At 48.9% G+C, this 112,583-nt stretch carries 115 protein-coding genes, 5 tRNA genes, 3 riboswitches and 1 other annotated feature; of the genes, 77 read left to right on the top strand and 43 right to left on the bottom strand.

Annotated features, from left to right (window positions below; all coding sequences use genetic code 11):
• Positions 1–137: 137 nt before the first annotated feature.
• Genes GPK49_RS12415 through GPK49_RS12405 form a run of 3 tightly spaced genes read left to right on the top strand, consistent with a single transcriptional unit; the run spans position 138 to position 3,326 of the window.
• A complete protein-coding gene (locus tag GPK49_RS12415; RefSeq protein WP_215678300.1) occupies positions 138–1,526 on the top strand; it encodes a glycine--tRNA ligase in 1,389 nt (462 codons plus the stop codon).
• A gap of 3 nt (positions 1,527–1,529) precedes the next feature.
• Complete coding sequence (locus GPK49_RS12410; RefSeq protein ID WP_016406724.1) at positions 1,530–2,204, top strand: DUF2461 domain-containing protein; 675 nt, start codon at positions 1,530–1,532, stop codon at positions 2,202–2,204.
• Positions 2,205–2,222: 18 nt separating this feature from the next.
• Positions 2,223–3,326 (top strand): stalk domain-containing protein, encoded by a 1,104-nt coding sequence (locus GPK49_RS12405; RefSeq protein WP_215678298.1) that lies wholly within the window; start codon positions 2,223–2,225, stop codon positions 3,324–3,326.
• A 57-nt stretch (positions 3,327–3,383) separates the two neighbouring features.
• Here the strand turns inward: GPK49_RS12405 and GPK49_RS12400 are convergent, their stop codons facing one another.
• Complete coding sequence (locus GPK49_RS12400; RefSeq protein ID WP_215678295.1) at positions 3,384–5,168, bottom strand: S-layer homology domain-containing protein; 1,785 nt, start codon at positions 5,166–5,168, stop codon at positions 3,384–3,386.
• A 129-nt stretch (positions 5,169–5,297) separates the two neighbouring features.
• Entirely contained in the window at positions 5,298–6,341 is a 1,044-nt protein-coding gene (locus GPK49_RS12395; protein ID WP_215678293.1) for a hypothetical protein, read from the bottom strand.
• Positions 6,342–6,394: 53 nt separating this feature from the next.
• A riboswitch (cyclic di-GMP riboswitch) is annotated at positions 6,395–6,486 on the bottom strand.
• A gap of 191 nt (positions 6,487–6,677) precedes the next feature.
• Between GPK49_RS12395 and GPK49_RS12390 the strand changes: the two genes are divergently transcribed.
• The 5 genes from GPK49_RS12390 (at position 6,678) to GPK49_RS12370 (ending at position 11,673) form a co-directional block, all read left to right on the top strand.
• Entirely contained in the window at positions 6,678–7,241 is a 564-nt protein-coding gene (locus GPK49_RS12390) for a beta-class carbonic anhydrase (RefSeq protein WP_016406721.1), read from the top strand.
• 148 nt (positions 7,242–7,389) lie between these two features.
• Complete coding sequence (locus GPK49_RS12385; protein WP_215678289.1) at positions 7,390–7,767, top strand: BlaI/MecI/CopY family transcriptional regulator; 378 nt, start codon at positions 7,390–7,392, stop codon at positions 7,765–7,767.
• A gap of 6 nt (positions 7,768–7,773) precedes the next feature.
• A complete protein-coding gene (locus GPK49_RS12380; RefSeq protein WP_215678286.1) occupies positions 7,774–9,987 on the top strand; it encodes a M56 family metallopeptidase in 2,214 nt (737 codons plus the stop codon).
• A gap of 90 nt (positions 9,988–10,077) precedes the next feature.
• A complete protein-coding gene (locus GPK49_RS12375) occupies positions 10,078–10,767 on the top strand; it encodes an MBL fold metallo-hydrolase (protein ID WP_016406718.1) in 690 nt (229 codons plus the stop codon).
• A gap of 126 nt (positions 10,768–10,893) precedes the next feature.
• Entirely contained in the window at positions 10,894–11,673 is a 780-nt protein-coding gene (locus GPK49_RS12370) for an N-acetylmuramoyl-L-alanine amidase (RefSeq protein ID WP_215678283.1), read from the top strand.
• Positions 11,674–11,867: 194 nt separating this feature from the next.
• Here GPK49_RS12370 and GPK49_RS12365 read toward each other — a convergent pair whose 3' ends face one another.
• Positions 11,868–13,013, bottom strand: a complete 1,146-nt coding sequence (locus tag GPK49_RS12365; RefSeq protein WP_215678281.1) for an AI-2E family transporter — start codon at positions 13,011–13,013, stop codon at positions 11,868–11,870.
• A 202-nt stretch (positions 13,014–13,215) separates the two neighbouring features.
• On the opposite strand from GPK49_RS12365, the gene gltX reads away from it, so the two are divergent.
• A complete protein-coding gene (gltX, locus tag GPK49_RS12360; RefSeq protein ID WP_016406715.1) occupies positions 13,216–14,664 on the top strand; it encodes a glutamate--tRNA ligase in 1,449 nt (482 codons plus the stop codon).
• A 418-nt stretch (positions 14,665–15,082) separates the two neighbouring features.
• Here the strand turns inward: gltX and GPK49_RS12355 are convergent, their stop codons facing one another.
• Positions 15,083–15,253, bottom strand: coding sequence for a hypothetical protein (locus GPK49_RS12355; RefSeq protein ID WP_160117310.1), 171 nt, complete (start codon positions 15,251–15,253; stop codon positions 15,083–15,085).
• A 139-nt stretch (positions 15,254–15,392) separates the two neighbouring features.
• Between GPK49_RS12355 and GPK49_RS12350 the strand changes: the two genes are divergently transcribed.
• The gene (locus tag GPK49_RS12350; RefSeq protein WP_215678278.1) at positions 15,393–16,466 is read left to right on the top strand and encodes a PTS sugar transporter subunit IIC; all 1,074 of its coding nucleotides are present in this window, start codon (positions 15,393–15,395) and stop codon (positions 16,464–16,466) included.
• 510 nt (positions 16,467–16,976) lie between these two features.
• Here the strand turns inward: GPK49_RS12350 and GPK49_RS12345 are convergent.
• Genes GPK49_RS12345 through serC form a run of 3 tightly spaced genes read right to left on the bottom strand, consistent with a single transcriptional unit; the run spans position 16,977 to position 20,581 of the window.
• A complete protein-coding gene (locus GPK49_RS12345; RefSeq protein WP_215678275.1) occupies positions 16,977–18,227 on the bottom strand; it encodes a DUF1015 domain-containing protein in 1,251 nt (416 codons plus the stop codon).
• A 35-nt stretch (positions 18,228–18,262) separates the two neighbouring features.
• Positions 18,263–19,438, bottom strand: a complete 1,176-nt coding sequence (locus GPK49_RS12340; RefSeq protein WP_215678272.1) for a 3-phosphoglycerate dehydrogenase family protein — start codon at positions 19,436–19,438, stop codon at positions 18,263–18,265.
• 57 nt (positions 19,439–19,495) lie between these two features.
• Positions 19,496–20,581: a 3-phosphoserine/phosphohydroxythreonine transaminase gene (gene serC, locus GPK49_RS12335; RefSeq protein WP_215678269.1), complete on the bottom strand. Its 1,086-nt coding sequence runs from the start codon at positions 20,579–20,581 to the stop codon at positions 19,496–19,498.
• 384 nt (positions 20,582–20,965) lie between these two features.
• On the opposite strand from serC, the gene GPK49_RS12330 reads away from it, so the two are divergent.
• The 15 genes from GPK49_RS12330 (at position 20,966) to GPK49_RS12260 (ending at position 39,971) form a co-directional block, all read left to right on the top strand.
• Positions 20,966–21,541 (top strand): TetR-like C-terminal domain-containing protein, encoded by a 576-nt coding sequence (locus GPK49_RS12330; protein ID WP_215678267.1) that lies wholly within the window; start codon positions 20,966–20,968, stop codon positions 21,539–21,541.
• A gap of 67 nt (positions 21,542–21,608) precedes the next feature.
• Positions 21,609–22,589 carry an HlyD family secretion protein gene (locus tag GPK49_RS12325; RefSeq protein ID WP_215678264.1) on the top strand — a complete coding sequence of 327 codons (981 nt, stop codon included), beginning with the start codon at positions 21,609–21,611 and terminating at the stop codon, positions 22,587–22,589.
• Positions 22,586–23,794, top strand: coding sequence for an ABC transporter permease (locus GPK49_RS12320; RefSeq protein ID WP_215678263.1), 1,209 nt, complete (start codon positions 22,586–22,588; stop codon positions 23,792–23,794). Before GPK49_RS12325 ends, GPK49_RS12320 begins: the two co-directional genes overlap by 4 nt.
• Complete coding sequence (locus tag GPK49_RS12315) at positions 23,791–24,996, top strand: ABC transporter permease (protein WP_215678260.1); 1,206 nt, start codon at positions 23,791–23,793, stop codon at positions 24,994–24,996. The genes GPK49_RS12320 and GPK49_RS12315 overlap by 4 nt, the downstream gene beginning before the upstream one ends.
• Before the next feature lie 16 nt (positions 24,997–25,012).
• Entirely contained in the window at positions 25,013–26,362 is a 1,350-nt protein-coding gene (locus tag GPK49_RS12310) for a hypothetical protein (protein WP_215678258.1), read from the top strand.
• Between the two features lie 29 nt (positions 26,363–26,391).
• On the top strand, positions 26,392–27,042 hold the full coding sequence (locus GPK49_RS12305) for a cyclase family protein (protein ID WP_215678255.1): 651 nt from the start codon (positions 26,392–26,394) through the stop codon (positions 27,040–27,042).
• Positions 27,043–27,096: 54 nt separating this feature from the next.
• A complete protein-coding gene (locus GPK49_RS12300; protein ID WP_215678251.1) occupies positions 27,097–27,789 on the top strand; it encodes an N-acetylmuramoyl-L-alanine amidase in 693 nt (230 codons plus the stop codon).
• A 249-nt stretch (positions 27,790–28,038) separates the two neighbouring features.
• Positions 28,039–29,502, top strand: a complete 1,464-nt coding sequence (locus GPK49_RS12295; protein ID WP_215678248.1) for a DEAD/DEAH box helicase — start codon at positions 28,039–28,041, stop codon at positions 29,500–29,502.
• 90 nt (positions 29,503–29,592) lie between these two features.
• Entirely contained in the window at positions 29,593–29,907 is a 315-nt protein-coding gene (locus GPK49_RS12290; protein ID WP_016406626.1) for a DUF1292 domain-containing protein, read from the top strand.
• Between the two features lie 79 nt (positions 29,908–29,986).
• Positions 29,987–31,174, top strand: coding sequence for a glycerophosphodiester phosphodiesterase family protein (locus GPK49_RS12285; protein ID WP_215678245.1), 1,188 nt, complete (start codon positions 29,987–29,989; stop codon positions 31,172–31,174).
• Positions 31,175–31,322: 148 nt separating this feature from the next.
• Positions 31,323–32,381 (top strand): LCP family protein, encoded by a 1,059-nt coding sequence (locus tag GPK49_RS12280; RefSeq protein ID WP_215678242.1) that lies wholly within the window; start codon positions 31,323–31,325, stop codon positions 32,379–32,381.
• A gap of 64 nt (positions 32,382–32,445) precedes the next feature.
• Positions 32,446–32,701: a binding site (T-box leader), on the top strand.
• Positions 32,702–32,764: 63 nt separating this feature from the next.
• Positions 32,765–33,784, top strand: a complete 1,020-nt coding sequence (locus GPK49_RS12275) for a methionine ABC transporter ATP-binding protein (RefSeq protein WP_215678239.1) — start codon at positions 32,765–32,767, stop codon at positions 33,782–33,784.
• Complete coding sequence (locus GPK49_RS12270) at positions 33,777–34,436, top strand: methionine ABC transporter permease (protein ID WP_016406622.1); 660 nt, start codon at positions 33,777–33,779, stop codon at positions 34,434–34,436. Before GPK49_RS12275 ends, GPK49_RS12270 begins: the two co-directional genes overlap by 8 nt.
• A 74-nt stretch (positions 34,437–34,510) precedes the next feature.
• On the top strand, positions 34,511–35,344 hold the full coding sequence (locus tag GPK49_RS12265) for a MetQ/NlpA family ABC transporter substrate-binding protein (protein WP_016406621.1): 834 nt from the start codon (positions 34,511–34,513) through the stop codon (positions 35,342–35,344).
• 313 nt (positions 35,345–35,657) lie between these two features.
• Entirely contained in the window at positions 35,658–39,971 is a 4,314-nt protein-coding gene (locus tag GPK49_RS12260) for a hemoblobin-interacting domain-containing protein (protein ID WP_215678237.1), read from the top strand.
• Between the two features lie 149 nt (positions 39,972–40,120).
• Here the strand turns inward: GPK49_RS12260 and GPK49_RS12255 are convergent, their stop codons facing one another.
• The 5 genes from GPK49_RS12255 to GPK49_RS12235 form a co-directional block, all read right to left on the bottom strand.
• Positions 40,121–40,555: a dUTP diphosphatase gene (locus GPK49_RS12255; protein ID WP_118580099.1), complete on the bottom strand. Its 435-nt coding sequence runs from the start codon at positions 40,553–40,555 to the stop codon at positions 40,121–40,123.
• A gap of 14 nt (positions 40,556–40,569) precedes the next feature.
• On the bottom strand, positions 40,570–41,064 hold the full coding sequence (nrdG, locus tag GPK49_RS12250) for an anaerobic ribonucleoside-triphosphate reductase activating protein (protein WP_215678235.1): 495 nt from the start codon (positions 41,062–41,064) through the stop codon (positions 40,570–40,572).
• A complete protein-coding gene (nrdD, locus tag GPK49_RS12245; RefSeq protein WP_215678233.1) occupies positions 41,064–43,181 on the bottom strand; it encodes an anaerobic ribonucleoside-triphosphate reductase in 2,118 nt (705 codons plus the stop codon). Before nrdD ends, nrdG begins: the two co-directional genes overlap by 1 nt.
• 108 nt (positions 43,182–43,289) lie before the next feature.
• The gene (glpK, locus tag GPK49_RS12240) at positions 43,290–44,783 is read right to left on the bottom strand and encodes a glycerol kinase GlpK (RefSeq protein ID WP_215678231.1); all 1,494 of its coding nucleotides are present in this window, start codon (positions 44,781–44,783) and stop codon (positions 43,290–43,292) included.
• Positions 44,784–44,898: 115 nt separating this feature from the next.
• A complete protein-coding gene (locus GPK49_RS12235) occupies positions 44,899–45,510 on the bottom strand; it encodes an MBL fold metallo-hydrolase (protein WP_215678227.1) in 612 nt (203 codons plus the stop codon).
• Positions 45,511–45,910: 400 nt separating this feature from the next.
• On the opposite strand from GPK49_RS12235, the gene GPK49_RS12230 reads away from it, so the two are divergent.
• From GPK49_RS12230 to GPK49_RS12210, 5 genes are all read left to right on the top strand, one after another.
• Positions 45,911–46,363, top strand: coding sequence for a VOC family protein (locus tag GPK49_RS12230; RefSeq protein ID WP_016407594.1), 453 nt, complete (start codon positions 45,911–45,913; stop codon positions 46,361–46,363).
• Positions 46,364–46,433: 70 nt separating this feature from the next.
• A complete protein-coding gene (locus GPK49_RS12225) occupies positions 46,434–46,676 on the top strand; it encodes a hypothetical protein (protein WP_215678224.1) in 243 nt (80 codons plus the stop codon).
• A 119-nt stretch (positions 46,677–46,795) separates the two neighbouring features.
• Positions 46,796–47,110: a hypothetical protein gene (locus GPK49_RS12220; protein WP_118580087.1), complete on the top strand. Its 315-nt coding sequence runs from the start codon at positions 46,796–46,798 to the stop codon at positions 47,108–47,110.
• Between the two features lie 488 nt (positions 47,111–47,598).
• The gene (locus GPK49_RS12215) at positions 47,599–47,967 is read left to right on the top strand and encodes a DUF2500 domain-containing protein (protein WP_215678221.1); all 369 of its coding nucleotides are present in this window, start codon (positions 47,599–47,601) and stop codon (positions 47,965–47,967) included.
• Between the two features lie 27 nt (positions 47,968–47,994).
• Positions 47,995–48,330 carry a hypothetical protein gene (locus tag GPK49_RS12210; protein ID WP_215678218.1) on the top strand — a complete coding sequence of 112 codons (336 nt, stop codon included), beginning with the start codon at positions 47,995–47,997 and terminating at the stop codon, positions 48,328–48,330.
• 74 nt (positions 48,331–48,404) lie between these two features.
• On the opposite strand, the gene GPK49_RS12205 is transcribed toward GPK49_RS12210, so the two are convergent.
• The 3 genes from GPK49_RS12205 to GPK49_RS12195 all read right to left on the bottom strand — a co-directional run bounded on the left by GPK49_RS12205 (position 48,405) and on the right by GPK49_RS12195 (position 51,086).
• Positions 48,405–48,626 carry a helix-turn-helix domain-containing protein gene (locus GPK49_RS12205; protein WP_215678215.1) on the bottom strand — a complete coding sequence of 74 codons (222 nt, stop codon included), beginning with the start codon at positions 48,624–48,626 and terminating at the stop codon, positions 48,405–48,407.
• A gap of 199 nt (positions 48,627–48,825) precedes the next feature.
• Entirely contained in the window at positions 48,826–50,217 is a 1,392-nt protein-coding gene (gene gltA / locus GPK49_RS12200) for an NADPH-dependent glutamate synthase (protein ID WP_215678212.1), read from the bottom strand.
• 14 nt (positions 50,218–50,231) lie between these two features.
• Positions 50,232–51,086: a sulfide/dihydroorotate dehydrogenase-like FAD/NAD-binding protein gene (locus GPK49_RS12195; RefSeq protein WP_215678210.1), complete on the bottom strand. Its 855-nt coding sequence runs from the start codon at positions 51,084–51,086 to the stop codon at positions 50,232–50,234.
• A gap of 215 nt (positions 51,087–51,301) precedes the next feature.
• Here GPK49_RS12195 and mazG point away from each other — a divergent pair, with 215 nt between their 5' ends.
• The 9 genes from mazG (at position 51,302) to GPK49_RS12150 (ending at position 54,383) form a co-directional block, all read left to right on the top strand.
• Positions 51,302–52,093 (top strand): nucleoside triphosphate pyrophosphohydrolase, encoded by a 792-nt coding sequence (gene mazG / locus GPK49_RS12190; protein ID WP_215678207.1) that lies wholly within the window; start codon positions 51,302–51,304, stop codon positions 52,091–52,093.
• A gap of 9 nt (positions 52,094–52,102) precedes the next feature.
• Positions 52,103–52,396, top strand: coding sequence for an HU family DNA-binding protein (locus GPK49_RS12185; RefSeq protein ID WP_288667125.1), 294 nt, complete (start codon positions 52,103–52,105; stop codon positions 52,394–52,396).
• 71 nt (positions 52,397–52,467) lie between these two features.
• Entirely contained in the window at positions 52,468–52,707 is a 240-nt protein-coding gene (locus GPK49_RS12180) for an RNA-binding S4 domain-containing protein (RefSeq protein WP_118580496.1), read from the top strand.
• A gap of 182 nt (positions 52,708–52,889) precedes the next feature.
• The gene (yabP, locus tag GPK49_RS12175) at positions 52,890–53,168 is read left to right on the top strand and encodes a sporulation protein YabP (protein WP_016407604.1); all 279 of its coding nucleotides are present in this window, start codon (positions 52,890–52,892) and stop codon (positions 53,166–53,168) included.
• Positions 53,169–53,182: 14 nt separating this feature from the next.
• Positions 53,183–53,692 carry a spore cortex biosynthesis protein YabQ gene (gene yabQ, locus GPK49_RS12170; RefSeq protein WP_215678205.1) on the top strand — a complete coding sequence of 170 codons (510 nt, stop codon included), beginning with the start codon at positions 53,183–53,185 and terminating at the stop codon, positions 53,690–53,692.
• Between the two features lie 22 nt (positions 53,693–53,714).
• Positions 53,715–54,017: a septum formation initiator family protein gene (locus GPK49_RS12165; protein ID WP_016407606.1), complete on the top strand. Its 303-nt coding sequence runs from the start codon at positions 53,715–53,717 to the stop codon at positions 54,015–54,017.
• 80 nt (positions 54,018–54,097) lie between these two features.
• A tRNA-Met gene (locus GPK49_RS12160) sits at positions 54,098–54,171 on the top strand.
• 11 nt (positions 54,172–54,182) lie between these two features.
• A tRNA-Glu gene (locus GPK49_RS12155) sits at positions 54,183–54,254 on the top strand.
• A gap of 56 nt (positions 54,255–54,310) precedes the next feature.
• A tRNA-Val gene (locus GPK49_RS12150) sits at positions 54,311–54,383 on the top strand.
• Positions 54,384–54,626: 243 nt separating this feature from the next.
• On the opposite strand, the gene GPK49_RS12145 is transcribed toward GPK49_RS12150, so the two are convergent.
• Positions 54,627–55,373 carry an acyl-[acyl-carrier-protein] thioesterase gene (locus GPK49_RS12145; RefSeq protein WP_160117308.1) on the bottom strand — a complete coding sequence of 249 codons (747 nt, stop codon included), beginning with the start codon at positions 55,371–55,373 and terminating at the stop codon, positions 54,627–54,629.
• A 13-nt stretch (positions 55,374–55,386) separates the two neighbouring features.
• Complete coding sequence (gene cls / locus GPK49_RS12140) at positions 55,387–56,859, bottom strand: cardiolipin synthase (protein WP_016407608.1); 1,473 nt, start codon at positions 56,857–56,859, stop codon at positions 55,387–55,389.
• Between the two features lie 259 nt (positions 56,860–57,118).
• On the opposite strand from cls, the gene GPK49_RS12135 reads away from it, so the two are divergent.
• The 6 genes from GPK49_RS12135 (at position 57,119) to GPK49_RS12110 (ending at position 62,411) form a co-directional block, all read left to right on the top strand.
• The gene (locus GPK49_RS12135; RefSeq protein WP_124984300.1) at positions 57,119–57,589 is read left to right on the top strand and encodes a hypothetical protein; all 471 of its coding nucleotides are present in this window, start codon (positions 57,119–57,121) and stop codon (positions 57,587–57,589) included.
• Positions 57,590–58,256: 667 nt separating this feature from the next.
• A complete protein-coding gene (locus tag GPK49_RS12130; protein WP_118580069.1) occupies positions 58,257–59,129 on the top strand; it encodes a radical SAM protein in 873 nt (290 codons plus the stop codon).
• A gap of 21 nt (positions 59,130–59,150) precedes the next feature.
• A complete protein-coding gene (locus GPK49_RS12125; RefSeq protein ID WP_118580066.1) occupies positions 59,151–59,954 on the top strand; it encodes a hypothetical protein in 804 nt (267 codons plus the stop codon).
• Positions 59,955–60,085: 131 nt separating this feature from the next.
• Positions 60,086–60,988 (top strand): stage II sporulation protein D, encoded by a 903-nt coding sequence (gene spoIID, locus GPK49_RS12120; protein ID WP_016407612.1) that lies wholly within the window; start codon positions 60,086–60,088, stop codon positions 60,986–60,988.
• A 41-nt stretch (positions 60,989–61,029) separates the two neighbouring features.
• On the top strand, positions 61,030–61,737 hold the full coding sequence (locus tag GPK49_RS12115; RefSeq protein WP_215678202.1) for a M23 family metallopeptidase: 708 nt from the start codon (positions 61,030–61,032) through the stop codon (positions 61,735–61,737).
• A gap of 158 nt (positions 61,738–61,895) precedes the next feature.
• On the top strand, positions 61,896–62,411 hold the full coding sequence (locus tag GPK49_RS12110) for an O-acetyl-ADP-ribose deacetylase (RefSeq protein ID WP_118580493.1): 516 nt from the start codon (positions 61,896–61,898) through the stop codon (positions 62,409–62,411).
• A gap of 153 nt (positions 62,412–62,564) precedes the next feature.
• Here GPK49_RS12110 and GPK49_RS12105 read toward each other — a convergent pair whose 3' ends face one another.
• From GPK49_RS12105 to GPK49_RS12075, 7 genes are all read right to left on the bottom strand, one after another.
• Positions 62,565–63,185, bottom strand: coding sequence for a flavodoxin family protein (locus tag GPK49_RS12105; protein ID WP_215678199.1), 621 nt, complete (start codon positions 63,183–63,185; stop codon positions 62,565–62,567).
• A 95-nt stretch (positions 63,186–63,280) separates the two neighbouring features.
• Positions 63,281–63,481 (bottom strand): DUF1858 domain-containing protein, encoded by a 201-nt coding sequence (locus tag GPK49_RS12100; RefSeq protein ID WP_016407616.1) that lies wholly within the window; start codon positions 63,479–63,481, stop codon positions 63,281–63,283.
• Between the two features lie 140 nt (positions 63,482–63,621).
• The gene (locus tag GPK49_RS12095) at positions 63,622–63,822 is read right to left on the bottom strand and encodes a PF20097 family protein (protein ID WP_016407617.1); all 201 of its coding nucleotides are present in this window, start codon (positions 63,820–63,822) and stop codon (positions 63,622–63,624) included.
• 15 nt (positions 63,823–63,837) lie between these two features.
• The gene (locus GPK49_RS12090) at positions 63,838–64,287 is read right to left on the bottom strand and encodes a hypothetical protein (protein ID WP_215678197.1); all 450 of its coding nucleotides are present in this window, start codon (positions 64,285–64,287) and stop codon (positions 63,838–63,840) included.
• 16 nt (positions 64,288–64,303) lie between these two features.
• Positions 64,304–64,837: a signal peptidase I gene (gene lepB, locus GPK49_RS12085; protein WP_118580049.1), complete on the bottom strand. Its 534-nt coding sequence runs from the start codon at positions 64,835–64,837 to the stop codon at positions 64,304–64,306.
• A gap of 10 nt (positions 64,838–64,847) precedes the next feature.
• Positions 64,848–65,771 carry a SufB/SufD family protein gene (locus GPK49_RS12080; protein ID WP_118580490.1) on the bottom strand — a complete coding sequence of 308 codons (924 nt, stop codon included), beginning with the start codon at positions 65,769–65,771 and terminating at the stop codon, positions 64,848–64,850.
• Positions 65,771–66,487 carry an ABC transporter ATP-binding protein gene (locus tag GPK49_RS12075; RefSeq protein ID WP_016407621.1) on the bottom strand — a complete coding sequence of 239 codons (717 nt, stop codon included), beginning with the start codon at positions 66,485–66,487 and terminating at the stop codon, positions 65,771–65,773. Before GPK49_RS12075 ends, GPK49_RS12080 begins: the two co-directional genes overlap by 1 nt.
• 307 nt (positions 66,488–66,794) lie before the next feature.
• Here GPK49_RS12075 and GPK49_RS12070 point away from each other — a divergent pair, with 307 nt between their 5' ends.
• Both GPK49_RS12070 and GPK49_RS12065 read left to right on the top strand, forming a co-directional pair.
• Positions 66,795–67,376, top strand: a complete 582-nt coding sequence (locus tag GPK49_RS12070) for a hypothetical protein (RefSeq protein ID WP_016407622.1) — start codon at positions 66,795–66,797, stop codon at positions 67,374–67,376.
• Positions 67,377–67,456: 80 nt separating this feature from the next.
• Positions 67,457–67,560, top strand: a riboswitch (THF riboswitch).
• A 158-nt stretch (positions 67,561–67,718) separates the two neighbouring features.
• On the top strand, positions 67,719–68,228 hold the full coding sequence (locus GPK49_RS12065; protein ID WP_215678194.1) for a folate family ECF transporter S component: 510 nt from the start codon (positions 67,719–67,721) through the stop codon (positions 68,226–68,228).
• A gap of 199 nt (positions 68,229–68,427) precedes the next feature.
• Here GPK49_RS12065 and GPK49_RS12060 read toward each other — a convergent pair whose 3' ends face one another.
• On the bottom strand, positions 68,428–70,347 hold the full coding sequence (locus GPK49_RS12060; protein ID WP_016407624.1) for an ABC transporter ATP-binding protein: 1,920 nt from the start codon (positions 70,345–70,347) through the stop codon (positions 68,428–68,430).
• A gap of 193 nt (positions 70,348–70,540) precedes the next feature.
• Here GPK49_RS12060 and GPK49_RS12055 point away from each other — a divergent pair, with 193 nt between their 5' ends.
• Together GPK49_RS12055 and GPK49_RS12050 are read left to right on the top strand one after the other, a co-directional pair.
• Entirely contained in the window at positions 70,541–71,251 is a 711-nt protein-coding gene (locus tag GPK49_RS12055; RefSeq protein ID WP_016407625.1) for a redox-sensing transcriptional repressor Rex, read from the top strand.
• Between the two features lie 126 nt (positions 71,252–71,377).
• Positions 71,378–72,742, top strand: coding sequence for an MATE family efflux transporter (locus GPK49_RS12050; protein ID WP_215678191.1), 1,365 nt, complete (start codon positions 71,378–71,380; stop codon positions 72,740–72,742).
• Positions 72,743–72,800: 58 nt separating this feature from the next.
• Here the strand turns inward: GPK49_RS12050 and GPK49_RS12045 are convergent, their stop codons facing one another.
• Together GPK49_RS12045 and GPK49_RS12040 are read right to left on the bottom strand one after the other, a co-directional pair.
• Entirely contained in the window at positions 72,801–74,216 is a 1,416-nt protein-coding gene (locus GPK49_RS12045) for a polysaccharide deacetylase family protein (protein ID WP_215678188.1), read from the bottom strand.
• Positions 74,213–74,998, bottom strand: a complete 786-nt coding sequence (locus tag GPK49_RS12040; protein ID WP_215678186.1) for an EFR1 family ferrodoxin — start codon at positions 74,996–74,998, stop codon at positions 74,213–74,215. The genes GPK49_RS12045 and GPK49_RS12040 overlap by 4 nt, the downstream gene beginning before the upstream one ends.
• A gap of 199 nt (positions 74,999–75,197) precedes the next feature.
• Between GPK49_RS12040 and GPK49_RS12035 the strand changes: the two genes are divergently transcribed.
• The 9 genes from GPK49_RS12035 to metK all read left to right on the top strand — a co-directional run bounded on the left by GPK49_RS12035 (position 75,198) and on the right by metK (position 83,086).
• Positions 75,198–75,659: a GTP pyrophosphokinase gene (locus tag GPK49_RS12035; RefSeq protein ID WP_215678183.1), complete on the top strand. Its 462-nt coding sequence runs from the start codon at positions 75,198–75,200 to the stop codon at positions 75,657–75,659.
• Complete coding sequence (locus GPK49_RS12030) at positions 75,631–76,341, top strand: DNA alkylation repair protein (protein WP_215678180.1); 711 nt, start codon at positions 75,631–75,633, stop codon at positions 76,339–76,341. The genes GPK49_RS12035 and GPK49_RS12030 overlap by 29 nt, the downstream gene beginning before the upstream one ends.
• Before the next feature lie 88 nt (positions 76,342–76,429).
• A complete protein-coding gene (locus GPK49_RS12025; RefSeq protein WP_215678177.1) occupies positions 76,430–77,047 on the top strand; it encodes a precorrin-2 dehydrogenase/sirohydrochlorin ferrochelatase family protein in 618 nt (205 codons plus the stop codon).
• Positions 77,044–77,907: a hydroxymethylbilane synthase gene (hemC, locus tag GPK49_RS12020; protein WP_215678175.1), complete on the top strand. Its 864-nt coding sequence runs from the start codon at positions 77,044–77,046 to the stop codon at positions 77,905–77,907. Before GPK49_RS12025 ends, hemC begins: the two co-directional genes overlap by 4 nt.
• Positions 77,904–79,427, top strand: coding sequence for a uroporphyrinogen-III C-methyltransferase (gene cobA, locus GPK49_RS12015; RefSeq protein WP_215678162.1), 1,524 nt, complete (start codon positions 77,904–77,906; stop codon positions 79,425–79,427). The genes hemC and cobA overlap by 4 nt, the downstream gene beginning before the upstream one ends.
• Positions 79,424–80,389 carry a porphobilinogen synthase gene (hemB, locus tag GPK49_RS12010; RefSeq protein WP_215678159.1) on the top strand — a complete coding sequence of 322 codons (966 nt, stop codon included), beginning with the start codon at positions 79,424–79,426 and terminating at the stop codon, positions 80,387–80,389. The genes cobA and hemB overlap by 4 nt, the downstream gene beginning before the upstream one ends.
• 4 nt (positions 80,390–80,393) lie before the next feature.
• Positions 80,394–80,945 carry a DNA-deoxyinosine glycosylase gene (locus tag GPK49_RS12005; protein ID WP_215678156.1) on the top strand — a complete coding sequence of 184 codons (552 nt, stop codon included), beginning with the start codon at positions 80,394–80,396 and terminating at the stop codon, positions 80,943–80,945.
• Positions 80,946–81,029: 84 nt separating this feature from the next.
• On the top strand, positions 81,030–81,521 hold the full coding sequence (locus GPK49_RS12000) for a GAF domain-containing protein (protein WP_215678154.1): 492 nt from the start codon (positions 81,030–81,032) through the stop codon (positions 81,519–81,521).
• A 147-nt stretch (positions 81,522–81,668) separates the two neighbouring features.
• A riboswitch (SAM riboswitch) is annotated at positions 81,669–81,768 on the top strand.
• A gap of 139 nt (positions 81,769–81,907) precedes the next feature.
• Positions 81,908–83,086 (top strand): methionine adenosyltransferase, encoded by a 1,179-nt coding sequence (metK, locus tag GPK49_RS11995; protein ID WP_016407637.1) that lies wholly within the window; start codon positions 81,908–81,910, stop codon positions 83,084–83,086.
• Between the two features lie 230 nt (positions 83,087–83,316).
• Here metK and GPK49_RS11990 read toward each other — a convergent pair whose 3' ends face one another.
• The 3 genes from GPK49_RS11990 to GPK49_RS11980 are packed head-to-tail and all read right to left on the bottom strand — an operon-like array spanning position 83,317 to position 85,279.
• Positions 83,317–84,297, bottom strand: coding sequence for a biotin--[acetyl-CoA-carboxylase] ligase (locus GPK49_RS11990; protein WP_215678152.1), 981 nt, complete (start codon positions 84,295–84,297; stop codon positions 83,317–83,319).
• Positions 84,298–84,329: 32 nt separating this feature from the next.
• Positions 84,330–84,731 carry a DUF1284 domain-containing protein gene (locus GPK49_RS11985; protein ID WP_215678150.1) on the bottom strand — a complete coding sequence of 134 codons (402 nt, stop codon included), beginning with the start codon at positions 84,729–84,731 and terminating at the stop codon, positions 84,330–84,332.
• Positions 84,728–85,279 (bottom strand): biotin transporter BioY, encoded by a 552-nt coding sequence (locus tag GPK49_RS11980; protein WP_215678147.1) that lies wholly within the window; start codon positions 85,277–85,279, stop codon positions 84,728–84,730. Before GPK49_RS11980 ends, GPK49_RS11985 begins: the two co-directional genes overlap by 4 nt.
• 159 nt (positions 85,280–85,438) lie before the next feature.
• On the opposite strand from GPK49_RS11980, the gene GPK49_RS11975 reads away from it, so the two are divergent.
• The 3 genes from GPK49_RS11975 (at position 85,439) to GPK49_RS11965 (ending at position 87,913) form a co-directional block, all read left to right on the top strand.
• Positions 85,439–85,666: a FeoA family protein gene (locus GPK49_RS11975; RefSeq protein WP_016407641.1), complete on the top strand. Its 228-nt coding sequence runs from the start codon at positions 85,439–85,441 to the stop codon at positions 85,664–85,666.
• Position 85,667: 1 nt separating this feature from the next.
• Positions 85,668–87,557 carry a ferrous iron transport protein B gene (feoB, locus tag GPK49_RS11970; RefSeq protein WP_288690663.1) on the top strand — a complete coding sequence of 630 codons (1,890 nt, stop codon included), beginning with the start codon at positions 85,668–85,670 and terminating at the stop codon, positions 87,555–87,557.
• A 74-nt stretch (positions 87,558–87,631) separates the two neighbouring features.
• Entirely contained in the window at positions 87,632–87,913 is a 282-nt protein-coding gene (locus tag GPK49_RS11965) for a hypothetical protein (RefSeq protein WP_215678144.1), read from the top strand.
• Between the two features lie 53 nt (positions 87,914–87,966).
• Here the strand turns inward: GPK49_RS11965 and spo0A are convergent, their stop codons facing one another.
• The 3 genes from spo0A to GPK49_RS11950 form a co-directional block, all read right to left on the bottom strand.
• Complete coding sequence (gene spo0A / locus GPK49_RS11960; protein WP_215678141.1) at positions 87,967–88,752, bottom strand: sporulation transcription factor Spo0A; 786 nt, start codon at positions 88,750–88,752, stop codon at positions 87,967–87,969.
• Positions 88,753–89,277: 525 nt separating this feature from the next.
• Entirely contained in the window at positions 89,278–90,180 is a 903-nt protein-coding gene (gene rsmA / locus GPK49_RS11955) for a 16S rRNA (adenine(1518)-N(6)/adenine(1519)-N(6))-dimethyltransferase RsmA (protein WP_215678137.1), read from the bottom strand.
• A gap of 12 nt (positions 90,181–90,192) precedes the next feature.
• Entirely contained in the window at positions 90,193–90,690 is a 498-nt protein-coding gene (locus GPK49_RS11950; protein WP_318283910.1) for a COG2426 family protein, read from the bottom strand.
• Positions 90,691–90,988: 298 nt separating this feature from the next.
• Here GPK49_RS11950 and GPK49_RS11945 point away from each other — a divergent pair, with 298 nt between their 5' ends.
• On the top strand, positions 90,989–91,852 hold the full coding sequence (locus GPK49_RS11945) for a MurR/RpiR family transcriptional regulator (RefSeq protein ID WP_215678135.1): 864 nt from the start codon (positions 90,989–90,991) through the stop codon (positions 91,850–91,852).
• Between the two features lie 220 nt (positions 91,853–92,072).
• On the opposite strand, the gene GPK49_RS11940 is transcribed toward GPK49_RS11945, so the two are convergent.
• Positions 92,073–92,594, bottom strand: a complete 522-nt coding sequence (locus GPK49_RS11940) for a DUF6648 family protein (RefSeq protein WP_016406802.1) — start codon at positions 92,592–92,594, stop codon at positions 92,073–92,075.
• Between the two features lie 88 nt (positions 92,595–92,682).
• Between GPK49_RS11940 and GPK49_RS11935 the strand changes: the two genes are divergently transcribed.
• A complete protein-coding gene (locus GPK49_RS11935) occupies positions 92,683–93,102 on the top strand; it encodes a hypothetical protein (protein WP_215678133.1) in 420 nt (139 codons plus the stop codon).
• Here GPK49_RS11935 and GPK49_RS11930 read toward each other — a convergent pair.
• The gene (locus GPK49_RS11930) at positions 93,071–93,622 is read right to left on the bottom strand and encodes a DJ-1 family glyoxalase III (RefSeq protein WP_016406804.1); all 552 of its coding nucleotides are present in this window, start codon (positions 93,620–93,622) and stop codon (positions 93,071–93,073) included. The two genes, GPK49_RS11935 and GPK49_RS11930, sit on opposite strands and share 32 nt — an antisense overlap.
• Positions 93,623–93,747: 125 nt before the next feature.
• Between GPK49_RS11930 and GPK49_RS11925 the strand changes: the two genes are divergently transcribed.
• The 6 genes from GPK49_RS11925 (at position 93,748) to trmB (ending at position 98,230) form a co-directional block, all read left to right on the top strand.
• Positions 93,748–94,374, top strand: coding sequence for an L-2-amino-thiazoline-4-carboxylic acid hydrolase (locus tag GPK49_RS11925; protein ID WP_318283909.1), 627 nt, complete (start codon positions 93,748–93,750; stop codon positions 94,372–94,374).
• Between the two features lie 32 nt (positions 94,375–94,406).
• Complete coding sequence (locus GPK49_RS11920; RefSeq protein WP_215678130.1) at positions 94,407–95,363, top strand: hypothetical protein; 957 nt, start codon at positions 94,407–94,409, stop codon at positions 95,361–95,363.
• Between the two features lie 53 nt (positions 95,364–95,416).
• Positions 95,417–95,881, top strand: coding sequence for a hypothetical protein (locus GPK49_RS11915; protein WP_215678127.1), 465 nt, complete (start codon positions 95,417–95,419; stop codon positions 95,879–95,881).
• Complete coding sequence (locus GPK49_RS11910) at positions 95,878–96,363, top strand: CYTH domain-containing protein (protein ID WP_318283908.1); 486 nt, start codon at positions 95,878–95,880, stop codon at positions 96,361–96,363. Before GPK49_RS11915 ends, GPK49_RS11910 begins: the two co-directional genes overlap by 4 nt.
• Before the next feature lie 79 nt (positions 96,364–96,442).
• Positions 96,443–97,525, top strand: a complete 1,083-nt coding sequence (locus tag GPK49_RS11905) for a hypothetical protein (protein ID WP_215678124.1) — start codon at positions 96,443–96,445, stop codon at positions 97,523–97,525.
• Positions 97,526–97,594: 69 nt separating this feature from the next.
• The gene (trmB, locus tag GPK49_RS11900; RefSeq protein WP_215678121.1) at positions 97,595–98,230 is read left to right on the top strand and encodes a tRNA (guanosine(46)-N7)-methyltransferase TrmB; all 636 of its coding nucleotides are present in this window, start codon (positions 97,595–97,597) and stop codon (positions 98,228–98,230) included.
• 54 nt (positions 98,231–98,284) lie between these two features.
• Here the strand turns inward: trmB and GPK49_RS11895 are convergent, their stop codons facing one another.
• The 7 genes from GPK49_RS11895 to GPK49_RS11865 form a co-directional block, all read right to left on the bottom strand.
• Positions 98,285–98,521, bottom strand: a complete 237-nt coding sequence (locus GPK49_RS11895; RefSeq protein ID WP_277118275.1) for a DUF3955 domain-containing protein — start codon at positions 98,519–98,521, stop codon at positions 98,285–98,287.
• Positions 98,522–98,807: 286 nt separating this feature from the next.
• Positions 98,808–99,395, bottom strand: coding sequence for a VanZ family protein (locus tag GPK49_RS11890; RefSeq protein ID WP_016406810.1), 588 nt, complete (start codon positions 99,393–99,395; stop codon positions 98,808–98,810).
• Positions 99,396–99,544: 149 nt separating this feature from the next.
• Positions 99,545–100,105: a DUF4364 family protein gene (locus GPK49_RS11885; protein WP_016406811.1), complete on the bottom strand. Its 561-nt coding sequence runs from the start codon at positions 100,103–100,105 to the stop codon at positions 99,545–99,547.
• A gap of 38 nt (positions 100,106–100,143) precedes the next feature.
• Complete coding sequence (locus GPK49_RS11880) at positions 100,144–101,100, bottom strand: TIGR01212 family radical SAM protein (RefSeq protein ID WP_215678119.1); 957 nt, start codon at positions 101,098–101,100, stop codon at positions 100,144–100,146.
• Positions 101,101–101,112: 12 nt separating this feature from the next.
• A complete protein-coding gene (locus GPK49_RS11875) occupies positions 101,113–101,508 on the bottom strand; it encodes a hypothetical protein (RefSeq protein WP_016406813.1) in 396 nt (131 codons plus the stop codon).
• Between the two features lie 104 nt (positions 101,509–101,612).
• Complete coding sequence (locus GPK49_RS11870) at positions 101,613–102,710, bottom strand: histidinol-phosphate transaminase (protein ID WP_318283907.1); 1,098 nt, start codon at positions 102,708–102,710, stop codon at positions 101,613–101,615.
• A 40-nt stretch (positions 102,711–102,750) separates the two neighbouring features.
• Positions 102,751–104,340 carry a hypothetical protein gene (locus GPK49_RS11865; protein WP_215678116.1) on the bottom strand — a complete coding sequence of 530 codons (1,590 nt, stop codon included), beginning with the start codon at positions 104,338–104,340 and terminating at the stop codon, positions 102,751–102,753.
• Between the two features lie 290 nt (positions 104,341–104,630).
• On the opposite strand from GPK49_RS11865, the gene GPK49_RS11860 reads away from it, so the two are divergent.
• From GPK49_RS11860 to GPK49_RS11845, 4 genes are all read left to right on the top strand, one after another.
• Positions 104,631–105,074 carry an ACT domain-containing protein gene (locus GPK49_RS11860; protein ID WP_016406816.1) on the top strand — a complete coding sequence of 148 codons (444 nt, stop codon included), beginning with the start codon at positions 104,631–104,633 and terminating at the stop codon, positions 105,072–105,074.
• Between the two features lie 87 nt (positions 105,075–105,161).
• Positions 105,162–106,064 carry a homoserine kinase gene (gene thrB, locus GPK49_RS11855; protein ID WP_215678113.1) on the top strand — a complete coding sequence of 301 codons (903 nt, stop codon included), beginning with the start codon at positions 105,162–105,164 and terminating at the stop codon, positions 106,062–106,064.
• A 44-nt stretch (positions 106,065–106,108) separates the two neighbouring features.
• A complete protein-coding gene (locus GPK49_RS11850) occupies positions 106,109–107,350 on the top strand; it encodes an aspartate kinase (RefSeq protein WP_016406818.1) in 1,242 nt (413 codons plus the stop codon).
• A gap of 77 nt (positions 107,351–107,427) precedes the next feature.
• The gene (locus tag GPK49_RS11845) at positions 107,428–107,931 is read left to right on the top strand and encodes an HD domain-containing protein (protein WP_215678110.1); all 504 of its coding nucleotides are present in this window, start codon (positions 107,428–107,430) and stop codon (positions 107,929–107,931) included.
• Between the two features lie 98 nt (positions 107,932–108,029).
• On the opposite strand, the gene GPK49_RS11840 is transcribed toward GPK49_RS11845, so the two are convergent.
• A tRNA-Gly gene (locus GPK49_RS11840) sits at positions 108,030–108,100 on the bottom strand.
• 184 nt (positions 108,101–108,284) lie between these two features.
• Here GPK49_RS11840 and murA point away from each other — a divergent pair.
• From murA to GPK49_RS11820, 4 genes are all read left to right on the top strand, one after another.
• Complete coding sequence (gene murA / locus GPK49_RS11835) at positions 108,285–109,547, top strand: UDP-N-acetylglucosamine 1-carboxyvinyltransferase (RefSeq protein WP_215678109.1); 1,263 nt, start codon at positions 108,285–108,287, stop codon at positions 109,545–109,547.
• A gap of 195 nt (positions 109,548–109,742) precedes the next feature.
• Positions 109,743–111,593 carry an ATP-dependent zinc metalloprotease FtsH gene (gene ftsH / locus GPK49_RS11830; RefSeq protein WP_215678389.1) on the top strand — a complete coding sequence of 617 codons (1,851 nt, stop codon included), beginning with the start codon at positions 109,743–109,745 and terminating at the stop codon, positions 111,591–111,593.
• A 122-nt stretch (positions 111,594–111,715) separates the two neighbouring features.
• Positions 111,716–112,429, top strand: a complete 714-nt coding sequence (locus tag GPK49_RS11825) for a M48 family metallopeptidase (protein WP_215678106.1) — start codon at positions 111,716–111,718, stop codon at positions 112,427–112,429.
• A 70-nt stretch (positions 112,430–112,499) separates the two neighbouring features.
• Positions 112,500–112,573, top strand: a tRNA-Met gene (locus GPK49_RS11820).
• Positions 112,574–112,583 lie beyond the last annotated feature (10 nt).

Here is a 112,583-nt window from a genome sequence, read left to right as displayed (position 1 = left end):
CAACGAGGGTGGAACCGCGGAAGATTTTAAGAGCTTTCGTCCCTTGCTGAACAGCGAGGAGACGGGAGCTTTTCTAGTTTCTATTCGTCCCTTGCAAGATACATTGGTGAGTCCCACAGAAATAAGGAGGAATTCAAATGGCAGTAGAATCTATGGAAAAAATCGTAGCATTGGCAAAAAACAGAGGCTTTGTTTACCCCGGTTCCGAAATTTACGGCGGTCTGGCAAACACATGGGATTATGGCCCTCTGGGTGTAGAGCTGAAAAATAACATGAAAAAAGCATGGTGGAAGAAATTTATTCAGGAAAACCCCAAGAATGTCGGCGTTGACTGTGCAATCCTGATGAACCCCCAGACATGGGTGGCATCCGGTCACGTTGGCGGCTTCTCCGATCCTCTGATGGACTGTAAGGAATGTAAGGAGCGTTTCCGCGCCGATAAGCTGATTGAAGACCACATGGCATCCCATGATATGCCCGAAGTGGTTGTAGACGGCTGGACAAATGAAGAAATGAAGAAATTCGTAGACGATAATCAGGTTGCATGCCCTTCCTGCGGCGCGCATAACTTCACAGATATCCGTCAGTTTAACCTGATGTTCAAGACCTTCCAGGGCGTAACAGAGGATGCGAAAAACGTGGTTTATCTGCGTCCCGAAACCGCACAGGGTATCTTCGTAAACTTCAAAAATGTGCAGAGAACCACAAGAAAAAAACTGCCCTTCGGTATCGGTCAGATTGGTAAATCCTTCCGTAACGAAATCACACCCGGTAACTTCACCTTCCGTACCAGAGAATTTGAACAGATGGAGCTGGAATTCTTCTGCGAACCCGGTACAGATTTGGAATGGCTGGATTACTGGAGAAAATACTGCAAAAACTTCCTGCTGAGCCTGAATATGACAGAGGATGCAATCCGTCTGAGAGATCACTCTCCCGAAGAACTGTCTCACTACAGCAAGGGTACAACAGATATCGAATATAAATTCCCGTTCGGCTGGGGCGAGCTGTGGGGCATTGCGGACAGAACCGATTATGACCTGACCTGCCACCAGAACACAAGCGGCGAGGATATGACATATTATGATCAGGCAAAGAATGAAAAATATGTGCCTTACTGCATCGAGCCTTCTGTTGGTGCGGACCGTGTAACGCTGGCATTCCTGTGCGATGCTTATAACGAAGAGGAGGTCGGCGAAGGTGATGTCAGAACCGTTCTGAAATTCCATCCCGCACTGGCTCCCATCAAGGCGGCTGTTCTGCCTCTGAGCAAAAAGCTGAATGAGCAGGCAACAGAGGTTTATGCAGCACTGACGAAGGAATTTAACTGCGATTATGATGACGCAGGCTCTATCGGTAAGCGCTACAGAAGACAGGATGAGGTCGGCACACCCTTCTGCATCACCTACGATTTCGATTCCGTTGAGGATCACTGCGTAACCGTGCGTGACAGAGATACCATGGAACAGGTAAGAATGCCTATCGCAGAGTTGGTTCCTTATCTGAAGGAAAAAATGGAGTTTTAAGCCATGAAACCATTTGAAGGCTTTACCGCGGAAACAATAGATTTCCTCTGGGAGCTGCGGATGAATAACAGCCGCGAATGGATGGAGGAAAACCGCGACCGCTATAAGCGCGTGCTGAAGGAACCCTTTGATAGCCTTGCGGCGGCGCTTGTGGCGGAAAGCACAGCCTTCGGTGGCAGGGAAATGAAATGCTCCGTTTCCCGTATCAATCGCGATATCCGCTTTTCCAAGGATAAAAGCCCTTACCGCGCAAGCCGTTGGGTTGTGCTGTATGATGCGGCATTGCAGGGAACGGCATGGAAGGAACGCCCTTCCTTCTATTTCGAGCTGAGCCCCGAAGGCTATGAGCATGGTCTTGGCATGTGGTGCAGTCCGTCTGCCTTCCTTGCGGCATACCGCAGAAAAATCGAAAGCAATCCTGCGGCGTTTGAACGTATGGCGAAAAAATTTGAGAAAGACCCTCTTTTCCGTCTGGAAGGGAGAGCATATAAAAAATTCAAAAATGAAACGCTTTCCCCGCTTTTGCAGGCGTGGTATCCCAAAAAGGATGTCCTGCTTGTGGCACACGGCGGTATGGAGGATATCCTCTTTTCCCCTGAATTACCACAGTTCCTCGCAGAGGGATGGAGCAGGCTCAAAAATTTCTATGCTTTTCTGGATGCCATTGAAGCGGAATAAAAAAGGAGTGGATTTAGGATGAAAAGAAATACGGTAAAAAGAAACGTAAGCCTTGCCTTAGGTGCGGTGCTGGTTTTCGGTGCAGTTCCTGCCTATGCGGCGGATGCTGTTACGGTAAAGCTGAACGGCAGTCAGATGGAGTTTGATGTAAATCCCGTGATTGAAAACAGCAGAACCCTTGTGCCGTTCAGAAAGATTTTTGAAGCACTGGATTGTGCCGTTTCCTATACGAAGGAGAATGGCGCGCAGGTGGTTACGGCAAACAGAGGCAATCAATGGATCACTCTGGAAATCGGCAAAAACGAAATCACCGTTGATGGCGAAACAAAGAAGCTGGATGTTGCGCCGAAAATCGTAAACGGCAGAACCCTTGTGCCGCTGAGAGCCATTTCCGAAGGTCTGGACTGCACGGTTGATTGGTCTGCCGATACCAAAACCGTGGATATTCAGAAAAAACAGGGGCAGTATGCCGTTACATCCGCACATATTTCCAAGAATATAACAGATGATAAGGGAAATATTCTGATTACGGTAGCGTTTGAATACCCCGTCATTGAAAATAAGGACAATAACGCCTTTATCACAGCGGTAAATGAACAGTATAAAAAGGATGCCGAAGCTGCTATTTCCGAAGCGGAAGCGGAATTTAAGGATTCTGCCGCGGCAGTCCTTGCTTCCGAGGGCAAGAATTACCATCCAATGGTTTTCACACGCTCCTTTGAGGTTAGTCTGAATCAGGATAACCTGCTTTCTATCACACAGCTGGATTATGCGAATACCTACGGCGCACATCCCAATACGCTGAAAAGCTCCAAGACCTTTAATCTGGCGGAAAATAAAGCGCTTACGCTGAGCGAGGTTCTGGGGAAGAATGCCGCCGATACAGACAGCTATGTGAAGGAAAAATTTGACGCGTATGTCAAAGAAACCGTAGGCGAATTGCTTGAGTATTATCAGCAGAACAGCGAGAAAGCACTCTCCGCAGTTAATTTCTGCCTGACCGAGGATGCACTGGTTCTGTATTATAATCCTTATGATATCCTGCCTTACGCGGCAGGCTCGCCGGAGGTAAAAGTACCTTATGCGGATACAACCGTAAAGCTTGCTTTGTCTGAAAGCTGATGGTTTTAAGGCAATAAAAAGGAAGGGATGTTAACCCTTCCTTTTTTATTGCCTTTTTTATCCTAATTTAGACCAATCGCGTGTTTCGCGCAGCTCTGTCCATTTTTCATGCTTGGAATTCTCTTTGAATTCGTAGTAATGGCTGTTGGTTGCCTCCTGCACGGGCAGGTAATACCAGCTGCTTGTATCAGCGTTATCCGTCCATGTAATCATGTCGGGAAGCAAATCCGCCGGAGTCTCAGGGAGACGCTTCAGCACACGGTTTACCAGAGACATGGTTTCTGCACGGGTAATCTGATTCTGGGGACGGAATGTATCGTCGCCGTAGCCGCTTACCCAGCCATGGTTCGCCGCAACCGTAATCTCGCCTTCTGCCCAATGCCCGATGATATCGGTGAAGCTTACGGGCGTTTTGTCGCCGTTGTTGTCAAAGCGTGTTGCGATTGCCGCAAATTCCGCACGCGTGATGGGTGCGTTCGGGCGGAATGTCCCATCGGGATACCCTGCGATAATGCCCATCCTGCTCAGCGTGGAAACGGAGCTGCAATACCATGCGTCCGCCGCCACATCGGAGAAATCATTCTGATGTGTGAAGTTTTCACTGCGGATACCATCCTCAAGCAGACGGAAGAAGATTGCCGCTACCTCTGCACGGGTGATGGAATTCTGTGGCTGTACTTCGCCATTCCCGTAACCAACGATGTAAGCAAAGTGGTCAGTGTTGTTCAGACCCAGTGCGTCATCATCAGGAATTTCTACTGTCGGCTTGGGCTTGGGACGATGTCCGCCGCCGCCACCACCGCCGCCGGAGGATTCCTTGGTGTAGGTTACAGTGATTACCGTATCCGCAGGCTTGTCGGCAGGAATTGTGCCGGAAACTGTGGCTTTATCTGCCTTGTAGCCTTCGATAGCAGGGCTGTCAATGGAATAAGCCGCACCTGCTTTTACGTTAATAACTGCAGCCTCCGCAGCCTTTGTGCCGTCGGAGTAAGCATAATGAACCGTAACCTTGTAAAGCTGTTCATGTGCCGCTTTTAAACCAAATTGAGTAGGAGCGGTTTCATCTGTTACATAGGCATCGAAATATTTTTGACCATCCTCTGTTTCTGCTCCCCAACGAGAATACCGACCATCCTTATAGCCGTCATAGAACCAACCTGTAATTTTTTCGCCATCAGAAGCAAGCTTTCTGTCACCCGACATTTTTGTTGCATCTGCAAGAGAAATCATACTATTAGCACCAAATGTGAATAAATCGTCACCGGCTGTTTGTGCAGCATTGTTATACAATGCATTGTCTTCGGCGAGTATAATATTTGAGGTAACTCCATAAATACCACCGCCGTAGCTTGCTTGGTTGTTGCAGATAGAAGCACTGTTATTATTTGTAATAGATTCTCCTCCATTAGAATCCGAATTTGTGGTATTTTCACCAATAGTAATTGTTGCGCTTTGGCTGTAAATACCACCACCATAACCATTTGTTGCTTTATTACCATACAATTCACTGCCGGACTTAATAGTAAGTATTGCATTATTTTTTGTTTCAAGTAGATTGCAAATTGCAATGCCTGCACCATTTGCAGCTTCATTTTTGTTAATGGAGGAGCCGTTCTGTAAAGTAATATGGGTATTAGCTGCGGCAGTACACAAAGCAAAAATACCACCGCCAAAAGAGGCGTTATTATCGGTAATTTCAGCATGATCTAAGGTTAATTCACCCATACTATAAGCTACGATACCACCGCCTTGGTCACCGCCGATATTCAAGGCAACAGTAGAATTCTGAATCGTCAAATCAAGTCCGTCACCACAGTAGATACCTCCGCCAATAGGAACCATGAATTCAGTTTCTTTTTGTTTAGAGGTCATATACTCTGCACGGTTATTTTGAATACGTGTGTTTTGGGTAATTGTACAAGAGTTTTTTCCAGTAACATAAAGTCCTCCGCCATATAAGGAATGGTTATCTTAAATTACAGAAGCCTCGATGTTTACCAAAGTATTGCTTGCACAAATACCACCGCCGTCATCTATGGCAGTATTATTTTCGATAACAGAATTGTTTTTAATGGTTAGAGCACCGCCGATAGACAAAATGCCGCCGCCGTCAGCAGCCTCATGCTCTTCAAGGTCAGCAGTGTTTTCATAAACGTGAACATTGTCCAAGGTTAGATTAGCATCCTTTGTATAGATACCACCACCACCCGTGTATCCTCCGCCGTCACCGATTGCTTTGTTTTCAGTAATGGATAAGTTGTGTAAGTTAACGGTTGCATCTTGAATAGAGAAACCGCCACCATTAGAAAGATTATTACCACCGGTAATCTTACCTTTTTCTTCTGCACTGCTTGTTATGGTAACATTAGTTTCCGCGCCGGTAATGGTTACAACGGAATCGTTACCTAAACCTGTCAAGGTTTTCCCCTTCAAATCCAGTGTAATAGATTTGTTGATATTGATGTTTTCGGTTACATCCTTCGCCAGTACAACGGTCTCGTTGTTTTCAGCCTCGTCGATTGCCGCTTGTAGTGTTTCGTAGGTTCCCTCTTTACCATCGATGGTTGCCGCATACGTCACTACTTCGCCAGTTGTTTCGCCTTTGCTTTCGTCTTTGTTTTCATCTTTACCCTCGGAAGGAGTAGTGTTGTCCTTGCCTTCCTCAGCTTCTCCACCGCTTACAGGTGTAGGTAAAGGCGTTAAGGTTTCATTTTCACCCTTCTTCTCCTCGCCAGAAGAAGCAGGAGCACCGGTTGTCCCTAAAGAAGGGGCAGGGTCGTTCGTCTGTCCGCCTTCCTCAGATGTGCTTGCTAGTTTGTTCCCTTCGTTGTTGGCTGTTCCGCTTCCGTTGGACGAGCCGTCAGGCTGTTCTGTAGCAGACGCGATATTCGTCTGCTGAGAGTCTTCGCCCCCGGCACCATCCTCTGCGAATACCCCAACCGGCGGCAGGGCAAGCGTCATAGAAAGTGCCAATGTCCAAGTGAGAAGCTTCTTGCCTTTGTTTTTCTCTGTCATAAAAACCCCCCTTTTCCTGTCTGCGGGTTTCGGAACAGGGAAACAATATGTATTTCGGTAGCCGGCTGTCCTGCGGCAAATCCCCTCGCCGTTTAGACCCTTGGCTTTGCGACATCGGCTTTCGCCGATTGTGCCTTTTTCTGTACATACGCCCGTTCCTGCGTCCGCACAGAAATAAAAATAGTTACATTAGTGTTGTATAAGAATAGCATAGCATATTTACATAAAAAGACAAGTGCCTTTTTATTTTTTTGTAAAATTTTGCCATACAAAAAGAGACAAAATCCTTAAAAAAGAGTATAATACAAAAAAACAATGAACGAGGTGAACCCTTTTATGAATGATTTCGTAAAGAAGATGTTGGATTATAACCGTGCCTTCGTGGAGCATGGTCTCTATGAAAAGTATACCACAACCAAGTATCCGGACCGTAAAATCGCCATTCTTGCCTGCATGGATACCCGCATGACGGAGCTTCTGCCTGCCGCCCTTGGCTTGAAAAACGGCGATGTCAAGCTGATTAAAAACGCAGGCGGCCGCGTGATGCACCCCTATGGCAGTGTCATTTTCAGCCTTTTGGTCGCAGTCTATGAGCTGGGCGTGGATACGGTCGTTGTCATCGGGCATGATGACTGCGGCGGTCGCCTGCTTGACCCGAAGGAAATGATTGCCAAGATGAAGGAACGCGGCATTTCGCAGGAAGCGATTGACCATGTGGATGAAAACCATAAAAACGTGGAGCAATGGCTGACCGGCTTCGGGGATATCAATCATTCTGTGCAAAGCACCGTCGATGCCATTCGGGAGCATCCGCTGCTGCCAAAGGATCTGGAGGTGCTCGGCTTCATCATGGACCCCCATACGGGCGCAGTCCGCGGCGTTTCCGAGAGAAAAGAATAAAATATGAAAATCAGAAAGTCGCTTTTTGTCTAAGCAAAGGGCGGCTTTTTTCTTTTACGGAAAATTTATAAAATTCCGCTTGACAGAATGGACATACAGTTGTATGTTATAAATAAACATACACTTGTAGGTAAAAGAGGTGAACCCCATGGAAAAACAGAAATTACCCGATACAGAGCTCAAGGTCATGCAGGCAATCTGGCATATCGAACCCCCTGCCAGTACCTCTGCCGTCCGCGAGGAGCTGCAAAAGGAACGCCCTTGGAATTTATCCGCTTTGCAGACCCTTCTGGGCAGACTGGTGCGCCGTGGCTTTTTGCAGACGGAAAAGCAGGGCAAAAGCCGCTATTATACCCCCCTCGTCACAGAGGAGGACTATCTCGCGGAGGATAGCCGCCGCTATTTTCAGAAATGGACGGGCGGCTCTCTCAGGGATTTGGTTGCCTGTCTTTATGTCAATCATTCGGTTACAAAAGAGGACTTAGAAGAATTGAAGGCGTTTATCGAGGACGAAACGGAGGGGTGAGCTGCTATGCGTATTTTTCTGGAATATTTGAAGGTCGGCCTTTGGATGCTTCCGATTATTCTGCCGGCACTTTGGCTTTTGCCGCGCCTGTCTAAGCGGTATGCCGCTAGGGTGTCCTATGTCATCTGGCTTGTGCTTGCTGTGCGTCTGCTCGTTCCGTGGAATCTGACCCTTCCGCAGGAAACCGCCCCCATCCATGTGGCAATTTCCGAGGAGCAGGCGAATGAATGGGTGCAGGCGAAATTCAGTCCCGTGCAGGCACCGCCAAAGGCAGAAGGCACAGCGGCCGCGGCACAAAAGCAGACACAGCCCCAAGCCGAACCCTTGCAGCCCTTGCAGATTGGCTTTGCGCTCTGGCTGGCAGGCGTGCTGTTTTTCGCCCTGCGGACAGTGGTATCCGTTTTTCGGATGAAAACCCTGCTTCGCCGTTGGGAGAAAGAACCCTCCGCCGAGACAAAGGCATTTTTCGCTGAAACGGCAGGCAAAATACAGCCGCGGCTCATGGTTTGCCCTGTGCTGGAAAGTCCTATGGCGGTCGGCTTATTCCGCACAACCGTCTATCTGCCCCATGAGCACTACACCGCGCAGGAGATGGAAATGATTTTCCGTCATGAGCTGATTCATTGGCGGCGGAAGGATTTGTGGTATAAGCTGCTCCTGCTTGCCGCAAGAAGCATCCATTGGTGCAACCCTCTGGTCTGGCTGATGGCAAAGCGCGCGGAACGGGATTTGGAAATTTCCTGCGACAGCATGGCAGTGCAGGGCAGGGATGCGGCGTATCGCAAGGCGTATGGGCTGATGATTTTGCAGGAGGCGGAGCGCAGCATCGAAAAACAGGCAGCGCTGACAACCTGCTTCACCGATGGGAAACGGGCATTGCAGGAAAGGCTGGTGGAGATTATGAATCAAAGCAAACGAAAAAAGGGCATGGCACTGGTTTCTGTTATGCTTGTGCTGACATTGACCTGCGGCTGCCTCATCAGCTGTGGGAAGGACGAGAAAGCACCGGAGTCCACGCAGGATACAGCAGCAGGCCAAGGCACCCTGACCGCAGAACAGCGCAAGCTGACTGAGCAGTGGGCAGAGGCTCTTTCCGACAGAGATGGCAAAATCCGCTATAAAGAGATGGGCAAGGCTGCCAAGGCGCAGTTTATCGCAGAGCAGAAGGCACTTGATGGCGAGGATTGGAATTATGTCATCGGCGGCTCCAGTCCTTGGGTGGATTCCTATACCATCGAGGAGCGCGAAAACGCAGCCATGATTACCTATACCATGCAGGATAGCGAGCCTGCTTATTACACCATGAAGGAGCTGCTGAAATTCGGTAAGGAAAACGGTAAAACCGTTGTCGCAGGCTATCTCACCTCCAATCTCTATTGGGAGGACGGCAAGGTGCATCCTACCGTTTCCCGCACAGAATCGGATTTGGACGAAGGTATCTGGGACTTTCTTTCGCAGAGCGTGGTCGGCTTTATCAGCCAAAGCGGTTGGGATGTGTTTGAATTGGAGGCCTTCAATTTTAACCGCATCAGCGTGACACGCACCCCTCTTTCAAACGGCAGAGAACAGGTAACCGTGGATTTCGGCTTGAATATGCATTATAGAAATCCCTTCCGCGATCCCGATGAGGCAGGCTACATCAAGCGCGCGAAGGAGGCTGGGCAGTCTGTGTATGCGGTGTATTATAAGGAATATTATGAGGAAAAAGAGGGAAATACCTATTTCCGCTTTACCTGCGAGGTGCAGGCGGATGCACAGAAAATCAATGAGGACACCTGCTATCCGGAAACCTTCCATCTCTATAATGATGATTTCGATCCGCATAGGATTACCTTTTATAAGAAAAATCCTGCTTGGGATGGCTGGTATGACGAAACACCTACGGATGGCTGGTTCTGCACCGTTACCCCTGCCAAGGATGCGAATACCGTCACCGTTGCCAGAAAAATCCGTATCGAGGATGCCACAGGCAGAACGAATAACGGCTATTTCGATTTGAATCTTGACTATACGACCACCCTCCCCGTTGCGGAGGATGCAGCCTTTACCGTTGGCGGCGCAGGCGAAGCCCCTGCCATGCTGAACGCGAAGGAATGGCTTTCCCGTCTGCAAAGCGGAAAGGTCGGGCAGAGCGTGACGCTGTTCTTCGGGAAAGATGCAAACGGAAACACCGTAATTACCGAGGGCAGAGAAGGCTTCTGGTCGAAAAAGGCCGCCTGATTTGTCGATACCCCCAAGGGGCGCGCACATTGCGCGCCTCTTTTTCCTGTGCTATACTAATGACATTTCAGAAAATAAGGAGTGACTGCAATGAAGATAACCTATCTGCACCACAGCGGCTTTTCCGTTGAAACCGAAACAAAGGTGCTTTTGTTTGATTATTATACAGAAGGCGGCAGAAAAGCGTATTTCGACCCCGCCGCATACCCCGATAAAGCAGTTTTCGTCTTTGTCTCCCATGCGCATGAGGATCATTATGACAGACGGATTCTTTCCTGGGCAAAGCTCCCCAATGTCCGCTATGTGCTTTCCTTTGATGTGCGGACAGAAGCAGGCTTTGAAGGCAGAGTTCTTCGCGCCGAGCCGCATCGGACATACGATTTTGACGGCATTTCCATCCAAACCCTCAGGTCCAATGATGAGGGTGTCGCATTTCTGGTCAAGGCGGATGGCAAAACCATCTACCACGCAGGCGATTTGAACTGGTGGCACTGGAATGGCGAACCCGATGACTTCAACGCCGATATCGAAAAAAGCTATACGACGGAAATCAATCGGCTGAAGGGCGAGAAAATAGACGTTGCCTTTGTCCCTGCGGATTTGCGCCTACAGGATAAATATTTCTGGGCGGTCAATTATTTTCTCAAGACCGTCGGCGCAAAAAGGCTGTTTCCCATGCACTTCTGGGGACGCTTTGATGTCTGCACGATGCTGCGTCAGCTTGGCTATGGCGAAACGATTGCGGAAATCACGCAGGAAAACGAAAAATTTGAAATTTAAACGGAAATTCTTAAGGAAATCTTCAAGTTCTTCCGCGGAATTTCATTTATACTAAGGATAGAAAAGAATCGGTCGAAATTCTGATTTCGATTGCGGCTTAGTTTTTTAGCGGAAGAAGGAAAAGCAATGAAGGGGAAAAACTGGAGGGAATATGAACCGCCGAAGCGCCGTCGGCGCAGAAGAAGAAAGGGCGGACTTTTGCGCAAGCTGTGTTTCGTGCTGATGCTGTTTTTAGTTGGCTATGTCGGCTTTCTGGTCTATTATAATTTCGGCAAGCCCTATACTGTTGCACTGGATGCAGGGCATGGCGGGGCGGATGTCGGCGCAGAGGGCGTGATACAGGAGGTCGCGCTGACGGAACAGACTGTAGCCGAACTGCAAACCCTTCTGGAGGAGGACGGACGCTTCCGCGTGGTGCTGTCCCGTAAGGCAGGCGAGGGTGCAACCGTCACCGAGCGTAACCATAAATTCCGCCGCAGACACCCCGATTTAATGCTCTCTGTCCATGGCAACGCAAGCGACAGCAGCAGTGCCAATGGTTTTGAGTGCTATCCTTCGCCTCCCGGCTATGAAAATTATGAAGAAAGCCTTGCCTTTGCAACGCTTTTGGCGCAGGAAATGCAAAATATAGGCGCAAATCTCCGCGGTACGGGCATCGCAGGCGTGCGCTATGGCTATTATGATGAAAACGGCAATAAGCTGCTGTGTGATTCGAGCGATACCACGGTCTATTCCTATGATACCTTTGGTATGCTCAAAAATATGAGCTGCCCTGCGGTTCTGGCGGAGCAGTGCTTTATTACAAATCCTTCCGATGTGGAAAGCTTCGGCACAGAGGAGGGCTGTCAGCGCGCCGCGCAGGCGTATTACAAGGCTATCTGCAATTACTTAGAACGTGCAAAATAAAAGTCCCCAAAAGGTGCGCCCGAATAAGAAACCTTGCATTCTGAAATGCTGAAAGCTACGGCTACTGTGTCAGTTCCCCTTGACAGCCTAAGTCAAAGGATGCCTGCGGGAAACTTCCTTGTATTCGCAGTCTTTCAGCTATTTCATTTTCTTCATGTTTTCTTATTGGGACACACCAAAAGGGGACTTTTTAATTACTCAATAGTTATATCCTTTTCAATCAGCCGTTTATTCACATCCTCCTTCAGCAGTGTATACACCACCGAAACAATCGGGATAAACACCAGCATCCCGACAATCCCGAACAGACTGCCGCCCAGTGTCACCGCAACCAGCACCCAGATTGCAGGCAGTCCAATCGAGCCGCCGACTACCTTCGGATAAATCAGATTTCCTTCAATCTGCTGCAGCACAAGGAACAGCACGATAAATGCCGCTGCCTGCGAGGGGCTGACCGTCAGAATCAGAAACGCCCCTACGACACAGCCGATAAACGCCCCGAAAATGGGAATCAGTGCCGTAAATGCAATCAGCACCCCAACCAGAATGGCGAAGGGGAACCGCAGAATCGTCATGGAAACGAAGAACATCATCCCCAGAATCACCGCCTCCAGACATTGCCCTGTCAGAAAATTTGAAAACGTGCGATACGTCAGCGCGCAGATTTGCAGAAAGCGGTTTGCGTGCTTTTCCTTCAGATAGGCGAAAATCAGCTTTTTCATCTGTCGCTTCAGAAATTCCTGTTGCAACAGAATATAGCAGGCGAAAACAAGACCGATGAAAAACGTCCCCACGCCGCTTACAATTCCCGTTGCTACGCTGATGGTAGAGCTCAGCATGGAATTTGCCCCTATGCGGAAGAATGTCACAAGCTGATTTAGAATTTCCTCCCAATTCAGCTGTGCCTGTACCTCGTCTATGTAGTCCACCAGCTCAGGATGGTTGGAAACAAGCTGCTCCGCCTTTCTTATCAGCACAGGCACCTTTTCGGGTAGCGTTTTCCCAAGCGTAGCAATGGTATTTCCCAGCTCCGGCACAACCACAATCGTCACAAGGCTCAATAGGGCCAGTACAAAAATCAGCGTCAGAATCAGGCTGACGGGCGCGGCAAATTTTTTCCGCTTTTCCTTTGCGTTTGCAAACAGCCGCTTCCGGATGCGGTTCATCGGCACACTCAGCACAAATGCAATCGCGCCCCCCAGAAGGAAGGGGAACAGGATGTGCAAAATCGTTTTTACTGCCTGCAGCACAATGCTAAACCGCCAAAGCCCCACCAGAATCACCAGTGTAAATATAATTAAGCCCCGCAGTTTGCGGAGTGTATCCTTATCTAACTGCATCCAATCAACTCCCGATATGTTTTTATTTATATTAGAAGAAAGTATATCATAAAAGTAAATTTTCTTGCAATACGCGCGCACAATTCTTAATATTTTCTTCTGTTTTTCCTTTACACAGCGGGCATTTGCGTATAAACTATACAAAGGAATATGTGGCTTTTTTCAGAGAAGTCAATTTATCGAAGCAGAAAGGAAGAAAAAAATGGAAGTAAGAACAAGATTTGCCCCTTCCCCTACGGGCTATATGCATATCGGCAACCTGCGTACCGCGCTTTATGAATACCTCATTGCAAAATCTCAGGGTGGGAAATTCATCCTGCGTATTGAGGATACCGATCAGGGTCGTCTGGTGGAGGGCTCTCTGGATGTCATTTATAAAACCATGAAAATGACAGGCTTACAATATGATGAAGGCCCCGATATCGGCGGCGAATACGGCCCTTATGTGCAGAGCGAACGCATGGGTCTGTATATGGATTATGCAAAGGAACTGGTGGAAAAGGGCGAAGCGTATTACTGCTTCTGCACCAAGGAAAGACTGGAAAGCTTGAAGGAAGCCAATGCAGAGGGCGTTTCCTTCGCAAAATATGACCGCCATTGTCTGCATCTGTCCCCTGAGGAGGTACAGGCAAAGCTTGCCGCAGGCGAACCCTTCGTTATTCGCCAGAAAATGCCCGAAAGCGGCACAACCTCTTTCCATGACATGGTTTATGGGGATATTACCGTGGATAATGCGGAGCTGGATGACCAGATTCTGATGAAGGCAGACGGCTTCCCGACCTATAACTTCGCCAATGTTGTGGATGACCACCTGATGCACATCACCCACGTTGTCCGCGGCAGTGAATATCTTTCCTCCACACCCAAGTATAATCTGCTTTATAAAGCATTCGGATGGGAGCCTCCCATTTATGTACACCTGCCTGCCGTTATGCGTGACGCACACCATAAGCTGTCCAAGCGTCATGGCGATAAATCCTTCGAGGATTTGGTAAATGAAGGCTATGTGGTGGAAGCCATCGTGAACTATATCGCACTGCTTGGCTGGAGTCCCTCTGATAATGTGGAAATCTTCACCCTCAAGGAACTGGAACAGAAATTTGATATGGCGGGGCTGAGCAAATCTCCCTCCATCTTCGATATCAAAAAGCTGACATGGATGAACAGTGAATACCTCAAGGCGATGGACTTCGATAAATATTTTGAACTGGCAAGACCTAAGCTGGAGGAGGCACTGGCAGGCACCGATTTAGACCTGAAAAAAATCGCGGCACTGCTCCAGAAGCGTCTTGAAACCCTCAACGATATCCCCCGTCTGGTGGATTTCTTCAAGGAACTGCCCGATTACAGCACAGAGCTGTATACCCATAAGAAAATGAAAACCAACGATGAAATCGCACTGTCCTCCTTACAGGCGGCTCTGCCTGTTTTGGAGAACCTGTCCGATTGGAATGAAACTGCCATCCATGACAGCCTGATGGCACTGGTCGGTGAGCTGGGCATCAAAAACGGTCAGCTGCTCTGGCCCGTCAGAACAGCCCTCTCCGGTGAGCAGACCTCTCCCGGCGGCGCAATGGAGCTGGCGGATATCCTCGGCAAAGAGGAGGCTCTGCGCAGAATCCGCAAGGGGATTGAGAAATTGAGTAAGTAAATCGATTCCTTTTATGTTCATAAATTATTCAAATATTCTTAAAAAACTCTTTGGTTTTTGTACAAATGGAATTCAAATTTGAATGATATCATAAAGGTGTCAAAAGGAACGGACCACCTTTTGAGAACATAAGTATTATACCCTTCCCCTTTTTAAATGATAAAACGTAAAAGCAAGAAGAGCAAATCGAAAGATTTGCTCTTTTGCTTTACTAGAGCGTTGCAGGAGCAACGCTCTAAGTCAAAATCGGGGATTTTGACTTGTTAGGACAGAAGAATAAACAGCTAGGTTCCGACGGCGAGCCTTGAAACCTTCTGTTTTCCTCGACGGAAGTGAATTCCGTCTGCGGATCCCATTCGGGAAGACGCTTCGTTTCCCGAACCCTTCCGCTGCCTGTAGGTGTTTTTTATGGTTGCGATTAAGGCATCATGTCATCCATGATATCGTCAATCGCCTCCTCTGCCTTCACTACCATCTTTTTCCCTTTTCTGGCAAGCCTCTGATAGGTGCGCTTATCCTTCATCAGGTATCCCATGCCTGCCATTGCCGCCGCGCCGCCAAGCAGCATCCCTGTTGCAAATTTGTTCATAAAATCCCTCCTTTGATGAAATTAGTATGACCGTTTTCGTGATTTTTATTGATTTTCCATGACGGATAACGTATAATCAAACCGATAAGCTGTCAAGACAGCTGTAAAAACAAGTGAAGAGACAAAAAGGAGAAAGAACATGAGCGAGAATCAAAAAGGCTTTGCCGCTTTTCTGGCAAAAAAGGATATCGTTTTTTCAGCAAAGCGATACGGCATTGATGCCTTGGGCGCAATGGCACAGGGCTTGTTTGCATCCCTGCTGATTGGGACAATTTTAAAAACATTAGGGCAGCAGCTTGGCGTTGCCATTCTGGTGGATATCGGTACCTTCGCGCAGGCGGTCACAGGCCCTGCCATGGCAGTTTCCATCGGCTATGCGCTGAAATGCCCCCCGCTGGTGCTGTTTTCATTGATTGCCGTCGGCGGCGCTGCGAATCAGCTGGGCGGTGCAGGCGGTCCTCTGGCTGTTTTCGTTGTCACCATCTTTGCCGCAGAGTTCGGTAAGCTGGTTTCCAAGGAAACAAAGGTCGATATCATTGTGACCCCTTCTGTCACCATCTGCGTCGGCGTGCTGCTTTCCATGTGGTGGGCACCCTCCATCGGTGCGGCGGCAAGTGCAGTCGGCAATGCCATCAAGTGGGCAACGGAGCTGCAGCCCTTCTTCATGGGGATTCTGGTTTCCGTTATCGTCGGCATCGCGCTGACGCTCCCCATCAGCAGTGCGGCAATTTGTGCGGCTCTGGGGCTGACAGGCTTGGCAGGCGGTGCGGCAGTTGCAGGCTGCTGTGCGCAGATGGTCGGCTTTGCCGTTATGAGCTTTAAGGAAAATAAATGGAGCGGTCTTTTGGCGCAGGGAATCGGTACCTCCATGCTGCAAATCGGGAATATCGTCAAAAACCCGCTGATCTGGATTCCGCCTACGCTGGCATCTGCTGTCACAGGCCCTATCGCAACCTGTATTTTCCGCATGAAGATGAATGGGGATGCCGTGGCCTCCGGCATGGGTACCTGCGGTCTGGTCGGACAGATTGGTGTCTATACCGGTTGGATTAACGATATCACCGCCGGCACAAAAGCAGGCATTACCTCTATGGATTGGATCGGTCTGGTTTTGGTTTGCTTCATCCTGCCTGCAGTCCTGACCCTCGTTTTCGCATATCCTATGCGCAAAAAGAACCTCATTAAGGAAAATGACCTGAAACTGGATTTGTAATCCATAAAATAAAAAGAGTGAAATCCTTTTGGATTTCACTCTTTTTTTGTATGTGCTTTTTATCATGGGTTTTTCATAGGCGCACCGCGCCGCTTTTCTCCTTGCCGTTTCCGGCATAGTGGGGAAGGGATTGGAAAGGGAAACTTTGTTGCCCTTTCCTCGGTTGCGGAGGTTTGGAACCCATAACATAAGGTGCGCCCAGATAAGGAAACATGAATTCTGAAATGCTGAAAGCTACGCCTACTGCGTCAGTTCCCCTTGACAGCCTAAGTCAAAGGATGCCTGCGGGAAACTTCCTTGTATCCGCGGTCTTTCAGCTATTTCATTTTCTTCATGTTTTCTTATTGGGACACACCTAACGGGTTCCAAGTTTTTGTTACTTTTTAGCATAAAAAGTAAGGAAGAACACCTTTGTTTCGCCGTGAGAGTTCTAAACTGGCGAATTTCTTATCTTCACAAAGCAAAATTTCGGCACGACTGTGCCCATCCAGTGCGAAGCACTGTTCAGCTTCATTCCCCCAAATCATGAATAAACAACCCACTCCGCAGCTTCGGCTCAAACCATGTCGATTTCGGCGGCATCGTCATATCCTCATCTGCCACATCCATCAGCTCCTCCATGGAGGTAGGGAACATGGAAAACGCCAGTCTCATCTCGCCACTGTCTACTCTGCGCTCCAGCTCACCCAGTCCGCGAATTCCGCCGACAAAATCAATCCGCTTGTCGGTTCTGGGGTCGCCGATGGCAAGCACAGGCTCCAGCAGCTCCTTCTGCAAAATGGAAACATCCAGTCCCAGAACAGGGTCGTCTGTAATAATTTCCTCCTTCGCCGTCATCTTGAACCATTTCCCGTCCAGATACAGCCCAAAGGTGTGCAGTGCTTCGGGGTGGTAAGGGCCTTCGCCTGTGTAAGGCGCAATGTCGAATTTCTTGCGAATTTCCTGCATGAATTCCTCTGTATTGTAGCCGTTTAAATCCTTTACCACGCGGTTGTAATCCATGATATATAAATCCTCTGCCGCAAACAGTACGGACAGATAATAGTTGAATTCCTCCTCACCGGTGTAATCCGGCTTTGCCTCTCTGCGCTTCAGCGCCACCTTCACGGCGGATGCGTTTCTGTGGTGTCCGTCCGCAATGTAGAGATTCTTCACCTGCTTAAAGGATTCCACCAGCATGCCGATTTCCGTATCGCTGTCAATCACCCAAACCGTATGCCCGATGCCGTCCTCGGCAACGAAATCGTAAACAGGCTTTATTGCCGCTGTCCAGCCGTCGATAATCGCCTTTGCGTCCTTGTTTTCCTTGTAGGCAAGGAAAATCGGGCCTGTGTTTGCGTTCAGCGTATCCACGTGGCGGATACGGTCAGCCTCCTTGTCTGCGCGTGTCAGCTCATGCTTTTTAATCGTCCCGTTAATATATTCGTCCACAGACGTACAGCAAACCAGACCCGTCTGGCTTCTGCCGTTCATCGTCATGCGGTAAAGATACAGGTTGGGCAGCAAATCCTGTCCCAGAATCCCGTTGTGAATCATGTTTTCGAGGTTTTCCTTTGCCTTTGCGTAAACCGCAGGGCTGTAAACGTCAATATCCTTCGGCAGGTCCACCTCTGCCTTGTCAACATGCAGGAAGGACCAGGGCTTTCCCTGCACCATTTCTCTTGCTTCTTCGCTGTTCATTACGTCATAGGGCAGGGCTGCTACGTCCTTTGCGTAAGCCTCTGCCGGGCGGATCGCCATAAAGGGTCTGATGGTTGCCATAATTTTCCTCCTTTGGAATTGCTGTTTTCGGTTTCTTAATCCAGAATACGAACCTTCAATACCGTATTGATGGCATACAGGTCTTTGATCATATCATCGATGTTTTCTGGCAGGTTGTCGCATACCACAATGTTATATGCAAGGTCGCCCTTGGAGTTGTTTACTAGCTTGTCGATATTCACGCTGTATTTTGTGAAAACAGCACCCAGCTGCCCAATCATGTTTACAATATTCTGATGGCATACGGTGATGCGGGGCTTGCCGTTATAAGGCACCACGCAGTTGGGGAAGTTTACGGAATTTTTGATATTGCCGTGGGTCAGGTATTCTCTGATTTCCTGTGCCGCCATAATTGCGCAGTTTTCCTCGGATTCCGGTGTGGATGCGCCCAGATGAGGGGTTACGATGATGTTCGCAGGGTCGCCCAGCAGGTCTTCGGAAGGGAAGTCTGTCATGTAGCGCGCGATGATGCCGTCCGCAATGGCTTTTTTCAGTGCCGCATTGTCCACCAGACCGCCACGTGCAAAGTTCAGCAGGCGTGCGCCGGGCTTTGTTGCCGCAAACAGCTTTTCATCAAAGGTATTTCTTGTCTTATCGTTTAGAGGAATGTGCAGCGTAATGTAATCCGCTTTCGCAACCAGCTCCTCCATGGATTCCTCATGCACCACGTTGGGGGATAAGTGCCATGCACTTTCCAGGGAAAGGAAGGGGTCGTAGCCGATAACCTCCATCCCCAGATCCAGTGCCGCATTGGCAACCTGTACGCCAATCGCACCCAGACCGATGACACCCAAGGTCTTGCCCGCAATTTCAGGACCGGTGAATTCCTTCTTGCCTGCCTCTACTGCCTTTTCCACGCTTTCGCAGTTGTCCTTCAGCCCCTGTACCCAAGCTGCCCCTGCAATGATGCGTCTGGAGGATGCAAACAGTCCTGCCAGAACCAGCTCCTTTACGGCGTTTGCATTTGCCCCCGGCGTATTGAATACGGGAACGCCCTTCTGTGTACATTTTTCAATGGGGATGTTGTTTGTGCCTGCGCCTGCACGGGCAACGGCAAGCAGGTTTTCGTTCAGCTCCATCTTGTGCATATCAAAGCTGCGCAGGATGATGCCCTCGGGATTTTCTGCTTTTTCATCAATCACGAAATTCTGTTCGGGCAGCTTTGCCAGCCCTGTTTTTGCAATGTTGTTCAAAGTGCGAATGGTATACATAATGTCTCTCCTTTTTAGATATAAGAAAAGGGTCGTGTGCCACGACCCTTTTGGATTTTACTTATTTTCCATCTCGAATTTCTTCATGAATTCCACTAATTTTTCCACACCTTCAATGGGCATTGCGTTATACATACTTGCGCGCATGCCGCCAACGGTGCGGTGACCTTTCAGGTTTTCAAAGCCATGCTCTTTTGCCTCCTTGATGAATTTTTCATCCAGCTCCTTCGTAGGCAGTACGAAGGGCGCGTTCATCAGGGAACGGTCTTTCTTTACAACAGTGCCGCGGAACAGCTCGGATTGGTCTAAGAAATCATAGAGAATAGCCGCTTTCCGTTCGTTGATTTTCTGCAAGGCAGCAACGCCGCCCTGCCGTTTCACCCAGTCGAATACCAGACCCATGAAGTAAATGCCGTAGGTCGGGGGTGTGTTGTAAAGAGAATTATTTTCTGCGTGAATATCATAACGCAGCATGGTCGGTGTGAAATCCATGGCGTTGCCCAGCAAATCCTCTCTCACGATAACAACCGTTACGCCTGCGGGGCCGAGGTTTTTCTGTGCCCCTGCATACAGAAGACCGAATTTTGTAATATCAATCTCCTGCGAGAGAATGGAAGAGGACATATCGCCCACCAGCGGCACATTGCCTGTATCGGGAAGCTCCGTCCAGCGTGTACCGTAAATGGTGTTGTTCAGTGTGATATAAAAATAATCCGCTTCGGGGTCGAATTTGGAAGGATCCAGTGTGGGGATGTGGTCGAAGGTTGAGTCTGCTGAGGAAGCAACGATGTTCACTTTACCGTAACGCTCTGCCTCTGCCGCCGCCTTCTTCGCCCACTGACCTGTGATCACATAATCCGCCTTGTTGTTTTTGTTCATCAGGTTCATGGGAATCATCGCAAACTGCGTTGAGCCGCCGCCCTGCAAGAACAGGATTTTATAATTATCGGGAATGTGCATCAATTCCTTGAGATCAGCCTTCGCCTTCTCCAGAATATTTTCAAAGGTTTTTGAACGGTGGCTCATCTCCATCACTGACATGCCTGCTGAAGGGTAACAGACCAGTTCGCGCTGTGCCTGTTCCAGAACCTCCAAGGGCAGCATGGAAGGACCTGCTGAGAAGTTGTATACTCTTTTTTCCATAGATAAGCCTCCTAACTTTTAACAATATGGACACATGTCCGCATCAAACGGGCATTGTCGATAGGGAAATTATAGCACTTTCATTTTTCTCGTCAACTGAAAATGGGATTTTTTTTGTCCCACCCTGAAATTTTGGAGAATGAAGCAAAATTTTTTGAAAGAGAAAAGAAAAGTCTGTTAAATTTGACGTAATATTGTCTTTCGTCCGAAAACAGAAATGCACTTTGTCTATTGTATACAATCGCAAACGCGAGAAAAAATAATCAAAAATATTCTATTTAACGAAAATTGTTGATTATCTCGTGCTTTCATGTTATCCTAAAGAGGAAATTTATACGAAACTGAATACAAAAAATATAGAGAAAGAAGGGAGGGAAAATCATCTTGGAAAAACAGGACCGCAGAGTCATCCGCAGTAAAATGCGGATGCGAGAAGCACTCATTTCTCTGATGCAGGAAAAGCTCTTTCCCGAAATCACTGCAAGGGATATTACCGATAGGGCGGATCTCAATCGGGCAACGTTTTATCTTCATTATAATAATGTGTTCGATTTGCTGGAGGAATTGGAAGAAGAAACCGTAAGCGAATTTGCCCGCATGCTGGAGGAACCCCCCATCCTTGAAAACAGCACATGGGAGTCTGTCCTGATTGGAAAAATCTGCGATTATATCGCCGAAAATCAGGATCTCTGCCGCTGTCTGTTCCTCAATCCGCACAGCGATTGCTTTACGGAAAAGCTGACGGAGATTATGAAGCGGAAGGGGCAGGAAATTCGAAAGGAGCGCGGCTTGGAAAGGGACTCCAGACAGACGGATTATATCCGCCATTTTATTTCCTGTGGTGCCATGGGGATGGTAAAGCAGTGGCTTGCGGAGGGGATGCCGCTCTCCAAGGCAGAAATGATGGATTTAACGGAAAAAATCATGCACCCCATTTTTCAATTATTGTTTGTGGCTTAAATTTACGGCTGCAAAAGAAGGCTCTGTCATTATAAAAAATTATCTGAAAAGGAAAGGGAGTAAAAAGATGCAAAACGGAAAGAAGAAGGTGTTGGCACTGCTTCTGGCAGGCTGCTGTGTATTAAGCGCCTGCGGCACAAAAACAGACGATACAAAAACAGCGGAGAAGGGAAATTTTGTCACCGGCACAGTGGAATGTAAAGAGGTTTATGTCCGTGCCAAAATCCCCGGCTATCTGACGGATATTCCCGTCGAGGAAGGGCAGGAGGTTAAGGAGGGTGATTTGCTGTTCTCCACAGACAGACGCGATGTAGAGGTAAAGCAGACACAGGCATCCGCAACCGCAAAGGCAGCCGCAGGGCAGGTCGAGGCGGCGAAAAATGCCGCAGAGGCGGCAGCGGCAGTGGTGGAAAAGGCAAACGCAAATGTGAAGCTGCTGGAAACCGAATATGCAAAATATCAGGAGCTCTACGCCATGGATGCCGTTTCTCAGGATAATATGGATAAGCTGACCACCCAGCTGGAGGCGGCAAGATTGGATGCCGCGGCGGCAGCGGCACAGCAGCAGGCGGCACAGGGGCAGTATGAAGCGGCAACCGGGCAGCTTGCGGCAGCAAAGGGTGTTCTGGATGAAGTCAATCTCAATCTGGGGCAGACCTCTCAGTATGCCCCCTGCAACGGCACCATCACCATGGTTTCCTCCTCTCTTGGGGAGCTCATCGGCACAGGCACCACCATCGTTACCCTCACAGATTACAGCGACCGCTGGGTCATGGCAAATGTGGATGAATACGCAGTCGGCAAGCTGAAGGTCGGTCAGCAGATTCCTCTGACCAGTAAGGCGCACCCCGATACCGTCTTTCATGGCAAAATCGTCAATATCTCTAAAAGCCCTGATTTTGCAACCAAAAAATCCACAAATGAGCTGAATGATCAGGATGTTGTTACATACGAGGTGAAAATCGCCCTTTCCGAGAAGGATGATATCATGCTTTACCCCGGAATGCTGGTGCAGGTAGACCTGGATAAAGCAGGTGAGAAAAAATGATTCTGACATTTTTCAAGGGGCTTCTTCGGGAGCTTTGGCTTCTGGTGAAAGATCCGCGGGGCATCTTTATGTTTCTCGTTGCCCCGCTTCTGATGAATATTGTGGTCTGCGGTGCCTTCCAGAACGGCATTGTCAACCACATTCCTCTGGCGGCGGTGGAAATGTCCTCCTCCGCAAAAACAAGAGAGTTGATTCGCGCCTTCGATGAATCCGACCGTTTTGATGTCACCCTTGTCCTGCAGGATTTGGATGAGGCAAAGCAGAAAATGGAGGAGGGCGAGGTGTATGGCATTATCGTCATCCCTGCCGATTATACCCGTTCCCTCCAGTTGGGACAGCAGGCAGAGGTGCTTGTCGGCATCAATAGTGCGAATAACCTTGTCGGCAACAGTGCGGTTGTTTCCGTCATGCAGGTCGTGAAAACCGTTTCCTCCCAGATTGCGGTCAAAAGCTATGTGGCATCGGGCAGCAGCGTTGCGGAGGGTACGGCGAAGGTCATGCCGATTTCGACGGTGCTTCGCCCGTGGTTTAATCCTCAGTTCAGCTATCTGATGTATCTGGGGCTTGGGCTGACCGGTCTGGTCTATCATCAGCTCTTCCTCTCTGCGGTGGCAGGCTCCTTCGCGGATGAAAAGAAGGAAGGCATCCTTTCGGGCAAATTCCGTAAGCGGGATGCAATCCTCTATTATTTCGATAAAATGCTTTTCTACGGCATTGCAGGCTTTTTCAATCTCCTGCTGAATTATGCCGTGATTATGAAAATTTACAGCTTCCCCATGCGCGGCGCACAGGTGGATTTCCTGCTTTTAAGTGCTTGCTTCGTGTTCTGCCTACTCGGCTTCGGTGCGCTTCTGGGGCTGCTCTGCAAAAATTCCCTGCATGCGATGCAGTGGCTCATGGCGCTGACCTATCCGTTTTTCGTACTGGCAGGCTTTTCCTGGCCGCATACGGAAATGCCGGATTTTCTGGTACGGATTGCAAATTATCTGCCCGTCACCCATTACCTCGGCCCTGTCCGCAGTATTATTCTGATGGGCATCGGCTTTGAGCGCACCTCCCTACAGCAGAATCGGGCTATGCTCTTAACCCTTGGCATAGGTGCATTTGTGTTCAGCCTTGCAGTCTTTGTCTGGCAGCTGTGCCGTGCGGAAAAGAAGCAGAAGGCGGCAGAGAAGAATACACAGACAGAGGGGGTGCAGGCATGAAAAACGCAGTAAAATTATTTCTTCGGGAATGGAAATATCTCCTGAAACGCCCCCGTTCCCTCGTTCTGATGGTGCTTGTGCCGATTTTCGTCACCTGTATCTGCGGCAGTGGCTATGGAAAGGGCTATTTCTCCGATTTGAAAATGGGCGTGGTGGATTACAGCTATACCAAGCAGACCAGAGAGGTGGTCGAAGCCTTCCGCCAGTCCCCGTATTTTGATGTGGTCGGCTATTATAACGATGAGGATGAAATTGCCGAAGCCATGCGTGACGGCGAAATTGTCGGCTGTCTCATCTTCCCTGCGGATTTCACAAGAAAAATGCAGTTGGGTCAGCAGGCAGAGGTGCTTCTCGGCTCCAGTGCCGTCAATATGGGCTATGGCAGTACCATCAACCTCAAGGGTTCTGAGGTTCTGGGGACGGTTTCCACCCAGATTGCTGTCAAAAGCCTTGTGGCAAAGGGTGAAACCGTGGACGATGCCCTTGCGACCATGAACCCCGTCAGCTTCTATACCCGTCAATGGTATAACCCGACGAATAACTTCTCGTATTTTCTGGTGTATGGCTTCGTTGCCGCAACCGTTCAGCAGGTGCTGATTTATTTCGCGGCAATCTCCCTCGTTCGGGAGAAGGAAAGCGGTCATCTGGATGAAATGCAAAGCATTTCCAAAAGTGCCCCCTTGCAGGTGCTTGTGAAATGCTTGGTCTATTTCCTGATTTCCCTCGCGGCGTGGGCGATCTGCTCCGCCATCATCCGTTGGGGCTATGCGATTCCCATGCGGGGAAGCCTTCTGCTCTGGTTTGTCTACAGCAGTCTTTTCCTGCTGTCGATTGTTGCCTTGGGGCAGTTCTTTTCCGCGGTCATGCCAAATCCCATTGTGGCAACCTCTATCTCTCTGGTGTTCACCTCGCCCTCTCTGGTGCTGAGTGGCTACACCTGGCCCACCATTGCGTTGCCTGCGTTCTATCAGAAAATCGGGCAGGTCTTTCCGCTGACGCATTTTGTCATCGGCTATCGCGATGTGGCATTGATGGGCTGTGGCTTTTCCGCAGTAAAAAAGGAGCTGCTCCTTCTCGGCGGCATCATCGTGGTCTGCCTTACGCTGAGCTGTATCATCTGGCAGCTGCGTCTGAACCGCATTGAGAAGAAAAAGCAGGGAATCGTTGCAGAGAAGGAAGAGCCTGTGTCCCTACAGGCATAAGAAAGGAGTGCAGAATATGAAATTCTATCCATATAAAAAAGCATGTGCGCTTCTCGTTACAGGCGCATTGACAACAGGTGCGGCAGTGCCTGCCCTCGCGGCAGAGACCAAAACAGCCGCCCCCGCAACCGCAGAGGAAAGCAAAACAAAAGCCATGACCTTAAAGGAAATTCAGGAGCTGGTTGTGAAAAATAACCGCTTGAAAACCACCCTGACGCTGAATCAGGAAAAGGTCATCGCTGGTCTCAGTGCCATTGATGACGGTCTGAAGGATTTGAAGGATTCGCAGGATAAGGCGGCGCACGCAAGAAGGGATGCAAGCACCTCTGCAAGCCAAGGGAAGGATTTGTTGGGCGGTCTTATTGCGGCAGACCCTACAAATCAGTCAAACCAGATTTTAGCAGGTATCAGCAGTGCGCTTCTCTCCGGTGCAGTCAAAACCGCAAGCGGCATGGAAACCCTCGTGGATAATGTTGCCGATAGACAGCGCGATACGCTGGAGGATCAGCAGACGGAACTGAAAAATACCAAAATGGACTTAAATAAGACCAAGGAGGACTGGGAAAATGAATCCCTTGCCGTCACACAGCTTCTCGTCACCAAAACCGTACAGGTCGAAAAGGGTGTCAGCTTGCTCACGCAGAAGCAGTCCCTTCTGGAACGTGTCTGCAAAATTGAGGAAAAGAAGCAGGAACTTGGCTTTAGCACAGGCACAGATCTTTCCGAGAAAAAGCTGGCCGTTTCCGAGGGCGCGAAGGAGCTGCAAAGTGCCAAGGACGGCTTAACCCTGCTCAAGCGTCAGCTGAATGACCTTATGGGGCGTGAAATTGATGAGGAGCTTATCATCACACCCCCTGAGCTGACACGCACCATCGAAACCGCTCCTGCCTATAGTGAGGAGCTTTTGAAAACTGCCACCGATAAAAATTATAAGCTGAAAACCCTCCGCAGGGATAAGCAGCAGGCGGAAGCGGATTCCAAGAAGAATGACAGATATGACGGACAGCTGAAGGCAAGCAGGGTGGATATGCAGCTTGCGGATGTCTCCACTGAGGAGGAAAAGGTCAATATCGCCAACGATTTAAAGAAGAAGCTGGATGCCATCAATACCGCCGCGGCAGAATATCAGAATAAAAAGGATGCCAACAGCAAGGCAAAAATCGAATGGGAGCAGCAGCAGAAATCCGCAAAGCTGGGGCTTGTTTCCGCAGTCGAATTGCAGGCACTCGAGCTGCAGTATGAGCAGACCGAAATGGAGCTTTCCGCCGCAGCCTATGCCTACGATTTGGCGTGGGAGGAATATAATATGCTCATGAACGGCACCACCCTTGATATCTACGATGTTTATAAATCAAAGCTGAGCTGAAAAAAACAATACGAAGGGAGAAAAGCAGGATGAAGATTATTGATTTGACACAGCTGATTACAGCGTCCATGCCCGTCTATCCGGGTACGGAGCCACCGCATTTGACGGTAGCCAATACTTATGAAACGGTTGGCTTCCGCGAAACATTGCTCTCCTTCTTTTCCCATACAGGCACCCACATGGATGCTCCCTTTCATCTCTTTGGAGATAGAACAAAGCTGAATGAAATGCCTGCGGCGCAGTTTGTCGGCAAGGCGCTTGTCATCCCCTGCATGCAGTATGGTGCAGGCGAGGAAATCGGCATGGAAGCCCTTGCTCCCGTCCGCCGGCTTGCGGATGAGGCAGATTTTCTTCTTTTCCATACCGGTTGGAGCCGGTATTGGGGCAAAGCGGAATATTTCGGGGACTATCCCGTTCCCTCTCAGGAGGTCTGCCGTTATGCGCTGGAAAGCGGCAAAAAGGGGCTTGGCTTCGATACCATCGGCATTGATCCCATCGCAGATGAAGGGCTGACACGCCATCGTCTGCTTTTGTCCCAAAGAGATATCGTGATTATCGAAAACCTCACGAATCTGGATAAAATCGGGGAAGGTCTGTTTCTCTTTGCAGCCTTGCCCTTGAAATATGAAAACGCGGATGGTGCGCCTGTGCGTGCCGTTGCCATGCTAGAGGAAGAATAACGCAAATTTTCCCCCTTCCCTACATATCCTTTAAATAGCAAAGGAGGCGGTAGGATGAAGGGGATTTTTTTGCGAAGGGAATGGGTGAGCCTTGTCTGCTGTTTCTGCATCATTGGGGTCTGCCTCGTGCATACTGCGCTTGGGGAGGAAACCAAAGCCCTTTTTCCCATGATGGGCGTGCGGGTGGTTCTGGATGCAGGGCATGGCGGCTGGGACCCAGGCAAAACAGGCACAGGCGGCGAGAATGAAAAAATACTGAACCTCGCAGTCACAGAAAAGCTGACGGAATATCTCGAGCAGGGCGGTGCGGAGGTCATTCTCACCCGTAATGCGGATACGGCACTGGGCGGCAGTAAGCACGCGGATATGGCAGAGCGGCAGCGTATTGCCAATGAAACAGGCGCGGATATCTTCGTCAGCATTCATCAGAATGCCTTCCCCTCTGCGAAGGCAAAGGGGGCGCAGGTGTTTTATCATAAAAGCAGTGAAAGGGGCAAAATCCTTGCGGAATGTGTGCAGGAAAGCCTGAAAAGCCGCGTGGATGGCAGCAATCGGCGTATGGCAAAGGAAAATAAGGAGTATTATATCCTCCGTACCACCCAAATCCCTGCCGTTATCGTGGAGTGCGGCTTCCTTTCCAACGCCGAGGAGGAGCGTCTGCTCAATGATACCGCCTATCAGGAACGGCTTGCATGGGCGGTTTATTGCGGCATCCTTGACTATTTTGAAAAAATCAGTATCATTTAAAGAAAAGAAGGTGTCGACGAAGTCGACACCTAAGTCGAAATCAGGATTTCGACTTGTTAAAACAGAAGAATAAACAGATGAGTTCCATCGGCTGGAGCCTTGAAACTCACTGTTTTCCTCGCCGGAAGTAAATTCCGACTGCGGATTCCGGTCGGGAAACGCTTCGTTTCCCAAACCTTTCCGCGGTATCAGAAGGATTTTGTTTATGGGGGGAATAACTTCTGCATCGGAAAAAGAAAGGATGTATCTATGGAACATACATTTGAAGCATTGGGACTGCGTGCAGCTCTGGTCACCGCGTTGGCAGAGCAGGGCATCACAACCCCAACGGAAATCCAACAGAAAATGATTCCCGAAATTTTATCCGGCAAGGATGTCATCGGTCGTTCCGAAACAGGCTCCGGCAAGACCTTGGCATATCTTTTGCCCATTTTTGAAAAGCTGGATATGAATATCCGCGGCACGCAGGCGATTATTCTCACCCCCACCCATGAGCTGGCGGCGCAGGTCTATCATCAGGCGGAGCTTTTGCAGGAAAATGCGGGCATCGCGGCAGGCTGTGTCCTTCTCATCGGTGCGGCAGGCATCGGCAGACAGCTGGAAAAGCTGAAAGCAAAGCCGCGTATCGTGGTCGGCTCTGTCGGGCGTATTCTGGATTTGATTCGTAAGAAAAAAATACAGGCACATCTCGTCAGAACCATCGTTCTGGATGAGGGCGACCGCCTTATGGATGACGGCAACGTGGAGGATGTTGCCGCTGTCATCAAAACAACCCTGAAGGAGCGGCAGATTGTTCTGCTTTCCGCCTCTGTCAGCAGCGAAGCCAAGGCAAAAGCCGCAGCCATGATGAAGGCAGATGCGGTTGATTTGGAAGCCAAAAGCGGCGGCATTGTCCCCAAGGGCATCCATCATTATTATATCCTCTCCGCGCACAGAGAAAAATTCGCCAATCTCCGTAAAATTCTCGCAGGCGAAAAGCCGGAGAAGTGCATGGTTTTCCTCAATAACCCCGAAAATATCGAGGTCACGGTCGATAAGCTGAATTATCACGGCATCAAGGCGGCAGGCATCTATGGGCAGGCAAGCAAGCAGGAGCGCAAAAACGCCATGGATGGCTTCCGTGAAGGGCGTATCCATGTCCTCGTTGCCTCCGATATCGGCTCCCGCGGTCTGGATATCGAGGGTGTTACGCATATCATCAACTTAGATGTCCCCGAAGAACCCACGCATTATCTCCATCGTGCAGGCCGCTGTGGCAGAAAGGGCATGGAAGGCACTGCCATCACCATTGTCACCCCCTATGAACGCAAGTGGATTCACCGCTACGAAAAAACATGGGGTCTGCAATTTGAGCAGAAGGAAATGTCCTTCGGCAAGCTGGTCGATAGCCAAAAAACAAAAAAAGACATCATCAAGCCGATGAAAGCGAAAAAGCCTGTCATTGAGGATAAATGGGTAGAGGGTGACGGCTGGGGCGGATTTGACGATTTAGAGGATTTCGGTGAATTTGTCATTGAAACCGGCGGCGCACCAAAAAAATCCAAAAAGAAAAAAGCGAAGGAACAGCCTTTCTCTATGGCAAAAACGCCCAAAAAGCAGGGCAAAAAGGGCAAAAAAACAAAGCAGGCGGACGATAGTCTGGGCTTCTTTGCCAGAAAAGCGAAAAAACTTGCGGAAAAAGAGGCAAACCGTCAAAAAAGTCAAAAAAAGTAATTGTCCAAAACGCGATTTTCGGTTATCATATATACAATCAATACTTCCGTGCTTCAACGGAAAATCATAACTTTTAAGGAGGATTCAAGAATGAGCGATACTTGCGGATGTGGCTGCGGTCACGATCATGACGATCATGTACACGAAGAAATGGAAATGGAAACTTTAACCCTCACTCTGGATGATGATACAGAAATGGAATGTGGCATCCTTGGTGTGTTTGCGGTGGATGGCATTGCCGATAAGGAATATATCGCATTGCTGCCCCTGGAAGATGAAACCGTTCTCCTGTATGAATATAAGGAAAACGAGGACGGCATCGAGCTTCTCAATATCGAAAGCGATGACGATTTTGAAAAGGTATCCAATACATTCTATGATCTGTTCGATGACGAAGACGAATAATAGAAATGCAAGGGAACAGGGATAGAACACTATCCCTGTTTTTTGTGTTTTATAGTTGGAAAAGATTGGAGAGAAGAGCATGAAAGGAAAAAGAATAGCGGCATTTGCTCTGGCGTTGGTGCTTGGCGCTTCGGCGGCACAGCCTGCCCTTGCGGCAGATTGGCAGAGCAAAAATCCTCTGATTGCCCATGCCTTGGGGGAGGCAGACGGCAAAATCGAAACCAATTCCAAAGAAGCCTTCCTGACCTCTTGGCAGAATGGCTTCCGCGCCGTAGAGGCGGATTTTACCTATACCTCAGACGGTACCCTCGTCGTGCGGCACGATTTTGAAAAGGACGGCTCCTATTATCGTCTGGAAATCAAGCCGAGCGGCTCTCTGGTGATGGATACCAAAACCTTCACCTCGACCCCTGCGGTCTATGAGCAGACCCCCATGACAGCGGTGGATTTGCTCTATCTCATGCAGGAATACCCCGATATGTACCTCATAACGGATACCAAAACCACCGATAAGGCGCAGGTGCAGCGGCAGTTCCGCGATCTGGTGAATATCGCCAATAATATCGGCTCGCCCGAAATTCTGAGCCGCATCATTCCGCAGCTGTACAATAAAGAAATGCTCAGCTGGATCAAGGAAATCTATCCCTTTGAAAACTGGATTTTCACCCTGTATCTTTATGCAAATCCCAATTATGGCGATATCGCGAATTTCTGTGCCGCAAATGGCATTGATACCGTCACCCTGCATATCGACCGTGCAAAGAAGGAAAATATCTCCAAGCTGAAGGCAAAGGGGCTCAAGGTCTATGCCCATACTGTCAATCGCTACCGCATCTTTGAGGATGCTCTTGCCGCAGGCGTGGACGGCATTTATACCGACCGCATCAAACCCTATGAGCTTTCCTGGGTTGGGCTTACGAATAGTATACAGACCACAGAGCAAACCGTCACCGTAAAAGGGAAAGAAGCGAAGCTGACCACCCTCGCAATCTTCGGCATGCCCTATGCCCCTCTGCGGCAGATGGCACAGCTTGGCAAAAGGTTTTCCGCTGAATATAAAAAGGAAGCAGGCACGCTCAATCTCACCGTCGGCAAAACCCTTACCACCATGGGAAATGAAATGCTCATGGATCACAGCGGACACCTTGTCACCAAAAAAGCCGATTTCAAGCTTCTCATCGGCGGCAAGGAAAGCGGCATCCAATGCTTCTATGTGGATGGCGAGGTTTATGCCCCCGTGGAGCAGATTCTCGCGCTGCTGCAGTAAAATCTAAAATCCCCTTGGCTCAGGCGTTCGTGCCTGAGCTGTTTTTTTGCAGAAATCACATCTTAAAGGAATCTTAATTGTTTTTTGTCGAAAACTCCTTTAAAATAAAGAAAATTGCTTGTAACACAACAAAAAGGAGGGGCATACCTTGCGCGAAAACAGAGAGACACACACATCGAAGCGAAAAAAACGCCCAACGGCGAAAAAATATGCGAAGCAGAGCATGACAAGGGAGAAGCACAGAAAGCACCTGAAACGCCTGTATCTCAAGACCCTTCTGATTACTCTGGCTGTCTGTCTTGCGCTGCTTGGCGCGGCTTATGGTGTATTTTTATACATGATTGGCGGCTTGGATCGTACCGAGGTGGATGAGGATAAGCTTTCCGTCAATGAAAGCGTGAATGAAAAGGTCATCAATATTGCCCTTTACGGCATTGATTCCCGCAATCACGATTATAACGGTCGCTCCGATGTTGTCATGGTTGCCTCCGTCAATACCAAAACAGGGCAGGTTAAGCTGGTCTCCATCGCAAGAGATACCTATGTTGCCATCCCCGGCTACAATAACACCCGCATCAACCATGCCTTTTCCTATGGCGGGCCTGAGCTTGCCATCCGCACCCTCAATGAAAATTTCGGCTTGGATGTAACCGATTATGTCGCCGTCAATTTCGATTCCCTCGCAGAGGTGATTGATGCCATGGGCGGTGTCGAGGTGGATGTCACCGAAGCGGAGCGTCGGCAGATTAACGCCTATCTTCTGTCGGGCGAGCCCCTTTACGAAACAGGCTATATCACCCTGAACGGGCCGCAGGCGGTCAGCTATTCCCGTATCCGCAAGATTGATAATGATGATATGCGTACCTCCCGCCAGAGAGAGGTTCTTGCGTCCCTCTTTGAAAAGGCGAAGGAGATTAACCCTCTGGAATACCCCTCCTATGTGCGGAAGTTCGCCCCCATGGTGCAGACCTCCCTCAGCAATGATGAGCTTCTGAAATTGGCCTCCGTCGGTCTGAAGGGCAGCTCTCTTACGCTGGATCAGGCGGCGTTCCCCAATGAATATATCCACGCCGAAGGGCAGACGATTGGCGGCGCATGGTATTATATCTATGACCTTGCGCAGGCAAAGGATATGCTCCATAAGTATCTGTATGAGGATATTCCCTTTGCACAATATGCTTCCTCCGAGGACGAAGAAAAAGATTAAAAAAATTTAAAAAAAGAGTTGACAAATATTTTTTACGGGGTATAATGGGGTACAAGTTCAAAAAGCAAAGGCAATGAAAAGAAGAGTACAGCCTGAAAGATTTTACAGAGAACCTCCGGTAGCTGCGAAGGAGGAAATGCGGAAGGGTTGGAAGATGGTCTTGGAGCCGCGCACCGAGAGGGTTTCCCTTTAGGCTGCGACGGGAGCGCCCGTGACAGCGCCGGAGTATCGGCAAATGCCCGTACTTGATAAGGCAGTAATCGTGAGGTTGCTGTGAATTAGGGTGGTAACACGAAGCATATTATGCTCTCGTCCCTTTGACTGAGTGGTCAAAAGGGATGAGAGCTTTTTATTTTGCGTATAAAGAAAAGGTGGTTTGGGAAATGTCTGAAAAAGAAACGATGATTCGCTTAGAGGGTATCAAAAAGCGGTTCCGCACCAAGGCGGGCGAGCTGGAGGTGCTCCATGGCGTAAGTGTAGATATTAAAAAGGGAGAGGTGTTCGGCATCATCGGGCTGAGCGGTGCCGGCAAAAGCACGCTGGTTCGCTGCATCAACCTTCTGGAACGCCCCACAGCCGGTAAGGTATGGCTCGATGGCGTAGAGCTGACCGCCCTTGGCGATAAGGAATTGAGAGAGCAGCGCAGACACATGGGTATGATTTTCCAACAGTTCCATCTGCTGATGCAGAGAACGGCACTGGATAATGTCTGCTTCCCGATGGAAATTTCCGGTGTGCCGAAGGCAAAGGCAAAGGAAAGAGCCAAGGAGCTTCTGGAGCTGGTTGGTCTGGCAGATAGAATGGAATCCTATCCGGCGCAGCTTTCCGGTGGGCAGAAGCAGAGAGTTGCCATTGCAAGAGCCTTGGCAACCGAGCCGAAGGTGCTGCTTTGTGATGAAGCCACCTCCGCACTGGACCCCAATACAACCGCAGGTGTTCTTTCCTTGTTAAAGGATATCAACACCAGATTGGGCATTACCATCGTGGTTATCACCCATGAAATGAGCGTCATTCAGGAAATCTGTGATAGAGTTGCCATCATTGATGGCGGTCTGATTGCCGAGGAGGGCGGCGTGGAGGAAATCTTCCGTGCCCCCAAAACAAAAATCGGGCAGGAGCTGGTTATGCACGAGGGTACAAACCGAGAGGCATATACAGGCAAGCTGCCGTATTCCTATCGTCTGGTATTCAAGGGCGGCAGTGAAAATGAGCCTGTTCTGGGGCAGATGATGATTGAGCTGAAGAATGTCGTAAATATTCTGGCGGCAAATACAAGAACGATTGAAAATCAAGCCTTTGGTCAGATGCTGGTGCAGTTCCCCGAGGAAAAGGAAATTCGTCAGAAAATGATTCAATATCTCACAGACAGAGGCGTAGAAGTAGAGGAGGTAGAATATGTTTAAGGAAGGTATGCTTGCTCTGGTCGGGCAAGGCTTTATAGAAACCATTTATATGACAGTCATCTCTACAGCTCTGGCGTATATCATCGGCTTGCCGTTGGGCTTGGTTCTGGTTGTGACCGATAAGGATGGAATTCATCCGATTCCCTGGCTGAACAGCCTTCTGGGAATGATTATCAACTTCTTCCGTTCCATTCCCTTCCTGATTCTCCTGATTGCGCTGATGCCCTTCACAAAAATGGTGGTCGGCACAGTAATCGGCTCCAAGGCGGCGATTGTCGGTCTTTGGATTGCAGCCGCACCCTTCATCGCAAGAATGGTAGAATCCTCTTTGAAGGAAGTGGAAATCGGCGTTGTTGAGGCGGCACAGTCCATGGGTGCCTCCCCGTTTCAGATTATGACAAAGGTACTTCTGCCCGAGGCAAAGCCCTCCCTCTTGGTCGGTGCGGCAATCAGCATTACCACCATTTTGGGCTATTCCGCAATGGCAGGTATCGTCGGCGCAGGCGGCTTGGGTGCCATTGCCATCAACTATGGCTATTATAGAAAGCAGTCCGATATCATGTATGTCATGGTAATCCTCATGGCAATCATCGTATTGGTATTTCAGGAGCTTGGCATGCGTATTTCCAAGCACACAGACAGAAGACTGTAAGCCTGTTTTTTAGGCTTCACATAAAAAACCAAAAGCAAAAGAATATTTTTTTTAAAACAAGGAGGAAACGTACTATGAAGAAATTTTTTGCAATTTTATTGGCAGGTGTGCTGACTGTTGGTCTGGCAGCTTGCGGTGGCTCTGATGACGCAGCAACAAACGATGACAGCAACAAAGAGGAAATCACACTGAAAATCGGTGCTTCTCCCACACCCCATGCTGAAATCCTGAATGCAGCAAAGGATGAACTGGCAGAGAAAGGCATCAAGCTGGATATCGTTGAATTTACAGATTATGTACAGCCTAACCTGGCAACAGAATCCGGTGATCTGGATGCAAACTACTTCCAGCACACCCCTTATCTGGAACAGTTCAATAAGGAACAGGGCACGCATCTGGTAGCAGTTGGCAAGGTTCATTTTGAACCCATGAGCATCTATGCCGGCACTGTAAAGGATCTGAAGGATATCCCCGCCGGCACAAAGGTTGGTATCCCCAATGACGCTACAAACGGCGGTCGTGCGCTGCTGCTTCTGGAAGCAAATGGTCTGATTAAGCTGAATCCCGATGCAGGCGTAACCGCAACAAAGCTGGATATCACAGAAAACCCCTATAATCTGGAAATCGTTGAAATGGAAGCTGCACAGCTGCCTCTGTCCCTGAGCGATCTGGGCTTCGCAGCAATCAATGCAAACTATGCGCTGCAGAATAAGCTGACACAGGATGACGCTCTGGCAACAGAGGATGCAGAATCCGTAGCAGCTAAGACATACGGCAACGTAGTTGTAGTAAAAGAAGGCAACGAAAATCTGCCCGGCATTGCTGAACTGATGGAAGTTCTGCATGGTCAGACAGTGGTTGATTTCATCAATAACACCTACGGCGGCGCAGTAGCACCCCTGCAGTAAGCAATCAAAAGGTATTTAAGAAAATCGAATCAATAAAAAACAGACGAATTTGCGAAAGCGGTTCGTCTGTTTTTTTGCTGCAAAAATAAAAATTCTACCAAAAATGAGACTTTTTTGCAATAAAATCAAAAGATGAAAACATTTTTCAACAAGTGTATTTTTGGAAGAATCTGCCTTGACAAGCGAATATTACAGATGATAAACTGCTGAAAGTTAGATACAACTAACAGTGGAATGATTCTTTAAAAACAATCATTTTCAACCTTACAGACACAAAAAAGATAATAGGGAAGGGAAACGAAAGGAGAATTTTATGAAGAACAAAGGAATGTACCGATTGCTGTCGGGCGTACTTTGCACATCTGTACTGTTGAGCAGTCAGGCTTATGCTGCCGCATCTGCGGATTACTCTGATTTTCCGCAGAATTGGTCCAAGGACGCAATGGAATTTGCTGTTAAGAATAATTTTATCACAGGAGTAAGCGAGGATAAAATCGCGCCGAAGGCTGCCTTAACACGCGCACAGCTGGCGGCAATCCTCTCTCGCGCGATGAAAACAGGCGCAGGCGATGTCAGCGTGCTGGATAACTTCACCGACGCGGATAAAAACGCATGGTATGCCGGCTCCATGGCAAAGGCAGTCGAGCTGAATATCCTCTATGGCGATGGAGATTCCATCTACCCCGATCGCCCCGTAACCAGACAGGAGCTGTTTGCCATTCTGGTCAGAGCCTTTTCCGTAACAGGCGGCGATGAAAGCACACTTGCATCCTATAACGATGCAGGCAGCATCAGTAGCTGGGCAAAGGCGGCAATCTCCGCAATGATTGCACAGGGCTATGCGTCAGGCTATGAGGATAAAACTCTTCGCCCCGCACAGCAGGTAACAAGAGAAGAATTTGCACAGATGCTGTATCGTATGCAGGAATTTTATGGCTCCTCCGCTGCTGCTGATGATAAAGCAGAGAATAAAGAAGAAGCCAAAGCCGATGAAGCCACCAAAACCAATACTAAGAAAACATCCGGCGGCGGCGGTTCCTCCTCCGGCGGCGGCTCCCATAGCGGCGGCGGCTCCAATAGCGGCAGCACAGCAACCGCAGAGGCTATCGTGGATGCAGAAAAAGCAGTGGTAGAAAGCACCGATATGGGTACGTGGCTGCCTCTGGCATTCAAGGATGGCTATAGCATAGAAAAAGTAACTTCCGTAACGGTTGACGGCATAGATGTAACAGCGAAACTGTCCAAGGTGACCACAGACGGCACAATCGCAAAGCTGCCTCTGGTAAGGACACCCAAGCAGGTTGTTATCAAGAGCGGTGATAAAACACAGACCATCAATCTGAACGGCAGCGGTGCGGCATCCGTTTATGCAGGCACACAGTATCTGCCTAAGTATGTATGGGCGCATGGTGCTGTTGCAGCATGGGATTATTATCTGACAAACTACGATAAGGACGGCAATGTTCGTATCAATCCCACAAGAACAACCTTTAATCTGACAGAAGAAGCAAACGCACATCCCTATTACTCCCCCGATGCGGAAGTAAAGGATGGCGAAACTTTTGGTGAGGTTGTAGGCAATGTAACCATTATGTTCAACTTCAATACCGATGAAGAAAAAGCATGGTTCAACGGCATTAACAAGCTGGAGCTGGTAGAGTATAACGAAAACAAGAACACAATCAACTCCAATCTGACCTATACATCGGCAGGGGATGTTGCCCACTATAACAATAAGGTCGGCGAACTGACCATTCCTATCGGACAGAGCAATTTCCGCAACAACGGACGCTATTATGTGCGTGTGAAATCCAATGGCGGCGATAAGGCATCCGTATTGGTTCCCATCCATGTGGTAAATGAAAAAGCACCTACACTCCTTCTGAGAGAAACCGCAGTTTCCGGCAGAAACCTGCATTTCGATGTAAAGGATATGACGTATGCAATCACAACTCCCATCGAAAGCGTAACACTGACAGATCCGAAGGGGGATACAAAGGAACTGCGTTATATCAACGATTATTTCCTTTTCGGCGATTTGTTCGTTCTGTATAACGATGTGAACGCAGAAGAAGGCGTGAATAACCTGCCTTATAACGGCAATTATACCATCACAATCCGCAGCAACGGCTTTAAGGAATTCAGCAAGAGCTTCAACGTAACAGGCGGTAAGGATGTATCCTCCAAGCAGGCAGCTGTAGTTTATCAGTCCGCAGCGTATGACGTAATGACACACGCTACAGGCAGCGGCAGCGGCGGTGGTTCTTCCGACAGCAGCGGCGGCTATAAGGTTTCCGCAGACCTGTTGTTCGATAGCGACCTGCTGGCAAATGCACTGCTGTTGGAAGAAATGGGCGTAACCTGCGCGGCAGCAACAAAGGTAGTAGATAACTGGTACAATGTAATCTGCGACGCGGTATTCAATCAGGGCGATACAACTTATAACACCCATACAGGCTATCTGAATGCAGTCAATGATGCAAAGGTAGCAGGTGCCGAATGGCTTGGCTACGCAGAATATATTGCGGCAGGCAATGTGAAAACAACCCCGAACAGACCTTCCGCAGTAAAAGAGGTTCTGGAAGATGGTCTGCTGGGTGATATTCAGCATAGCAATACCTATGGCAGATTGGAAGCACCCAAGGCTACAGTAGGCGAGACAAAGGAAAATCAGGATGTTGAAATTACCTTTGAAAATGCAGATGCTTACATGGGCAAGATTACAAAGCTGTATCTGAATGATAACTGGCAGGAACTGAGCGCAGATGCTTATACCATCGAAGGCAATAAGATTACAATCAAAGCAGACGCACTGAAAATCGGCGAAAATAAAATCACAGTAGATGCAACAGGCTACCTCAGCAATGTTGTTACCATTGATTATGCGAAGGAAACAGAAAAAGAACTGTCCCTTTCTGTAGCAACACCTATCAGCGAAGGGCAGGATGTTGTCATCACAGTAACAAATTCCGAAGGGGATTTTCTGAAAAACCTCAGCGGCGTTGTGCTGAAAAACAGCGACGGCACGGAAAAAACAGTATATCATCAGGGCTATGAAGGCAGCAATGCTGTTTACTATGTAGTAAGCGAAGATGGCAAAACCATCACACTGAAAAACGTAGAACCCGGTATCTATACCGTTTCCGTATCTGCAAACCACTATGAAACACTGACAACAGAAGAATTTACAGTAGAGAGAACAACACCTCTGAAAACAGCACCTTCCGTTGCAAAGCATGAAAAGAAAGACAAGGATGGTTTACTGGAAAGCACTGATTATTACCGTCTGACCTTCAGCGGTCTGGAGGGTAAGGACTTGGATACATATCTGGGCGCAATCAAAAAGGTAACCGTTGGCACGAAAGCATACACAGAAGCAACAAGCATTTACTTCCAGAATGATAACTATCGTACAAAGATTGCAGATTCCACCTATGGCGGTTATAAGGATGCTTTGGATTTGGCTGTAAACGGCATTGATGCAGAAAAGGGTACTCTGATTACTGTAGAGGCGAAGGGTTACAAAACAATGACCTATACACTGAAAGGTGATAGCGCAACTACCGACCCTACACCTAATCCCGGCGAAGATACTAAGCTGGATGCACCTGCATATACGATTGCTGAAAAGACCGAATACGGTGCAACGGGTAGTTATCCTTACTACAAAGTTACCTTCACAGGGGGTAATACAAGAGAATATGTGAAGAATATTACATCTGTAATGGTTCAGGGGACAGAGTACAGCCTTGTTTCTGGCACTGAGGTTGGAGAAAAGAGCACCTCTTATGTGAAGGAAACAGGCTTTGAAGATGATCTGAAACTGGGCACAGGCAGCTTTGTTGCAAATGGCAAAACAACAGTAACCATCAAAGCAACAGGCTATAAGGATCTGGTAATCAACTATGGTACCGATGCAACACCCACAGAACCCACAACAAAACCAGCACCCACAGGTAAGATTGAGCATAAGGAGGCAGATAATTATTATCAAGTTTCCTTTAATGGCAATGATGTATCTGATTATCTGAATGCAATCACTTCTGTAAAGGTTGGGAATACTGACTACACAGCAACGGAAGACTCTACGCCGACAGGCAAGCAGTATTCTCTTGGTATCATATTGCCGAGCCTGAAATTAGGCGCAGAAGGCTTTACAGGCAGTGGTAATATTACAGTTACTATTACTGCAACAGGTTATAAAGAAAATGTAGTAACATATACTATGCCCAACAGCGGCAATAGTGGCGGCGGCACAACTGCCCCTGGTACCCCCGAAACACCCGATAACGGCGGCATTACGGTAAAAGAATGCAAACTGAAACAAGATTGGAATGGCAAATTCTATGAAATGCGTTTTAATGGTTTCGATAATGAAAATGATTTAGCTTCTTTCGTCGATAGCATTACAGAAGTGCAGGTTGGCAATGATAAGAAGTTTACAAAGGCTACTTTCAGTTTTTCCTTTAGTGAGACTGAATTTGGTACTGTAACAGAAAATTATAGCGTTGGTATCAAATTCTACGAAAGCAGCCTTGCAGATGTAGAGGATGGTACTACAATTACGATTAAGGGTAAAGTTAATGGTAAAGATGTAACGATTACATATTCTCTGGTAAAAGAATAAAAACCCTAAACAAAAAAAGTGATTTTCCGTTTGGAAAATCACTTTTTTCTGTGTCCGCAGGGGTGTCCACAGGGGTGTCCACACCCTGTCTTTTTGGTGTCCATAGGGTGTCCAGTCCTGTCCACTTTGTCCGGTAAAGTCCGCCGTTTTTATTGCTTTCCGGTCGAGCCGAGTCCGCCGCGATCCTCGTTCCCAAGGTCGTCTGTTTCCTCAAATGTCAGCGTCGGCTGATGCGCAAATATGCGGAACTGGCAGATTCTGTCATTCACCTCAATCACCGTATCCCGGAGCGCAAATGCCGGCATGAACCACTGGTCATTGTTGCCGCAGTAGCTCTCATCCACGATGCCGCAGTGGTTCGTCTGGATGATGCCGAAGTTCTTGAAGGTCGAGCTGCGCGGCACAATATGCGCCTCAAACCCCTGTGGCAGCTGCATGGCAACCCCCAGCGGAATCAGCTGAAATTCGCCCTTTTTCAGCTCTACACGCTCTGCCGCACGCAGGTCAATCCAGTCGGATTTCCCGTCAATGTAGCGCAGTCTTTCGATTTTATCGCTCAGATATTTAATCTTGATTTTTTCCATATCTCGTTCCTCTCTCATTCTGCATGGTATAGGTAAAGGGAGCTGCTTTGCAGGGATTTCTGCACATCAATGATGCGCTGATTGAAGCTTCCCTTCCAGTGCAGCTTGGTATCCTTCAAATCTGCGATGAATTTTCCATCCACCAGCACATCAATGTATTGCATCAGCGGCAGTGCGCTGATTTCCTCCCAGCGGTAGCCTGTATACAGCCAGATATTCTTCTCCGGGTATTCCAGCTTGACCTTCCTCGCCAGCCGTTCGATTTCCTCCCGATTGCCCGTATAAAGCGGATCGCCGCCGCTGAAGGTAATGCCGCTGATATAGTCGCGGGAGAGCAGGGAGAACAGCTCCTCCTCTGCCGCTACATCAAAGACAAGCCCTCCCTCAGGGTTCCATGTGACGGCGTTATGACAACCCTCGCAGTGGTGCGAACAGCCGCTCACCCAAAGCACCACACGCAGCCCTTCGCCGTTGAGCATATCGTCCTTTGTAATATTATGATACCGCATTACATACTCTTCCTTTCTGCGATTTCAGCCATTTTTGCGTCATTCAGACGGGTATCCCCCTTCACACGGGAGTAGGAAAGATAGCCGTTCATGCGCTCGATTTTTGTAAGATTTTTGCTGCCGCATTTCGGGCAAATGTCCATTTCCAGCTCCTGATGCCCGCAGTCATCGCAATAGGCAAGGGAAAGATTGACCCCCTCATAAAAGCCTAATTTCATGGCACGGCGCACAAGGGTGCGGATGGCATCCAGATTATAATCAATCGGGTATTTTACATATTGAATTTTGCCGCCGTTGGATAAATCCCAGAAGCGCTTTTCCAGATCCTGCTTTTCAATCGGGGTGATATCCTCGGTCACATGGCAGTGGAAGCTGTTGGAGACGTAGGGACGGTCGGAAACATGCTCAATCACGCCGTATTTCTTGCGGAACTGCGTAATCTGCAAGCCGCAGAGGCTTTCCGCAGGCGTGCCGTAGATGGCGTAAAGATTGCCGTCCGCCTTCTTGTATTCCGCAATTTTATCATTGATATGCTGTAGGGTATCAATCGCAAACTGCCCGTCCTCAACCAGAGATTTGCCGTTGTAGAGCTCCTGCAATTCATTCAGCGCCGTAATGCCGAAGGACGCTGTCGCCGTTTTTAAGAGCGGCTTAATCTTTTCATGGAATTTCAGGTGACCGCCGTAAAAACCGCCCTCACAATACGCCAGAGGATTTGTAGAGGCACGCATTTCGCCGAGGTAGGCATAGGTACGGATATGCAGCTGACGAATCAGCTCCAGATAGTAATCCAGAACCTCGAAGAAGGGTCTGCTTTCCTGCTTTGCCTTGGCATAAATCATAGGCAGATGCAGGCTGACCGCGCCGATATTGAACCGCCCGACGAACACAGGCTTGTCCTCTGCATCGGCAGGCTCCATGCCGCCCCGTTCAAACCAGGGGGAGAGGAAGGCTCTGCAGCCCATGGGGCTGATGATGGCACCGTATTTCTTGTAAATCTCCGCTACATAGCCCTCACCTGTCAGAGAAAGCCAATCGGGGTACATGCTCTTGGAGGAGCAGAGAATCCCTGCCTCAAAGACATCCTCCAATTCCTTTCCTGCGCCATGCAGGTTTTCGTCATAGAGGAACACCAGCTTCGGGAAAAGAACAGGCTTTTTGCAGTTCTTTTTGCCCTGCCCTTTTCTGCGGACATTCAGCATAGTGATGGATGCGATTTTCGCAAATTTGCCTGTGCCTGTGCCGAAGGTCATTGTGATGAAGGGGTAATCGCCGCGGCTGGACGCAACGGTATTGAATTTATATTCCCAGCCCTGAAAGCCCTGATCGAAATCCTTCTGGATATCCTTCATGGCTTCTCTGTCTGCGATGCGCGCGGTCAGACCCATATCGATATAGCGGCGGTAATATTTTTCGTAGCTTTTCTCCGCAAATGGATCAAGGAGCAAATCCACGGAGGGCACAGTAAAGCCGCCGTATTGCTGGCTCGCCGCGGAAAGCACGATATCCCCGATGACATCGAAGGCAACCTCCAGTGTTTTCGGCTCGTTATACCAGAGATTCCCCATCTCAAAGCCGCCTGTCAGCACATCCTTCACGTTAAACAGGCAGCAGTTCATGGTGTCCCTTCTGGCAGACATATCGTGGATATAGATATACCCATCCCGACATGCCTGCAGTTCCTCGGTTGTCATAAAGAATTTTTGATAAAGCTCCTTATTCAGCTGATTATAAATCAGAGAACGCTTGGTGGAAACAAGGGCACTGTCGGAGTTGCTGTTTTCCTTGTCCCCGATATACATGATGGATTGGCTTTTTTTATAGACCTCATCCAGCATTTTGACAAAATCCTGCTTATAATTGCGGTAGTCTCGATAGCTTTTCGCAACTTCGGGCTTGACCTGCTCGAGGGCGGCTTCGACGATATTGTGCATTTCTGCGATGGGGATGCCCTCACGCCCCAGAGAGCGCGCCTTTTCCTCCACGAAGGAGCAGATGAAATCCAGCTCCTCCTGTGTGAATTTTACCATGGCACGATAAGCGGATTTATTAACTGCAACCACGACCTTCTGCACATTCCATGCCTCGTGGGTATTATCCTTTTTGATGACATACATAAGCCTTCCTCCTTTTTCGGCAAGAAATAAAATTTTTGAGTATATCGAATACTATACTATATCTGGTGGTTAAAGTCAATATATACGGCATATTTTAACAAGATATAGTTATTCTGCCTCATCGGAGAGCCTTGCCTGTCTGACCGCATGATGCCAGCCTGCCAGCTTTTCCTTGATTTTTTCACTTTCTGCCGCAGGGGAGAAGGCGGCGGAAACCTGCCAGTTGCGGCGGATTTCCGATAAATCTGCCCAATAGCCGACGGCAAGCCCTGCCAGATATGCCGCGCCGAGGGCAGTGGTTTCCAGTGTGGAGGGGCGCAGAACGGGTACGCCTGTGATATCGGACTGGAATTGCAGCAGGAAGGAATTTGCCGCCGCACCGCCGTCCACACGCAGCTCTGCGAGGGGAATGCCTGCATCCTGCTCCATAGCGTGGAGGACATCATAGGTTTGGTATGCCATGGACTCGACTGCCGCGCGCGCGATATGACAGCGGTTTGCGCCGCGGGTCAGCCCTGTTAGGCAGCCACGCGCGTAGGGGTCCCAATAGGGCGCACCCAAGCCCACAAAGGCAGGCACGAGATAGACACCGCAGGTATCGGGAACCTCTCTGCAAAGTCCTTCTGTTTCCCCGGCGGAGGAAATCAGCCCCAATTCATCGCGCAGCCATTGGATTGCCGCGCCTGCAACGAAAATAGAGCCCTCCAGTGCGTAGGTGATTTTGCCACCTAGACCCCATGCAATCGTGGTGACTAAGCCATTTTGCGAAAAAACGGGCTTGTCTCCTGTGTTCATCAGCAGAAAGCCGCCTGTGCCAAAGGTATTCTTGGCGGTGCCGGGGGAGAAGCACGCCTGCCCGAATAAGGCAGACTGCTGATCGCCTGCCGCCCCTGCAATCGGGATGCTTTCGCCAAAGAGAAGGGGGAGCGTGCTACCAAAAATGCCGCTGGACGGGCGCACCTCGGGCAGGATGGAACGTGGGATTTCCAGTAGATCCAGAAGCTCGGTATCCCATTCCAACGTATGGATATTGAACAGCATGGTACGGGAGGCGTTGGAATAATCGGTGGCATGAACCTGTCCGCCGGTCAGATTCCAGATGAGCCAAGTGTCAATGGTTCCGAAAAGCAGATTGCCGCTTTCTGCGAGTGCCTTCGCTTCGGGGACATTTTGCAAAATCCAGCGGATTTTTGTTGCGGAGAAATAGGCATCAATCAGAAGCCCTGTTTTTTCGCGGATTTTTTCGGTGTAGCCCTGCTCCTGCAAAGAATCACAATAGGGTGCGGTTCTTCTGCACTGCCAGACAATGGCATGATAAATCGGTTTTCCGTTGCGCTTGTCCCAGAGGATGGTGGTTTCGCGCTGGTTGGTGATGCCGATGGCGGCAATCTCCCTTGCGGAAATGCCAAGCTTGGCAATGGCATCGCGCGCAACCGAAAGCTGTGTTTCCCAGATTTCCAGAGCGTCATGCTCCACCCAGCCGGGGTGGGGATAGTATTGCTGAAATTCCTTCTGCGCAACGCTTTTCATCTGCCCGTTCTGGTCGAAAAGAATCGCGCGGGAGCTGGTTGTGCCTTGGTCTAAGGAAAGAATGTATTTCATGGGGAGCCCTCCTTTTTCTCAAAAAATTAGTATTGATTTTAGTATAGCAAAAAGCAAAGGAGGGAACAAGCGAACAGAAAAAAAGAACCCCCGCAGGCAGTGCGGGGGAATCGGATTATCTCATATAGGGGTTGGTTCTGCGTTCTGTTTCCAGCGTGGTGGCAGGGCCATGACCGGAATATACCTGATAATCCCCGGGGAGTGCGGCGAGCCTTTTCAGGGATTTTTTGATATCATCCCAATCGCCGGTGGGGAGGTCTGTTCTGCCGCAGGAGCCCTGAAACAGGGTATCGCCGCTGAAAATGATATCCTTGCCGATAAAGCAGATGGAGCCTACCGTATGTCCGGGGGTTTCCATTACGTCAAATTCCATATCACCGACGGTTACCTTATCGCCCTCGGAAACCAGAATATCGGGGTGAACGATGATGGGACCGCCGACAAACTGAGAACAGTTGAGTGCAGGGTCGGTGAAGACGGGCATTTCCTTTGCCGCACCGACGATTTTGCAGCCGAAATGCGAGGCAACCTCGTTGACGGAGCCGATATGGTCATAATGTCCATGGGTCAGCAGAATATGTGTAACCTTGAGATGATTCTGTTCTACATACTGATATAAAGGTGCAGGGCTGCCGTCGCAGTCGATGATAGCGGTGATACCGTTGTCATCGGAAATCACATAATTATTTGTGCCGACGGAACCTGCAGCGTAGCAAGCAATTTTCATGGGAAGTCCTCCTTGGTGTGTTTTTTCAAATTATAGCAATCCTAAGGGGATTTTGCAACCAAAAGGCGAGGGGGAATTGTAAGAAAGTCTTAAGAAATGGGGCGCGGGTTTTGTGCTATAATCCAAATAAAGGGAAAGTGGCGGTTGGACAACATTAGTCATTCGCCCGTTTAGAACTCTTTCGGCGAAACAGAGGATTTCTTCCTTACTTTTTATGCTAAAAAGTAACAAAAACTTGGAACCCGTTTCGTAATGGGTTCCAAACCTCCGCAGACGAGGAAAGGGACACAAGGTTTCCCTTTCCAAACCCTTCCCCACAGTGCCGGAAACGACAGGGAGAAAGGCGGCGCAGGTGCGCCTGAAAGGAACAATAAATCGGTATTTCTTGGGAGGAATATATATGGTTGGAAGAATTTATCACGTTGGATTAACAGTTTCTGATTTGGATCGCTCGATTGCTTTCTACAGAGACATCCTTGGTCTTGAGTTTCAAGGAGAAATTTTTATGAAAGGCGAAGAAACAGATAAAATGTTTCGTAGAGCAAATTGCAAAGCAAGAGTTGCATATTTGAATGGCTCCAAGGCTATTGAAGCACCGCCAGTCGAACTGATTCAGTTTGTAGACGGCGAAATCCATAAAGAACAATCCGATTTGTTTACGACATCCATCTCAGAAGTGTGCTTCTACACGGATGACATAGATTCTGTCTACAGAACCCTGATTGAAAATCATGTGGAGTGCTTGTCTGAACCGCAGTATTTCGATTTTAGAGCAGATGGATTTGGGGAAAGTCGAGCTTTTTATTTCAGAGATCCAGATGGTATCATCCTTGAGATGATGCAGCCTCTTTGATAAGAAGCCATAGGTGTGGGAAAATGGCAAATTCTAATTTTATAGAGGAATCTTTTATGGAGGTATCATGGTGACAAAAATTTTATTGATAATTATGCTGGTTCTTTATGTTGCTTTGCTGATTATGCGATATAAGAAGAAGGACAATCCGAAAATCGAAGGGGGTGTGCAGGTTGTGCAGGGGATACTGTGGTCTCTCATTGCGGTTGACAACTGGGCGGAACGTTCCATTGGAATGAGAATTGTTTACATAATCATCATTCTTATGTCGTTTATAGTCGGGATAAAGGAGCTTTATAGATGCAGGCAATAATTTTTGCTCGGGAGGAGAAAGGAAACAAAGAAAGGGTGCAGTTGCGCAAAAAAGAAATGGTTGGAGCAGATGGCAGTAATGGAAAAGACGGCATATTTTGCGGAAAGGAGAAAATGCAGATGAGTGTATATTATAGTATCGGAAGTATTTTATTGGGGTTGGCGGCATGGTGGATTCCATACGCGGCGCGAGGTAAGGTCAGAAATTTCGGCGGCTTGAGTAAATATGTTTTTTTGAGCTTTTGCTGCTGTGTGGCGGCGCTTTTTCTACAGTTTCTGGAGATTCGCTACCGTGTGCAGATTAGGGATTTCGCAGGGCTGATGGATACCATCGGAGCGATTGTGGTTGCTGCGGTTGTGCTGATTATGGGTACCTTTGGCATGAATGGTGTGGTATATTTATACGTTCGGGAGAAATTTGAAGCAGTAAGATAGGAAAGGCGGCGCGGGTGCGCCTGAAAAGTGGCGGTTGGACAACATTAGTCATTCGCCCGTTTAGAACTTTTACGGCAAAACAAGGCGTTCCATCCTTACTTTTTATGCTAAAAAGTAACAAAAACTTGGAACCGGTTTAGGTGTGTCCCAATAAGAAAATATGAAGAAGATGAAATAGCTGAAAGACTGCGGATATAAGGAAGTTTCCCGCAGGCATCCTTTGACTTAGGCTGTCAAGGGAAACTGACGCAGTAGCTGTAACTTTCAGCATTTCAGAATTCAGGGTTTCTTATCTGGGCGCACCTTCTGTAATGGGTTCCAAACCTCCGCAGACGAGGAAAGGGACACATGGTTTCCCTTTCCAAACCCTTCCCCACAGTGCCGAAAACGGCAGGGAGAAAGGCGGCGCAGGTGCGCCTGAAAATATTGGTAAATCGAGCTTTGTAGAACCGGAAATTTAGGTTATATGAGGAGAGGTGAATTAGAAGATGTCTGATCCGATGAGCAGTATGGTTCCAATCATGTTTATTATTGTGATTGGTATTATTATTTTTTCTTTGGGACAGGGAATTGTTACGTGGAATAAGAATAATCAGTCACCTAGATTAACTGTGTCAGCTGTTATTGTTGCGAAGAGAAAAAATATTACACACCATCAACATGCAAATGCAGGCGATGCGAGTGGGGCACACGGATTCTATATTACAACAAACACAACATATTATGTGACATTTCAGACGGAAAGCGGAGACAGAATGGAGTTCCGGGTGTCAGGAACAGAGTATGGAATGCTTGCAGAAGGTGATACAGGAAGATTGACCTTTCAAGGAACGAGATATTTAGCGTTTGAACGGTAACTTGGGATTTTTGAAAGAGGTGTTCGGATGAAGGCAAAGCGGTTTATGTTATGCGTGGCACTGGTTTTTCTGGCAGGGATTTTGGCTTATTCTACTATACAGAGAAAGCATACCTTTACCCTTTCAAACGAGGACGGCGGCGTGAAGGCAGAACAGATACAGCCGCTTTTTGGGACGGTAAGGGTAAGCGGTGATAGCGATACCGATGTGGTTTTTACCGATGTTGAAACGGGAGAGAAATACACAATCGGATACATTACGCATGGCATGACGGAAAAAATCAAGCTCGAAAGAGGAAGATGGTACAGTGTTGCGGGCAGTGGTAATCTTACGGTAAAGCCGATCAATGTTCGGGTGGAATAAATTTGATTTATCTGATAGTTGAAATATAATGAAGTAAAAGCGGTTTCCGTTCGGAAACCGCTTGATTTTTTATCTTATTTTTTACGGGGATAGGGTTTTGATACGTCTGTCAGTTCCAGAAGGTAGTCAATGCTGGTATCAAAGAAAAGAGCAAGCTTTTTCAAGGTGTTTAAGGGAATATTGATTTTGCCCAATTCATAATCGGAATAGGTTGTCTGTGCAACATTCAGAATTTCTGCCATTTTCTTTTGTGAAATGTCTTTATCCTCTCTGAAATCCTTTAATCTTTGCAGCATATCCTCACCTCGTTTCAAGCTATGTCTTTATTAGACCATAACGGAAATACCAGTATTGGTTTTTAACGGTATTTCCGTTAATATGTAGCTGAGGTGAGTAAAATGGAAAAGCAAAAGCGGTTTCCGTTCGGAAACCGCTTTTTTGTAAAGTTTAGGTCCACCCTTTACAAAGGGGGAGACAAGGGCAGAGCCTTCGCAATTATTTATTCTTTAAGTATTCATCAATCGCGGCGGCAGCCTTTTTCCCTGCGCCCATTGCGAGGATAACGGTTGCTGCGCCTGTTACGGCATCGCCGCCGGCATAAACGCCCTCTCTTGTGGTCTGGTTTGTTTCCTCGTTGACAACCAGACAGCCCTTACGATTTGTTTCCAGACCCTTTGTGGTGCTGCGAATTAGGGGGTTCGGGGAGGTGCCGAGAGACATGATAACGGTATCTACATCCAGCACATAATTGGAGCCTTCGATGGGGATGGGGCTTCTTCTGCCACTGGCATCGGGTTCGCCAAGTTCCATTTTCAAGCATTCAATGCCGCAAACCTGACCGTTGCCGTCATTGAGAATCTGTACGGGGTTTTCGAGCAGGTGGAATTCAATGCCTTCCTCTTTTGCGTGATGCACCTCTTCCAGACGGGCGGGCATTTCCTTTTCGGAACGGCGGTATACGATATAAACATGCTCCGCACCCATACGCTTTGCGCATCTTGCCGCATCCATGGCAACATTACCGCCGCCGACAACGGCAACTGCCCTGCTGTTGCGGATGGGGGTATCATATTCGGGCAGATATGCCTTCATCAGATTGATTCTTGTCAGGTATTCATTTGCGGAATAAACGCCGACCAATGCTTCGCCGGGGATGCCCATGAAGGAGGGCAGGCCTGCGCCTGTGCCGACAAAGACAGCATCAAAGCCCATATCGTTGATGATTTCATCAATGGAAAGCACCTTGCCGATAACCATATTTGTCATAATCTTTACGCCCAGAGCAGTCAGCTTATCAATTTCCTTCTGCACGATTGCCTTGGGCAGACGGAATTCGGGAATACCGTAAACCAATACGCCGCCTGCCTTATGGAAGGCTTCGAACATGGTTACTTCGTAGCCCTGCTTTGCCAGATCCCCTGCGCAGGCAAGTGCGGAGGGACCGGAGCCGATGACAGCAACCTTTTTGCCGTTGGAGGCAGGCTTTTCGGGCAGCTCATCGCAGTTTTTCATATACCAATCGGCAACGAAGCGTTCCAGACGACCGATGGCAACTGCTTCGCCCTTCATGCCTCTGACGCATTTGGATTCGCACTGGCTTTCCTGTGGACAAACACGACCGCAGACCGCAGGCAGAGCATTGGTAGAGGTGATGACCTTATAAGCCGCCATGAAGTCACCCTTTGCAACCTCTGCGATGAATTCGGGGATGCGTACATTAACGGGACAGCCGCTCACGCAGGGCTTATGCTTACAGTTCAGGCATCTCTGCGCTTCTTCGATTGCCATTTCCTCGGTATAGCCGAGGGAAACCTCTTTAAAGTTTTTATTTCTTACATCAGGTGCCTGTTCGGGCATCTTGATTTTTTCCAGACTCATATTTGCCATGATACCGTTCCTCCTTATTTGATCAGTTCATTTGCCAGCTTATCCATGCGGCAGATGTGGGTTTCTGTCAGCTCCGCTTCTCTTGCCTTATAAATGGAGTTACGGTTCATCAGCTCGTCAAAATCCACCTCATGCCCATCAAAGTCGGGGCCGTCTACGCAGGCAAACTTAATCTTGCCGCCAACGGTGACACGACAGCCACCGCACATGCCTGTGCCGTCAATCATGATGGGGTTCAGAGAAACAATGGTTTTGATGCCGAAGGGCTTTGTGGTCAGGCTGACGAATTTCATCATGGGGATGGGGCCGATGGCGATTACAGCATCATAGTTATTGCCTGCCTCAATCAAGGATTTCAGCTTATCGGTAACGAAGCCCTTTTCGCCCTGAGAGCCATCATCCGTCATGAGGTAATAATTTGTAGCAACGGCGTTCATTTCGTCCTCCAGAATGACGATATCCTTGTTTCTGAAGCCGGCAATGACATCGACCTCTACACCGAGGTTATGCAGTGCCTTTGCCTGCGGATAGGCGATGGCACAGCCAACACCGCCGCCGACAACAGCAACCTTTTTCATGCCGTCATATTCTGTGGCAACGCCCAGAGGGCCGACAAAATCCTGAATGGTATCGCCAATCTCTTTTGCGGCAAGCAGCTTTGTGGAAAGCCCTACCTTCTGGAAGATAATGGTAACGGTGCCTTTTTCTCTGTCATAATCTGCGATGGTAAGCGGAACTCTTTCGCTGAATTCATCCACGCGGAAGATGATGAACTGACCTGCCTGTGCCTTTTTGGCAACAAAGGGTGCTTCAATCTCCAGCAGAGTGACCATGCTGTTGAGCTCTCTTTTATTCACGATACGAAACATGGGTGGTTCCTTCCTTTCTCTACGTTTGGGATGCCGAAAGGCTTTTCTTTCGGCAGTATTTTTGATAATATATAGATTGCATCTATCATAACACAAAAGGTTTGCGGAAAAAAGATAGAAAACTGCCATTTTTCCTTAAAAATAAATACAAAAGTTTATGGGAAACAAACAAACACGGGACGAATTTTGTCCCTGCAAGAAAAAGGAGGTTTGTTATGGAAAATAAAATGGATACATTAGAGGATCTGGTGCGGATTATCCGTATTCTGCGCGGCGAAAACGGCTGTCCGTGGGACAGGGTGCAGACGCACGCATCCATCCGCATGGATATGCTGGAGGAGGCTTACGAGGCGGCGGATGCGATTGACAAAAAGGATATGAAAAATCTCTGTGAGGAGCTGGGGGATGTGCTGATGCAGGTGGTCTTTCATGCGGAAATCGAGACGGAGCAGGGCGGCTTTACGATGGGGGATGTGATACAGGGCATCTGCGAGAAAATGATTTATCGCCATCCGCATGTATTCGGGAGCGGCAAGGCGGATACGGCGGAGGAGGTGCTCATCAACTGGGAGGAGCTGAAGAAGAAGGAGAAAAGGCAGGAAACCCAGACAGAGGTCATGCAGAGTGTGCCGGAGGCACTGCCTGCGCTCATCCGTGCAAGGAAGGTGCAGAAGAAGGCGGCGGATGTCGGATTTGACTTTCCGGTGACGGCAGATGCCATGCAGAAGGTGTACGAGGAGGTACAGGAATTAGAACAGGCAGTGCGAGAAAATGGGGAGATTGAGGAGGAATTCGGGGATATTTTGTTTGCCTTGGTGAATATCTCCCGTTTTTTGAAAATAAATCCTGAGTTTGCCTTGACAAAAGCCATCAAAAAGTTTATAAATAGATTTGAATATATTGAGAAATCCGCCCTTTTAGAGGGCAAAGCTCTTTCGGAGATGTCTTTGGAGGAGATGGATTTACTCTGGGATGAGGCAAAAATCAAGCTGAATCCAATGCAATGATAAATAACTATTAGGAGGCAAACACAAATGAACAAATCTGATCTGGTTGCGGCAATCGCAGAAAAAGCAGAAATGAGCAAAAAAGACGCAGAAAAAGCACTGAAGGCTTTTGAAGATGTAGTAACAGAAGAACTGACAAACAACGGCAAGGTACAGCTGGTTGGCTTCGGCACATTCGATGTTGCGGAAAGAGCAGCGCGCGAAGGCAGAAACCCTCAGACAGGCGAAGCAATGCCTATTCCTGCATCCAAAGCACCTAGATTCAAAGCAGGCAAGGCTCTGAAGGATGCAATCAATAAATAATTTGTTTTTGAATGATGGCCCTTTCTGTGAAGAAAGGGCTTTTCTTTTTATTATGGAAAGGAGCAGAGGAAATGCGTGTAGATAAATTTCTGAAGGTGTCCCGTATCATCAAAAGACGCACGATTGCCAATGAGGCGTGCGACGCAGGCAGGGTGATGATTAACGGGAAGGTGGTTAAGGCAGGCGCAGAGGTGAAGATTGGCGATGTTATCGAGATTCAGTTCGGGAATAATACCACGAAAATTGAAGTCTTGGACTTAAAGGAATCCACCAAAAAAGAAGATGCCGTTAACATGTACAAGTCCCTTTAATGAGGATGATTTTTCAGCGAAATTTTTAAATTTTACGCCCGACCTCGCAGAACCATGAATATGGTTCTGCAAATCAGGGTCAAGGGAAATGATTTCCCTTGCGGGGTTTGGGGCAGCGCCCCAAAAAAAGGTCTGTTTTCTTTTTTGTCCGCATATCCTTGGAACAGAGGGGGCGTTTTTTTATGGCAGAGGAGAAGAAAAAGGGACGGCATACATTAAATATGGAGGAACGGGAACGGGTGCGCATCGGCGGCGTAATGGAGGTGCTTTCCTTCGATGAGGACGGCATTATGATGGAGACCACCTGCGGACTGCTGCTTTTAAAGGGCGCAGGGATGCACATCGGCAAGCTGGATCTGGAGGCAGGGGACGTTGTTGTAGACGGAAGCATTGACAGCATGACCTATTCCGATGGAACGCTTGCGGAAAAACATTCTATTCTGGGCAGACTGTTTCGCTAGAGGGGGCAGGCGGTATGATTCTTTCCTTACACGCACAGGCACAGCTTTTCCTGCTGACGGTGCTTCTGGGCGGTGGCATGGGTCTTTTTTATGACGGCCTGCGGGTGTTTCGCCATGCCCTTCGCCATAATGCCTTCTGGGTGCAGGCGGAGGATGGGCTTTTCTGGCTTCTGGCGGTGTTTCTGGTGTTCTGCGTGATGCTGCACGCCAATGCAGGAGAAATCCGGTTTTTTACGATTCTGGGGCTGTTCGGCGGCATGGGGCTGTATTTCCTGACGCTCAGCCGCATGGTGCTTGCTGTCAGCGATAAAATCATTTCTGCTGTGAAATATATGCTCGGCCTTTTTGGGCGTATTGTGACAATGCCGTTTCGTCTGCTCTGGCTTGTTTTTTGCCGCCCTGCGAGAAAAATTGGCGGATTTTGCGAAAAACAGCGGAAAAAACTATTGCAAAGCGTTAAACTTTGTGTGAAAATAATAATACATCGTTTGCATATCAATCGGCGGATGCTGCGCAAAAAATAGGAACACGACAGGGGTCTTTTTTATGGGGCAGAAAAAAAAGAATAAAAAATCCAAAAAAATATCCGGACTTTTTCTCAGGGTGTTCGTACTGGTGTTTGTTGTGGCGGTTGCAGTCGGCATCGGCAGGCAGGCGGCGCGGTATCAGGAGGTCAAGGATGAAACGGCCTCTGTTGCGGCGCAGGTGAAGGAAGAAAAGGAAAAGCAGCAGGAATTTGAAGCGCGCAGAGAATATTACACCAGCGATGCCTACATCGAGCAGATTGCAAGAGAGCAGCTGGGTATGGTGAAATCAAACGAGATTCTCTACATCAACCGCGGAGAATAGACTGAAATTTTTGTAAAAAAGTTGGAGAAAAGCACTTGACAAAAAGGGAATGAAACGATATACTAACTGAGTCAGCTTGTGGCGGAGTAGCTCAGTTGGCTAGAGCATGCGGTTCATACCCGCAGTGTCAGGGGTTCAAATCCCTTCTCCGCTACTTTTTATTAAGGCCCGTTGGTCAAGCGGTCAAGACGCGGCCCTCTCACGGCTGAAACAGGGGTTCGATTCCCCTACGGGTCATCCGTGGACTGTATAGGTTTATATAGTAAAGACAAACTGAATATGGTTAAAAATATGGAAGTTTAGCTCAGCTGGGAGAGCATCTGCCTTACAAGCAGAGGGTCACAGGTTCGAGCCCTGTAACTTCCATTTTTTTATTTATATTAAAATTTTTTTATTATAAAAAAAGAATGGTTAAAAATATGGAAGTTTCGCTCATACCTTGTGTTTCGCAGAAACACAGCCCGTCAGGGTGGAGGAGAGCGCCTTACAAGCAGAGGGTTCAAGCCCCCGAGAGTGTAAGCACTCCTGTGACATTCCATTTTTTTATATCCAAAAACAGAATATAAAAGGCTCCCATTCCATGCGGCTTGCAAAGAGTGGGAGCTTTTCTTATGCCCAAAGGGTGATGACCTGTGCAACGATGGTTTCCCCTTCATAGAGGAAGGATTCGATTTCCTTGCCGTTTTCGGTATCCTGCAAATAGGTCTTTATGGTGACGGTGTCCCCGCGCAGACACTCCTTGCGGTAGACAATGCGGATATCCTTGAGCGTCATATCCTCATAGATGGCATCGGGGATATCATCCATCACCCATTCCAGATATTTGACGTTATTGGCGTGCCCATTGGTATCGGTATCCCTTCTGGTTACGACAAAATCTCTGGTGCAAATCAGCCTGCCTGCCGGTGTTTTAGGCATGAAGAATTTTTCGCCCTCAATGGCAGATACCTGCCCCGAATGATATTTTTCAACCATATCCGCAGGCACATTGGCAGGCTTCCGTTTTTCGGAATCCATGAAAATCCAGCGGGAAATGCCATCCAACAGCTTATTGCCGTTTTCATCAAAGAGGAAAAAGCTGCGGTTTGCCTGAAAGCGGGCAAATTTATCGCTCCAGGTCTGCAATGTGATGGTTTCATTGTATTTTGGCATGCGGTAGAGCTTTAAATGCCAGTTGACAACAGACCAAAAGCAGTGATGCGTAAGATTATACTGCACACTGAAGCCGAGGCTGTCGGAATGGCTGATTGCCATTTCCTGCAGGGCGGAGAGCAGTGCCGCAGGTGTCATAGAGCGGCTGCCGTCAATCTGAAAATAATGTACGGTCTGGGTTGTTTCATATCCGATTCGATCCATCATGTTTTCCTCCTTACAGCATGGGCGAAATCAATCTTGCAATCGCCTCACGCACCTTAAACCACCACTTTCTGCGGCGGTACCATTCTTTTGTAATTTCCACAGAGCTATGCAAATCCTTTAAGAAATCATCCTCTAATATTTTGGTTATGCCTGCATCATACATGAAGGCATTGACCTCAAAGTTTAAATCAAAGCTGCGGATATCCATATTGGCGGAGCCGACAGAGGAAACAGTACCATCTATCGTCAGCACCTTGGCATGGATAAAGCCCTTTTCATACTGATACACCCGCACCCCTGCCTCAAGCAGCTCACCCAGATAGGACATGCTTGCCCAATAGACGAAGAAATGATCCGGATTGCCGGGGATGATGATACGAACATCCAGACCGGAGAGGGCAGCCACACGCAGCGCCTCAAAAATGCCGTCATCCGGCACGAAATAGGGTGTAGTCAGAAAAACATTGCTTTCGGCTTCATTTATCATTTTGAAATAGCCGTTGCGGATGTTTTTCCACTGGGTATCGGGGCCGCTGGAAACAATTTGTGTCCGCACGCCCTTTATTTGCTGCTCCTTCTTGGGGAAATATTTTTCGCCCAGATGAATCAGTCCGAATTTTGCGGTGAAGTTCCAGTCCATGATGAAGCGCATCTGCATCTGATCGACGGCATCGCCTTGAAAGCGCAGATGGGTATCTCGCCAAGGACCGTAGCGGTTGACGATGCCGAGGTATTCATCCCCGACATTAAAGCCGCCGATGTAGCCGATTTTGCCGTCAATGATGGCAAGCTTGCGGTGGTTGCGGTAATTCAGGCGCACCACGAAGCGCGGCAGGAAGGCGGCGGTATAGCCCCCTGCGGCGTGAAACTGATCAAAGAAATTCTTCGGCAGACGGGAGTTGCCGATGCCGTCATAAAGAATCCGCACCTCGATCCCCTCTGCCGCCTTTTTCGTCAGCTCATCCAAAAGACGCGAGCCGAGCCTGTCCCCACGCCAGATGTAATATTCCAGATGGATATATTCCTTGGCATTGCGGATATCCTGCACGAGGGCTTCAAATTTATCCTTGCCGTTATTGAAATATTCGATTTTATTGTTAAAGGTAATCCAGTTGCCGCTGTTCAGATGCAGATGTGCCAGATCGGTGACATATTCTGCATGGGACAGCTTGCCCTTATTTTCGATAAATGCCTTCTGCTCGGTGATTTCCTCCGCAGAATGGACATCTTGAAAGAGGTATTTATAATAGACCTCCTGATCATATTTTTCCTTTTCGCGAAACATTTTTTCGCGCTTACTGTTGCGCCCGAAGACCATATAGGCAAAAAAGCCGAAAATCGGGATGAACAGCAGCACCAAAAGCCATGCCCATGTGCTGGCAGGGTTTCTGCGCTCGAAGAATACGACGAACCCGGAAAGGATGACGTTGGCAACCAACAGGATGACGATAAAAAGAAGAATCCAGCTCCATACTGTACTCATAGTCAGACCTCCTTTTTCAGATTTTTATCAGATGAAGGCTGCGGTCGAAAATATCTTTCGCCGCAGAGAGGGTTTCACACCCAATCAATAGTATACTATATTCGTTTGCTTTGTTGCAAGATTGGAGATGATGAAAAAAATCGAAAAAAATCATGATTTTATCTTCCCTAAAGTGAAAAATGATGGTAGAATAGTAGGACGTAAGACATACGGCAAGGTGCTTATCATTTTGCGTATCTGCAATAAAGGAGGAACTATTTTGGATTTTTCTGATGTTTTGATTATTATTATTGTAATTTTGGCACTGCTTTGTGTGGGGATGTATTATCTGAACAAAAAGGGTATGAAGAAGATGATTCAGGCGCAGGATTTCATCGACCAGAACCGTACCACAGTGCAGATTTTTGTAATTGATAAAAGACAGGAGAAGCCCTCTCCTTCCAATATGCCCAAGGCTGTTTATGAACAGATGCCCAAATCGGCAAAAATTCGCAAGACCAATCTGGTGCGCGCGAAGGTTGGCCCTCAGATTGTGACGCTGATGTGCGATAAGCCTGTATATCAGGTGCTTCCCGTGAAGAAGAACGTCAAGGTTGATCTGGCAGGGATGTATATTGTCGGCATCACAGGGATGAATCTGGAGGACAAGAAGAAAAAGACACTCTCTGAAAAGGTGGTTACCAGCGCAAACAAAACCATGAAAAAGCAGAGTGAAAAAGCGAAAAAGTAAGAAAAAACCCCTTCCGTAGCGGAGGGGTTTTGTTTTTGGCTGTTTCATTGGGAACTGTTCAGAACCCCACCACATATATTCGCAAAACCGCATGATACCATGCTTTCTCGCTGCTGCGCAGCTAATTTTGCTCATATATGGGGCGGTAACTCTATTCGAGTTCCCTTAAAATAAGAAAAAGCATTGCTTACATGCTAGCATGACGCATTATTTTTTCTTATTTCAAGGGGTTCTGAATCGGTTACATTTATGCAATAAAAAAAGGCAGCAAGGATAACCCTACTGCCATATTTTTTTAATATAGCCTTTGTTGTCGCTTTGGAAGAAGTTGAAGAATGGGTGTGTGTCTGCCGAAAAGCAGCTCCGCGTTCCTCCGCCGAGGCGATAGACCTTGGTTCTCCCGACCGTTGCCGCAAAGAAACGACAGCATTTGCTGCCGCCCCTCCGCAGGTTTTGCCGAAGGTTCCGCCGCCTACCGCACAAAGGCTGTATTAACACAAAAATACAGGCTATATTATAGACAAAATTCGAGAGATTGTCAATTAAAAAGAATTGGGTATTGATAAATTTATGGATTTCCCTGTATAATAGAAAAGATAGGTCTTTGCATTTTTATAGGAAGTTTGGGCAGAGCACCGCAGAGAATCTGAAAGGAGCATAGAGAAGTATGAGATATGAAGGTACTGTATATAGACCACCTAGTGAGGCAGGCAGTCTGATTATTCAGCTGACGATTGGCTGTGCAAGAAACACCTGCACATTCTGCAATATGTATAAAGATAAGAAATTCCGCATCCGTCCGCTGGAGGAGGTTGTGGAGGATTTGGAAATGGCGAGAAGCTATTACAGCCGCATTAAGGTGCGCCGCATTTTCCTTGCGGATGGGGATGCCCTGATTGTAAAGACAGAGGATTTATTATATATTATTGCAAAATGTAAGGAGATTTTTCCTGAAGTGGAGCGCATTTCCGTATACGGTGCGCCGAAGGATATTCTGCACAAGACCCCTGAGGAGCTTGCTACATTGAAGGCGGCAGGGCTGGATATGGTTTACATGGGGCTGGAAAGCGGCGCGGATGAGGTGCTGCAGGCGGTGAAGAAGGGCGTAACTGCTGACGAAATGATTGAGGCAGGCAAAAAGGTAAGAGCCGCAGGAATGATTCTTTCCATGACGGTGATTTCCGGTCTGGGAGGCAAGAAGCTGTGGAGAGAGCATGCACTGGGCAGTGCGAGAGTGATTTCTGCAATCAAGCCGGAATATGTCGGCTTTCTGACGCTGATGATTGAGCCGGGAACAGAAATGTATGATCAGTACAACAGAGGGGAAATTGAGCTGCTGACACCCCACGAGGTACTGGATGAAACAGAGCTGTTTATCCGCAGTGTGGATGCGGAAGGGACGATGTTCCGTTCCAATCATGCGTCAAACTATATCCCTCTGGGCGGCACGCTGAATGGGGAAAGAGATAAGATTTTAGGGCAGATTGAAATAAGCAGAAGGAAAAGTAAATTCCGTCCCGATGTATTCAGAGGGATTTAAGGCTTTAAGGAGTATGGTAGTATGGCGTGGCTGGGCTTTGTCACATTGCTAACGATATATTGGTGTTTTTTTGTGGCGGCAACAACGGGCAGAATCGGCTGGTGTCTTTTGACGGGATGGCTGCTGCCGATTCTCGCGCTGACAATCAGCTTTCGGAAGGGGATGCAGGTCAACGGGCTGATGGTGCTGATCTGCTTTGTGCTGTTTCTGGTCTGCCGCAGTGGGCTGGCGGAGCTGCGCGGCTGGAATGTGAAGCAGAGAAAGAAGCGCCCGGTGCTGTTCTGGCTGTTATATACAGTGATTTTTCTGCTGATGTTTTACAGCGTGGCGCAGGCGCAGATGCAGGGATATATTCTGAATATCCAGGGCTGGGACAGTGAAACGATGCAGGTGCTGCGGATGGTGCTTGTGACGATTCCGCTGCTGGTGCTGAATTATTTTTATACGGAAATGGTGTATACGGCGATTGACCGCCTGCGGCTGAAAAAATGGGAGCTGGTGCTGCTGAACTGCCGCTGCTTTCTGGCACACGAAAGCGGTGCGGAAAAGGTTGCCAAGCAGGGCTATTTTCTGGAGGGCATCAGCAATGGCGTAACCTACCATTTTGAGCTGACGAAGCGCACATATTTTATGCTGCGGCGCGAAAAAAACCTGCGGCTGCAAATCGGAACGGGAATACTGGGCGGATTATATTTGACGGACCTGGAAAACCCCGATTTTTTCAAGCGTGTACGAAGGATGGACAGAAAATATGCCAAACGAGGGATATTCCTGAATATTCTGGTGATGGCTTTTGGTGTTTGGCTGTTCTGGATATTGAAATAAGCCGAAATCGGGCTTTGAAGTCGAAGCAGGTAAGAAAGAAAGCTTTGGATGAAAGAGACATCCAAGGCTTTTTTTGTGCAATCATTTTGTGGGAGAGAAAGACATATCCTTGAAAGAAGGGATGTGACGGAATGAAAAAACAGTGCGGCTTTCTGCTGTTATATGTGGTTGTGGCGGTGCTTTTGCTGCCGCTATTGCTGACGATACTCTGTGGTGGCTTAGGGCAAGAGCTGCCGCAGGAGGCGCAGGTGCTTTATGGTCTGGCAGACCTTGCGCCCTTGGATACGGAGCTGGAGGAATATGTGGCAGGGGTAGTGGCGGCGGAAATGCCTGCCGCCTTTCCGGAGGAGGCACTCAAGGCGCAGGCGGTTGCGGCAAGAACCTATCAGGTGCGGCAGATGCAGGCGGCAGGAAGCAGGGCTGTGCTTTATGACGTGGGACAGGCGTACCTTTCCGAAGCGGAGCAGAAGGAAAAATGGGGCGAAGGCTATGCCCTATATGCCGGGAAAATCCATAGTGCCGTCCGCGCAACGGCAGGGGAGATTATGACCTATGACGGGGAACCGATTCTTGCCGCCTTTCATGCACAGAGCGGCGGAAGGACGGAGGATGCGGCGCATGTGTGGAATACGGCGGTGCCGTATCTGAAAAGCGTGGACAGCAAGGGGGACAGGCAGGCACCGAACAATGAGACAACGGTAACGATTGCGGCGAAGGCATTGGCGGAACGGCTTGGGATTGCGGAGGATGCGGCAGTTTCTGTGAAGAAACGAACGGAGGCAGGCTATGTGGCGGAGGTGCAGGCAGGGAGCAAGACCTTTTCCGGAAGGGAGATACGAGAGAGACTGGGACTTAGGAGTGCGGATTTCACGATTGCGAAAAATGGGGACAGCTATATTTTTACGGTGCATGGCTATGGGCATGGGGCAGGCATGAGCCAATATGGGGCATCCTTTCTGGCGGAGCAGGGAAAAAATTATCATGAAATTCTGCGGCATTATTATACAGGGATCTCCTTTTCGATTCTCGAATAAAAAAATCCTCCTATGGCAACAATAGTATCGGAGGTGTTAATATGAATCAAAAAGAAAGAAGAGCCGCACGAGGCTTGCAGATTGTGGCGGTTTGCTGCTGCTTTTGCCTGCTGGCGGTGGGCGCAGGGGTGACATATCGCGCCATGGACAGAGAAAAAGCAGGGGGCGGCGAGACCTTGCAGAAGGAACAGCCTGTGACAGCGGTACAGAGCAAAACAATCGAGATTGCGCAGGCGGAGCAGCAGGGGGAAGCCGAGAAAACAAAGGAAATAAAGGAAGCGAAGGAAGCAAAGGCAACAAAAGCACAGCCTGCAAGGAAAAGCGAACAGCCTGTGTTTGCAGCGCCGCTGGAGGGAGAAACGAAGGTGGTTCTGGCGTACAGCACAGACCATGCCATTTATGACCCGACACTGGAGCAGTATCGTACGAACGCATCTGTCAGCCTTTCTGCGAAGAAGGGGACAGAGGTGAAGGCTGCGGCAGACGGCGTGGTGAAGGAGGTAAAGAAGGACGCGCAGGCAGGGAATCTGGTGAGGATTGCACACGGCGAGGATTGGCTGACTACATACGGTCAGCTTGCAGATGCCGTAGCAGTCAAGGAAGGAGAAAGCGTGAAACAGGGGCAGCGGATCGGAACGGTTGCCGCGCCGACGAAATACGGTGTGGCGCTGGGAGAGCATCTGATTTTTGCCATGGAGCAGAACGGAGAACCGCAGAACCCGATGGAGAAAATGAAAACCGCAGAATGAAAACAGAACAAGCCGAATTTGGGGTTCGGCTTGTTTTTTTGTGAAAAATGAGCAAAAATATAGGAATTTGAAAGTTTTTTTTGAAAAATCGCTTTACGAATTTTCAGAAAGAGGATAAAATGATGGGACAAGGGAATCTGACAAAGGGGGATTGCGAAATGAAACGTTTGTCTATTGTAAAAGGTGATATTGTAAAGGCGAAAACAGATGCGATTGTCAATGCCGCCAATACATCCCTGCTTGGGGGCGGCGGTGTAGATGGTGCCATTCATCGGGCGGCGGGGCCGGAGCTTCTGGCAGAATGTGAAACGCTGCATGGCTGCCGTACAGGTGAAGCAAAAATCACGAAGGGCTACAAATTGAAGGCAAAATATGTCATTCATACGCCCGGTCCCATTTGGCGCGGCGGAAAATGGGGCGAGGAGGATCTTCTGGCAAATTGCTATCGGAATTGTCTGGCATTGGCGAAGGAGTATGGTGTCAAGAGCATTGCATTCCCTTCCATCAGCACGGGAGTATATCGATTCCCGATTGACTTAGCGGCGAAGATTGCCGTAGGTGAAATCCTGCATTTCCTGGAAACGGATGATACGATGGAGCAGATTATTCTGGTCTGCTTTGACGAAGGGACGAAGGCGGCGTATCAGAAGGCGTTTGCGGAGCTGACGGCATAAAGAATTTTATATTGAAAGAAACGGAACCGAACCATTTTGTGCTGTCCGCATAAGGTGGTTCGGTTCCGTTTTAGAGAAAGCCTTTTTTATTTTTTGCAAAAGCATTGCTTTCGCGTATCTGCATCAAGGGGCATGGGAAAGGCCCCGAAAAAGTTATCTGATGTAATTGGTCTTGATTTTTTCTTCCTGCTCGGGCAAAGCGACACCTGCATTTTTGCCTGCCTCGATACACTTCAGTAGCCAAGCCATATTCCGCCCGATGGCGCGCATGTTCTGCATGCCTTCCAAATCCTGCTTGACCTCATCCGGCGTATTGCCATGCACCTGATTCCAGTATGTACCGGAAACGACGGGCATATTACTGATGGTAAAGTATTTATTCAGCTGGTCGAAGGTTGCGGTTGCGCCGCCCCTGCGGCAGGAAACTACAGCTGCGCCCAATTTATTGGCAAAGGCACCATTGGACATCACAAATAATCTATCATACGCGCAGGAGGCCTGCCCTGCGGCGGAGGCGTAATGCACAGGTGCGCCAAGTACGATGCCGTCTGCTTCGAGTGCCTTCGGCAGCAGCTTATTCACCACATCCTCCTGCACACATTTGCCAAGCTTTTTGCATGCGCCACAGCCCAGACAGCCGCCGATGGGCTTATTGCCAAGGTAGAACATTTCTGTTTCCACGCCCTCGGCGCGCAGTGTTTTCTCGATTTCCTTCAATGCCGTATAGGTACAGCCGTGCCCATTGGGACTGCCGTTCACCAGAAGTACCTTCATATCTTCTCCTCCTGTTCTCTTTCCTCTCTTTTAAAAATTTTCTCTCTTTACAAAAAGGATGATGCAAGCCTTTGCACCATCCCTGTTTGTGTCTCTTATTTTGCTTCCAGATAAGCATTCAGCTCTGTAACCAGCTTATCGCAGTCCATGCCGTGTACCATGGATGCTTCCTCCAGTGTTTCGCCTGCGGCGGAAGGGCAGCCAACACAATGCATACCATTCTGCATCAGAATCATGCCTGCGCCTCTGTCTGCCATCAGCAGCTCGCCAATTGTCATATCTTTTGTTACTTTCATCAGAAAGACCTCCTTCTTTTTATAGACTCTATTCCATTTCTATCTTACCACAAAAGCGGATTTTTCACTACCGAAATTCCGAAATTCTCCACTTCTTCACAAAGCGGCTTTCAGCCTTCCGGAAAATCCTACAAAAATACTTAGAATTGCTCGATATCCAGAATCACTTTTCTACATTCTACACAGAGGTGCCCCTCCATTTTGGCACCGCCCATATAGCTCTTTGCCAGAAGGTATTCCTCTTTCCTGCCTTCGGCATCCACGCCCTTCCACTGGACATATCTGCCGCCGGAATGGAGCGTGCCTTCCTTCATTTCATTTCCGCAAAAAGGACATTTCATTTCAGATTCCTCCTTTTACTGCTCCGCAGGGTGAACCACTGCATCGTCTGTATTCTCGCCGATGATACGGAATTTGCTTTCCTTTGGCAGAACCTTGCCGGTCATAACCTCTGCCGCAGTTGCCTTGCCATCCGCATCCAGAGAAATCAGAAGATATTCTTTCTCCCCATCCACAGATGTGCCGAAGATACCCTGAGGAATTCCCAAATAATAGGTCAGGAAGGTATCTGTTTCCTCCTCAGGCTCGCCCAGAAGCTCCTTCACTTCGGCTTTTGTCATGCCGGGGAAAACAGTACGATCCAACAGATTCTGTACGATTTTCTGACGGTCATTCCCTACGGCGGAAACCCATTTTTCTGTTGTAAAATGCGTATGATTATCGCGATATCTGCCGCCAAAGAATACTGCCAATGCTACAATAACCAGAACAACCACAATGATCTTATCTCTTGTTTTTAATTCCATCGTACCGTCCCTCCTATCAGGAAATCCACTTAAAGCCTTTATAGTAACGCAAAACAACCTTACCCAGAATTTCATCCTTTTCTACATATTGATTTCTCCAGAAACGGGAATCCTGCGAATGATTGCGGTTATCCCCCATCATGAAATAGCAGCCATCGGGTACAACATAGGGGCCGTAGCTGCCCTGTGTCACCTCTGCGATGTAATCCTCCTGCAGGGCCTTGCCATTGACATAAACCGTGCCGTTCGACATCTCAACGGTATCACCGGGGGTGCCGATGATTCGCTTGACATAAAGCGTTTTGCCCGTTTCATCATCCGGATAACGGAACACCACGATATCCCCCGCCTCCGGCTCATCAAACCAATAGGAGGTTCTGAGTGCAAGGATGCGGTCGCCTGCCATGATGGTATTTTCCATGGAGCCTGTCGGTACCTCCGCATTTACAATGAGGAAGGAATTGACCAGCCCTGCCAGTACCGCCGCCAGAAGAATTGTTTTTACCCAACTGATGACCTCTTTTTTCACAGTAGTGCTCAAATTGCCCATCTCCTTTGGGTTATTTCAGGAAGCCGTTGATAATCTGCGCTTCCGCTTCTTTTTCTGTCAGCCCAAGGGTCATCAGCTTGACCAGCTGATCGCCTGCAATCTTGCCGATTGCCGCCTCATGCACCAGAGATGCATCCACATGATTCGCAATGATTTCGGGCTCTGCCGCAACCACGCCGTTATCCATGATGATGGCATCACATTCGGAGTGACCGTAGCAGTCTGTGTTGCCGATGATTTTGGAGCGGAAGAGCTGTCTGGAGAAATCCCTTGCAACAGAACGGGAAATCAGCTTTGCACTGGAGCCTGCGCCGTCCAGACTGACATCAAAGGAGGTTTCCGCCGTCTGATGTCCGTGTGTCATGATTTTTTCCTTGATGACAATGGTTGCGCCGGGGCCGAGCTTTGCGCTGGAAACGCGCTTTGTGGAATCGACACCCTTCAGCTGAACGGTATCCATTTCAATATATGCGTTTTCCTCTGCTTCTACATGTGTCTGGGGGTTGATGATGCGCTTGCCGCTGCCGTCCCCCTCACCGATGTGCTTTTCGATATAAACAACCTTGGAATTTTTGCCAAGGAAGAAACGGTGAATCCCTTCATGGACGGAATCGTCACAGCCACAGTTATGGATGCCGCAGCCGGCGATAATTTCAATTTCCGCACCCTCACCGATGTGGAAATCATTATAAACCACCTCAGACACACCATCCTGTGTAATCAGCGCAGGGATGTGTACGTTTTCATTTTTGGTAAAGGGCTTTACATAAATATCCAGACCGGAGCCGCCCTCCTTGGGGACAATATCAATATTTTCTGTGGAATGTCTGCCCTCGCTCTTGCTGTTGTTGCGGATGTTAAATGCAGCATTTGCAGGGATTTCCGCAATGCCGGAAACCTCCTTTAGAAGGTTTTTTACGATATCATTGAGCATCATTCGTCACCTCCCTTGAAATATCTGCAGCCTGTTTCCATGCCGAACAGACCGGGCAGAACATCTTCCTTTGTACCAATCTGCTTTACCTCGCCGGCGCTCAGCAGAACCACCTGATCGGCGATATTCAGAATTCTTTCCTGATGGGAAATGATGATGATAGAGCCCTGAATTTCTTCGTGCATTTTTTCAAATACATCAATCAGATTTTTAAAGCTCCAAAGGTCAATGCCTGCTTCGGGCTCATCGAACAGGGTCAGCTTTGTCTTTCTTGCCATAACGGTTGCGATTTCGATACGCTTCAGCTCACCGCCGGAAAGGCTTGCATTTACCTCACGGTCGATGTAATCCTTGGCGCACATGCCAACCTCGGACAGATACTGACAGGCATCTGCTGTGCTTAAATCCTGTCCGCTCGCCAGACAAATCAGATCCTTTACGGTAACACCCTTGAAACGAACGGGCTGCTGAAAGGCAAAGCTGATGCCCTTTCTTGCACGCTCTGTAATGCCGAGGGCTGTGATATCCTCGCCGTCAAGGAGAATCTGACCGCTGTCGGGGGTCAGAATCCCACTGATGATTCTTGCCAGAGTGGATTTACCGCTGCCGTTGGGGCCTGTGATTACGATGAATTTCGCATCATCAATCCTGAGATTGATGTCCTTGAGAATCTGCTTTCCGTCTGCGGAAAAACAGATATTCTTCAATTCCAACATACTTATGATTCCTCCTGTTTATCAAATATTTCTCTCTGGAAATATTTTCTCTATTGCAGACTGTGCGTCTGTCATTGTTCTCTCCCTTCAAAGCTGCGCTGCAGCCTTGAAAATGCAGGCTTCTACAAAACCTGCCAATCTTATAGATTATAACAACGAAAGGGTGGGGATGTCAACGCTTTTGCCTTTTCCTGCCTAATTTCCGCCCACCCCTTCGAGGTGAAATAAATTCCCTCTCTTGAAAGGATTTCATCATTATGGTACATTTATTACAATAAAATTTATTTTCTGAAAAGGAGAGACTGCTATGCTTGGGTTTCATGCGGACGGGATTCGTCTGTTCGGCGCATCCGATACACTGGTGGCGGCATTAAAAAAACATAAGCTGCCGCTTGTGAAAACCTCTACCACAAATACACTGGTTTTTGCCGTAAATACGGCAGAGCCTTTAACGAAAAAGCTTTATCTGCCCTCTTTTCTGGCACCACAGGCACCTTGGTTCAGCTGCTTTGTAGGAGATGCAGAACGTCCGGCGGAGTATTCTCTGCATTTTGCGGCAGAGGAGGATTTGGTGGATTTCATTTTGTCCATGTATTATTGCGCACAGGGCTTTCTGCATTTAGACTTTGACTTGGCAGAGCTGGTTACAAAGCTGAACCCTTCCCCCGAATATGTAATCCATTCCTTTGAGGAAAAGGATTTCCACAAAATCGGCGAAGAAGGAGCTTTTGCGGCGTGCTTCTGCTTTTTGGAGGGCGGCTTCATGGAAAGCGACCGCCTTTTCGGCAAGCTGACAAAGGAATACGGCGTGGGAGCGGATAAGATTATGCTGGCAGGCTCGTTTGATTCCAAATATCAATTCCTGCGCACCTTTATTCCGCAGAAATAACAATATATTTCGACAAACTTCTTTACAAACAGAGGAAAACATACTAAAATAAAACGGCAGGATTTTCTCCTGTGCAAATACACAGAGTAGGGCTTTGCGCGTTAAGTGTCCGGTGGACGGGGAGTTGTCATCGGAACGAAAAGCAGGATTTCTGCTTGCGGTGCAGGACTCGCATCCCGCTGTTTCATAATGAAGAAGAACAATCCTCTTTGTTATCCATACAGCCAAACCTGTTTCGGCAGGTGTATTTGCGTTGGTATTGTGATAATAGAGGGGTTTTTGTTTGCAAAAAAGAGCAAGAAAGCCCTCCTATTTCCCATTGAAAAAAGGAGGTATTTTTTTATGACCGAAAAACAGAAGAGCATGACACATCGCTTGGTGCTGATGGCAATGTTCGTAGCGGTGCAGATTATTCTGTCCCGTTTCCTTTCCATCAATCTCTGGAATCTGAAGATTGGCTTTTCCTTTATCCCCATCGTTCTTGCGGGCATCCTGCTGGGGCCTCTGAGCGCAGGCTTGGTGGGGCTGGTGGCGGATGTCCTTGGGGCAACCCTGTTTCCCATCGGCGCATTCTTCCCCGGCTTTTCGCTGACATCCTTCATCACCGCTTTTGGGTACGGGTTTTTCCTGCATAAAAACCAGAGCATGAAGAATATTGTTGCGGCGGTGCTGTTCTCCGAAATCGTAGGGACAATTTTCCTGAATACGCTTTGGATTTCCATTCTTTATGGTGCGCCCTTTGTTGCTGTGCTGATTCCCCGTCTTGCACAGGCAGCAGGCATGGGTGTTGTGGAGGTGCTTTGCATCTGCTTCATGACAAAATATGTGCCCCAGATGAAAAGGGTATTCTGAGAAGCAGAAAACGAGAAATAAACGGAGCCGGCAGAATCGGACAAAGGCTGCGGTGGCAGTATTGCTGCGTATCAGACCGATACGGGCTAAGCAGCTGAAACGAAATACGATAAGAAATGCAAGGAAAAAAGCCTTGGTCACTACAGTTCTGTAGTAACCAAGGCTTTCCTTATTTGAACCAAGGTTTCGAGAAACGGCTTTACGAATTCAGCTCCTCCCATTCTGCGAAAAGAGCCTCAAGCCTTTCCTCAAGCTTTGTTTTCTCTGCATAAATTTCATTCGCCTTGCCGTAATCTGTGCCGCACGCCGCCATGTCCTCATCTGCCTGCGCAATCATCGCTTCGGTCTCCTCGATGGCCTTTTCCAGCTTCGCAATCCTGTTCGCCAGCCTGCGCTCTGCCGCCTGCTGCTCCTTTTGCTTCAGCCAGTCATTCTTCGTATCGCTTACAGGCTGTGCCGCGGCAACGCTTTTTTCCGGATGCTGTGCCGCCTTTTCTGCCTCATTTCTGGCACGCTCTGCCTTTTTCTCTAAGTAATAATCATAATTCCCGTTATAAAGAATCACCCCATCCGGCGTTAATTCCAGAATTTTCTCCGCTGTTTTGTTGATGAAATAACGGTCGTGGGAAATATAAATCACCGTACCCTCGTAGCGGTTCAGCGCACTTTCCAGAACCTCCTTCGAGAACATATCCAAGTGGTTCGTCGGTTCATCCAGCATCAGCAGGTTCGCCTTGGAAAGCATGATTTTCGCCAGAGAAACGCGCCCCTTTTCGCCGCCGGAAAGCGCGGAAATCGGCTTGAATACATCATCCCCCGTGAATACGAAGGCGGCAAGCATATTGCGGATTTGCCCCTGCGTCAGGGTGGGGTAGGTGTCTGCGATTTCCTCAAAAATGGTCTTGCTTTCGTCTAATTTTGCCTGCTCCTGGTCATAATATCCAATAAATACATTTGTGCCGAAGCGAATCAGACCGCTGTCCGTCGGCACCTCCTTCAGAAGCATCCGAAACAGCGTGGATTTCCCAACCCCGTTCGGGCCGATAATGGCAACCTTGTCGCTGCGTTTTACATCAAAGGAAACATTGCGGAAAATTCTCTGTCCCCCGTAGGATTTGGAAAGCGCCTCCGCATGCAGCACATCGTTGCCGCTTGTCAGAAAGGGGGTTAGGGTCAGCCGCATCTGATTCGGCAGGGCATCCGGCCTGTCCACACGCTCCAGCTTGCCGAGGGCTTTCTCGCGGCTTTCCGCGCGCTTGATGGATTTTTCGCGGTTGAAGGAGCGCAGTGTGCGGATGACATCCTCCTGATGCTTGATTTCCTTCTGCTGCATTTCGTATGCCTTCTGCTGAATTTCACGATTGATTTCCTTCTGCTGCCAAAAGAAGGAATAATTCCCGTTATAAACCGTTGATTTCTTGTTTTCGATTTCAATGACCTTTGTCACAATGCGGTCAAGGAAATAGCGGTCGTGGGAAATAATCAGCACTGCACCGGGGTAGGAGCGAAGGAAATCCTCCAGCCATTCGATTGCCGCAATGTCCAGATGGTTGGTCGGCTCGTCCAGCAGCAGGATATCCGGCTTGGAAAGCAGCAGCTTTGCCAGATGCACGCGTGTTTTCTGTCCGCCGGAAAGCTGATTCATCGGGCGGTTGAAATCATTGTCGGCAAAGCCAAGCCCCTTCAGCACACCGCGCAGGCGGCTCTGGTAGCTGTAGCCGTCATTCTGTTCAAAATAATGCTGCAGAGTGGCATATTCCTCCATTTTTTCCGCCAGCGCCTGTCCGCTCAGATTTCCCATTTCGTTTTCTAATTCACGAAGATTTGTCTCTGTTTGAATGATTTTTTCAAAAACCGATAGCATTTCTTCATAAATCGTGCGGTCGCTGTCTATCTGAATATTCTGAGCAAGGTAGCCCAGGGATGTGTCCTTCTTGAGATAAAATTCACCGCCATCGGCAGAAATTTCGCCGGTCAGAACCTTGAAAAGCGTCGTCTTCCCGGCACCATTTACCCCTACAATAGCGGCTTTTTCGCGTTCTTCGATATGGAAGGTGATTTTTTCCAGAATCACATCGATGCCGTATGCCTTGTGTAATTGTCTGCATGCAAGTATCATTGATACAACCTCCATTTGTGTTTCATTGTCTGCTCTTATGATAGCAGAAAATACAACAGATTAAAAGAGTTATTGTTGACAATAAAATAACAGGAGTGCTATACTAAAATTATCCTGAAGTAGAAAAAAATAACTGTATTTGCAGTTCGTTTTCTTTTACGGAGGCATCCTAAAACGAGAGGATTTGGAATATATGGACAGCGAAAAGAAGATCTCACCGGCAGTAATCAACAGATTGCCCAGATACTACCGTTACTTAGGCGACCTGCTGGAAAGTGATATTACTCGCATTTCCTCAAAAGAACTCAGTGCAAAAATGAATATCACTGCCTCCCAGATTCGTCAGGATTTGAACAATTTCGGCGGCTTTGGGCAGCAGGGCTACGGGTATAATGTGGAATACCTTTACAATGAAATAAAAAAGATTTTAGGTCTGGATCGATTGTATAATATGATTGTCATTGGCGGCGGCAATATCGGACAGGCTCTGGTGAACTATACCAATTTTGAGAAGCGTGGTTTCGTCATCAAGGCAGTCTTCGATATCAATCCCCGTCTGATTGGGATGACTATTCGCGGTGTCGAGGTTTATGATATCGACCAGATGGAGGAGTATGTCAAAAATAACCCCGTGGATGTTGCCATTCTTACCCTTCCTCGTTCGCAGGCAGTGAAGGTTGCAAATGATCTGGCAAAATGGGGCGTAAAGGGCATGTGGAACTTCAGCCATGTGGATTTGCAGGTTCCCGATGATGTTCTGGTGGAAAATGTACACCTGACGGACAGCCTTATGACCCTGCTCTATAAAATCAACGAAATGTACTATAGCGGTGAGGATATGCATGAGCATCAATTAAAGGATGGTCTGCCTGTAAAGCCGGTGCAGGAAAACGAAGAATTATAAGAAAAAAACAACAAAAAGAAGGAGAGTCACTCTTTGCAAAAAGGTGTGGCTTCTCTTTTTGTTTGTAAAAATTTATTTATTTTATAAAGGAAAAAAGAATTTTAAAATGAAACGTACAAAGGAGGAATGACCGTGGATTTAGCGGCAATCAAAGAAAAACCGTATTATTTTTCCAATCGCGCCCTGAAGCGTCTGATTGTTCCCATGATTATCGAGCAGTTTCTGGCAATTCTGGTTGGTATGTCCGACTCCATCATGGTTGCAACGGTAGGGGAGCATGCAGTTTCGGGTGTCTCTTTGGTGGATAATATTTTCATTCTGCTGATTTATTTGTTTGCAGCTCTTGCAACAGGCGGCGCTGTTGTTATGGGGCAGTATCTGGGGCAGAATAAGCATGAAAAAGCAAATAGGGCAGTCAATCAGCTTATCCTGTTTACGGCGTTGTTTGCGATCTGCATTATGATTGGGCTGTATCTGGCAAGAAACCTCATCCTGCATCGGGTGTTCGGTGCCATTGAGGCGAATGTAATGGAGGCATCCAAAACATATCTTCTCATCGTTTCCGCCTCCATCCCTTTTATCGCCCTGTATAACGCAGGTGCGGCAGTCTTTCGTACTATGGGTAATTCCAAGGTGCCGATGTATCTCTCCATGATGATGAACGCCATCAATGTGGGCGGCAATGCCATCCTGATTTTCGGCTTTGGCATGGGGGTTGCGGGTGCGGCAACCTCGACGCTTGTTTCCCGTGTCATTTCCGCTGTTGCAATCATTTTGCTGCTTTGCTCTCCGGAGCATCTGCTGCATCTGGAGCGTCCGTTTTCCTTTAAGCTGGATTTCGGTATGCTGAAAAAGATTGCCTATATCGGCATCCCCAATGGTCTGGAAAACGGGATGTTTCAGCTGGGGAAAATCATGGTGCTGAGCATGATTACAGGCTTTGGCACGGCGGCGATTGCGGCGAATGCCGTTTCCAATATCATTGCAACCTTTCAGGTGCTTCCGGGGATGTCCGTCGGCATGGCAGTGATTACCGTCTGCTCTCGCTGCGTCGGGGCAGGGGATTATGAAGCGGCAAGATATTATACCCGTAAGATTCTGAAGCTGGTGCATATTCTGATTATCGTTTTCAGCGTCACCACGCTCGTGGCGTTGCCCGGCATCATGCACCTGTATAACCTTTCCGATGACGCAATGACCTTTACAAAACAGATTATCTGGTATCATGGTATCTGCTGTATGCTCATCTGGCCCGAAGCGTTCACGCTGCCGAACACGCTGCGTGCCGCCAGTGATGTAAAGTTCTGCATGATTCTGTCGATTATCTCCATGTGGGTGTTCCGTATTGCCTTCAGCTATATTATTGCTGTCAGAATGGGCATGGGCGTTCTGGGTGTCTGGATTGCCATGACCATTGACTGGGCAGTGCGTGCCGTTCTTTTCATCATCCGCTATCGTGGAAAAAGATGGCAACATAAAAGCATTGCATAAAGAATTAAGTCAAAAAAGCTCCCTTGCGTGTTGTCAAGGGAGCTTTTGCTGTCATGCTTTATTTAAAATAGGAATATCCATAAATCTTCCCCTTCTGGGGTGTTTCCCCGTGCTTTGCCTCCACCAGCTCGGAAACAGTCACAAGCTCATAGCCCTGCTTTTGCAGATAAGGCACGAGGGTTGCCGTTGCTTCTGCGGTAGAGCCGTAAATGCCATGCATCAGGATGACCTTCCCATCCAGATTTCCTGCGGATTTCACCACATCCACAATCGCCTTGGCATCTCTGCTTTTCCAGTCGAGCGTATCAATCGACCAGAGGTAGATGGACATCGGCAGCTGTTTTTTTACGCTGTCCTTACAGTTGCCGTAGGGCGGACGGAAGATGGCAGGGTCTCTGCCAAGCACCTTGCGGAAGGCGGCGGCGGTTTTCTGCACATCTGCCGCAATTTCTGCGTTGGTCAGCTTATTGAAATTCTTATGATCGTAGGAATGGCTGCCAACCTCACAGCCGAGCGCCTCCTCGCGCTTCACTACATCGGGATATTTTTCCACCAGACTGCCAAGATCAAAGAAGGTTGCCCGTGCGTCATATTTCTCCAGAACATCCAGAATGGCATTGGTTGCCTTGGGGTTCGGGCCGTCATCGTAGGTCAGCGCAACCATTTTTTTGTTGCGGATTTCCTTGGGAACGGGAGTTTCCTTTTTCGGTTCTTCGATTTTCTTCTGCATTTCCGCATACGGAATCGTCAGGTGCACCACGCCGTAGCTGCCGGGGAAAAGGTCGTAGCGGTCGAAATAAAACAATACGCCGTCCTTCGTGAGTGCAAAGCGGTCAAACCGTCCTGCGTCGGGTGCAAGCAGGGTTTTGTAGTTGCCGAAGATACCGTTTTTATAAGGCTCTGTCGTTGTGAAGTATTTTTCCGTGTAGGCAGAAGCATTTTTCGCAAAGCTGTCCGATTGCAGGCTTTCCGCCGTTACCTCTGCATCCTTTTCCAGATCAAAATGGAACACCTGAATCTGTGTGTGCGGCGAAAGTTCGCCGTTTGCCTCATGTGTTTCAAAGAACACCAGACTCAGCTGATTTTCCTTCGCAAGATAGCTTTCATAGCCCAGATACAGAATCGCATCCGTCTGTTTTTTCTCCTTTTTTTCTTCCTCTGTCGGGGTAAATTCCGCATCAAAGGCATTGCGGATTTCCGTCACGATTTCCGAAATGCGTGCATCAATCCTTTCCTTCCCGATTTCGGGATATTGCAGCAGATAGGAAAGGTGATTTTCCTGCTCCACCACATCCTGCGGCTTGCCGACCTCCTGCTGCTCCAGATACTGCGCCCAGTAGGAGACTCCCTTCTCTGTCAGCTCCAGTGTCTTTTTGCGGTTCAGCAAAGAAAAGCTGCTGCTGTTTGCGCTGCATCCACAAGAGAGCAACAGTATGCCCATCAGAAGAAAGGCCAGCATACGTTTCATTCTCATTCAGATTCCCCCTTTCGGTTCTGATAGATCGGGTGAACATAACGTCCCCGCTTGGTGGTGCTTTTGCCATATTGGATTGCCGTTTGGGGACAGCGGTTCACGCATGCCATGCACATATTACAGTGCTTTTCCGTCCAGACAGGAATTCCTGCCGTCAGCCGAATGCAACCACTGGTGCAGACCCTTTCACATAGACCGCAGTGACTACAGTCCTCCGTTACATAAAAAGGCTTTGTTTTCAGCCCCCTCCGGAACGCAGGATTGACGATTTTACTCAGCACTCCTGCGCCCCTTCCTTTCTTCACACGGAAGAAATTGCTCCAGTTCAGCCGGATGGCACGCAGGATGTTGTCCAGTGTCCTGTCTGCTTTTTCCAGAAGCGCATATTGCTCTGCCTTCGTCCCTGCATCAAAAAGCACCGTAAAGCTGTCCGGCATCACAACGGAAAAGCCGCTGTCCAGGGTAAGCCCGTTTTCCTGCAATGCCTTCCCCAGAAGGTCAATCGCCTCCCCTGCGGAAGACCCGCAGGTGCAGACAGCGAAAAGATAGGGATCACCGCTGTAATAAAGCTCCAGATTTTTCACGAAATCTGTCACCGTCTGCGGAGGAGCCCATGCATAAACGGGAAAGACAAAGCCCAATCGTTCCCCCTGTAGCATAGTATGCTTGTAATTGCCTGCTTTGACCGCTTCTGCAATATCCGTCAATTCCTCCCCCAGAGCTTCGGCAAGCTTTTTTGCCACAGCATAGGAATTGCCTGTTCCGCTGAAGTAATAAATCATAAGGTGTTCCCTCCTTTTCTGTGATTTCAAATACTGTTTCTTAAAGATATCATATCATATTTTTCGGCTAAAAACTTTGAAGAATTTATTAAATTTTCACTACATTTTATAGATACCTCCAAGCTGCGGAAAGTTTGCCTTTACACCGATTTTTTCCGATATTATACTAAGATGAGTGAAGCCGAAAGGGGAGAGAGCTATGTTGGAAAAGGCGTTGATTCTGGCGGCAAAAGCGCATACGGGGCAGGTCGATAAGGGCGGTGCGCCCTATATCCTTCATCCCATTCGGGTGATGCTTGCCTGCGAGGGGGAAAAGGAAAAAATCGTTGCCCTTTTGCATGATACTCTGGAGGATACCGCTTTGACCGCGGCAGACCTGCGGCGTGCGGGCTTTTCGGAGGAAATCGTGCAGGCGGTGTGCTGCCTGACGCGTGGGCAGAAGGAGGATTACATGGATTATATTGCGCGCATCTGCGAAAATGCGCTGGCGGCGAGAGTGAAGTATGCCGATTTGCAGGATAATCTGGATATCAGTCGCATCCCTAACCCGACAGAGAAGGATTTTGCCAGAATCCGAAAATATGAACAGGCAATGAAAAGAATTACGAGATCAATCAAGGGAGGACGGGAGCATGGAGCATTGGACACAGGAACGCTATGACGCGTTCCGCAGGGAATTGTATGCACGGCAGGAGGAAGCCTATCGGCAGTTTCATACAAAGCTGCTCCGCTCAGATTTGCCCGTTATCGGTCTGCGCGCGCCCCTTCTGCGGAAAATAGCGACAGAAATCGCCAAGGAGGACGGCGCGAGCTTTTTGCGTATCTGTGGCAGAGGAACCTATGAGGAACGTCTGCTCTATGGCTTGGTGGCGGCGGCACTGCCTGTTTCCTATGCGGAATTTCTGCCCTATTGCGACACCTATACGGAGACGATTGTCGAAAACTGGGCGCATTGTGATGGCTTCTGCGCCTCCTTGAAAAAGCGAATCAAGGGACATGAGGCGGAATTTTTCGAGCATATCAAAAGGTATCTGGCTTCCGAAAATCCGTGGGCGGTGCGCGTCGGGCTGATTCTGATGCTCAATTATTATCTCACCCCTGCATATCTTCCGGCAGTGCTGGAGCGGACAGATGCCGTCCAATCCGAGCAGTATTATGTCCGTATGGGACAGGCATGGCTGCTGGCAACGGCTTGGGCGAAGGACAGGGACACCTGCAGGGCGTATCTTTCGCATCATCATCTGGATGCTTGGGTATTCCGTAAGTTCATTCAGAAGGCGTGTGAGTCTTATCGTGTTTCGGCGGAGGATAAGGCATATCTGCGCAGCCTGCGGAAGAAATGAAAGAGATTCTTTGCTTTGAAATCATGTGAAAAAGGTGTATACTAAGATTCTGAATCAATGAGAGAGAAGAATCGAGCGGAGGAGAAGTATGAGTTATTTTCCCTTTTTTGTGGAGATTGGGCAGAAGCGCTGTCTGGTTGTGGGCGGCGGAACGGTTGCTTTCAGAAAAATTGAAAAATTGCTGCCCTTTGGCGTGGAGATAACGGTGGTTTCTCCTTCTTTTTGTGCGGAAATCGAGCAGACAGAGGGCATCTGCCGCATCCGCAAAGAATTTCAGGCAGAGGATGTAGAGGATATGAGCTTTGTCATCGGCGCAACAGATTGCGAGGCTGTCAACGCGAGGATTGCTGCTGTCTGCCATGCAAAGCATATCCCTGTCAATATTGTGGATGATGCTGAAAAATGCAGCTTTTTCTTTCCGGCTCTGGTGAAGCGGGGCGCATTTGTCGCAGGCTTTTCCACAGGAGGCGCAAGCCCCTTAGCGGCACGCTTCATCCGCGAGCAGATGGAGGATGCCATCCCCACAGGCTTTGCCGATGTGATAGACGTTATGGCAGAGGTGCGCGGTCGCATGAAGGCAGCCTTTGCGGACAGCGGAAAAAGAGAACAGGTACTGCGGCATATTTTCTGCCTTGCCTTAGAGAAAAACGGGAATGTATCCCAAGCAGAAATCGAGGAAATCATAAGAAAGGAGGGGGAGCAGTGAAAAAGCTGAGAGTCGGCACAAGAAAAAGCCTGCTTTCTGCCAGACAGACGGAGCTGGCGCTGGCGGCACTGGCAAAGGTGCATCCTGCCTTGGAAACCGAAATTGTCCCCTTCCACACAAGAGGGGATCTGATTCTGGATAAGCCCCTCTGGGCAATCAGTAATCAGGGGAAGGGCGTTTTTGCGTCCGAATTTGAAGAAATGCTTCTGCGCGATGAAATTGACATTGCCATTCACAGCGGCAAGGATCTGCCGGTGCTTCTGGCAGATGGTCTGGAAATCATTGGCGTGCTCAAACGGGATGACCCACGAGATGTGCTTGTCATGCCGAAGGGGAAAAAAGCTGAGGCTTGTAAAATCATCGGCACGGGCAGCCTTCGTCGGGAGCAGTGCGCGGCAAAGGTTTTCCCTTGGGCAGAATGTCGGCTCATTCGCGGCAATATTCAGACGCGTCTGCAAAAGCTGAAGGATGGGGAATATGATGCCATTCTCCTTGCCAAGGCAGGGCTTGACCGTATGGGCATCACCGAAGCGGATGGCTATGCCTTCCGCGTTCTTTCCCCTGAGGAATTTCTCCCTGCGGCGTGTCAGGGGATCATCGTTGCCGAGGGCAAACGGGAATTGTCCTCTCTTGTCGGCGCAATGACCCACCCCGAAACGCAGTATATTTTTGAAACGGAGCGCGCGGTGCTGCGGCTTTTGGGTGCGGATTGCAGTGCGCCTGTGGCGGCGTTTGCCGAAATGGAAGGGGAGGTCATCCGTCTGCGTGCGATGTATGGGGAAGGCTATGCCGAGGGCAAGGCACCCGTTGCGGCGCGTTTGCAGCTGGCGGCGGAGGTAGTCGGGAGGTTGCGGAAATGAGCGGAACGGTTTATCTGGTTGGGGCAGGCTGCGGCAATCCCGATCTGATTACATGGAAGGGTCTGCGCCTTCTGCGGGCATGCGATGCAGTGCTCTATGATGATTTGTCCTCCCCTAAGCTTCTGGAGGAAACCCGGACGGACTGCGAAAGGCTTTTTGTCGGCAAGCGTTATGGCAGACATTCCATGCCGCAGGCGGAAATCAATGCCCTGCTTGTTGCCAAGGCACAGGAGGGAAAAACGGTTGTGCGGCTGAAGGGCGGCGACCCCTTCGTGTTTGGCAGAGGGGGCGAGGAGGTGCTTGCCTTGCAGGCGGCAGGCATCCCGTATGAGGTGGTTTCGGGCGTGACCTCTGCGGTTGCGGTGCCTGCGGCGGCAGGGATTCCCGTCACCCATCGGAGGCTTGCGCGCAGCTTTCATGTCATAACAGGGCATACCGCGGCAGATGGCGCAGAGACACTGACGGAACAGATAGATACCCTTGCAAAACTGGAAGGTACGCTTGTTTTTCTGATGGGTCTGCATCATCTGGAGGAAATCACAAACGGCTTATTGCAGGGCGGCAAGCCTGCCGATACCCCTGCGGCTGTCATTTCCAGGGGAACAACCCCTAAGCAGCGGGTTGTCCGCGCGAAGCTGTGCAATCTGGCAGCGAAAACAAGAAAAGCCAATCTCGCCGCCCCTGCCGTCATCGTGATTGGCGAAACGGCAGGAATGCAGCTTTCGGGCACAATCGAGTATCCCCTATACGGCGTGAAAATCGGCGTAACCGGCACAAAATCCATCACGAAGAAGCTCAGGAACCGCTTAGAGGAATTGGGTGCGACTGTCACGGAGCTGGATTACGCCACTCTCGTTCCCGATTGGGAAAATGAAGCCTTAGAACAGGCATTGCAGGGCATCACCGCCTATACATGGGCGGTATTCACAAGCCCTAACGGGGTTGAAATTTTTTTTCAGGCACTGCAAAAGCGGAGAATCGATATCCGCACACTGGCGCAGCTGCGGTTTGCCGTCATCGGCACAGGCACAGCCGCCGCTCTGGAAAAGCGCGGCATTTATCCTGCCTTTCTGCCCAAAACCTACGATGTGGAAAGCCTTGCGAAGGGGCTTTGCAGTGTGGTCGGTGCGGATGAAAAAATTCTGATTCTCCGTGCGGCGCAGGGTTCTCCTGTCCTGACGGAGATTTTAGCAAAAGAAAAGAAGCAATACACAGATGTAAAATTATATGACATTGCCATTGATGCCGAAAAACGCCGCTTTACCCATGAAGCAGCCAAGGAAATGGATTTTATCACCTTTGCGAGCGGCTCGGGCGTGCGCGGCTTTTTTGCACAGGGCGGCACAATGCCCCAAGGCACAACGGCGGTCTGCATCGGTACCTCTACCGCGAAAACGCTTGCGTCCTATGGGGATTTTCCTGTTTTGACGGCGCAGACCTTCAACGTGGATGGCATCATAGAGGTGATTTTGGAAGAAGCAAGCAAAACAAAAACAACCGAAAAGGAGACGGACAAATGAGAAGATTCAGAAGACTGCGCGGCTCAGAAGCCATGCGGAGGTTGGTGCGCGAAACCAGAATTTCCGCAGAGGAGATGATTTACCCCATTTTTGTGATAGAAGGGGAGAATATCAAAAATCCGATTCCTTCTATGCCGGGCGTGTTCCAATATTCCGTTGACCGCATGGATGAAATGCTCGCAGAGGTGGCGGCAAGCGGCATTGCAGGTGTGTTGATTTTCGGGATTCCCAAGGAAAAGGATGCGGTCGGCTCGCAGGCGTATGCTCCGGACGGCATCACCCAGAGAGCCATTCGCCATATCAAAAAGAAGTATCCCTCTCTGCTTGTGGTTGCGGATGTTTGCCTTTGCGAATATACCTCGCATGGGCATTGCGGCTTAGTTGAGGGAGAGCATATTTTAAATGATGAAACCCTGCCCCTTCTGGCGAAAATGAGCGTCACGCTCGCGCAGGCAGGTGCGGATATCATCGCCCCTTCGGATATGATGGACGGGCGCGTGGCGGCAATTCGTCATGCTCTGGATGAAGCGGGCCTTCTGCATATCCCCATCATGGCGTACAGCGCGAAATTTGCCTCCGGCTATTACGGCCCCTTTCGGGATGCGGCACATTCCGCACCGCAGTTTGGGGACAGACGCTCCTATCAGATGGATGTCTGTAATAAAAAGGAAGCCCTGCGTGAAATTGAGGACGATATCGAGGAGGGAGCAGATTTTTATATCATCAAGCCTGCCCTTGCGTATCTGGATGTGGTCGAAGCGGCGGCAAATCGCTTTGATTTACCCATTGCCGTCTATAACGTCAGCGGCGAATATGCCATGGTGAAGGCGGCGGCACAGCAGGGCTGGATAGAGGAAAAGCGGATTGTCATGGAAAATCTGATTGCCATGAAGCGCGCAGGTGCCTCCATCCTGATTACCTATCACGCGCTGGATGCGGCAAGCTGGTTGAAAGAGGACTGATTGCATGAAGAAGGAGAAAACAGCGAAAACCGAAGAAAACGAAAAGCACTGGGAGCGGGTGACGCAGGAATTTGCCCCCGTCTGCGATGCAGATTGCAGGGTACTGATTCTGGGGACAGCCCCCTCTAAGAAATCTCGTGAGGTTGGCTTTTATTACGGTCATCCGCAGAATCGCTTCTGGAAAATGCTTGCAGCAGTGACGGGCGAGAGGGTTCCCCAAAGCATCGAGGAAAAGAAGGCACTGCTGCTGCGCAACCATATAGCTCTGCATGATGTGATTCATAGCTGTGATATCATCGGGAGCAGTGACAGCAGCATTAAAAATGTGGAGCCTGCCGATTTGGAGCGGATTCTTGCCGTTACAGGCAGGGTCGCTATCCTCTGCAACGGCGGCACGTCCTATAAATTATATCGAAAATATCAGGAGGAGCGATTGGGGATTTCTGCGGTGCAGCTTCCCTCGACCAGCCCTGCCAATGCGGCATGGAATCTGGAGCGGCTCTCTGCGGCATGGGGCGAGGTGCTTTTGCCCCTTTTGAGAAAAGAGGAAGAATAGAAAAATTTTTCTTGACAGATGCCTGTGGTTTCCGATATAAAAATTATAAAAAACAAAAGAGAAAGCAGAAAGGAAGGATTTGTTATGGCATATATCCCTGTGGAATATCCTGCGGAAAAAGGTGCGTTTTACGCGCTTTTGAAGGAACAGCTTGAAAAATATACGGAGAACGAAACAGACGAAACAGCAATTCTTGCGAATGCGTCTGCGGTTCTGGGCATCGCGCTCAAGGACATTAACTGGGTTGGCTTTTACATGGTAAAGGGTGAGGAGCTTGTGCTTGGGCCTTTTCAGGGTAAGCCTGCGGTCAGCAGAATCGGCTATGGCAAGGGGGTCTGCGGCACAGGCTGGGCGGAAAAACGCACACAGCTGGTAGCAGATGTGCATTGCTTCGCCGGACATATTGCCTGTGACTGCAATTCCAATGCAGAAATAGTTGTGCCATTGCTGAATGATGCAGGAGAGGTGCTTGGCGTTCTGGATATCGACAGCCCCGTCAGCGGCCGCTTTGATGGTGACGATTTAGACGGTCTGGAAGCAGCGGCGGCGCTTCTGGCAAAGAAAATCGCAGGCTGAGCAAAAAAGATATGATGTAAAACTGTCTTGTTTTTCCGCTGTTTTGCGGCAGTGTCCTATGCAATTTGTGGGAATTGCCCGAATCAGCGGATTTTTTATTGACAGACATCCATTTTCCCGATAAAATACAACAGGAAGTGAATAAAGGACTTATCAAGAGTGGTTGAGGGACAGGGCCCTGTGACACCCGGCAACCGGCGGAAACGCATCGGTGCTAATTCCCCCGCAGCATTGCGGAAGATGAGATTGATGCAAAAGCCCTGCGGGGCTTTCTTTTGTTGAAGAAGAAGCAAAAAAGGCTTTCGGAAAAACAATGCAAACACGTCTCTCCTTAGAAAACTTTATTCACAGTCACTAAACATTTGTGTAAAAAAGGAGAACAAAAAATGAGCAGAAGATTATTTACATCCGAATCTGTTACAGAGGGACATCCCGATAAAATCTGTGACCAGATTTCCGACGGCGTGCTGGACGCACTTTTGGCAAAGGACCCCAATTCCCGTGTTGCCTGCGAAACCTGCACCACAACAGGCATGATTATGGTTATGGGCGAAATTACAACAGAGGCTTATGTTGATGTTGAAAAAATCGTCAGAGAAACCTTGACAGAAATCGGCTACACCAGAGCAAAATACGGCTTTGACAGCGAAACCTGCTCCGTTCTGACCGCTATCCACGGACAGTCCCCCGATATCGCACTGGGCGTTGATCATTCTCTGGAAAACAAAACAGGCGCGGATGACAGCGAATTTGATACAGGTGCCGGCGATCAGGGCATGATGTTCGGCTTTGCCTGCGATGAAACAGAGGAACTGATGCCCCTGCCTATTTCCCTGTCCCATAAGCTGACAAGAAGACTGGCAGAGGTGCGTAAAAACGGTACACTGGCATATCTGCGCCCCGATGGCAAGGCACAGGTGACAGTGGAATATGAGGACGATACACCCGTAAGAGTGGATACCGTTGTTGTGTCCTCTCAGCATGATCCCGATGTGGAGCATAGCCAGATTGAACAGGATATCATCGAAAATGTAGTGAAGAAGGTCATCCCTGCCTCTCTGCTGGATGAAAACACAAAATATTACATCAACCCTACAGGCAGATTTGTTATCGGCGGCCCTATGGGTGACTCCGGTCTGACAGGCAGAAAGATTATCGTGGATACCTATGGCGGCTATGCGGCACACGGCGGCGGCGCATTCTCCGGTAAGGACCCTACAAAGGTTGACCGTTCCGCTTGCTATGCGGCAAGACACGTTGCAAAAAATATTGTTGCCAGCGGCATTGCAAGAAAATGTGAGGTACAGCTTGCTTACGCAATCGGCGTGGCACAGCCCGTTTCCATTCTGGTAAATACCTATGGCACAGGGAAGCTTTCCGATGAAGAAATCACAGAAATCGTAAAGAAAAACTTCGACCTGCGCCCTGCGGCAATCATCAAAAACTTCGATCTGAGAAGACCCATCTATAAGCAGGTAGCGGCTTATGGTCACTTCGGCAGAACCGATTTGGATTTGCCTTGGGAAAAGCTGGACATGGTAGATGTATTCAAAGAAAGAATCTAAGCCGACACCCTAAGTCGAAAGCAGGCTTTCGACTTGTTAAGACAGAGGAATAAACAGACGAGTTCCATCAGCTTAAAAGCCTTGAAACTCGCTGTTTTCCTCGAGTGGGCGAAGCCCCCTCTGCGGATTCCATTCGGGACGACGCTTCGTTTCCCGAACCCTTCCGCTATTTGACAAATGGCTATATACGAAAAGCCTTCCATGAAAATGGAAGGCTTTTTTGTGTGATTTTAATTATATAGTCCCTTAATGCTGATTTCTCCACTGGAAAGTGCCTCGCTTCGTCCATCGGCATAGCGCACCCTCAGAGAAAAATCATCCCCGATGGCAACCGCAAAGGCAGGTGCTTCCTCTGTACCGCGTACAACGGTGATTTCCTTTCCTGTTGTGATGTTGTCCCTGCGGTAGGCCTCCAGATATTCCGTTTTTTCCTTCGGCCAAGCCCGACACATGCTGTCAAGCTCCCGAATCAGAGCGGCGGCAAGCGCTGCGCGGGAATGGGCTTTCCCTGTTTCCATTGCCAAGGAGGTTGCAATGTGCCGCACCTCCTCGGGGAAATCCTCCGCCTGTCCGTTCACGTTAATGCCAATCCCGATGATGAGGTACTGAATATAGCCGCTTTCGCTTTCCACAGACATTTCCGTCAGAATCCCACAGATTTTTTTGCGGTCGATGACTAAATCATTTACCCATTTGATGCCTGCACGCACGCCGCAGACCTCCTCGATGGCATTATTTGTGGCAACCGCCGTCCATGCCGTAATCTCCACGATATCTGTCGGCAGGGTGTCGGGATGAAAGAGGATGGAAAGATAAATTCCGTTATCCTGCGGAGAAGCAAAGGCACGCCCACGTCTGCCTTTCCCCTGTGTCTGCTCGTTGGCGAGCACCACCTGCCCGTTTGGTGCGCCCGCAAGTGCCAGCTCACGCAGACGGTTGTTGGTCGAATCCACGGAAGCCAGACATTCCACCGTCTGCATGCGCGCTTCATCCAGATAGGCGGCAAGCTCCTGCGCGGAAATGCTGTTCGGTACGGCATCCAGATGGTAGCCCTTATTTGTCGAGGAGGAAATCTCATAGCCATCCGCGCGCAATGCTTTTACGGCAGTGTTGACCGCCGCGCGGCTTACGCCCAGAAGTCGGCTGATGTGTTCCCCTGAAATATAATCGTTTTCTTTTCTCAAAATCGCAAGAACTGCGTCCTTTGTCATAGTATCACCTCTTGTTTATCCTACCATAGAAATCACAGACGGTACAGAGCCTCTTTTTCTTTGCAGATGCTGCTCCATTGACACCCGCCGCAGATTTCGCTCCGCTTTCCTTGGGAAAGAATATATTCTGCTACGTGTGCCGCAAATTCTCGCCAGGGCAAAACGCTGTGTTCCTCCATGTCGCAAAGGGAAAGCACCTGTCTGTCATAGCTTTGCACCAAGTCTGCACTTTCGCAAATGCCGTTTGCAAGATGGGGGCAGCCGCCGCAAATGCAGTCCGCCTCCGCAACAACTGTAACGGTTGGGTTTTCCTGCTCCAAATATTCCAGAATCTGCGCCATGTGGGCAGTAAAGCCAGTGCTGTAGCCCTTTCCCTCAAAGAAAGCAAGGCACATCCCATGATGTGCCCGCAGCTTTATTTCTACATTTTTCATGCAATCACCTTCCGGAAACGCTCCGTCAGAAGCAATGCAATCCCAATCTTAATCAGATCGGGGATAATGAAGGGAATGACGCACCATCCCAGAACGGTACCCAAGCCAACTGCGCCGGAGGTTTTTGCGTAAACCGCCATAAACCAGAGCGTCCCGATGGCGTAGCAGACTACCAGACCAAGCACCATGGAAATGGCAAGCACAATTTTACCTCTGCCGCAGACGGTCTCTATGCCCCACATCAGCAGAGCAGATGCCAGAAAGCCGATAATATAGCCACCTGTTGTGCCGAACAGAACGCCGACACCGCCGGAAAAGCCTGCAAATACAGGCAGACCTACCAGACCCAGCAGGATGTAGACAAGAACTGCAAGACTGCCGCGCTTGCCGCCCAGAAGCCCGACTGCCGTAAAAACACCCATCGTCTGCAAAGTGAAGGGGACGGTTGTGGGAATGGAAATCCACGAGCAGATGGCAATCAGTGCGGCGAAAATCCCGATAAAGACAATATCTCTTGTTTTGTTTTGTTGCATTGTTGTTGTATTCATGTTTCTTACCTCCGTTTTTTGGAAGTATAACATAGGCGGCTTTTATTGTCAATGATAAAAAATAAAATGGTTTACAATCAAGAGAATCCATTTGACAAGCACCCGAACCGCCTCCTTCGGATATATTGAATATATCAAACCATTGAAGGAGGAATGGATATGCCCAAGAAGCTGACGGAAATTCCTGTGGAATGTCCTTGCTTCGTGCAGGAGGTACGGGGAGAAGGCTATCTGCGTCTGTTTGATCTGGGCTTTTTCCGAGACAGTCGGGTTTTGCCGCTGTATGAATGTGCGGGCGGCGGCACACGAGTGTATCGGGTGAAGGATACGCTGATTGCTCTGCGCGATGCCGATGCCGCGCGTATTTTTGTGGAGGAGGGGATGTAGGATGCCTGAGAAAACACGCCTGCGGATTGCTTTGGCAGGCAACCCCAATACGGGGAAAAGCACCGTTTTCAATGCACTGACCGGGCTGAAGCAGCATACGGGCAACTGGGCAGGGAAGACCGTCGGCAATGCAGTCGGGGAATTTTCCTTTGGCGCATGGCAGGCGAAGCTGTATGACCTGCCGGGCATTTATTCCCTGTTTTCCGAATGTGCCGAGGAGCGCGCCGCTAAGGATTTTATCTGCTATGAGCAGCCGGACATTGTCCTTGTGGTTCTGGATGCGACCTCTCTGGAACGCAATCTTCCTTTGGGGCTGCAAATTATGGAGCTGACGGAAAATGTGATTTTCTGTCTGAATCTCACCGATGAAGCGGAGAAAAGGGGCATTTCTGTGGATGATGTGCGTCTGGAGAAGCTGACGGGTGTGCCTGTGATCAAAATGGCGGCAAGGCAGGGCGTAGGTCTGCTAGAGCTCAAGGAAATGCTCCTTGCCGTGGCAGAAGGGCGAAAATCCATCCGGCCCATAGGCATTGATTGGGATGCCTTTACCCCTGAAACGGAAAGCGGCTATCATTCCGCGGAATTTCAGGAAAAGCGCTCCCTTGCCTTCCTTTCTCGCGCAAAGGAAATCTGCGATGCAGTGGTGCAGAAAAAAGAGGAACGCGATAGCCGCACCGAGCGCATGGATAAAATCCTGCTTTCCCCGAAAACGGGTATTCCTTTTATGCTGCTCCTGCTGGGCGGCGTATTCTGGATTACGGTGGCAGGGGCAAATGTACCGTCCGAATTTCTCATGCGGCAGTTCCATCAATGCGGTGCTGTGATGCGAAACGGCTTGCTGACATTGCAAGCACCCCTTTGGCTGCAAGGACTGCTACTGGATGGCGTTTGGCTGACGGTGAGCTGGGTGGTGGCGGTTATGCTGCCGCCGATGGCGATTTTTTTCCCGCTGTTTACATTGTTAGAGGATTTCGGCTTGCTGCCACGGATTGCCTTTAATCTGGATGGCTTGTTTCAAAAGGCGGGGGCGCATGGGAAGCAGGCATTGACGATGTGCATGGGCTTTGGCTGCAATGCCGCAGGGGTCACAGCCTGCCGCATCATTGAATCCCCCAGAGAACGCCTGATCGCCATCCTCACGAACTGCTTCGTTCCCTGTAATGGGCGTTTCCCGACGTTGATTTTGCTTTCGGGCTTTTTCTTTGCAAGGGGAAATCCTATTGCCGCAGGCGGCTTCGTGTTCCTTTTGATTGTGCTTGCCGTCGGCATCACGCTTGCTGTTTCCTTTTTGCTGAGCAAAACCATACTGCGCGGTGTGCCGTCCGCCTTTGTTCTGGAGCTGCCGCCGTATCGCCGCCCGAAGCTTTGGGATGTGATTGTCCGCAGTATGCTGGACAGAACGATTTTTGTACTCGCCAGAGCGGTGACGGTTGCCATCCCTGCCGGCGCAGTCATCTGGCTTTGTCAGAATATCATGGTGAATGGGCATACGCTCCTGTACGGCATGGCAGCCCTCTTGGAGCCGCTTGGCGCACTCATGGGACTTTCGGGCGTAATTCTTATGGCATTTCTGCTTGGGATTCCTGCGAATGAAATCGTCATCCCCATCCTTCTGATGGTCTATAGTCAAAGCGGCACGCTGGTAGAGGCGGAGGGCATTGCACAGGCAGGTGCCATCCTCGCTGCCAATGGCTGGACATGGGTGACGGCAGTCTGCGTGATTCTTTTCTCGCTGAACCATTTCCCCTGCGCCACTACGCTTCTGACCATCCGTAAGGAAACCGGCAGTCTGCTCTGGACGGGGGTCAGCTTTTTTTTGCCGACTGTGGTCGGTGTGCTGCTCTGCATCGCGGTACATCTGCTTGCATTGCTTGTTGGTATCTTTTTTTGAAAAAATATTTTCATCAAAAAAAATTGGTGCTATACTAATCTATAGCTAGAACAAAAGAGAAATGGGGGATTTGTATGAATGAGCAATTATATAAGCTGCTGCAAAAGGCAAGAGAGGATGTGGAGCTGCGTAAACGCATCTGGGCAGTGAAGGAGGCAAAGGACCCTGCTTTGGCGCTGTGTGAGCTTTGCACTGCAGAGGGCTTTCCGTTGACTGTGGGTGGTTTGTTTTCCGAGCAGGAGGAATTTTTCTGCAACCTGTTCCGTAGCTGCAATGGCAGTGCCGTACAGCCCTTGGATGGCTGGGATGACCCCTTCGATATGTTCTTTGCCGCTATGGAGGCGTTGGAGAAATAAAAAAAGGCATGGCATGATGCTTTTCATGCTGTGCCTTTTTTTGTTCTGTTTTTTCAGCTTGCCTTCATTTCCAGCCGCAATCTGTCTGCAATCAGTGCAATAAATTCCGAATTGGTCGGCTTGCCCTTATGGTTATTGATTGTGTAGCCGAACAGCGCATCAATCGCATCCACCTTCCCGCGGTTCCATGCAACCTCAATCGCATGGCGAATGGCGCGTTCCACACGGCTGGGTGTGGTGTTGCATTTCTTTGCGATGGAGGGATACAGTTCCTTCGTGATATAATTCAGCACATCCATATCGTTGACACTCATGATGATTGCCTCGCGCATGTAATGATAGCCGCGAATATGTGCCGGCACACCGATTTCATGCAGAATATTCGTCACCTTTGTTTCTAGGTCGTACACGGCAGTGTTTGCGGCAATGGGGGCAACGGCTTTCAGAAGCGGCTTCTGCTCCTGCATCAGCTGGCGAATCCGCTGTGTCAGCGCATCCATGTCAAAGGGCTTCACCATGTAATAGCTTGCACCTAAGTCCAGTGCCTTCTGCACCACCTTGTCCTGACTCAGCGCAGAAAGAATGATTGTAATCGGGCGATCGTCTTCCTCCGTTTTTTGCAGTCGTTCCAGAACGCCAAGCCCATCCAGACGGGGCATAATGCCATCAATCACCGCAACATCCGGGTGCGTATCTCTGATTTTATTCATGGCATCAATACCGTCCATAGCAACCGCTACCACAGTAATGTCCTCCTGTTTATTCAAATGATCGACGATGATGTCGCAAAAATCCTTATTGTCATCCGCCAAAAGCACTTTTATTGTATTTTGATTCAAAATAATCCCTCCCGTTGTAGCTTCCTGAATGTTTATGCAGAACTTCCTTGCTTTTGGGTTGATTATAGTATAGAAAATTTCCCCCGACAAGAACCATTCGTAGGACAAAAAAAGCCCGAAATGACAAGAAAAACCAAGATTTTCCGATTTTTCTCGAATCCGCGTAAAAAGCCCGCCGTATGCCGTCGAAGGATGTATGCTGAATTGGTAATAATTGGCAGAAAAAGGGGGATAATGCGGACGAAAATCTGTGAAAAAGAAGTCAATTTATGAAAAAACCTCATCTGTTTCAGATGAGGTTAGGGTGTCGACAAAGTCGACACCCTAAGTCGAAATCAGGATTTCGACTTGCTAAGACAGAAGAACAAACAGACGAGTTCCATCAGCTTAAAAGCCTCGAAACTCGCTGTTTTCCTCGTCGGAAATGAATTCCGACTGCGGATTCCATTTGGGAAACGGATTTGTTTCCCAAGCCTTTCCGCTACCTCAGAATTACTTTGTCTACAGTCTGAAACCTCATCTGTTTCAGATGAGGTTTCGTAGTTTTTGATTATATGCTTGCTTTTTTTGTGCGATTTTGTCGGTCAGTGCGGCAAATTCCTCTAAGCCCAATGCTTCCCCGCGCACCCGCGTATCCCAGCCAAGCTCCTCCAGAAGCTCCGCCAACTCCTCCTTGCTGAAGCCGAGGTTGCCCAGATGAAACAGGCAGTTCATCAATGTCTTTCTGCGCTGCCCAAAGGCACATTTCACCAGATGGAAAAATAGCTTTTCATCGGCTGTTTTTACCTTTCTCTCAGGCAGAACCTTTAGCGTAATCACCGCAGAAGCCACCTTCGGGCGTGGCATGAAGCATGCCGGCTGCACAATCATATCCAGCTTGGCATCACAGTAATACTGCACGGCAATGGAAAGCGCGCCGTATTCCTTTTCCTTCGGGCGTGCCTGCATCCGCTCCGCCACCTCCTTCTGCACCATAACGGTGATGCTGTCCACATGACGTTCGTTTTCCAGAAGGTCCATGATAATCGGTGTGGTGATGTAATAGGGCAGGTTTGCAACAACCTTAATCGGTCTGCCGTCGTTTTTTTCGCGGATGATGGCATCAATGTCCGTTTTCAGAATATCCTGATTCAGAATCTCAATATTGTCATAGTCTGCCAGGGTCTGCTTCAGAATGGGAATCAGCGTATTGTCGATTTCCACCGCAACCACCTGTCCTGCGTTTTCCGCCAGAACCTGCGTCAGAGAGCCGATGCCGGGGCCGATTTCCAGCACACAGTCCTCTTTAGTTACGCCTGCGCAGGCGGCAATGTTATCCAGAATATTGGAATCAATCAGAAAATTCTGACCAAAATTTTTCTTAAATGCAAAGCGGTTCGCTTCGATAATCTCTTTTGTTTTGCTGGGGGTTGAAATTCTTTCTGCCATGTTTTTCTCCTTTTAGATAATATTGCCGAGGATGCCGAAGCTGAGCACAGAAACAATCATGCCTGCCGTCAGAACGCCAAGCATAATGACGGGGAAGGTCTTTTTGGGGTCCATGTGCAGAAGTGCGCTGATGAGTGCGCCCATCCATGCGCCCGTCCCCGGCAGGGGCAGGGCAACGAAAAGATAGACCCCCCAATAGGCGTATTTTCGGATTTTGTCACTTTTCGCATCTGCCTTTCGCTCGCACCATTCCACCAAGCCGTGCAGAGGTGTTTTTTTCAGTACGCGAAAGATAAAGCGGATGAATAACAAAATAAAGGGAATCGGCAAAAGGTTTCCGATATATGCAATGATGAAGGTGGGCAGCCAGTGCATCCCCATTGCAAAGCCTGCAATAATGCCGCCGCGCAGCTCCAGAATCGGCAGCAGCGAAACGATGAATACAATCATCTCTCTGGAAACACTGCCCGATAAATGTTCTACAAACCATGTTGCTAGGGTTTCAGCCAAATCAATCTCCTCCTAATTCCTAAGGGGTTTTGTATCCGAATCTTCGGTTTTTACAACTAATATATTATACATGAACAGGGGGATAGGAACAATAAAGAATTTCTTAATTTTGAAGAATCTCTGCGATTTTCCGTAATTATTTTCTGTTGTTTTTGAAAGATTGTATTTTTTTCAGTAATATGCACGAATTTTTGTTTTTATATTGAAAAAAATTGTCTGATATGTTTCAATGTGAAAAAGAGACATTTGATTGCTTCAAAAAAACAAACAAAAAATATAAAAATAGAAGGTGAGAAGTATGACAGAAGAATTAAGAGCGCAGCTCATGGGTGTAAAGCTGACAAAAAAGGAGAAGCTTATTGCGGATTTTATACTGGATAATTTTGCGGAGGCGTGTTTTATTACCTCTACGGAGATTGCAAAACGGATTCACGTCAGCGATTCTTCCGTCATCCGCTTTACCAGAACGCTGGGCTACAGCGGCTTCATGGAATTTCAGAGGGCAATCCGCAAGGCATATACCGAGCGGATGAACAGCGTTTCCGATAATATCACCATTCCCTCGGAGCGCCTCAAGCTGAGCATTTCCAAGCTGGATCAGAGTGATATCGTGGAAAGCTATTTTTCCAATGTGATGCAGAATCTCAATTCCTGCATCAACCGAAACGATACCATTGATTTTGAACGTGCGGCAAGCCTGATTGCGGGCAGTAAGCGGAAGTTCATCGTCACCTCCCGTGCGAACAGCTGCATCGGGGATATGCTGCTGCTCCTGCTCAAGCATCTTTTGCCGGATGTGTATGAAACCTCGCATCCTGCGCTTAATGTGATTGACCATCTCTGTGATATTACGGAAAATGACTGTATCGTTGCGGTCAGCTTTCCCCGTTATTCTGAAATGGATTTTCTCGCAACCCAGATGGCGTATGATGCCGGTGCGAAAATTATCCTCATTACCGATAAGGCAAGCTCCCCTCTGGCGCAGTATGCAACCCAGATTCTGACCGTCAGCGTGGATAGTAATACCTTCTTCAATTCCTATGTGGCAGTGCTGTTTACCATGGAGCTGCTCTGCTCCTTCATCAGTAAGAAGATGGGCTATTCCACGGAAGCCAAGCTGGAATTGATTGATAAGTATCTTTCAAAGGTCGGTTTATTCTGAAAATTAAGTCGAAATCAAAAAGCCTGCATTTGCAGGCTTTTTTGTATGCCGAAAATCGAATTTTAAGCGGCGGAAGGGTTCGGGGAACGAAGCGTTCTCTGACTGGAATCCGCAGAGGGGGCTTTGCCCACTCGAGGAAAACAGGGCGTTTCAAGGCATTTGCCGCCGGAACGCATCTGTTTATTCTTCTGTTTCAACAAGTCGAAATCCTGATTTCGACTTAATATCTATGGTTCACATATTCATCAATCAATGACTTTCTGCTTTCCTCCTGAAAAACCCCTTCCTCGCGCAGACAGTTCAATATCAGCGGACTGGTAGAGTGCAGAATAATATTTTCCTCCTCAATCACAATTTCAAACAGCTTTCCCTTCAGAAACCTGCTTCGCACCTTCACGAAATACGCCACAACGCCGCGGAAATCCAGCATACGCAGTGCTGTCAGCGTTGCTCTGTCCTTCCTGCTGTAGTAATAATTGCTTTTCTCCAGATAATCCCGTTTCAGCTCATAGTCCATATCTCTTGTTGTGCTGATGGTCTTGTTTTCCTTCGCCAGCGCGTTGTAATACTGGTAATTGAATAACGCCTTTTCTACGGTATCCATGTTGCGGAACGGGCCGATATCCCCGTAAACCACTGCTTCGTAGTTTTTCTGAAGATATTCCCGCTTTGTCATATCGCCCTTGGCGTATTGGTCGATGAGACTCTGTCTGTATTTGAAATATTTCTGAATGGCATTCATAGCTGCGCCCTCTTTCCATCCTTTCCCGCTAGGCATGGCGGTGTTTGCCCTGTTACAATGGGGAAAAACCACGCAAGGGGGAAGTAGTATGCGGACTTTTTTGGAGTATTATCGGCGGAGCATACAACCGCAGATAGAAATGATAGATATTTTTTTGAAAACGGAACAACCGCCGTATGATAAGGCTGCTGTCGCAGAGGTACTCGGTCTTTCTGCCGAAGCCCTAACAGCGCGCATGCAGAAGGAGCACCTCGCCTACATCACGAAGGGCATCTTTTTTCGCCTGCTTGCGGAAGGGGAAAATTCGCTTGGCGGCATGCTGAAAAGAGCCGTTGCCTGCGGTCTGCCCGAACGCTATACACCCGAAACTGCGGCGTATGTGTTCGGTCTGCCCTTGGCGGCTGTCCGAGAAGCGGCAGAAAAAACAGATTGCTACTCTTTTTCTGAGGAGACCCTGCCGGTCTTGTTTTCTGAAATCATGCTTTGCGAAATACCAGATCTTCCGTAAGCGCGGCGGCTGTCTTTTCGTCCGTCAGAAGCTCTGCCAGTGCAATCGCAAAGGGGATGGCTGTTCCGGGCGCGCGGGATGTGATGACGTTTCCGTCCACCACAACCTCATCCGTAAGCGGTGCTGCGCCAATCAGCTTATCCTCGATGCCGGGGTAGATGGTTGCATGTCTGTCCTTCACGATGCCCAAAGCACCCAGAACCATCGGCGCGGCGCAGATAGCCGCAACCCATTTGTGCGCTTCGTGCTGCTTCAGTAAAAGTTTCGTCAGCCCTTCGTGTGCCTGTAGGTTAGTTGTGCCGGGCAGTCCGCCGGGCAGAACCAGCATATCGGCATCCTCCTCAATTTCTTCAAAAAGCAGGTCAGCTAGATAGGTTACGCCGTGTGCCCCTGTGACAGCCCTGTTTCCCGTAACGGAAACCAGCTTCGCATCCACGCCTGCGCGGCGCAGTAAATCAATGGGTGTCACTGCCTCCATTTCCTCAAAGCCCTCTGCCAGAAATACATATACCTTTTTCATGGGGAATCCCTCCTGATTGTCTTAGTGTGTCCAAGTAGTTTTATTTTACAGGAAAATCCCTGATTTTTCAACTCATGCCGCTTTCTTGTGGTATAATTAAAAATATTTGCAAGAGAGAGGAATGGATGGATGTGTTAAGATATGGAATAACGGCAAGAACGGTGGAAATGGTGTGCTTCGATGCGGCATTGGAGCGGCTTTCTTCTCTCTGCCCCGATTTGGACATCAATGCATATAAGAAAAGGGTAAAAAAGGAATATCGCGCCATGCTTGCGCGCACCCCCGATATCGGCGGCAGCTCGCTTGAGAAAAATCTTTATGTTGCGGCGTTTGTATTTTCCTTTTATAAGGCGGAGCCGAGCTGCATTACTCCTGCCATTGTGGATGAAATGGTAACGGCGGTGTTCGATTCTCCCTTTATGGTGAAGGCGCATAAAAATAAGAAATGCACCCTCTTTACCGAGTCCACACAGAATAAGAAGCGCAGAGAAAGCAAGGCAAGCCAACACTCGAAATACCCCCTCGACTGGAAATTTAAATATCGCGAGGGCAAGGATGAATTTTATAATACCTATACCGAGTGTGGCATCTGTAAGCTGGGTAAAAAAGAAGACTGCTTCGAATTTGTTCCCTGCCTTTGCAAGATGGATGAAAGAAGCTATTTCTATGAAGGCGGCGAGCTGCACCGTACCAAAACCCTCGCGCAGGGCGATGATTGCTGCGATTTCCATGTGACAAAACGGAAGAAATAACAGGAAAAGAAAGAAGAATGGGGGCATGGAGAATGAGCCAAAGAGATAAAATTCTGGCATTACTCCGAGTAAATGGAATTATGACACAGGCGGAATTGGCTGAGGCTATATATCAGGATAATTTGCAGATGTCCAATATTTATAATGCACTGATGTTACTGGTAAAAGATGATTTAGTGATTCGGCTTGGAGCGTATCCTGCAAAGTATGCTCTTTGCGGAACTGATGTACATCAACAAAATGGTCTGCAGAAATCAAGTCACGCAGAAACAAGACAGTATCAAGTACAGCAAGAGGAAATTACGATGTCGGCAGAATGTGCAGTTGGGCTTATCTTAGAGTATTTTCATGCAACAGAGGTGGATAGACATGGGAGATATTTGTCTTGGGAGCATTGCTATCAGGCATTTTTGGAAAATCGAAATAAAACAGATGACCAAACTGTGGACTATCTGGCACTCCATCTTGCGTTTTATTTAGCAAGCTGGGGAATGTATAGAGGTTCCTCTTTTTTGTTGCAAAAGGATTACAAGGTACATATTCCGATTATTCAGATAATTCAGGAAAAAAGATACTATCCTTTGTGTGGGATTTCTGCCGAAGAATTGCGTAAAGAAGAAAATCTTCATCTGTTAGGGGAAATTGGATCGAGAATCAGAAAATGTTATGCAGAGGAAAGATCATCTTTTGCGGATGAGGTAAATCATGCAACGGATACCCTGATAACGAAGATTTTGCTTGGTACATTGGGTTGTGTTCCTGCTTATGACCGTTACTATATGCAGGCGGTGAAAAAACACCATATATCCAATGGCAAATATAATAAAAAATCTGTTTATGGTGTTGCTAAATTTTATTGTGACAACTTAGATGTGTTTGAAAAACTGCGGCAGGAATTGAGCAAAAGAGGAATTGAATATCCGCCGATGAAGTTGATGGATATGTGCTTCTGGCAGGATGCCTATCTTGATGATTTGAAACAGAAATAATATGCTATTCTATAAAAATACGGTATTCATCGAATAGGAGGGCGAAAAGTCGCATGAAAAAATGGATGTGTATGCTTTTAGTTTTTGTGTTTCTGCTTGTCGGCTGCGGCGGACAGAACGACAAAGCCGACAATGACACGAAACCCGATTTGGAAGCAAATCTGCTTTACGAAAACACAATTTCTCCGAATGAAAAATATGTGGAAAATGAGGCGGATTTGGTTTATTACACCGTCAAGGTGTATCAAGAAACAGGCGGACTTCTGGTCACTTCCCATTCCAATTCCGCATTCAGCAAGGATATGCAGTATGAAATTGAAACCGATGCAGAAATCACAAAAGAGGATGTCTCTGTGCAGTGGCAGACCCTGTCCGGTGAAACTACCGACAGTCAGAAGAACCAGTTCGGGCTTGCTGTTGTGACAGTATCTGCAGAAGGCGCAGTCATTGACCAAAGAGTCATTAGCTTTGTCGGCGGTGCAGTGGAGCGCATCGCGGATGCAGTCAATCCCCAATGAGAAAAAGAAAGGAATATACTATGGAAATCGAACGGAAATTTTTAACGAAGGAACTTCCTTTTGACATTACGGCATATCCCTGCAAGGCAATCACGCAGGCGTATCTCTCCTTTTCCCCGACCATCCGCATCCGCCAAAGCAACGCAGATTATATCCTGACGGTGAAGGGGAAGGGACATCTGGCGCGCGAGGAATTTGAACTGCCCCTCAGCGAGGAGGAGTATAACCGCCTGTCGCTGAAAACAGAGGGTACGCCCGTCTGCAAGAAACGCTATCTCGTGCCGATCGAGGGAAATCTGACCGCCGAGGTTGATATTTATGAGGGAGAATTGCAGGGGCTGATGACCACTGAGGTGGAATTTTCCTCCGTGGAAGCGGCAGAGAAATTTGTTGCCCCGGCATGGTTCGGACGCGATGTCAGCGAGGAAAAAGCCTATAAGAACACCTCTCTTTCGCTATACGGAATCCCAAAGGAGCTCTGATTCAGAGTTCTTTTTTGATTGCCGCCGCATATCCTGTAACAGTGATGCCGATGAAACAGACAAGCAGAGGAGGAAGGGTATGTATAACAGACGATATGATAAGGTATTCCTGATGCTGCGGCAGGAAACGGCAGGCTATGCCGTCGGCAAGCGTCCCCCTTGGGGCAGCTGCATCATGGAGCTGAAAAACGGCACGGGCAGGCTGATGCTTACGGTGCAGGGGCTGCGCCCGCTTCGCTATGCGGTGTATCTTCTGGCAGGGCAGGAGAGCATTTTCTGCGGGGAGCTGCACCCCGAAAAAAAGGAGGGGCATGCCGAGCTGAAATGGGCATTTAACCCCGATGCGGTCGGGGAGGGGAAGCGTGCCGAGGACTTCCATACGGTGCTGATTCTGGCGGAGGAGGGCGGCTGTTCTGCGCCGCTTGCGGCATATTTCGGGGAGAAAACAGACTGGAAAGCTATCTTTCAGCCGCAGAAAAAGGCAGAGCCTCCCAAAAAAGAAAAACCGCAGGAAATGCCGAAATTACAGGAAAAAATCGACCTTAAAGCAGAGAAAACCACAGCTTTATCGGAGCAAAAGGCGGAGCCGCCCGAGGCACAGGAGAAGCCGCTGTCGGCGCAAGGCTGTCACGGCAGCTTTCAGGGACTTCTGGCGAAATTTCGACGGGAATTGGAAAATCTTGAGGAAACGGGCGTGCTTTCGGCAGAGGAAACGGCGCATATCCGCGCGGCAGGAAAAACGGAAAATCCCTCTGTCAAGGAGGGTGGACAGTGTGCGGACACAGGGGCGGAAAGGGTGGACAAAACTACGGAAATAGTGGACAAAGCGGACACGAGTGGACAGCAAAAGGACACCCTTGGACAGCAGAAAAAGCTGGAACCGTTTGGGGATGGTGTCCTCTGGGATTGTCTTTTTCTGGAGGAGCTGACCCTGCTCGCACAAATTCCGCTGAAATGGCAGAAGGAATTTTTCTTCCTGCTCCCCTACAGAAGATATCATCATCTGATTCTGCGGCAGGCGGAAAACGGCTGCTGGCTCGGTCTGCCGGGGGAATACAGCGAGGAGGAGGAAGCCGAGGCACAGCGCTTCGGGTTTCGGGAATTTCGCCGCGTGGATGGAGACTGGGGCTACTGGATGGCTTTTTTGGCGCAGGAAGGTTGAAAAAGTAAGGATTTTCGTGTATACTCATTCTGATATTTTCGGAAATTTCAGAAGGAAAGGAACAGCTGCATGAGAGTCAGAAAGAAACCCTGGGCTGCCCAGGAATTATTGGATAATACATTGGTGATTAACGATGCCCCTGAGAAAAAGGGCAAATGGAAGGAATATTTCGGGAATGACCACCCCATTTATGTGGAGATTGGCTGCGGCAAGGGCGGCTTTCTGCGCAAGAATGCGGAAGCCTACCCCGATGTGAACTTTATCGGCATTGAACGGCAGGAAACGGTTGTGGCAATGGCGGCAAGGCGCGCGGATGAGGAGCTGCCGAATCTGGCGTTTGTCTGGGATAATGCAAGCAATCTGTCCGATTTGTTTGAGGTGGGGGAGTTTCAGAGATTATATCTGAATTTCAGCGACCCATGGCCCAAAAAGCGTACCTATAAGCGCCGTTTGACCTATCGCGGCTTTTTGCAGGAATACCGCCGCATTATGGGCGAGGATGCGGAAATCTTCTTTAAGACGGATAACCGCGGTCTGTTTGAATTCTCGCTGAATGAATTCTGCGCGGATGACTGGAAGCTTTCCAATATCAGTCTGGATTTACATAACAGCGATTATGAGGGTAATATCATGACGGAATATGAGGAAAAATTCTCCTCTCGTGGGATGCCGATTTATCGTCTGGAGGCAAGAAACAGAAAATAAGGAAAAAAGGAACCCCTCTTGGTATGAGAATACATACGGAGAGGGGTTTTGTGTTTATCTGGAGAATCTGCTTTTCAGGAAATGAATCCCTGCCCCAAGGAACAGCAGGACTGCGGCAAGCAGAAGCGTAAAGCTGATGGGCAGCAGGAAGAAGTTTTCATGCAGATAGCCCTGCGCATCCAAATATTCGGGGGAAAGTGCCTTTGCAATCAGGCAGAAAATGCCGCAAAGCAGGACGGCTGTGCCGATATAGGGAAGGTGACGCATCACCCAGTTTTTTGTTGTGTTCATAATAAAGATCCTTTCTGAATAAAAAATAAAAGCGTTTCTTTTTGTTGCCTGACACAGTATACACGCTTTGGAGGCAGGAATCCAGAAAGAAAGTGTTAAGATTTTTTTTGCAAAAATACGCAGGCTCATAAATTTCATAGTGACTTATAAATTTCCTAATATCTTCCGTTTTATGAGCAAATCGGCTAATATGAGTGCATCGGAAAAAACAAGAATTTTTTAAAAACGGAAGGATTTATCATGTTAAACGAAGCAGTTGTAAAGGTATTGAAAAGCAGTATGTGCGCTACAGCAGGAGTTCCCAGAAGAAGGCGGAAACAAACGGCTGGGCGAAAAAGAACACCGCGGCTGTGATGGTGCAGAGCAGGATGGGTTCCTTTCCATTGGGGGAGGCTGCGGCAGGAAGGACTTTTGCGGCATGCTTTGCCAAGAAGTATCCGATTGCCGCGCCTGCAAGGTTCGTGAGGATATCGTTGATATCGGTTGCGCGCAGGGTGAAAAGCTGCGAAAGCTCAATGAAAAGTGTGACGCAGAGGGCAAACAGGAGCGTGCGGCGGAGGGATTGGCAGGAATCCCAGAGCAGAGGGAGAAATAGCCCCAGAGGAACGAACAGCAGCACATTTAGACAGGCATTTTGGAAATCGGCAGGGATGCCTGCAAGGGGGACGAGATGCAGCGTGACATCCGGGCTGTGGTCGAGGATGCTCGGAAAGCCGACCAATGCCAGAACTGCGGCGAAATAAAAGCCGAATAGGATGGAACAGAAAATCTGCATACGGCTGTGTGCGGTAAATTTTCCGTATAGAAGAAAAAGGGGGAGCAGGAAAACCCCTGCCGCCGCCAGTTCAACGAGTGCAAAAAGAATACGATACATGAAAGCCCCTCCTGTTCTGATGCCGATGTTAGGATGGGGATAGTATACCTGTTTGGGGATGGGGAAAACAATAGAGAAACGGTTAATGTTTTTTTAAGAAAGACGAAAGAGAATAAAAAAATCCGACAGAACTTGAATCTGTCGGATTTTTATGTAGTTGGTTCGGCTTCATTCTCGGGGGCTTCGGTTGCCAGAGAGGTGAGAAAGTCGCGGTAATACTGATTGACATGCTTGCGCCAGTTACGGCAGACCTGCTGTGCCTGTGCCTTGGAGACAACGGAAACGCTGATTTCCATAAGGGTTGCGCCATTATCATCGCAAAGGCTGCATTTGACGAGATAATCCCCATTCAGCTCGGGGAAATAATTCGCGGTTACGGCATATTCTGCGCGGATGCGTCTGCTGTTTTCGTGGACATAGACATTGATTTCGTTTTTCACCTCATCGGAAATGCGGTTGATGAAGTAATTGATAACCTCCTCGCCGTCATCCGTCAGGGTATAGCGTGTGTTATTCTGCTCGCGCGTTTTTTCCAGCCAGCCGGCGCTTTCCAGCTCGGCAAGATATTGCTGTACGGAGAAATAGTCCATATAGTTTTTTTCCAGAAGGAACTGGCAAATTTCGCTATTGGAGAGGGAAATTCCCATTTTTTGCAAGAGATGCAGAATAATCAGCTTATGCTCCGCCAGCTTTTTTGTGGAATACTGCATGGACAGAACCTCCTTTCAAATAAAGTCGTTGTCTCTTATCATAGCACATCTTTTGGTTTGTTGTAAATAACAGAGAGGTCTATTTTGCAGGACATTCCCTGTCGGATATGGTTTTCCCTGAGATAGCGGTGCAGATGATTGAGGACATCCCGTTTTCTGAGGCTCCAGAGAGGGGCGAGAAGGGTGTTTTTATCGCCGTCCCCCGTCAGGCGGTGCAGGACGATATCCGCGCGCAGATGCGCGATACAGTCCCCGACAAGGGTGAGGTATTCCTCCTTTTCCAAGGGGGTGTATTCGCCTGCGCGATAGAGGTCTGCAAGGTCGCTGTCGGAAAGAACATGCAGAAGCTGCAGCTTCACGCCCTGAATGGGCAGGCGGTTGAGATAATCAATCGTCAGGAGAACGGTTTCTCTGCTTTCACCGGGAAGTCCGAGAATGATATGCACCACAACGGGAATATTGCGTTCTGCGAGGGCATAGACCGCCTGTGTGAATACGCTGAGCGGATAGCCGCGGCGGATGAAGGCGGCGGACTGCGCATCTGCCGTTTGCAGGCCAAGCTCCACCCAGAGGTTTGTTTTTTTATTTAGCTCCGCCAGAAGGGCAAGGACATCCGTGGGCAGGCAATCGGCTCTGGTGGCAATGGAAATGCCTTCGATTTCGGGGCAGGCGAGGGCTTCCTCGTATTTCTGCCGCAGCTTCTCCGCGGGGGCATAGGTATTCGTGAAGGCTTGGAAATAGGCGATATAGGCAGGGTTTTTCCATTTGCCTGCCGTCTGCGCCTTGCCTTTTGCAATCTGCTCTGTGATGGAAAGAGCGGCATTTTCCGCAAAATCCCCACTGCCGCCGGCACTGCAGAACAGACAGCCCCTTGTGCCGCAGGTGCCATCCCGATTGGGACAGGTAAAGCCGCCATCCAGAGAGATTTTCGCCGCTTTGCGCCCGAAGATGCTGCGATAATATTCATTTAAGCTGCGGTAGGGTTTTTCTTCCATAAAAGCCGCCTTTCAGGTTCGGAGATTTCGTTGCCGTAATTTTTCGCAGAGTGCGGTTAAGGCGCACCATTGGGGTTCATTTTCCGCTGTCTGATGAATCAGCAGGAGGAAATCAGCCTTACTGCTTTCCAGAAAGCTGCGCGTGCGCTCTGCCTTTGGCTCCTTGCAGACGGAGAGAAAGAGCGAAAAGCTTTCCTCCGTTACGGCAAGGGGGATACAGGTTTCTATTTTCTGAAGAATTTCTCCAACGGTTATGCCGCCGCAGGTCTGCCTTGCCAGATGATGATAGAGCGCACGGCTGTTGAGGAAAATCACATTCGGGGCAGGGAACAGAGACTGCCCTGCAAGCTGTCTGCGCAAAAGAGATAAATAGCCGCAAAGTTCTTTGCGGCTGATGGATTCTGTCATAAAAATCACCTCAGAATGAGAGTTGTTCTGAGATAATATGCGCAGGGAACGAAAGGTTTACGATAGCAATTTTTTACGGTGCTGCCGCAAACTCTGATTTCGACTTAGTTCTCGACCCATTTTTTCAGCTCCGCCAGAAGTGCGGCATTATGCGCGGGGGAGAGAATACAGAAGCGCAGATAGCTTTCATCCAGGAAGGTGAAGGAGGACGCATCGCGGATGAGCATTTTTTTCTGAATACATTTTTCAAATAATTCATGCGCAGTGATGCGGTCTGTTTTCAGCTTCAGCAGAATGAAGTTCGCTTCGGAGGGATATGCCTTGATATTTTTCCATGTGGAAAGCTCTGCGAAGGCTTTTCTTCTTTCTTCGGAAACGAGGGTCTGTGTTTTCTTATGGAACTCGAAATCCGTAAAGATATGCTGACCGATAAAATCCGCAAGGCTGTTTACGCTCCAAGGGTTTGTGTTCGTTTTGAAGCGGTCTAAGAACGCCTGATTGGAGGAAATGCCATAGCCCAGACGGATGCCGGGGGCGGCAAAGAACTTGGAGGTGCCGCGGATGACGAACAGATTATCAAACTCCTTCACCAGAGGAATGGAGCAGATTTCGGGCAGGATATCGGAAAATTCGATATAGGTTTCATCAATCATGACAGAGGCACCGATTTTTTTGCAGTGCGCCAGAATCTCACGCATTTCCTCTGTGCGGATGGCAGTGCCTGTGGGGTTATTGGGGTTGCAGGCAACGAACATCCCGACATCGGGGGTGAGAGCTTTCAGGAGCGCAGGCAGGTTCAGCTTGAAATCTTCCTCCTCCTTCAGGGGGAAATACTCAAATTTGCCGCCGCCCAGAGAAACCTCTCTTTCATATTCGGAATAGGCAGGCCCCATGATGATGGAATGCTTTGCATGCACCGTCTGGATGAAGGTGGAAATCAGCTCCGTAGAGCCATTGCCTACGACGATGTGGGAGGGGTCTGCGCCGGTATAGGTGCCGATTGCCTGCTTGAGTGCCTTATATTTTTTATCGGGATAGGTGCAGATGAGGTGCAGATTTTCCTTCAGCGCGTCCTCTGCCCTTTTGGGAAAGCCAAGGGGGTTGATATTGCCGCTGAAATCAATGATTTCTTCCTTGGGGATGCCGTAGGTTCTCTGGATGGCATCCAGATCGCCGCCGTGCGCGTGTGTCAATACTGTCATGATTGCATTACCTTCTTTCAAGAATCAATGTTTTTATTTATCAGAAAAGCTCGTCCATTTTCTCTAATTCAAGCATTTTCGGGCTTTGCTCTGTTACACGGGGATACATCAGATAGGGATTGCCCTTGCCCTTTTCCAGAATTTCCAGCCTGAGGTAAGCGGCTCTGCTATGGGTGGGGTAAAGAAGCAGCGTTGTGCCGACGGAAAGGGGCAGCTCCTGCAGCATTTTTCCGTTTGCCTTATTTAAGGAACGCTTGGAGCCATTCGCGGAATATTCCAGAGGGAAGCCGTTTCGATCGGGGACGGAGAGGAGATAATCTGCCATATCCTCCAGCGCAAACGCGCCGCAGAGATCTCTGCAAAGGACGTTGACATCCATATCCTGCCCAACCTCGATAATCTTCCACAAATCCGCATCCCCACTCTGGGAGATTTTCAGGGAAAGCACATCGGGGACAACCTCTGTGAGGAAAAGCAGCTCCTGCTCCTGCGCTTCTGCCTCCTGCAGCACCGCCGCCTGCAGCTGCTCATAGGGCATGGTCTGCGGCATCTGCTGCTTATCGACATCAATGATATCGGGATCTGCGAAAAGTTCCTTTCCCAAGGCGGTCAGGCTATAATAGGTCGGGGGTGTGAACAGCTCTGCGCCGACATTATGCTCCATCAGAATGAGAGAGGCAAGCGTATTCACCAAGGGATAGAACTGCATGGGGGTGAAGGCAATCGGACGGATGAAGCGGAAAAAGACGCTCATGGGGGTCAGGAACCACTTATCCAGCATGATGCCCGTAAAGAGGAAGGAGGAAACAATGGAGCGTTCCTCTGCGTTCAGCTTTTCGGGCGGCGTGCGCCAGATTTCTTCGATATCCACATCGACCCGTTTATAGAAATCCATAAAAATGCGGTCAACCTCCTGATTGCTTTCCAGTAAATGATAGAAAAAATCGGGGGGTGCTATGCCGTCCTCCAAATCCATGGCTTCGATGAAGCGCTCGGATGCAAGCGTGCAGGCGGATTCCCCCAGCTGAAAGAGGATATCGGCTGTGGGCTGCGCGAAAAAGGCATCACACTCCGAGGCAGGCTGTACCCTTCTGGTATGAATGGAGGGCATGGGAACCAGAAGCCCATGCAGCCACGCCAGACGGGTGAGATATTCCAGATAAAACTCTGCACGGAGACTCAGCTGTGCCAGAATTTCCTTTTTTTCTTCTTCTAAAAGCATCCCGTTTTCATCAGTTGCGCGATCGGGCGTGCAATAGCCGATGAGTGCCTGCAAATCCGCCACGAGGGGGTGCTTCTGGGTGGAATAGGTCATGAGGGAGAAGTGATATTCGGAGGTGAACTCCAAATCGGACTGCTCCTCCGCCGCTTTGGTATTCATAATATACGCATATTCGATTTTTGCATCGGAATCCTTTTGCAAATCCAATGCAAAGAGATTGGCAGGGGAAAGGATGGTTTCCTGCGCCAATGCCGCATAATACCACTTGCCGAACACCAGAGGGGCAATTTCAAGCAGGGGGCGGCGACAGGGGGCATCCATTTTCTGCCGCATATTTTCATATCCGTTCAGGAAAAGGCCAAGAAGGGGTGCATGCTTTGCCTGCACGGAATTCGTTTGTTTTATCATCTCAAAACTCCTTTGTCTGCGGTTTTTTCGCCGCAAGCATAATCACCTTATTCTAACAGAAAAAAACGGATTTTAAAACCGCAAAGCGAAAAATTTAGTGCTGTTTGAGAGAATTTGACGGAAAAGCTGACAAAAATAAATGAAAAAAGACGATTTTTTTTCAAACAACGGAAAAAATTCATCTGGGAAGGACATTTTTTTAGATTTGTACTTGTCAAGCAACAGAATTTATGATATAGTCCTTATGTCAAAAACAAATGTTTTTAAAACAAAAACAGGAGGAAAACATAGTGAAGGAAGATAAGAATTATTATATCGTAGATAAAGCCGTACTGCCCGAAATTTTTTTGAAGGTGATGGATGTCAAAAATCTTTTGGAAAGCAAGAAGGAAAAAACGGTACAGGATGCGGTGAACCGTGTAGGCATCAGCCGCAGTGCGTTCTATAAATATCGGGATGCGGTACATCCTCTTTACGAAAACACGAGAGGAAAGACCGTAACCATTTCCATGAACCTGGACCATACGAGAGGACTTCTGTCCTCTGTTTTAAACAGCATTGCATCCGAAGGGGCAAGTATTCTGACGATTAACCAGACCATCCCCATCAACAACATTGCGAACGTTACCGTAACGATTGAAACGAATGAAATGCAGGGCGAGTTGGGCAGACTGATGACACGCATTGAGGGTCTGGCAGGGGTACAGTCCCTGAGAATCGTTGCAAGAGAATGATTGCGAGGGAACAAAAGTAAGGCGGCAGCAGAAAAAGAAAGAAAAAATCAATAAGAAATACTTCGTGTAATAGGAGGGAATGAAAACATGATTCATATTCAGATTCCGGCGACATCCGCAAACATGGGTCCCGGTTTTGACAGCATCGGCGTAGCAGTGCAGCTTTATAACCACATTTGGGTGGAGGAGCAGACAGACGGCTTAACGATCGAGGTAAGGCGGAAGCAGGAGCTTGAGGTTCCCACCGATGAAACGAATCTAATCTATCAGACGATGAAATTTTTCTATGAGAAGAAGGAACTGCCTATGCCGGGGATTCACCTGATTCAGGAGGACTACATCCCCATGGTGCGAGGGCTTGGCAGCAGTGCGGCGTGCATTGTCGGGGGGCTTCTGGCGGCAAACGAGCTGGCAGGCAGACCCTGCATCAGAGACGAGCTGGCACAGATGGCGGCTATGCTGGAGGGACATCCGGATAATTCCAACCCTGCGCTCTTTGGCGGCATGGTGGTCGGCGCACAGAATGAAAAAGAAATGAAATATGTTCGCTTGGAGTTGCCAGAGGATTTGGTTTTTGCTATAATGGTTCCTGATTTTCCTGTATCTACCGCTGCCTCCAGAGGAGTTCTGCCCGACAGCTACACAAGGAAGGATGTTGTATTCAACGCATCCCGTGCGGCGCTTCTGGTGGCATCTGTAATGACGGGAAATTATGAAAATTTCGATATGGCCATGCAGGACAAGGTGCATCAGCCCTACAGGGCGCAGCTGATTGACGGCATGGAGGAAATTTTTCGGCATGCCAAGGATTTTGGCGCGGTTGCCAGCTATTTGAGCGGTGCGGGCTCTACCTTGATGGCAATGGTGACAAAGGAGAAGGCAGAGAGATTCGAAAGAGAAATGTCTGCATACCTGGGCACCCTTCCGCATAACTGGAAGCTGCAGCTTTTGCAGGCGGACAGAGTGGGCGCAAGGGTGGAGAGAGAGTAATTCCGCCAAGGAAAGTTGGACAAGAGTACAGGAGGAAAAAGACGATGTTGATTGTGCAGAAATACGGCGGCAGTTCCGTCGCAAATGCCGAAAGAGTGTTTAATGTTGCAAAGCGCATCATGCGTACAAGAATGGAAGGGAATGACGTTGTGGTTGTATTGTCCGCACAGGGCAAGACAACCGACGGCCTGATTGCGAAGGCGAAGGAAATCAACGCCAAGCCTAGCCGCAGAGAAATGGATATGCTGCTTTCCACAGGGGAACAGCAGTCTGTTGCGCTGATGGCAATGGCAATCAGTGCGATTGGCGGCAGAGCGGTTTCCTTGAACGCGGCACAGGTTGGGATTGAAACCACAAATACATACAGCAATGCGCGCATCCGCCATATCAATACAGAGCGGATCGAAAACGAGCTGGATGAAGGCAGTATCGTATTGGTGACAGGGTTCCAGGGGGTAAATGCCATTGGCGATACCACCACACTGGGGCGCGGCGGTTCCGATACCTCCGCGGTTGCTCTGGCGGCGGCCCTCAATGCAGATATGTGTGAAATTTATACAGACGTAGAGGGTGTTTACACGGCAGATCCCCGTGTGGTGCCGGATGCGGTAAAATTAGATGAAATCAGCTACGATGAAATGCTGGAGCTGGCCTCTTTGGGTGCAAAGGTGCTGCACAGCCGTTCTGTTGAGGTAGCGAAAAAATACAATGTAAAATTGGTTGTACGTTCCAGCATGTCCGAAGCGGAAGGTACAGAGGTGAAGGAGGACGTTAAGATGGAAAGAATGCTGGTTAGCGGCGTTGCAGCAGATAAGAAAGTATCCCGTATCTCTATCATGGGTATCAATGATGAACCCGGTAAGGCATTTGAGGTATTCTCTTTGATGGCAAAGGAAAAGGTAAGCGTAGATATTATTTTGCAGTCCACAGGTGCAGACGGCAAGCAGAATATTTCCTTTACCATTGGCGAGGATGATCTGGATATTGCGCTGAAGGCGCTGGAAAAGAATAAGGAACGCCTGACAGCGAGAGAAATCGTGCATGACGAAAACACAGCGAAGCTTTCTATCGTTGGCGCAGGCATGGCAACCAACCCCGGTGTTGCGGCAATGTTCTTTGAAGCAATGTATGACGCAGGGGTAAATATTCAGATGATTTCCACATCCGAAATCAAAATCACTGTGCTGATTGCGAAGGATGACGTAGATGCGGCTATGGTTGCGGTACATGATAAATTCAAGATGGCATCCGTAAACATGAGAAAGGCAGCGGATACGGAGGAATGATTTCTAAGTCGAAAGTCGGCACCTGAGTGCCGACTTTTTTGATACTGCTTTTTCTGAAAAAGGAAGGAGGAGGTGCCATGAAACGAAACGAAAGGCTTTCAGCGAAGGACAGAAGGCTGCTCAAGGAAACGCTGAAGGAGCTGAACCGACAGGGACGGCTACAGGAGGAAAAGCTGGCGAAGCAGCATGGCAGCACCTCGGTTTATCAGCACAGCATCAATGTGGCATACCTGAGTCTCTGGCTTGCAGGCAGGCTTCCGCTGCGGACAGACCGCAGGGCACTGGTGCGCGGGGCGCTTTTGCATGATTATTTTCTGTATGACTGGCATAAGAAGGATGACGGGCATCGCTGGCATGGATTTCGCCACGGAAAAACAGCGGCGAGAAACGCAAAACGGGACTATCGGCTGAACCGGTTGGAGGAATATATCATTGCAAGGCACATGTTTCCGCTGACGGTTCTGCCGCCGAAATCCAAGGAGGGGTGGATGGTCTGTCTGGCGGATAAATGGTGCGCGGCGGAGGAAACGGTGCGCCCGTTTTTCAGAACTTTCAGAAAAAGAGGGAAGCCTCATAAATAAAAAAGAGAGAAGCATAAAAAAGCGAGATCTTAGGGAAGGCAAGACCTCGTTTTTTTATTTCTGCAAAAGAAAAAGCCCTTGCAAACGCAAGGGCAAAAAGCGGATGACGGGAATCGAACCCGCCTCTAAAGCTTGGGAAGCTTTCATTCTACCAATGAACTACATCCGCATGGATTTATTTGTTACTAAATCATTATACTCTGAACTGCTGCTGATGTAAAGTCCTAATTTCATATAAATTCTTTTCTTTTTTTGACATTTTTTCGTATACTTTCTTTTTCGTCAGGAGACTTAGTTTTCTTTTGACGGGCATACTAGCAACAGTGATTTTTAAAGGATGCGAGGGATGCGGGATGGAAAAATTTGTGATAACGGGAACAGAAGAAGGGCTGCATGGCAGGGTAAAAATCAGCGGTGCGAAAAATGCGGTTTTGCCGATTCTGGCGGCGTGCCTGTTGACAGAGGAGGCCTGCGAGATTCAGAATGTACCGCCGCTTGCGGATGTGCGGCACATGGCAGAGCTGCTCACGGAGCTGGGCGCGCGGGTAGAATATGATGCGGCGGCGGAAACAATGCGCGTACAGGCGACGGAGCTTGCGCATGTGGAAGGGGCATACGAAACGGCAAGAAAAATGCGTGCCTCCTTTCTGGCGGCAGGGGCGTTATTGGCAAGATGCGGTGCGGCAAGGCTGCCCCTGCCCGGAGGGTGTCAGATTGGAAGCAGGCCGATTGACCTGCATTTGAAGGGCTTTCATCTGATGGGGGCGAAAAGCAGACAGGCGCATGGGATGGTGGAACTACAGGCGAAGGCACTCAGGGGCAGTGACATTTATCTGGATTTTCCAAGCGTGGGTGCAACGGAGAATATCCTGCTGGCGGCAACACGGGCGAAGGGGATTACAACGATTGAAAATGCGGCGGCAGAGCCGGAAGTCTGCGATCTGGCGGATTTTCTGCGGAAGATGGGCGCAGAAATTGAAGGGGACGGCACGGACACGATTACGATTCGGGGCGGAAAGGAGCTGCACGGCGCAGTGCATCGGGTCATTCCCGACCGTATGGAGGCAGGGACATTTTTAGCGGCGGCGGCAATTACGGGCGGTGACATCATTCTGGAAAATGTGCAGGAGGAGCACCTGAAGCCTGTACTGGCAAAGCTTGCGGAATGCAACATCAAAACGGAGCGGACGGCGGAGGGAATACGGGTCTGGCGAAGGGGCAGGCTCTGCGGTGTGCAGGTAAAGACCATGCCCTTTCCCGGCTTTCCGACCGATATGCAGGCACCCTTTATGAGCCTTTTGGCAGTGGCGAAGGGAACCAGCGTGATGACGGAAACAATTTTTGAAAACCGTTTTTCTCATGTGGGAGAGCTGCAGCGGATGGGGGCGAATATCAAGATTGACAGCCGCAGTGCGGTAATCGAAGGGGTGGAAACACTGACGGGGGCAAAGGTGCGCGCAACCGACCTGCGCGCAGGTGCGGCGCTCATTTTATCCGCATTGGCGGCGAAGGGCGAAACGGAAATCAGTGATATTTATCACATTGAACGAGGCTATGACAGGATTGACGAAAAGCTGCGGCGGCTGGGGGCGGATATCCGCAGGGAGGAGGAATAAATATAAAATATAATAGGAAGGAACTGCCTTTTATTTACAAAACGTTTACAATTCGTTCATGAGGCGGAAATGCTTTTCTTTTATCCTATATTTTAGTATTATAAAGGGGGAGTTTCTACTCCCTGCTACATAGAGAGTGTTTAGTGAAAGAGTGTTTAGTGAATTTGTTTGGAAGAAGAAAGCGAGTTGTGGTCTATGGATGTGAATAACCAACGAAAGCCTTTATTATATTATTGGCTGATTGCACTGCTGATTATGGGAGTAATCAATATGTTTTTCCTGCCCTTTATGACGAAGAACACCATAGAGCAGGTGAATTATGATGTTTTCCTGACGCAGATGCAGAATAAAAATATCTCACAGGCAGAGGTGAATGAGGATGTCATTTATTTCTATCTGAAGGATGAGGACAAATCGGATAAAGCAGGCACAACAATTTTTTCGGAGAACACCCAGAAGGTATACTCTACCGTAAGGATGGATGACCCGCAGCTGGTAGAGCGGCTGTATAACGCAGGGGCATCCTTCGGAGAGGTGAAGCCGAGGGAGGTTTCCCCCTGGTTCAGCACGCTTGTGATGTTTGTTGTGTTCTTCCTGCTGTGGCAGTTTGTGATGAAAAAAGCCATGAGCAAGATGGGCGGCATCGGCAATGCGATGTCCTTCGGGAAATCGAATGCGAAGGTATATGTGAAGGCGCAGACGGGCAAGACCTTTAAGGATGTTGCAGGACAGGATGAAGCGAAGGACGCATTGCGCGAAATTGTGGATTTTCTGCATAATCCCCAGAAATATACGGAAATCGGCGCATCCATGCCAAAGGGCGCATTGCTCGTAGGCCCTCCCGGAACAGGGAAAACACTGCTGGCGCAGGCGGTTGCGGGCGAGGCAGAGGTTCCCTTCTTCTCCATTTCCGGCTCGGAATTTGTGGAAATGTTTGTCGGCATGGGCGCGGCAAAGGTGCGCGACCTTTTTAAGCAGGCAAACGAAAAAGCACCCTGTATCGTATTTATTGATGAAATTGATACCATCGGGAAAAAGCGTGACGGCAACGGCATGGGCGGCAACGATGAGCGGGAGCAGACACTGAACCAGCTGCTGACGGAGATGGACGGCTTTGACGGCAGAAAGGGTGTTGTTATTCTGGCGGCAACGAACCGACCCGAAACACTGGATAAGGCACTGCTGCGTCCCGGTCGATTCGACAGAAGAATTCCCGTGGAGCTGCCTGATTTGAAGGGCAGAGAGGCAATCCTCAAGGTACATGCGGAAAATGTCAAGATGGAAGGCGGGATTGATTTCGGCACAATCGCAAGGGCAACCTCGGGTGCCTCCGGTGCGGAGCTTGCGAATATCATCAATGAAGCGGCGCTGCGTGCGGTACGCATGGGGCACAATCGCGTAAAGCAGGAGGACCTGATGGAGAGCGTTGAGGTGATTCTGGCAGGCTACCAGAGAAAGGGCGCTGTGATTTCTCCGGAAGAAAAGAAAATCATTGCATACCACGAGGTCGGACACGCATTGGTTGCGGCAAAGCAGAAAAATTCCGCTCCCGTGCAGAAGATTACGATTATTCCCAGAACCAGCGGTGCGCTGGGCTATACCTTGCAGGTGGATGAGGGCGAAAAATCGCTGATGAGCAAGGAGGAGCTGTTCAATAAGATTGCAACCTTTACCGGTGGGCGTGTGGCGGAGGAGCTGAAGTTTGGCTCCATCACGACAGGGGCATCTAACGATATTGAGCAGGCAACACGCCTGGCAAGAGGGATGATTACACGCTTCGGCATGAGCGAGGAATTCGGCATGGTTGCACTGGAAACCATCAATAACCAGTATCTCGGCGGCGACACCTCTCTGGCTTGCTCCAATGAAACCGCAACGAAGATTGATGCGGCTGTGGTCGCTGTGGTGAAGCAGGCGCATGAGAAGGCTGTGGGCATTATTCGGGAGAATATGCATAAGCTGGATGAAATTGCACAGTTCCTTCTGGAAAAGGAAACGATTACAGGCGAGGAATTTATGGAAATTCTGAACCGTACAGAGGAATAAAACGGAATATCAAAAATAGCGGGACTTCGACGGAGTTCCGTTATTTTTATACATAAAAGATAGACAATTTTTTTACGGAAGTGTAAAATAGAAAGGAAGTTCTGAGAGGAAGGGGAATACCCATGTCGGTGCATACGGTGCAATATGAAGGGATTGAAATTGAATACGAATTGACGCGCAAAAACGTGAAGTATATCAACCTGCGTGTGAATAAGTATGGCAAGGTGGTTGTTTCCGCGGGGGAGCAGGTGCCCTTTGCGGTGATTGATGAATTTGTGCAGTCCAAGGCGTTCTGGATTATTACCCATCTGGCGGAGATTGAGAAGATTAGGAACGAGATTTCCGATGCGAGCCTGTATGACGGGAAAACGGTGTATTACCTTGGCAAGCCCTATCGGCTCAGACTGGAACGCGGCGAACAGCGGATTACGGTTGCGGAGGATACGATTCTGCTTTCCTCCCCGAAGCTGTATTCCGATGTGCTGAAGGCGGAATATCTAGCTTGGCTGAAGGCGCAGGCGGAGAAGAAATTTGCGGAAATTATGGATAGAATATATCCTTTGGTGAAAGAATATCATATAGCAAGGCCGGAAATTAAAATCCGAAATATGAAAAGCATCTGGGGCAGCTGTACTACAACGGGCAGCACGATTCGGCTGAACCTGCAGCTGCTAAAGGCGGATGAGGCTTGTATCGAGCAGGTGGTGCTGCATGAGCTGCTGCATTTTCGGTATCCCAATCATGGGAAATCCTTTTATGACCTTCTGGGGCAGCTGATGCCGGATTGGAAGGCGCGGAAGGAGCGACTGGATAAGAATTTCAAGGATGGGATATAAAATCGGGAGGGGGATTTGACAAATCCCCGCTTTTGGGGTATAATAGGTGATGGTAATAAATTCATATTGACGCGGAGTAGAGCAGTCCGGTAGCTCGTCGGGCTCATAACCCGGAGGTCGCAGGTTCAAATCCTGTCTCCGCAAGCGAAAAAGG

It is taken from the genome of Clostridium sp. MCC345 (genome assembly GCF_018785345.1).
Classification (GTDB): Bacteria; Bacillota; Clostridia; order Lachnospirales; family Anaerotignaceae; genus Anaerotignum_A; species Anaerotignum_A faecicola.
Note: the sequence above shows the minus strand (reverse complement) of the source record. Positions and strands in the feature narration are given on the sequence as shown.

Bases quoted from the DNA above. Each gene is read 5' to 3' on its own strand.
- GPK49_RS12415 (WP_215678300.1), top strand. From the start codon at position 138: ATGGCAGTAGAATCTATGGAAAAAATCGTAGCATTGGCAAAAAACAGA.
- GPK49_RS12410 (WP_016406724.1), top strand. From the start codon at position 1,530: ATGAAACCATTTGAAGGCTTTACCGCGGAAACAATAGATTTCCTCTGG.
- GPK49_RS12405 (WP_215678298.1), top strand. From the start codon at position 2,223: ATGAAAAGAAATACGGTAAAAAGAAACGTAAGCCTTGCCTTAGGTGCG.
- GPK49_RS12400 (WP_215678295.1), bottom strand. From the start codon at position 5,168: ATGGTTCCTATTGGCGGAGGTATCTACTGTGGTGACGGACTTGATTTG.
- GPK49_RS12395 (WP_215678293.1), bottom strand. From the start codon at position 6,341: ATGACAGAGAAAAACAAAGGCAAGAAGCTTCTCACTTGGACATTGGCA.
- GPK49_RS12390 (WP_016406721.1), top strand. From the start codon at position 6,678: ATGAATGATTTCGTAAAGAAGATGTTGGATTATAACCGTGCCTTCGTG.
- GPK49_RS12385 (WP_215678289.1), top strand. From the start codon at position 7,390: ATGGAAAAACAGAAATTACCCGATACAGAGCTCAAGGTCATGCAGGCA.
- GPK49_RS12380 (WP_215678286.1), top strand. From the start codon at position 7,774: ATGCGTATTTTTCTGGAATATTTGAAGGTCGGCCTTTGGATGCTTCCG.
- GPK49_RS12375 (WP_016406718.1), top strand. From the start codon at position 10,078: ATGAAGATAACCTATCTGCACCACAGCGGCTTTTCCGTTGAAACCGAA.
- GPK49_RS12370 (WP_215678283.1), top strand. From the start codon at position 10,894: ATGAAGGGGAAAAACTGGAGGGAATATGAACCGCCGAAGCGCCGTCGG.
- GPK49_RS12365 (WP_215678281.1), bottom strand. From the start codon at position 13,013: ATGCAGTTAGATAAGGATACACTCCGCAAACTGCGGGGCTTAATTATA.
- gltX (WP_016406715.1), top strand. From the start codon at position 13,216: ATGGAAGTAAGAACAAGATTTGCCCCTTCCCCTACGGGCTATATGCAT.
- GPK49_RS12355 (WP_160117310.1), bottom strand. From the start codon at position 15,253: ATGAACAAATTTGCAACAGGGATGCTGCTTGGCGGCGCGGCGGCAATG.
- GPK49_RS12350 (WP_215678278.1), top strand. From the start codon at position 15,393: ATGAGCGAGAATCAAAAAGGCTTTGCCGCTTTTCTGGCAAAAAAGGAT.
- GPK49_RS12345 (WP_215678275.1), bottom strand. From the start codon at position 18,227: ATGGCAACCATCAGACCCTTTATGGCGATCCGCCCGGCAGAGGCTTAC.
- GPK49_RS12340 (WP_215678272.1), bottom strand. From the start codon at position 19,438: ATGTATACCATTCGCACTTTGAACAACATTGCAAAAACAGGGCTGGCA.
- serC (WP_215678269.1), bottom strand. From the start codon at position 20,581: ATGGAAAAAAGAGTATACAACTTCTCAGCAGGTCCTTCCATGCTGCCC.
- GPK49_RS12325 (WP_215678264.1), top strand. From the start codon at position 21,609: ATGCAAAACGGAAAGAAGAAGGTGTTGGCACTGCTTCTGGCAGGCTGC.
- GPK49_RS12320 (WP_215678263.1), top strand. From the start codon at position 22,586: ATGATTCTGACATTTTTCAAGGGGCTTCTTCGGGAGCTTTGGCTTCTG.
- GPK49_RS12315 (WP_215678260.1), top strand. From the start codon at position 23,791: ATGAAAAACGCAGTAAAATTATTTCTTCGGGAATGGAAATATCTCCTG.
- GPK49_RS12310 (WP_215678258.1), top strand. From the start codon at position 25,013: ATGAAATTCTATCCATATAAAAAAGCATGTGCGCTTCTCGTTACAGGC.
- GPK49_RS12305 (WP_215678255.1), top strand. From the start codon at position 26,392: ATGAAGATTATTGATTTGACACAGCTGATTACAGCGTCCATGCCCGTC.
- GPK49_RS12300 (WP_215678251.1), top strand. From the start codon at position 27,097: ATGAAGGGGATTTTTTTGCGAAGGGAATGGGTGAGCCTTGTCTGCTGT.
- GPK49_RS12295 (WP_215678248.1), top strand. From the start codon at position 28,039: ATGGAACATACATTTGAAGCATTGGGACTGCGTGCAGCTCTGGTCACC.
- GPK49_RS12290 (WP_016406626.1), top strand. From the start codon at position 29,593: ATGAGCGATACTTGCGGATGTGGCTGCGGTCACGATCATGACGATCAT.
- GPK49_RS12285 (WP_215678245.1), top strand. From the start codon at position 29,987: ATGAAAGGAAAAAGAATAGCGGCATTTGCTCTGGCGTTGGTGCTTGGC.
- GPK49_RS12275 (WP_215678239.1), top strand. From the start codon at position 32,765: ATGTCTGAAAAAGAAACGATGATTCGCTTAGAGGGTATCAAAAAGCGG.
- GPK49_RS12270 (WP_016406622.1), top strand. From the start codon at position 33,777: ATGTTTAAGGAAGGTATGCTTGCTCTGGTCGGGCAAGGCTTTATAGAA.
- GPK49_RS12265 (WP_016406621.1), top strand. From the start codon at position 34,511: ATGAAGAAATTTTTTGCAATTTTATTGGCAGGTGTGCTGACTGTTGGT.
- GPK49_RS12260 (WP_215678237.1), top strand. From the start codon at position 35,658: ATGAAGAACAAAGGAATGTACCGATTGCTGTCGGGCGTACTTTGCACA.
- GPK49_RS12255 (WP_118580099.1), bottom strand. From the start codon at position 40,555: ATGGAAAAAATCAAGATTAAATATCTGAGCGATAAAATCGAAAGACTG.
- nrdG (WP_215678235.1), bottom strand. From the start codon at position 41,064: ATGCGGTATCATAATATTACAAAGGACGATATGCTCAACGGCGAAGGG.
- nrdD (WP_215678233.1), bottom strand. From the start codon at position 43,181: ATGTATGTCATCAAAAAGGATAATACCCACGAGGCATGGAATGTGCAG.
- glpK (WP_215678231.1), bottom strand. From the start codon at position 44,783: ATGAAATACATTCTTTCCTTAGACCAAGGCACAACCAGCTCCCGCGCG.
- GPK49_RS12235 (WP_215678227.1), bottom strand. From the start codon at position 45,510: ATGAAAATTGCTTGCTACGCTGCAGGTTCCGTCGGCACAAATAATTAT.
- GPK49_RS12230 (WP_016407594.1), top strand. From the start codon at position 45,911: ATGGTTGGAAGAATTTATCACGTTGGATTAACAGTTTCTGATTTGGAT.
- GPK49_RS12220 (WP_118580087.1), top strand. From the start codon at position 46,796: ATGAGTGTATATTATAGTATCGGAAGTATTTTATTGGGGTTGGCGGCA.
- GPK49_RS12215 (WP_215678221.1), top strand. From the start codon at position 47,599: ATGTCTGATCCGATGAGCAGTATGGTTCCAATCATGTTTATTATTGTG.
- GPK49_RS12210 (WP_215678218.1), top strand. From the start codon at position 47,995: ATGAAGGCAAAGCGGTTTATGTTATGCGTGGCACTGGTTTTTCTGGCA.
- GPK49_RS12205 (WP_215678215.1), bottom strand. From the start codon at position 48,626: ATGCTGCAAAGATTAAAGGATTTCAGAGAGGATAAAGACATTTCACAA.
- gltA (WP_215678212.1), bottom strand. From the start codon at position 50,217: ATGGCAAATATGAGTCTGGAAAAAATCAAGATGCCCGAACAGGCACCT.
- GPK49_RS12195 (WP_215678210.1), bottom strand. From the start codon at position 51,086: ATGTTTCGTATCGTGAATAAAAGAGAGCTCAACAGCATGGTCACTCTG.
- mazG (WP_215678207.1), top strand. From the start codon at position 51,302: ATGGAAAATAAAATGGATACATTAGAGGATCTGGTGCGGATTATCCGT.
- GPK49_RS12180 (WP_118580496.1), top strand. From the start codon at position 52,468: ATGCGTGTAGATAAATTTCTGAAGGTGTCCCGTATCATCAAAAGACGC.
- yabP (WP_016407604.1), top strand. From the start codon at position 52,890: ATGGCAGAGGAGAAGAAAAAGGGACGGCATACATTAAATATGGAGGAA.
- yabQ (WP_215678205.1), top strand. From the start codon at position 53,183: ATGATTCTTTCCTTACACGCACAGGCACAGCTTTTCCTGCTGACGGTG.
- GPK49_RS12165 (WP_016407606.1), top strand. From the start codon at position 53,715: ATGGGGCAGAAAAAAAAGAATAAAAAATCCAAAAAAATATCCGGACTT.
- GPK49_RS12145 (WP_160117308.1), bottom strand. From the start codon at position 55,373: ATGGATCGAATCGGATATGAAACAACCCAGACCGTACATTATTTTCAG.
- cls (WP_016407608.1), bottom strand. From the start codon at position 56,859: ATGAGTACAGTATGGAGCTGGATTCTTCTTTTTATCGTCATCCTGTTG.
- GPK49_RS12130 (WP_118580069.1), top strand. From the start codon at position 58,257: ATGAGATATGAAGGTACTGTATATAGACCACCTAGTGAGGCAGGCAGT.
- GPK49_RS12125 (WP_118580066.1), top strand. From the start codon at position 59,151: ATGGCGTGGCTGGGCTTTGTCACATTGCTAACGATATATTGGTGTTTT.
- spoIID (WP_016407612.1), top strand. From the start codon at position 60,086: ATGAAAAAACAGTGCGGCTTTCTGCTGTTATATGTGGTTGTGGCGGTG.
- GPK49_RS12115 (WP_215678202.1), top strand. From the start codon at position 61,030: ATGAATCAAAAAGAAAGAAGAGCCGCACGAGGCTTGCAGATTGTGGCG.
- GPK49_RS12110 (WP_118580493.1), top strand. From the start codon at position 61,896: ATGAAACGTTTGTCTATTGTAAAAGGTGATATTGTAAAGGCGAAAACA.
- GPK49_RS12105 (WP_215678199.1), bottom strand. From the start codon at position 63,185: ATGAAGGTACTTCTGGTGAACGGCAGTCCCAATGGGCACGGCTGTACC.
- GPK49_RS12100 (WP_016407616.1), bottom strand. From the start codon at position 63,481: ATGAAAGTAACAAAAGATATGACAATTGGCGAGCTGCTGATGGCAGAC.
- GPK49_RS12095 (WP_016407617.1), bottom strand. From the start codon at position 63,822: ATGAAATGTCCTTTTTGCGGAAATGAAATGAAGGAAGGCACGCTCCAT.
- GPK49_RS12090 (WP_215678197.1), bottom strand. From the start codon at position 64,287: ATGGAATTAAAAACAAGAGATAAGATCATTGTGGTTGTTCTGGTTATT.
- lepB (WP_118580049.1), bottom strand. From the start codon at position 64,837: ATGGGCAATTTGAGCACTACTGTGAAAAAAGAGGTCATCAGTTGGGTA.
- GPK49_RS12080 (WP_118580490.1), bottom strand. From the start codon at position 65,771: ATGCTCAATGATATCGTAAAAAACCTTCTAAAGGAGGTTTCCGGCATT.
- GPK49_RS12075 (WP_016407621.1), bottom strand. From the start codon at position 66,487: ATGTTGGAATTGAAGAATATCTGTTTTTCCGCAGACGGAAAGCAGATT.
- GPK49_RS12070 (WP_016407622.1), top strand. From the start codon at position 66,795: ATGCTTGGGTTTCATGCGGACGGGATTCGTCTGTTCGGCGCATCCGAT.
- GPK49_RS12065 (WP_215678194.1), top strand. From the start codon at position 67,719: ATGACCGAAAAACAGAAGAGCATGACACATCGCTTGGTGCTGATGGCA.
- GPK49_RS12060 (WP_016407624.1), bottom strand. From the start codon at position 70,347: ATGATACTTGCATGCAGACAATTACACAAGGCATACGGCATCGATGTG.
- GPK49_RS12055 (WP_016407625.1), top strand. From the start codon at position 70,541: ATGGACAGCGAAAAGAAGATCTCACCGGCAGTAATCAACAGATTGCCC.
- GPK49_RS12050 (WP_215678191.1), top strand. From the start codon at position 71,378: ATGACCGTGGATTTAGCGGCAATCAAAGAAAAACCGTATTATTTTTCC.
- GPK49_RS12045 (WP_215678188.1), bottom strand. From the start codon at position 74,216: ATGAGAATGAAACGTATGCTGGCCTTTCTTCTGATGGGCATACTGTTG.
- GPK49_RS12040 (WP_215678186.1), bottom strand. From the start codon at position 74,998: ATGATTTATTACTTCAGCGGAACAGGCAATTCCTATGCTGTGGCAAAA.
- GPK49_RS12035 (WP_215678183.1), top strand. From the start codon at position 75,198: ATGTTGGAAAAGGCGTTGATTCTGGCGGCAAAAGCGCATACGGGGCAG.
- GPK49_RS12030 (WP_215678180.1), top strand. From the start codon at position 75,631: ATGGAGCATTGGACACAGGAACGCTATGACGCGTTCCGCAGGGAATTG.
- GPK49_RS12025 (WP_215678177.1), top strand. From the start codon at position 76,430: ATGAGTTATTTTCCCTTTTTTGTGGAGATTGGGCAGAAGCGCTGTCTG.
- cobA (WP_215678162.1), top strand. From the start codon at position 77,904: ATGAGCGGAACGGTTTATCTGGTTGGGGCAGGCTGCGGCAATCCCGAT.
- hemB (WP_215678159.1), top strand. From the start codon at position 79,424: ATGAGAAGATTCAGAAGACTGCGCGGCTCAGAAGCCATGCGGAGGTTG.
- GPK49_RS12005 (WP_215678156.1), top strand. From the start codon at position 80,394: ATGAAGAAGGAGAAAACAGCGAAAACCGAAGAAAACGAAAAGCACTGG.
- GPK49_RS12000 (WP_215678154.1), top strand. From the start codon at position 81,030: ATGGCATATATCCCTGTGGAATATCCTGCGGAAAAAGGTGCGTTTTAC.
- metK (WP_016407637.1), top strand. From the start codon at position 81,908: ATGAGCAGAAGATTATTTACATCCGAATCTGTTACAGAGGGACATCCC.
- GPK49_RS11990 (WP_215678152.1), bottom strand. From the start codon at position 84,297: ATGACAAAGGACGCAGTTCTTGCGATTTTGAGAAAAGAAAACGATTAT.
- GPK49_RS11985 (WP_215678150.1), bottom strand. From the start codon at position 84,731: ATGAAAAATGTAGAAATAAAGCTGCGGGCACATCATGGGATGTGCCTT.
- GPK49_RS11980 (WP_215678147.1), bottom strand. From the start codon at position 85,279: ATGAATACAACAACAATGCAACAAAACAAAACAAGAGATATTGTCTTT.
- GPK49_RS11975 (WP_016407641.1), top strand. From the start codon at position 85,439: ATGCCCAAGAAGCTGACGGAAATTCCTGTGGAATGTCCTTGCTTCGTG.
- feoB (WP_288690663.1), top strand. From the start codon at position 85,668: ATGCCTGAGAAAACACGCCTGCGGATTGCTTTGGCAGGCAACCCCAAT.
- GPK49_RS11965 (WP_215678144.1), top strand. From the start codon at position 87,632: ATGAATGAGCAATTATATAAGCTGCTGCAAAAGGCAAGAGAGGATGTG.
- rsmA (WP_215678137.1), bottom strand. From the start codon at position 90,180: ATGGCAGAAAGAATTTCAACCCCCAGCAAAACAAAAGAGATTATCGAA.
- GPK49_RS11945 (WP_215678135.1), top strand. From the start codon at position 90,989: ATGACAGAAGAATTAAGAGCGCAGCTCATGGGTGTAAAGCTGACAAAA.
- GPK49_RS11940 (WP_016406802.1), bottom strand. From the start codon at position 92,594: ATGAATGCCATTCAGAAATATTTCAAATACAGACAGAGTCTCATCGAC.
- GPK49_RS11935 (WP_215678133.1), top strand. From the start codon at position 92,683: ATGCGGACTTTTTTGGAGTATTATCGGCGGAGCATACAACCGCAGATA.
- GPK49_RS11930 (WP_016406804.1), bottom strand. From the start codon at position 93,622: ATGAAAAAGGTATATGTATTTCTGGCAGAGGGCTTTGAGGAAATGGAG.
- GPK49_RS11925 (WP_318283909.1), top strand. From the start codon at position 93,748: ATGGATGTGTTAAGATATGGAATAACGGCAAGAACGGTGGAAATGGTG.
- GPK49_RS11920 (WP_215678130.1), top strand. From the start codon at position 94,407: ATGAGCCAAAGAGATAAAATTCTGGCATTACTCCGAGTAAATGGAATT.
- GPK49_RS11915 (WP_215678127.1), top strand. From the start codon at position 95,417: ATGAAAAAATGGATGTGTATGCTTTTAGTTTTTGTGTTTCTGCTTGTC.
- GPK49_RS11910 (WP_318283908.1), top strand. From the start codon at position 95,878: ATGAGAAAAAGAAAGGAATATACTATGGAAATCGAACGGAAATTTTTA.
- GPK49_RS11905 (WP_215678124.1), top strand. From the start codon at position 96,443: ATGTATAACAGACGATATGATAAGGTATTCCTGATGCTGCGGCAGGAA.
- trmB (WP_215678121.1), top strand. From the start codon at position 97,595: ATGAGAGTCAGAAAGAAACCCTGGGCTGCCCAGGAATTATTGGATAAT.
- GPK49_RS11895 (WP_277118275.1), bottom strand. From the start codon at position 98,521: ATGAACACAACAAAAAACTGGGTGATGCGTCACCTTCCCTATATCGGC.
- GPK49_RS11890 (WP_016406810.1), bottom strand. From the start codon at position 99,395: ATGTATCGTATTCTTTTTGCACTCGTTGAACTGGCGGCGGCAGGGGTT.
- GPK49_RS11885 (WP_016406811.1), bottom strand. From the start codon at position 100,105: ATGCAGTATTCCACAAAAAAGCTGGCGGAGCATAAGCTGATTATTCTG.
- GPK49_RS11880 (WP_215678119.1), bottom strand. From the start codon at position 101,100: ATGGAAGAAAAACCCTACCGCAGCTTAAATGAATATTATCGCAGCATC.
- GPK49_RS11875 (WP_016406813.1), bottom strand. From the start codon at position 101,508: ATGACAGAATCCATCAGCCGCAAAGAACTTTGCGGCTATTTATCTCTT.
- GPK49_RS11870 (WP_318283907.1), bottom strand. From the start codon at position 102,710: ATGACAGTATTGACACACGCGCACGGCGGCGATCTGGATGCCATCCAG.
- GPK49_RS11865 (WP_215678116.1), bottom strand. From the start codon at position 104,340: ATGATAAAACAAACGAATTCCGTGCAGGCAAAGCATGCACCCCTTCTT.
- thrB (WP_215678113.1), top strand. From the start codon at position 105,162: ATGATTCATATTCAGATTCCGGCGACATCCGCAAACATGGGTCCCGGT.
- GPK49_RS11850 (WP_016406818.1), top strand. From the start codon at position 106,109: ATGTTGATTGTGCAGAAATACGGCGGCAGTTCCGTCGCAAATGCCGAA.
- GPK49_RS11845 (WP_215678110.1), top strand. From the start codon at position 107,428: ATGAAACGAAACGAAAGGCTTTCAGCGAAGGACAGAAGGCTGCTCAAG.
- murA (WP_215678109.1), top strand. From the start codon at position 108,285: ATGGAAAAATTTGTGATAACGGGAACAGAAGAAGGGCTGCATGGCAGG.
- ftsH (WP_215678389.1), top strand. From the start codon at position 109,743: ATGGATGTGAATAACCAACGAAAGCCTTTATTATATTATTGGCTGATT.
- GPK49_RS11825 (WP_215678106.1), top strand. From the start codon at position 111,716: ATGTCGGTGCATACGGTGCAATATGAAGGGATTGAAATTGAATACGAA.